Below are 113,739 nucleotides of genomic sequence, written 5' to 3'. Positions count from 1 at the left end.
CCCTGGCCGAAGGCCGGCACCGAGATCATCGTCGATCATGACGAGTTGCGCGTGGGCGGAGCGGCCGGCAACAGCGCGCTCGCCTGGAATGGCCTCGGCGTCGAGTTCGAGATCGCGGCCAATGTCGGCAACGATCAGTTCGGCCGCTGGCTGAGCGAGGCCTTCGCAAAGCGCTCCGCGAAATGGCCAGTGCGCGCCGAGCAAACGACGCTTTCTGTCGGCATCACGCATCCCGATGGCGAGCGCACCTTCTTTACCACGCGTGGCCATCTACCTCGATTCAGCCTGGCCGATGTGCTCGCCGTTCTCGACGGCGCCAAGCTTTCGGGCGGCTATGCGTTGCTCTGCGGCTCGTTCCTGACGGACGATCTCACGCGCCAATACGATGCTTTCTTCGACTGGGCTGATCGGCACCAGATCGCGGTCGCGCTCGATACCGGCTGGCCGCTCGACGGCTGGACGAGGGACAATTGCGATGCCACGCGACGTTGGCTGTCGCGCTGCGCAATCGCGCTTCTCAACGAAGTGGAGTCCACCACCCTTGCTGGCCTCGACGATCCGGTGGAAGCGGCGGCCGAGATCCGATCGCATATGCCGGACGGCGCGATCGTCGTCGTCAAGCGCGGACCAGATGGGGCGCTGGCGATCGGCGCGGACGGACAAAGCATCTCGGTTATGGCCCCCTCGGTCAAGGTCGTCGATACGATCGGCGCAGGTGACGTCTTCAACGCGGGCTTTCTTGCAGCATTGGCGCAAGAAAAATCTCTCGCTGACTGCCTGGCGGCGGGAACCGAGGTCGCCTCGCGGGCCATTTCCACCCTTCCCCGCAACTACGGCGGTCAATCAATGTCCGAGGAAACCGCTCCATGAGTGCGCTTGAAATCGTCAATATCCGCAAGACATACGGCGACGTCGAAACCTTGAAGGGCATCGACATCGCGCTCGAAAGCGGCGAATTTCTCGTGCTGCTCGGCTCTTCGGGCTGTGGCAAGTCGACCCTGCTCAATATCATCGCAGGCTTGGCCGAAGCCACCAGCGGCGACGTGCGCATCGGCGCGCGCTCGGTCCTTGGCGTGCATCCGAAGGATCGCGATATCGCCATGGTCTTCCAGTCCTACGCGCTTTATCCGAACCTGACTGTCCACCGCAATATCGGCTTCGGCCTGGAAATGCGCAAGGTTCCAGCCGTCGCGCGTGACCAGGCTGTGCGCGATGCAGCCAAGCTGTTGCAGATCGAAAGCCTGCTCGAACGCAAGCCAAGCCAGCTGTCCGGCGGCCAACGCCAGCGCGTTGCGATCGGCCGGGCGCTGGTGCGCAAGCCGGAGGTCTTCCTGTTCGATGAACCACTGTCCAATCTCGATGCAAAATTGCGCATGGAGATGCGCACCGAACTCAAGCGCCTGCATCAGATGCTCAAGACCACGGTCGTCTATGTAACGCATGACCAGATCGAGGCCATGACGCTTGCCACCCGCATCGCGGTCATGCGCGACGGGCGGATCGAACAACTTGGCACGCCGTCAGAGATTTACGACCGGCCCGCAACGCTCTACGTCGCCACCTTTGTCGGTGCCCCGCCAATGAACCTTCTGAAGGTTACGGCTCGCGGCAGCGAACTTCAGATCGACGGCAGCGAGACCATGCTGCCCCTGCCGGAGGGATTTGAAACCCGGGCCAAGGATGGCCAGAAGCTGATTGCAGGCATACGGCCGGAGGCACTTCGACTTGGCTCGTCCGGCCTCACGATTCCGGTGACGTGCGAGGTTGCCGAATTGACTGGGCCCGAGCTTGTCATCACCGCTTTCGTCGGCACGCAGCGCATGACGGCCTGCCTGCCGTCGCGCACGGCATTGGAAAATGGCCAGCAGCTGATGCTTTCCTTTGATCGGGAGGCAATCCACCTCTTCGACGCAGAAACCGGATTACGCTGCAACTAGCGGATCGTCACGCCGATTTGCGGCCAGCGACAAATTCGTTCATGACCTCAAAGGAGAACGCACCAATCGGCAAGCTGGTTTGCCCCTCAAGCGCCAGGTCGGCGAGAATTTCGCCAACGACGCTCGTGAACTTGAAGCCATGCCCGGAACAGGGCGATGCGACGACCACGTTCGAATGGCCAGGAGCAAAATCGAGCAGGAAATCCTCGCTCGGCAGCATCGTATAGCGGCACGTAACGGCATTGACCCGCAGCCCTGCGGCGGCAGGCACGCGCTTGGAGATAAAGCCATCGAGCAGGGCCGTGTCCGCATCGTTGACCGCAGGGTTGGATTGGTTGGGATCGATCGGCTCGCGGAAATGCGCATGCCGGCCGACTTTGACGCCATCGGCACCGATCGCCGGAAAGCCGAAATACGAGCCCTCTGCGCCCTCATCCCGGAGGAAGCAGGGCATGCGTTGCGGTTCAGTGGCAAAGCGGTCGCGCGGCTGATACCAGGCAACGACCTGGCGGATCGGCACGGCATGCTGTCTCAATTGCGGAACGAGCTCAGCGATCCATGAACCGGTGGCAACCACGACCTTCCTGGCGCGGTAGTGGCCGTCAGCCGAGCGGATCGTCACACCACCGTCGCCCGGCTCGATCGCAATCACCCGTTCGCCGAAATGAAGGACGGCTCCGTCCTGGGCCGCAAGTTTGAGATAGCCCATGACAGCCGCTTCGGGCCTCAGATAGCCGCCCTGAGGATCGAGGACGGCGATGTCTTCGTCATCTAGTTGGAAGGCAGGGAACCGACGCGCCATGTCCGCCCTGTCGAGGACCTCGTGCGCCAACCCGTGCATCTTGCAAGACGCGCGCGTTCCCGCAACGATCTTGCTGCTCTCGGCGCCAATCTGGAGGACGCCGGTAATGGTCAAAATGTCTGTACGAAGCCGCGCCTCCAGATCGCGCCAGTTGCGATAGGCGCGCCGTAGGAGCGGCACATAGGATGGATCTTCGAAATAGCCGAGCCGGATCAGGCGGCTGTCCCCATGCGAGGAGCTGAGCGCGTGGGCGGGAAAATAGGCGTCAATGCCAATCGTTCTGGCGCCGCGCGCTGCGAGAAAGGAAAGTGCTGCACTTCCCATGGCCCCGAGGCCGATAACGGCAACGTCGAATTCAACTGTCATTTCTGTTTCCTCAGCTTGCGGCCGGCGGCGCTTCTTCCCGGATCAGGGTGCGGACCGCTTCCATGTCGCCGGCAAGCGGACGATCGTCGCCATAATGCGGAACGACCTGGCGTACGGCATGGTGGATCGCATCCGTCCCCCTGGCGCGCGCCGCCGTTGACGCAAGGAAGTCATGCGCCTGGGCAGCCGCCATTAACTCGATTGCGACGATATATTCGGCGTTGTCGATCACCGACAGAAGCTTGTTTGCCGCAGCCGTCGGGTGCGCAAGAAAATCCTCCTGGAGACCGGAGGTCAGGCCGCCGTCGGTGGAAGCGGGTGCAGCCAGCCTGCGGTTCTCGTTGCTGAGCGCGGCTGCGGTATATTGCGCGATCATGAAGCCGGAATTGCTGCCGGCGTCGCTCGCCAGGAACGGCGGTAGACCGCTGACCAGCGGATTGACGAGCCGGTCCATGCGACGCTCGCTCATGGCAGATATCTGCGCGATGGCGATCGCCAGGCTGTCCGATGCCTGCGCAAGCGCGGGCGCCACGGCATGGGCCTCTGATGAGACAATCGGATTTTCGGGCGTCCCTGAGACGGCCGGATTATCCGTGACGGAGGCAAGTTCGCGATCGACAACGTCAGACGCATTGTCAAAGACGTCGCGAGCCGCACCATGGGCATGCGGGATCGAGCGCAGGCTCAGTGCATCCTGCGTGCGTTTTCCGAGCGCTGCTGCGACCAGCCCGCTGCCATCAAGGCGTCGTCTCAACGACGCACCAACATGCGCGATGCCGCGCGACGGACGAAGCGCCAGGACGGCTTCGTCGAAGGCCGCCACCTGGCACCCTGAGGCCTCCAGCGTCAGGGCAGCGACCGCATCCGCCCAGTCGAGCAGATGGCTCGCGCGCGCCAATGCGACGCTGGCTAGACCGGTTGCACAGGCCGTACCGTTGACGAGGCTCAATCCCTCCTTCGCACCGAGCACGAGCGGTGCAAGACCGATGGCGCTCAGCGCCTCGCGGCCGTTCATGCGCTTGCCCGCCACCTGCGCGCTTCCCTCGCCGATGAGGACGAGCGCGGAATGGGCATTGTGCGTGAGATAGCCGGCTGAGCCTTTTGACGGGATATCCGGCACGCAGTCGTGCTCCAGAAATGTCGTCAAGTGGCGGACAATATCGGCCCGCACACCGGAATGGCCGTGGGCAAAATTGGCGATTTGCGCCGCGATGATCGCGCGGACCTCGCGCACCGGCAACAGCTCCCCAACGCCGCAGGCGTGGCTGAGGATGATGTTGCGTGACAGCCGGCTCTGCGAGTGGCGATCAACCACCGTATCCGACAGCGCCCCAACGCCGGTATTGATGCCATAGGCGCGCACGCCCATCTCGACGATGCGTTCGACGATATGGCTGGCATTGTCGACCCGAGCCCAGGCAGCAGGAGAAAGCGCAAGCGTCTCGCCCGCTGCGACGCGTGCCACGTCGCGCCAGCCGATCCGTGTGTCGATGGTGACCGTCATTGCCCGCTTCCGAAATGCCCGATGAACTGGCGGAAGGCGGGCGACGCGCCGCCACCGAACATCTCGTCCGGCGTACCGCTGCTTTCGACCAGGCCTTCCTTCATGAAGACAACGCGGTTGGAGACATTGCGGGCAAAGCTCATCTCATGCGTAACGACCAGCATGGTCATCCCCTCCTCGGCAAGGGCGCGCATGACACGCAGCACTTCACCGACGAGTTCCGGGTCGAGCGCCGAGGTCGGTTCGTCGAAGAGCATGACTTTTGGTCTCATCGCCAGCGCCCGGGCGATCGCGGCGCGCTGCTGCTGACCACCCGACAGATGCGCAGGATAGGCATGGCGCTTGTCGGCGATGCCGACCTTTTCGAGCAGCGCCTCGGCCTCGGCGATGCACTCAGCTCGGGGGCGTTTCAGGACGTGGACCGGTCCCTCGATGACGTTCTGGAGGATCGTCATGTGCGACCAGAGATTGAACGACTGGAAGACCATGCCCAATTCCGAGCGAATGTGGTCGACCTGTTTCTGGCTGGCAGGCCGGCTCGTGCCGCCCTTGTGGATCATGCGGATCTGCTCGCCATCCACCCAGATCTCGCCGTCGGTTGCCGTCTCCAGCAGGTTGATGCAGCGCAGGAAAGTGGACTTGCCGGAGCCGGAGGCTCCAAGCAGCGAAATGACGTCGCCATCCTGGGCATCGAGAGAGATGCCGCGCAGGACCTCGTGCGTGCCGAAGCTCTTGCGGATGTTGCGGACGGAAAGTCGGGTAACGCCTGGCATGAAAGCTCCAATCGTGTCCGTTCAGCTCTCAGGCTTTCAGCGCCGGCGGAATCGCGCGGCGGTGTCGCGAGAGCGAATATTCGAGCAGGGACATCGCCTGCAGAATGATGAAGTTGAGAACGAGGTAGATGATGGCCGCACAGAGGAATATCTCCATCGTGCGGTAGGTCTGCGAGATCAGCCGCTGTGCCACGCCGGTCACTTCCCATACGGTCACCAGGCTCGCGAGCGCCGTCGATTTCATCATCAGGACGATCTCGGTGGAATATGCCGGCAGCGCGTGGCGAAACGCGATCGGCGCCAGGATGCGACGCACGAGAAGAGCACCGGACATTCCGATCGAACGTGCGGCCTCGATCTCACGCGGAGAGACGGCGCGAATGCCGCCGCGGAAAATCTCGGCCGTATAGCCGGCCGTGCAGAGCGCCAGGGAAAGAACGGCGCAAACGAACGGTTCGCGCAGGAACGTCCAGAGGAACGAGTAGCGGATGAAGCCGAACTGACCGAGCCCGTAGAAAACAAGGAACATCTGGATCAGAAGCGGCGAGCCGCGAAAGATGAAGATATATCCCTTGGCAATGGCTGAAAGTACCGGATTGCCGCCGACGCGCATCCAGACAATCAGGAGTGCCAGAATACCGCCGGAGACGATCGAGAGGGAAAACAGCGCCAAGGTCATCGGGACGGCCTTGAGCAGCGTGGTCATCGTCTGGGTGAGAAAAGCGAAATCCATCGGACTACCTCACGCCTTTCCCATGGCCGCTGTCGGCATGCTACGATTGGCCCGCCGCTCGGCGCCGTTGAAGATGCGGTCGGAAAGGCTCGTCAGGATAAGATAGAGAGCGCCGCCAACGATAAAGAACAGGAAATACTGTCGCGTGGAACCGGCCGCGACCTGGCTGGTGCGCATCAGCTCCGCCAGGCCAGTCACGGAGATCAGCGCCGAATCCTTGAGGCTGAGCTGCCAGACGTTGCCAAGGCCGGGGATTGCGAAACGCAGCACCTGCGGGATGATAATTCGGCGAAACCGCAGGCCACGATGCATGCCGATGGCAGATGCCGCCTCCAGTTCGCCCTTGGAAATGGCAAGGTATGCCCCGCGGAAAACTTCCGCCTGGTAGGCGCCGGAGATGATGCCGACGGCCAGTGCACCGGCGAGGAAGGAGGGCAGCCCGAGGAAGCCCTCGTAGCCCATCGCCTTGCCGATCGAGGTGACCGCGGAGGACCCCCCGAAATAGATGAGATAGATGATGAGCAATTCCGGCACGCCGCGAAAGACGGTCGTGTAGACGTTGCCGAGTGCGACAAGGGACGTCTTGCCAGAGAGCTTTGCAGCAGAGATTATCGCACCAAGCACAGCGCCGATCGCAAGCGCACTTGCCGTCACGCAGAGCGTTATCAGTGCGGCCAGCAGAAGCAGTGCGCCCCATCCGGTCGAGCCGAATCCAATCAGTTCCAGTGTTGCCATATCACATCCCCCGCGCCCGCCGCTGTTTCGGCGGTGTCAGAATAGCATGCGGCCCCCGGCATTGAAGCCGGAGACCGGGACTTCCGGCCTTCGCCGGAAATCAGTTCTGCGGGCTGACGTCGACCTTGAACCACTTCATCGACAGGTTCTTTACGGTGCCGTCGGCGAGCGCGGACTTGATCGCTTCGTTGAACTTGTCGCGAAGATCCGTATCAGCCTGGCGCACGCCGAGGCCTTCACCCTCGCCCCAGATCGGGCCGACAATTTCAGGGCCGGTAAAGGCCAGACTGTCGTTTGCGGACTGGAAAGCATTGGCAAAATAGACGGCATCGTCAAAGCCGAGGTCGATGCGACCGTTCTGCAGATCGAGATCGCGGTCGGCGCCGGTCTTGTATTCACGAATCTCGGCAATGTCGCCGAAATTGTCGTAGACGAACTTCGCATAAACGGTCGCCGCCTGAATGCCGATCGTCTTGCCCTTGAAGGCCTCCTTCAGCGCATCGACTTCCTTAACGCCGGTCTGACCAGGCGTCATCTTGATCGTCGCGCCGGTGCCGGCTGCGTTGGCAAGCGGACTATCCTTGGCGGTTGCGAAAGCTGCAGGCGTGGCAGCGTAGGGAATGGTAAAGCCGATGACCTTCTTGCGGTCCTCGGTGATCGACAGGGCATCCATGATGACGTCGAACTTGCCGGCATTGAGCGCCGGGATCATGCCGTCCCAGTCGGAAGCGACGAGCTTGCATTCGATCTTGGCGCGTTCGCACAGAACCTTGGCAAGTTCCGGCTCGAAGCCGCCGAGCGTGCCGTCGGCATTGGTCATGTTCCAGGGCGCGTAAGCGCCCTCAAGCGTAATCGTGGCAGTCTTCCAGTCCTTGGCGGCAACAGGCGCGGCAAAGGCCGAAAGCGCAAAAGCGCTGGAAAGAAGAAGCGCGCTGAATTTCATCGGTTGGATCTCCTCTGAAGTGACAATTGACTTGCAGTTCGACACCGGTCTTCGCCGGCTTGCTCGATGCCGGCCTTTTGCTTGGCCGATCTTTCGAGAGGTTGTATAGGGTACCATATGAGATATTTTGTGTTATGCAAGAGGAAAGTCGATTTATCGAGCGGATTCCGCCGTTGCAAAAGGAATGAGCAATGAAGCGCCCAAGCGAGATGAAACGGGACAACGATACCGCACCGCTCTATGCCGGTGTCAAGCAGATGATTCTCGACCGCATCCATAGCGGCGAGTGGCCCCCGAAGCATCGCGTGCCTTCCGAAAACGAACTGGTGAGCGAACTTGGCGTCAGCAAGATGACCGCCAATCGAGCGCTGCGTGAACTTGCAACCGAGGGCGAACTGGTCCGCATCCAGGGTGTCGGCTCCTTTGTCGCGGAACGCAAGGGTTATTCGGCTCTGTTCGAGGTGCGCAACATCGCCGAAGAGATTGCCGAACGCGGCCACGCCCATGAGGCCCGCGTCGTGGTTCTCGCCCAGGAAACGGCGTCTCCCGAAACGGCTGACGCGCTCGAACTCGATATCGGCGCGCCTGTGTTTCACTCCTTGATCGTGCACAGCGAAAATGGCGTGCCGGTGCAGATCGAGGACCGTTTCGTCAACCCGGCGGCGGCCCCCGACTATCTCGCACAGGATTTCGCCTCGCTGACACCGAACGCCTATCTGACGGCCGCCGCCCCGCTCAGTGGCTCGGAACATATCGTCGAGGCGGCAATGCCGCAGTCCTGGGAGTGCAAACTGCTGACAATCCTTAAAAGCGAGCCCTGCCTGGCGATACGCCGCCGCACCTGGTCGGGCCGGCGCGTGGTCTCCACGGCCCGCCTCATCTACCCCGGCCACCGCTATCGGCTCGAGGCGCGCACCGGCAAGATGTTCGAGCAATAGCCATTAGGTTGTATATGGAACATCCGCCTGGCACTCTTGCGCATGTCAATGCAATCCGCGGATAGCCAATCGCAATGGCCTTGCGCAACTCCAGCAGAGGCTCATAGTCCGCGTCCGAGACGGTGGAAAGGCCTGAAAGCGAAAGTGTTTGGCTGACGCTCGCCAAGGAGGGCTCGGCGATCGCCGCCTGAAGCGCCTCGTAAGACCGTGTGTCCTTCTTCGGGAGTGAGGTGGCTCACCCTAGACTGATCTTCCGGCTTGATGTGTGCAATTGCATGGGAGACACGACAGACCACGTCATAACAGCCGTAGGCTCACGGGTTCACACATTGGCGGAGGCGGGACAACGACAGGGGAATGTCCGTTCACCGCTTGGTGGCCGGCAGGACCGATGCCCGCAGTAAGACAGGAGCAGCCTCGGATCAGTCAGCCTGGCACGTCGAGCCCGATATCCAATGTCGGGGCACTGTGCGTGCACCAGCCAACTGACACGAGATCGACGCCCGAGGCGGCGATTGCAGCGACCGTCGAGGGAGTTACACGGCCCGAGGCCTCGGTGATTGCGCAGCCATTGACGATCGCGACCGCTTCGCGCAGCTGCGCAGGCGTCATATTGTCGAGCAAGACTGCGTCGACATCCTCCTGCAGCGCAGCACGTAGCTGCTCGAGCGTATCCACTTCGACCTCAATCTTGACCATGTGTCCGACGCCGGCGCGGGCCCGACGGATCGCCTCGACCACGCCGCCGGCGATCGCGACGTGATTGTCCTTGATCAGGACGGCATCATGGAGCGCAAACCGATGGTTCATGCCGCCGCCGGCGCGAACCGCATATTTTTCCAGGGCGCGCAGTCCGGGAGTCGTCTTGCGCGTGCAGGCAATCGATGCCTTCGTACCCCTGACGGCCTCGACCAGACTTGCCGTCACGGTCGCGATGCCCGAGAGGTGGCCGAGAAAATTGAGCGCCGTGCGCTCGCCGGTCAGCAAGCCGCGCGATGGCCCGTTGATCGTGGCAATGGTGTCGCCGGGCCTGACTTGGGAACCATCCTCCAAATGGCGGGTCATCGTGATCGTCGGCTCGACGAGATGGAAAGCGAGCTCGGCGGCATCGAGACCGGCAATGACACCGGCCTGCCGCGCCACCATGACGAGCGACGAGCGATGATCTGCCGGGACAACCGCGGCCGAGGTGATGTCGCCGGCAAGGCCGAGATCTTCGACGAGGGCGCCGCGCACCAGCGGTTCAATGACAAGTCGCGGCAAAGGGGCAAGAAACATTTCAAGCACTCCGGGCAAAACAATGAGTGTCGGCACGCGCGACATTAAGCACATCGACGAGCGTCATGAAGCGGCGTTCGGCGACAGGCAGCTTCAATGGGAAATCGGTGCGTGCATGCGCGCCGCGGCTTTCCTTGCGCAGCATTGCAAAGACGGCAATCGTCAACGCAACAATCGCCGGATCGGTAGCGGGGCCACCGTCTTCGGCGACTGGCAACAGGGCGGCGATTGCCCCCTGGAGAGCGCCGGCATTGCGCAGCACGCCGAGGTGGCGCGATACGAGCACACGCACGGCCGAAGCATCCGGCGCTGGCACAGGCAGCACCCGTCGGACCGACCGAACGGGACCCGCCGAGGTCGCGCTGATGTCACGGGCAGCCCGCATGCCGAGGGCAGCTGCCTCAAGCAACGAATTGCTGGCCAGCCGATTGGCGCCATGCAGCCCGGTCGAGGCCGCCTCGCCGACCACCCACAGGCCGGGAACCGAGCTGCGTCCCGTCAAATCGGTCGCAACTCCACCCATGTGATAGTGAACGGCAGGGCGCACCGGTATGACATCGCTTGCCGGGTCGATGCCAGCCTCACGGCATAGCGCGTGGATTGTTGGAAAGCGGGAGGCGAAGCGACCGCTGAGCGCACAACGCGCGTCCAAGAAGACCCGCCGTCCTTGCGAAAGCTCTGCGCTGATGGCGCGCGCAACGACATCGCGCGGCGCGAGTTCTTCTCCATCGATGCCGGACATGAAGCGCTCGCCTCTGTCATTGACGAGGATGGCGCCCTCGCCGCGCACCGCCTCACTGACAAGCGCCAGCGGCCGGCGGGCAGAATCGAGGCCGGTCGGATGAAACTGCACGAACTCCATGTCGGCAAGGCTCGCGCCTGCCCTTGCCGCCAGCGCAAGTCCCTGGCCGAAATTGCACATGGGATTGGTGGTGGCGTCGTAGAGCCCGCCGATGCCGCCTGTCGCCAACACCACCCTGTTGGTCACAATGGCGGCTGTTTGTGCCCCTCGAGAGACGGTCAGACCGCTGATAGAGCCGTCATGGGTCAACAGCGAGCGCACCTCGGTTGTATCGAGCACCGTGATCGAGGGTGTCTTGGCGACCGCGGCGAGGAATGCGGAGATGATTGCGGCGCCCGATCCGTCCCCCGATGCATGCACGATGCGTCGCCGCGAATGGGCAGCCTCCAGACCAAGCACGAGGCGCCCTGCGCCGTCTCTGTCAAACGAGACGCCGGCACGCTCCAGGGCGGTGATGACGGCGGGGCCATCGGCGATGATCTCAGATGCGGCTTGCGCATCGCACAGGCCGTCGCCGGCAGCAAGCGTATCGGAAAGGTGCAGCTGAGCGCTGTCATCGTCGCCAAGACTTGCGGCGATCCCGCCTTGCGCCCAAGCACTCGAGGTCTGCGCACCAATGGCGCCGCGGGTGATCAGCGTAACCGGCTGCGGCGCCAGCGTCAGCGCCGTCATCAGACCGGCCAGACCGCTTCCAACGACGACAACCTGCCCGTTCAACGCGTCAAGACGCGCAGTCATATCGCAAGCATCCGCTCGACGGCAAGCCGGGCAGCAACGGCAACGTCGGGGTCGACCGTGACCTCGTGGCGATTTTCCTCCAGGGCCGCGCGGATGTTGGCGAGCGTGATCCGCTTCATATGCGGGCAAAGGTTGCAGGGTCGAATGAACTCGACATCGGGGTAATGCACCGCGACGTTGTCGCTCATCGAGCACTCGGTGAGGAGCACGACCCGGGCTGGCCGCTTCTGCCCGACGAAATCGGACATCACCGCAGTCGATCCGGCAAAGTCCGCCTCGGCCACGACATCCGGCGGACATTCGGGGTGTGCCAGCACCATCACGCCGGGATAGTTTTCGCGCAGTTGCTTGACGTCATCGGCCGTGAACAGTTCATGGACCTCGCAATGACCATGCCAGGCAAGCACCTCGACCTTCGTTTCGCGCGCGACGTTGCGGGCGAGATATTCGTCCGGAATCATCAGCACACGCGGCACGCCGAGCGACTCGACGACCTGTTTGGCGTTTCCTGATGTGCAGCAAATGTCCGATGCCGCCTTCACGGCCGCCGAGGTATTCACATAGGTGATGACAGGCACGCCGGGATGGGCTTGGCGCAGCAGCGCCACATCCTGCGGCGTGATCGAATCCGCCAGAGAGCAACCCGCCCCCATGTCCGGTATGAGCACCGTCTTTTCCGGATTGAGGAGCTTGGCTGTCTCGGCCATGAAATGCACGCCGGCAAGAACAATGACGTCGGCGTCCACATCGATCGCCTTGCGGGCGAGTGCAAGGCTGTCACCGACGATATCTGCCACCCCGTGGAAGATTTCCGGCGTCTGGTAGTTGTGTGCGAGGATGACGGCATTGCGCCGGCGCTTCAGCTCGAGGATCGCCTCGACGTCATCGGCGAACGACATCCACTCGGCTTCGGGCATGACGCGACGAACACGCTCATAGAGCGAGGACACGGAAACGCTGTGGTTCATGGTTGACTCCTCGTTATGCTCTATCTGAGCATATCATCGACCCATGAATATTCTCACGATGAGCATATGTCAATTGCGAGAGAGCGGTAATTTCGATCCGGCGAGGGCGCGTTCTTCGAGGACGACATGCCGGTAGCGAAACAGCTTTGCGGGCCGCCCGCCCGTTTCGCTCGTCGTTTCGCCAGTCTCCTCGACCAATTCCTGCTGTTCGATCAACCGGCGGAAATTCTGCTTGTGCAGCGTCAGTCCAGCCAGCGCTTCGACGCTGCGCTGTAATTGCAGCAAGGTGAAGCTCTCCGGCATCAGCTCGAAGACGACTGGACGGTATTTGATCTTCGCACGCAATCTTGCAATGCCCGTTGCAAGGATGCGCCGATGGTCGGCGAACATCGCCCAGCCCGGATTTGCTTCGGCCGGGCAGCCGGCCTCTGTCACGATGCCCGCTTCGTAGAGCAGTTCATAGCGTTGTAACACCAGATCCTCATTCCACGCGGCCTCGCCGAGCCCGAAAGCGAAATTTGCCCGGCGTAGCTGATCGTTGTGCCGGACGGGATCGCGCTTTGCCCATGCGACAAGACGCGTGACGATCCCATCGAGGATCGCCGGGCGCCCAGCGCGCCAGTCTTCCCAGGGGAAATAGCTGTACCAACCTTGCCAGCCAGATCGGCCGCCGCCCGGCGTCGCTTGCTCACGCACCAGACCGAGATAGCTGATCGAAATCGTCCTGCCGCCCAGGATCTCGTTGTTTCGGTCGCGGTCGGCAAAGGTGTAGAGTTGCTCCAGATACCCGACAGGATGGCCTGTCTGCTCCTGAACCCACTCGCGCAGACCGCTCTGCAAGGTGCGATGCCCCATTTCAAACGGACCGGACGGAAGCGCGTCGCCCGATCGGATCGTCATGACACGCGGTTCGCCGCCTGTCACCGCCACGAGTACGGCTATCAATTCGGCATGGGCAAACCCGATCGTCACGGCGGCTACGAATCCATTTCTATCGACCGCTCAATCTCTGGCACAGCAAACCGCCGCGTGAAAGCACCCCGGGGCCCGACCACGGCAAATTGCTGACACTAGCGCAGGAACTGCCGGAAGCGTTTCAGCGCAAAATAGAAGAAGATGGCGCCGAGCGCAAAGAGCACTGCAAGCTGCGGCCATACCACACTCAGGCCGGCCCCGCGAAACAGCACCGCCTGGGATAGAATCACGAAATGCGTGTTGGGCGCCGCCAGCATGATGGTCTGAATGATCTGAGGCATGCTCTCGCGCGGCGTCGTGCCGCCCGACAGCAGTTGCAACGGGATCAGCACGAGCATCAGGAGAAGCCCAAACTGCGGCATGGAACCGGCGACAGTTGCGAGAAAAATCCCCATGCAGGTCATTGCAAAGACCTGAAGGACCGTGCCGATGACAAAGAGCGTAAACGATCCCTCGATCGGTACATCAAGCAGTCCCTGGACGATAAAGACAAGCGAGAAGACAGAGGCAAGGACGACGACGAGTCCCATCGACCAGATCTTGCTCAGCATGATTTCAACAGGTGTGACCGGCATGACAAGCAGATGCTCGATAGTGCCATGCTCGCGCTCGCGGATCAGTGCCGCGCCGGTCAGGATGATTGACAGCATCGTGATCGAGGAGATCACGTTGTTAATCGAGGCGAACCAGCCCTTGTCGAGCTGCGGGTTGAAGCGCGCGCGCAACACCAGATCGACCAGGACCGGCTCGTTGCCGCGATAGCGGTTGACGAACTCGTTGACCTCGCCCGAGACGATCGATTGCACGTAACCGCCGCCGGTGAAGGCTTGGGAAATGCGGGTCGCATCGATGTTTAGCTGGATCGTCGGCGACCTGCCGGCAAGCACGTCGCGCTGGAAGTTATCCATTCGGGCGAGTACCTGCCCCACCTCAACGAAATCGCCCTCGTTGACGAGAATGTCCTGGATGCGGCCGGCGGTCTTTGTCGAGATATCGATCTCAGTGGCCTCGATGCGCCCATTGCCGCCGGCAATGCCATCAGGGAGACCGCTATCGGAGAATTTCAGCCAGGCGTAGTACCCCCGAGCGCGACAATGGAGAGTAATGCAAGCAAAACCCAGCTCTTCGTCGACATCAGGACCTCTCAACATGAAGCGAGCCCGACCACGATCTATGGTTGCTTTCAACCATAACAACGAATTGACGGTGCAAACAACCGCCATTCAGAGGGATAATCGAATCTTCAATACGTTGGGCCCAGGCGCTCTGCACGCGATAAAAAACGAATCAACACAATTGATCCGATCAATTATCTCCGTTAGGTTGATTGCTGGCATAATAGTCGCGCAACAACCGGCGTTGGAAGGAGAGAGCCATGAAAGATGGACCCCATGCAGTTGATATTCACGTCGGGAAGACGATCCGCATAAAGCGTCTGATGCGTAAAGTTTCGCAGACCGAGCTTGGCGACAGGGTCGGCGTCACGTTCCAGCAGATTCAAAAATACGAAAAAGGTGCCAACCGCGTCTCGGCGAGCATGCTGGTCGAAATCGCCGGTGCTCTCGATGTCGACGTCCGAACTTTCTTCGAGGACGTCAACACCGCGAATGACAATCCGACGCCGAGCGACGAATTCGTTGTTTCGCGCGATGGCGTTCTGCTCAACGCCGCCTTCCTGTCGATCAAGAACGAGGCGGTTCGCAAGAAGATCGTAAAGCTCGTGCAGGCAATTGCCGGCATGGAGCAACTGGACGACGCCGAGTAACAGCACGGTCCGAACGTCCCGGCCTGATCGTCAGTGGCAGTCGAGAAGCACCAGGTTCTCGCTGGCATCTTTCATCGCGACCTGCGTCTTGGTGCCGATCAGCTTTTCGAGATTGACATCGAGTTCTCGCTCGGGGTCGATGCCGTCCCAATCAATGACGACCTGAAGAAGAGCCATATTGGCCAAGTGCGTCAGATTATGCAGCTTGAGCCTTTGGGCTTCATCCTTTGCGGCCGAGAGCAACCGGAAGATTCTGGCATACTCGCTACCCGTTCCCTCGTCCCTCGTCAGAATGTTCATTTCCACCGCCTTCTCTGCTGATGAGCGCCTTCTCGGCTTCAACGAGATCCCATCATTCAGGTCCAGCGTTACTCGGGCGTTACAGGCGTGACAGCCGCTGTGACTTCCGCCCGCAAATGCTCCCAGTGAGAGGTCGCGGCGAAGCCCCAGTCACGCTCCTGAGCGGCAAACTCCACGTCCTGCAGATATTGCAAGACGAGTTCGGCATCCTGACGCTTGCGCTCGATCTTTCGCGATCGAATTATCCGCAGGATCTCCTTGGCGCGGCCGTCCTTGGGGAAAGCGCAGCCTTCGACGACCTTGGGATAGGTGCGCTCTGAAAAGTGGAGCAAGCGGCCAGCAAGCAACAGCATCTTGTGTTCGGCAAGCGAGACCGCACCCGTCCGGTACAGGTCATCGATCGTCGGCTGAAAATCCACCCAGGGGATCGAGAGCGGCAGCCAGCCGAGCTCTTCGGGTGCATGCACGAGCGCCACAGCCTCATCGTCGATCAGGCGACCTTCCGCATAGTCCTCGTAGATCGAGCCAAGACCGACCATGCCGAACGCCGCGCATTCGGCCGCGCGAAGCGCACCCATGCTGGCGCCACCGACGACAACGACATTGTGCTGCAATGCGTAGAGGATTTCCTTATGCCATACCGAAGGAACTTCCCCGAAGTAGCCATCGACAATCCCGATCGCGCGCGCACCGTCCTGCACGGCTTGCAATATGTCACCGCGCGCAGCCGGCCCACGAAAATGGATCGATGGGTTTTTCGCGCGAAGCGCGCCGATGTCAGCTCCGAAGCTCGGCCCTGCGAAGATGACCTTCATTGCATTGCTCCCTGCATGGCGTTGACGGCGCGCAATCCGAGTTGAATGTATTCGCCGCTGACATCCACTTCGAGACCGGGCACGATCATGCGGACGACCGAGACCGGCAGGCGCGGATGGGGAAGCGGTACGGCCACCACCTGATCGATACCTCTCGACGCCAAGCGATCGAGAATCTGCGAGATGTTTTCCTGAATGGTGCGCGGCGAAGGTTCGAAAGAGAATGTGGGAGCGGCTGGCGTTTCATCGCAGAGATTGATGAGCTCCTGCATCGGACCGCCGTCGTCGAGCCTCTGGTAAAGACGCGGCGAAAAGTCGTCACGGCTGCCGGCAATTGCAGTCAAGCGGCTCTGCGCTGCCTCGGTGATTGCGCGCAGCGCTGCCCGAACCGGATCAGGATGGCATCCACATCCGCCACAAACATGGGTCCAACGCGCATCCACGCGCTCCCCGAGATTGCCGGGAATGATAACGGCCAGAAAGCTGGGGACGCCAATATCGGTCGTCATGTCGAGCAGCAGCAGACGCATTCCCGCGCGCTCGATGCGATCGACAATGATATCGAGCACGGGGTCGCCGAATGCAGTCGGATCAATCCGCGCGCCGCGCAGTTGCTCATATGGGCGCAACTGCGTCAGCGCCCAGGCGTCGCGTTCGACCAGTTCGCAAAGCCCATGAAGCACGGCTTCTGCCGGCCGGTTTCCAGATGCGAGGCCATCGCTCGACTGCTCGAAACCGGATGGCCGGACGCCCCGATGGTCGAGGCCGACGAGCGGCCAGGGTACGAAGACCGGACGGTTGGAGATGATGTCCAGGCCTTCGCCCCAGGCAATTGGCTCGGAACCAATCTCAGAAGGAACGCAGCGCGCCACCGAATCGAGGTCGATCATCGGCGCATGCTCAGCCCTCATACCGGCCAGAGTGGCAATCACAAGATCGCTCGGCTGGTTTTCTGCAACGCTTGTCTCAACGGCCTCCATCGCCGCCGAGGTCATTGCCGCCTCTTCGTCGATGCCCTTCCCCTGGAAGACGGAAAGCGTGTAGCTGTTGGGTCGCGTGGCAAAGGCTACGGGGATCTCAAGAAGGTCTAGTGCGGTAAGCAGCCCCACCCGCGTAATACCAAGTTCCTTGAAATGCGGCTTGATGGCCGCGAATGTCTGTCCAGGCGCCAGCGCGCGGTCGTGGTAGCTGTTGATACCGGCCGATGAGAGGCTGAGATCTTGCGCCAGGCGCTCGAGTGCGGTCTGAACAGACATTCGCATAATTCCTCAACGGAACTTCAGGGCGTGAACGATGTTTGCCGTGGCGTTCGTGTCGAGCTGCACGGCCTCCTGCTTCAGGACGGCCTGAGCGGCGGCCGAAAGGCGTACTGCAACTGGCTTGATCTGAACCGTCGTCATTGTGTCATCTCCTTGCTGGAAGCAGCATTGTGCTGCGGACAGCGAGAAGATGCCCCGGCGGGCGTTATTTCGGCGTGACCGAGATTCGCGTTAGGAAGGAGGTGGAAACGCTGAAGTTGTAACGCTTCAGGACAATCCGGCCATGCGAAGGCCGTCAATTAGCTGACGGGTGTCGTCCGGATTGCGATCCGGCACGAATTCCCAGACATCATCGGTGCGGAAATCAGGGAAATTCTCAAGGACGATGGAGGCATAGCGCGACGCGGTTCTAAGATCGCCGTTCTTTGCATGAGCCGCGGCCAATAAACGCGAGGTTGCGGGACGGTCCTTGACACGATCCAGGACCTCGATCGCCTTCGCGTAATTTTCTTGGACGAAATGAATGCCGCCAAGATTCCAATAGTAGTAATCCGGCGGCAGCGGATTGAGCTTGAGTGCCGCCAAACTCAACTCCAGTGCGCGATCACTCTGTCCGTCATGCAGCAGCGCATCCGCATAATCGGCGAGGATGTCGGCGTCATTCGGGTTGAGCATCTGTGCTTCGGCAAAGAAATCGAGGCTGTCGCTGAAGCGGCGGCGGTAAAGGGCCACGAAGCCCAACTCGCGCATCGCCCGGCCGCTGTTGGGGTCGCTGTCGCGCGCAAGCCAGGCCGAGCGGTCGGCGTCCTCCAGTAATTGCGTGTCCTTCATTCCGCGCACCAGCCATTCCATGCCAAGCACGCGTGCCATTCCAGCGTGCGCGGACGAGAATTTGTCATGGCGTGCAAGCGCCGATTTGAACCATTTGCGGGCCTGGCGCAGGTGCTGAAGATCAGTCTTCGAAACGAGACGCTTTCCTTCAAGGTACAAGCGATAGGCCGACGGATTGACGTCGTGCGTCATGTCCAGCAGCTCACGGCGCTCGATCGTATCGGCGAGCGTCATCACGATACGCCGCGCAAGCTGCCCGAAGGACTGATTGACCTTCTGCATGGCAAGAGGCAGGTCGATCGCCCACAGCACCTCGGCTGTCGAAGTCTTCGTCAAACGGCAGGTCGAATAGATGTCTTCCTCGCGACCATGGATCGTAACGTATACAGTATAGTCAAACCGCAGTTCAGGTGGCGTTGGCGCAGCAATGGCGCCTGTCAGACTGCGGTTGACGATTTCCAGACTGGTATGGGCGGCAATAACCTTGAAGCCGCGCTGCTGGCTCAGCCCGATCGTCACCTCTTCCAGCAAGGCGCGCCCCACGCGCTGCAGCACCGGATCCGACAAGATCGTATCCGGCGGCAGAATGAGGACGCGGGGCTGCCCGACCGGGTCGGTGGACGCGTTGCCTGATACGGCAATGGGGGAATTGGCCAGCATGGCGGGTGCGATGATGCCGAGTTCGTAAGCGAGTGCCTGCGTCAGCGCATCAGGTTCCGCGCCGTAGTCGGTCTTCAGCTCACTGCGGCAGCGGAAATACGCCTGGCGCGCTGCCCCAAGATCTCCGGCCTCGACGTGCCTTTTCATCAGCGCCCTGCAAGCGACCTCGTTTGCAGGATCGGCCTCAATGAGCAACCCTGCGAGGAAGAGGATATCGCCAGACGTCAGCTTCTCCGGCGTTTCGAGCAGCGCAATGATATGTGCTTCGCGGCGCTCAGCGATGCGCTGCCGTTCCACGCCGACGCGCTCTTCGGCTTCAATTGTCGGCGCCTTAAACCCCTCGACAAGATCACCGCGAAGCAAATCCCATGCAGGACGTGGCAACGGCGCGGCGGTATTGCTCAAGACGAGGACGTCAGCTTCCCACCCCTTGTCGTTAAACGCGACATGGGTCTTGGTCGCCTTGATGAGGCGCGGCATACCATCCGGAACGCTGCGATCGATACGAGCAAGAAGCTGGCGCAAGCTCCCGGCCCGCTGTTTGGACTGGTCCGATTGCCACAGGATGGCGCGCAGGATTTCGCGGTCCATGGAATATTGCGGCGCGGTCACCAGGAAGGCGAGCAGCGCATAGGCTTTCTCCGGCAAGGCGATCTCATGCCCTTCTGCGAAAAGCACGGGCGTTCCGAGTAGGCGCAGGAGGTGGCTCTGTTTGCCTGTCACGGGCAACTCGCGATTGGAGGATCCGTCATGAGTATAGGGCCAAACAATCACAACGCAAAAGGATTATGCTTGTCCGGTTGAAGTTTTCAACCGCTGGCTGATTTTGGTGGATGGCTGCGGCGAATGCATGCCGGCCCGAAGGCTGTTTCGGTCGAAATGTCAGCGGCAATGAGACCGACAACAAGAAAAATGGCGCCGATCAGTCGATCGGCGCCATCACATGCAACGCGGAATTGGTAACTTAGGCAGCTGCCGAAGCAAAACCGGCCGTCGGCACTTCCGAGATTGTCTTTAGAACCTGCGAAGCGATCTGGTAGGGGCAACCTTGAGAATTCGGGCGACGATCTTCCAGATAACCGCGATAGTCGTTCTTGACGAAGGAGTGCGGAACGCGGATCGAGGCACCACGATCGGCAACACCGTAGGAGAACTTGTTCCACGGAGCCGTTTCGTGCTTGCCGGTCAGGCGCTTGTCGTTGTCCGGGCCGTAAACGTTGATGTGGTCCATCAGGTTCTTGTCGAACTGCGCCATCAGGGCTTCGAAATAAGCCTTGCCGCCGACTTCGCGCATGAACTTGGTCGAGAAGTTGCAGTGCATGCCCGAACCGTTCCAGTCGGTATCGCCGAGCGGCTTGCAGTGATACTCGATGTCGATGCCGTACTTTTCCGTGAGGCGCTGCAGCAGGTAGCGTGCCATCCAGATCTGGTCGGCGGCGCGCTTGGAGCCCTTGCCGAAAATCTGGAACTCCCACTGACCCTTGGCCACTTCGGCGTTGATGCCTTCATGGTTGATGCCGGCTGCGAGGCACAGGTCGAGGTGCTCTTCAACGATCTCGCGAGCGATCGAGCCGACGTTCGAGTAGCCGACGCCGGTGTAGTACGGGCCCTGCGGAGCCGGGTAGCCGCTTTCGGGGAAGCCGAGCGGACGACCGTTCTCGTAAAAGAAGTATTCCTGCTCGAAGCCGAACCAGGCGTCCTCGTCGTCGAGGATGGTGGCGCGGCTGTTGGACGAATGCGGGGTGACACCGTCCGGCATCATGACTTCGCACATGACGAGAACGCCGTTCGTGCGCGCCGGATCCGGATAAAGCGCGACGGGCTTCAGCACGCAGTCGGAGCTGCGGCCTTCTGCCTGCATCGTGGACGAACCATCGAAGCCCCAGAGCGGGAGCTGCTCGAGCGTCGGAAAAGCGTCGAATTCCTTGATCTGCGTCTTGCCGCGGAGATTTGGTACCGGGGTGTACCCATCGAGCCAGATGTACTCGAGCTTATACTTGGTCATTTTGCGATTCTCTCAAACATAGATCGTGAGCAAATCCTCAAGCGAACCCGACCGTTGCGACGACCGGACCGCGAAGGGATGCCAAATTATATGCACGTCGCGTGCCAGTTTGTGCGCGATGCCGTCGCGAGTAATTTGGAATCGCCCGATTGAGCCGGCGAGCAAGTTTGGCCGGCAGGATTGCGGAGCGCGGAACTAACTGCGGACTCAATCAGTTAGTCGCCGGAGGAATTTTGTTGTGCGTAAGTTTCCAATGCGCCAGCGAGAGCCGGCCAAGGCTCGCAACATTTTTCGGCAAACCAACTCAATTGATCAGGACTTATGCACCTGATTATCTTTTGTGCTTTTTGAGATTCTGATTCAAACAACAGCAGATTCGAGTGCCCACAATTGCAACAAATAATGCACTTTTTTCAATCAAATCGCGCAATTCCTGTGCAAAGCTGCTATGGTGGCGTTAACGTCCTGGGGCGTGGATGAACAAGGAGGCATTGTATGGCCATTGGTGTGCATCACGAGACGGCAAAGATTTACCCTTTTCCGAAGCGCTTCGCCGCGGCAGAGCGCCGCCCGGCGGTTGATATTGAACGCGATATCACCCCGTCCGTCTATGAAAGTTGCTGGTATCACGACGAGGCGATCAAAGAAGCCGCAGAGCCAGCACAGCCGAAGTTCTCACCCCGCATTGTGGATTGATCTTCCCTCTGATCGTGCCGTCGCCATGGTGACGGGAGATAAATTCCAGGCTCGACGGCTTGTCCTCTCCGCGAGTGGGCGCCGGGAACAATCTGCATATAGCACCTGAGAACTCGAGCGGCCGGCTTCGCCACGATACTCTTGCACATGGCGCTCGCGCAGGCCATGAGAGGCCTTCGATATCGATCCCGGGCTATTTTTGATGGTCAAAAAGGAAATCGCGATCCTCGGCGGCGGCCCGACGGGCCTGACGGCCGCCGAAAGCCTGTCGTCGCTCGGGCACGCGGTCACGGTCTATGAAGCGATGCCGACGGTTGCACGGAAATTCCTCCTTGCCGGCAAGTCCGGGCTGAACATTACCCATTCCGAGGATTACGACTGCTTCGCGTCACGCTTCGGCGCGTCGAACGCCCGCCTCCGCCAAGCACTGGATGGCTTCGAGCCGATGGAGGTTAGGGCCTGGGCGGCAGGACTCGGTGCCGAAACATTCGTGGGATCTTCGGGGCGGGTGTTTCCGACGGCAATGAAAGCTTCACCGCTTCTTCGCGCCTGGCTGCGAAGACTTGAGGCACAGGGCGTACGGATCCTGACCCGGCATCGCTGGCTGGGATTTTCGGACGGGGGCTACGTGATCGCAACGCCGGAGGGTGCAAATGTGATCCAGCCGGACGCAGCCCTGCTGGCGCTTGGCGGGAAGAGCTGGCCTCGGCTCGGGTCCGATGCCGGCTGGCTGCCTTGGCTCAGCGAGAAAGGCATCGCAGTCGATGATTTTCAGCCCGCCAATTGCGGCTTCGATGTCGATTGGAGCGACCATCTGCGGCAGCGTTTTTCCGGTGAGCCGGTCAAATCGGTCACCGCGACCTCGACGGCGGGCACCATCCCAGGAGAATTCGTCGTCACCCGGCATGGCATCGAAGGCAGTCTCGTCTACGCTCACGCTGCCGCGTTGAGAAAGAGCTTAGCGGCCGGGCAAACCACGACCCTTGATGTCGACTTGACGCCGGGACGCGCACAGGATCGCATCGCCCGTGAGCTTGGAAAGCAAGATCTGAAAGCTAGTTTGTCAAACCGGCTTCGAAAGGCTGCCGGGATCGACGGTGTGAAGGCGGCTCTTCTACGCGAACTCGCAGGTGCCGCGAACCTCGGCGATCCTCATCAACTGGCCGGTCTGATCAAGGCACTGCCGATCCCCGTTCAAAGACCCCGCCCGATCGCCGAGGCGATTTCCTCGGCAGGCGGCGTCAAATGGGATGAAATTGATCGGAACTACATGCTGAAGGCGCTGCCCGGCCTCTTCGTCGCCGGTGAGATGATCGATTGGGAAGCACCGACCGGGGGCTATCTCTTGACGGCATGCTTCGCCAGCGGGCGGGCCGCCGCCCTTGGGATCGAGGCCTGGCTCAGCAGGACCTAAGGGTCGGCTATCAATGTCCGACATCACAGAAGTGGTGGCTGAAGCGCCGCGCCTCGCCAGTGACATCGACGTGGTCTTGATCAACGGCCATTCCCGCCCACAAGGGCGGACCAAGCTCGGCGCTGCAGTCCGACCCGAGGCGCGAGCCCTACCGCCTCGGTTGAAACGTATGCTCCTTGGCAGGAAATTGGCCGGTTCGGACCTCCTCGGCGTAGGCCTCAGCGGCTTGAGAGACGAGTGGGCCCAGATTAGCAAAGCGTTTGACAAACCGCGGCATGAAGTCGTTGAAAAGACCGAGCATGTCGTCCGACACCAGGACCTGCCCGTCGCAGGCAGGCGACGCGCCTATGCCGATGGTTGGCACGCCAAGCGAAGCAGTGATGTCGCGGGCAACCGGTTCGACAGTTCCCTCGACAACAACCGCGAATGCTCCGGCCTCGGCGACCGCCAGAGCGTCGCGGCGAATCTTTGCCGCCTCCTCATCTGAATGTCCGAGCGAGCGAAAGCCACCGGCCGTGTTGACAAGCTGCGGCATAAGCCCAACGTGGCCGAAAACTGGGACCCCTCTTGCAGTCAGGAAGGCGATCGTCGCCGCCATTTCCTCCCCGCCCTCCAGCTTGACGCCATCGCATCCGGTTTCCTGCATCAGCCGCACGGCGCTGCGAAACGCCTGTTCCTTTGATTCCTGGTAACTGCCGAAGGGAAGATCAACGATGACGCAGGCATGCGACGCGCCGCGCATGACGGCGCGGCCATGGGCAACCATCATGTCGAGGGTCACGCCAACCGTCGTTTCCAGGCCGTAAAGCACCATGCCAAGAGAATCGCCGACAAGGAGAAGGTCGCAGTGGGGATCGAGCAGGCGGGCGATCGGCGTCGTGTAGGCCGTCAGGCAGACGACGCGGTCCTTGCCCTTCATCGCGCGAATCGAGGCCGTTGTCAGCCGCTTCTGCTTGCTATGGGTGCTCACTATGCCGCCCTCGAATTCTTGATCGATTTGACCCCGATGACCCTGTTGTCGAGGAGCCGAGTGGTGCCGATGCGCACAAAAAGTGCGACAAGCGCAGACACCGATTGCAGCGAGGACAAGCGCTCAAGGGTTTCAGGATGGCGCACGGCGACCACTTCGGGTGTGGCAAGCGGCTCTGCCGTGATGAACTGCTTCAACGCGGCCTCCAATTCCTCGGGGCTATCGCAGCCCTTCGCATAGAGCCGCTCGGCTTCTGCCAGGGCATTTGGCACGACAACGGCCGCGGCCCGTTCCCGCGCACTGAGGTAGACATTGCGCGACGAGCAAGCAAGCCCGTCGGCTTCCCGCACAGTTCCCACGGCAACGATGCCAACCGGCTGAGCGAGATCCTCGGTCATCCGCTTGATCAGCGCCACTTGCTGGTAGTCCTTCTCGCCAAAATAGGCGCGATCGGGCTGCACGAGGTTGAAAAGTTTCGTGACGACAGTCGCCACGCCCGCGAAATGTCCTGGCCGGACCTCCCCTTCCAGCTGGTTTGCGAGCGTTGGAACATCGACGAGCGTCAGCATCGGTCGCGGATACATTTCGCTGACGTCAGGTGCAAACAGGACATCGACGCCGGCAGCCTCGAGCATTGCGCTGTCGCGCGCCAGGTCACGCGGGTACTGGGTCAGATCCTCGTTGGCGCCGAACTGCAGCGGGTTGACGAAGATCGATACAACGCTCACGTCGTTTTCGGCGCGCGCGCGAGCGACCAACTCCATGTGACCGACATGCAGGAATCCCATCGTCGGCACAAAGCCGATCGTCTTGCCGTTGCGCCGATAGGCGCCAAGCTGATCACGCAATTCTGCGATCGTGCGGATCGTTCGCATAAAACCTCCTCCGAATTCCCCGAAGCCTGAGCGCAGGTCGGACAAATGGTGGCGGATAGAACGCGATTTGACGAAAAGCGTCAACGCGACTGCGTTATTATAACGATTAAGCAGCAGGCCGGGCATGCGTTATTTTTCGTATTTCGGCTATGGCACCTCAGCCTGGCCGTCGAGCAGGCGCACTCCGTCACCCTTTCATGCGAATCGGCGTCAGTGTTGATGATCTGCAACGGCACATCGGATACCGGATCCGTTGTGGCGGCGTCACCTTCGGGACGAGAGACTTGCGCGTATTGTCGCACTCATCTGATGCAATTGCCCGTATGTTCAAGGTTTTCTCGCAACTTCCTATCAAAATGCCTGGCTCAGTGCGCCGTTCGCTCGTGCGACTTTGTTTATTCTTTTTGTCCAAACTCCGCCCCAGTGATGGTAGAAGAAGGCCTCGATGGACGGAATGCCCTTCATGGGTGTCACGGCGATGTCCGAAAGCGACGGAGGGATGGTGACCAATCCTTATGAGATTCTTGGCGTCCGGCGAGATGCAACCGACGACCAGGTGAAGGCCGCCTATCGGCGTCGCGCGAAGACGACACATCCAGACTCCGGCGGTGACGCGGATGCGTTCAGCCGTGTCCAGAAGGCCTACGAGCTTCTGTTGGATCCGGTCCGCAGAAAGGTGTTTGATGACACGGGCTATGATGTCGAGCTCGCCGATCCCATTGACTTGCAGGCCCTTATGGTGATCGAAAAGCTCGTCAATCAGCTCACCTTGGATGAACGCGAGCCAGGCACATTTGATCCACTCGCCCGCATGCGCTCCGATCTTTCGGAGGAAATGCGCAAGGCGCGTTTCAGTAAGCGCGAACTCGAGCGTCACGCCTCACGCATCGAGCATCACCTGGAACGGCTGGAAAAGCGGCCGGCGACCGATATCCTCGGCTCCATGTTGCGTGCCCGTATCAAGGCAATTTCGACGGCGATCAGCGAAACCGAGGCCAAGATCAAGGCCAACGAGCGCGCATGCGAAATGCTCTACGATTATACCTATGAAGTCGACGTTCACGACGGCGAGGAAGGCCTTGCCGTCGAGGATCAGTCAGCGCCGGCCCTGCGCAACAAGCGGGACGATCGCCCGCTTTGGGTCGTCCCGGCTGCTCAAGAGGGTTGAAGGGCGTTCGCCGCGTGGGTTACGCGGCGCGCTGGTCCGTGCCTTGGATTGCGGCAAGCTTCCACTCGTCTGCGCCCCTGCGCACGAATGTCCAGACTTCCGTCGTTTCCGTCGGCCGATTGCTATCACCGCTGACGAGTTTGCCGTTCGCCCGCTCGACGAGAGCGTCGATTGAAGAATAGCGCATGGCGAGTGTTGCGTAGTCCGCCCCATCTTCCCGCCAGGCTTCGGCAATATCGCCCTGCAGCAGCTTGACGTTCGACACGTCGTTGCGTACGCCGTTCGTCGCATTCTCCCCGAGTTCCTCGGCAAGATAGGACATGGCTTCGGGCGTCGTCAGGCGACGCAATGTGCCATAGTCTTCGGCCCCGTAGGCAGTTTGCACCTCTGTCAGCAGTTCCTCGAAGCGGTCAAGATCGCGCTTGCTCAAGCCGATCTCGTCATTCGGCTTCGTGTTTGCCTGCCGCTGCCCAAAACCTGCCGCCGACCCGATCGAGGGAATCTGAAACGATGCGTTGCCGCTCGGGGCCATGTTGCTGGTTCCCCCGTGGCTTGGGCCGCCATAAGCCGGTTGACGTCGATTGGCAAAGAAGCGCATGGCAAAGGAAATCGCAATCGCAATCAGGGCGATCTGCAACAGCATCCCGAGGAATCCGAAGCCGCCGCCAAAACCGTGGCCGAGCAGCATCCCAAGAAGTCCGCCAGCGATGAGGCCGCCGATCATCGACCTTCCAAAACCATTGAAGAGGCCGGGCCTTTGCGTACCGAGAGGCTGTTGACCAGCGTACGGCGCGTTGGTTTGCGAGCGAGGCGTCATCGAGCGCTCGATTGGGGCAGCCGGCGAAGGCGCGGTGCTCGTGACGGGCGGCGCCTGGAACGTCCGGGTGCCACGGCTGCCGAACCCGGAGCTGCCCGCACGGCGCGCATCGGCCTCGCCGATCGAGGCAAATACGGTAGCGCCTGTCAGAACGGCAATTGCCGCAATCTTGGCAAAACGCGAAACGGCACGAGGCATCCAAATCTCTCCTGTCATGACAACCAATGCATGTCAGGAGCTTATATAGGGACTGCTTTGCCGGTTTGAAGCTTGGGCGCGCCGATCTTTATTGGCACACGTCGACCCAGGTCGCCCCTGTCAGTTCTGCCAAGCGCTCGGTCGATATGCGCACGGCCGAGTTGGTGGAGCCGGCAGCCGGCACAACTTCATCAAATCGCCGCAGCGAAACATCACAGTAGATCGGCAAAATCTTTGGCAACCCGAAGGGGCAGACACCACCAACAGGATGGCTGGTAACCTCCACGACCTCCTCGGGTCCAAGCATCCGGCCCTTGCCTCCGAAGGTATCCTTGAACTTCCTGTTGTCGAGCCGCGCCAGACCGCCGGCAACGACCAACATGGTTTCCTCACCGACACGCAGGCAGATCGTCTTGGCGATCTGAGCGGGATCGACCCCATGCGCCTCCGCAGCCAACGCCACCGTCGAGGAACTTTCGGCGGTTTCGACAATCTCGATATCGGGAGCATGGGCGCTGAAAAACGCGCGAACGGTTTCTAGACTCATGGCCAAAGGCTAGCGCAGGACTCCGATCAAATGAACCCCAAATTATCAGTGCCTATGCGGGCGCCGACCCAGTTTCGATCAACTTCACGCTGTTTTCCTGACAGAGACGACGGATCGAAGGCGTAATGCATCGATCGGTGATGAACGTATGCACTTGAGGAAGCTGCGCGATGCGTACCGGGGCAGTCCGCTCGAATTTTGTCGAATCGGCCACAAGGATGACATGCCGCGCGTTGGCGATGATTGCTTGCGCCACCTTCACTTCGCGAAAGTCGTAGTCAAGCAGCGCGCCGTCCTCATCGATAGCCGACGCGCCGATCACGGCATAGTCCACCTTGAACTGCCTGATGAAATCAACGGCCGCCTCGCCCACAATGCCGCCATCCGAACCACGCACCACACCGCCGGCTATGACAACCTCGATGGTCGGAAGCAGCCGCAGTCTATTGGCAACATTGATATTGTTGGTAATGACCATCAGCTCGTGATGGCTCGTGAGCGCTTCACCGACAGCCTCCGTCGTCGTGCCGATATTGATGAAAAGCGAGGCATTGTTCGGAATAAGGCCCGCCGCCGCGACGCCGATCGCCTGCTTTTCGGTCGCGGCGATCTGGCGTCTGGCCTCATACTTTACATTCTCGGTGCCGCTTGGAAATGTCGCGCCGCCATGAACGCGCGTGAGAATCTGTGCATCGCAGAGGTCGTTCAGATCCTTGCGGATCGTTTGCGGTGTGACAGAGAAATGGGTCGCGAGTTCCTCGACGAATACGCGGCCGTTCGACTTGGCCATCCCGACTATTTCCGTTTGGCGATCGCTCAGGAACATGGGTTCGGCCTCTTTCATTTACGTTTCGTTTCGCAACATGAGAATGCTTAACAGAGGCTCCAGCGCGCGCAAGAGCGATTGGCAGCACCAACGAGACGGCGACAGACTTTCGGTCTCGTCTGCTCTGGCGCTTCCGACGGGATGCGCGCACCGCACCCGGCCCGTCCAAGCAAAAACCGGGGAGCGAAACCCCGAAATTGGTGGGAATTTGCCCATGCGATCCACATCGGGGTTGCAAAGACGCGCGAGTACGACGATAGGAGACATTGCGCTGCATTTGCGCTTGAGCTTACCACAGCAGGGTTCCTAACCGTGGCGCGCTTGTTGTGGTTCAAGCAATTGTCGCTGTCACAATTGTGGACATACACGCAGAGGCTGTTGTAGATAAGGATGGGCAGAAATATTATCTATTCAAGCCGTCGAAAGCGGCCCTCGACTTGCTGTTCCTATGATCTCCTGGGCGCGCAAGGGCCAAAAGAGTGCCACAGATGACGCGGATCAGATGCTCAAATTGAACACAGCAACAGGAACGAACCGTTTGCAACGTCTGATCGGTGCGTACGTGATCAATCTGGACAGCTCGTCAAAGCGATGGGCGGAAGTATCGTCGCAGGCGACCTTTGCTGGCATGCAGATCGACCGAATCCCCGGTGTCGATGGGAGCGCGATCCCCGCAGCGCAAAGATCTGGATTCAACGAAAAAGAGTTCTTGCGTCGGAATGGCCGGCAGATGCTGCCTGGCGAATATGGCTGCTACCGTGCTCACATGAGGGCGCTGGAGGCTTTTCTCTCAAGCAACTTTGAAAACGCCATTATTATGGAAGACGACGTGGAATTGCGTCAGGATTTCACGCTGAGGGCCGCTGCGATCTTAAAAGCGGTGCCTTCCGCCGAGGTGGTAAAGTTGCTCAATCACAGGTCGAAGTGGTGCCGAACGGTGGCCATCTCGGAGTATGGAGATTCCATTGGGCGCTGTCTGCACGGTCCGCAAGGGTCCGCAGCTTGCTATCTCGTCACGCGCGAAGGCGCCCGTAAGCTGCTTGAAAGCGCCAATAATATCGAATTTCCCTACGACATGACCCTTGAGCGCGGATGGAAGACGGGCGTTAACATCTATACCGTCCGGCAAAATATCGTCGAACTATCCGAACGCTCAGCTGTGAGCCAGATTGCCAACAGGGCTCAATACCGCGCCGTGAAGTTGCGAGGCGTTCGTAAAATCGGAACGCACTTTCTTCGCTTGATCGAGTATGCCCGCCGAATACGGTATGCACTATCATGACAATACCCACATCTAACAGTCAGGTGAAGTCGGCAACCCTCGACGTCGTCATCGCCATCTTATGGCTGGGGATGATGTCAGTGACGTTGATCGAGAGCGATTTCTATCGATACGCTGCCATCCTGCTCATGGGCCTGTCCCTTATGCTTCGTAAGGCCCCTTTGCGGGCGTCGTTGGCCGACTGGTTAGCGATCGTCTGCGTCGCCTGGGGTGCCTTCGCTTTGTCGAGATTTCTCTTCGGATTGATCGTCGACGGTGAAAGAGGCGCATCCGAGTGGCTCTACGCTTTTGCGATCTTGTTTCCTGCCATGGGCCTGGCGCTGCATACGAGCTGGCATCTGATCAAGCCTATTTTGCTGGCGTTCTTCTGCAGTGCGCTTGTCCTGTTCATCGTCTCGACGCCATTTTCCGCGATCGTGGCAGGCGAGCGGATGTCCCCTGCTTTCCATCATAATTCTATTCACGGAGCCGTCGGGTGCGGCTTTATCTTCATCGGGGCCTTTTACTGGGCGTTGCATCAGTGGGAGATTGGCAGCTCGACGCGCACCAAGGCCGTCGTCTCAGCGATCGCCGTGACGGTGATCGGTCTCGCGATTTTCAATATTTATGGCGCCAAGTCGAAGGGCGTATGGTTGGCGCTACTGCCAGCGCTTGGCCTGATGATTGCAGCGACGCTTTTCTACCTCAGGCGAAAGACTGTGCTCGTCGCCGCCATCAGCGGCCTTTTGCTTTTGTCGTGGGGCATCTACGAGGTTCGTGACAACGTGGCGCACTTCGGCGCTGCCACGCTCAATTCAGTTGTGATGATTGTCGAGCGGCTCGATAGCGGCGTTTCGCTGGAACGCGTTATGCAAGACGCGATCGCCTCGTCGGACACGCCTATCTCGCTGGACGAGCGGCTGCAACTGTGGGCCAACGCGATCGACGTCATATCCGTTGCGCCGACCTTCGGCAACGGCAACGGGTGGCTTACGATTTGGCAAACAACGCCTTACCGCGGTGTGACTTACACCCTGATGCACAATGGCTACCTTGAGATCCTGGTCCGATATGGCTTTACCGGTCTCGCCATATTGGCGCTGATCGTCATTTCGGCCATCTATCGTGTTTATCGAGCTTCATCGGCAGGCGTGATCAGCAAGAGCGCTTTTGCTTGCTACCTGACGTTCGCGGTCTACTTTGCCTTCACGATCCTCAGCAATTCGAATAACCGGCTTGCCATCGGCGAATCCTACGCCCTGCTATTTGCCGCCACGTGTTTTGCCTGTTCGATAAGGCTGCGGTCCGCTTCGATTGCCCAGCGCGGTGACGTCGCTCTGCCTACCGGCGATTCGTCCAATGCAATCCCAGCGCATCTGCGGGGATAGGGCCGATGCGGGCGGTTTCCGACAGATATGTTCAAAGCATTCTTGATCTGCCGAGGCCGACCAAACGGGCGTTGGCGGTGCTGGTCGATTCGTGCCTTTGTATTCTGACGATCTGGCTGGCCTTCTGCTTTCGCTTGAATGACTGGGTGACGCTGACGGGTATGCAGCTCGTCACAATTCCAGTGTCCCTTGTGATTGCGCTCCCGATCTTCATCACAATGGGTCTTTACCGGGCAATCTTCCGCTTCCTCGGCTGGTCGGCGTTCATCACGGTGATCAAAGCCATAACGATTTACGGCCTTGCGTTCATGGCGGTTTTTACTGCCATCAGCTTCCCGGGAATACCACGCACGATCGGCATTATGCAGCCATTGTTGTTGCTGCTGGCGATCGGCCTAAACCGCTTTATGGCAAGATATTTCCTGAGTGAGGCTTACAAGCGCATACTGCGGCAGAACACGCAGACGAACATGCTCATCTATGGTGCTGGATCCGGCGGTAGGCAGGTCGCCGGCGCGCTGAGCGGCAGTGCCGATTTCAAGGTCGTCGGCTATCTCGACGATGACAAAAACCTGCATGGGAGCCTCATTGGCGGCGTTGCGGTTTACGATCCGGAGAAAATCGTCGCATTGAGCGCGCGGCTGAACGTCCGCACGATCCTCTTGGCGCTTCCTAAAATTGATCGGTCGCGGCGCAACGAAATCCTGGAGCAGCTCAGGGGCGCGCGCGTTGCCGTTCGCACCGTCCCCGACCTGAACGCCCTTGCCGGCGGCCAGGCGGAGTTCACCGATCTGCAGGAACTGGATATTGAGGATCTGTTGGGTCGCACGCCGGTTCAGCCGGATCAAGCGCTCTTGGAACGCAACATCCGCGGACGGGTCGTGCTCGTGACAGGCGCGGCCGGATCAATCGGCAGCGAACTCTGCCGCGGACTGGCTCGGCTGAAGCCGGCTGCATTGCTGATCCTCGACCAAAATGAATATGGGCTCTATGCCTTGGAGAACGAGCTTACCGGCAACAACCCGGACGCCGGGCTCCAGATCGTGCCGCTGCTTGCAAACGTTTGCGACGAGCTTCGGATCCAGAAGATTATGGAGACCTGGCGACCAGACACCGTCTATCATGCGGCAGCCTACAAGCATGTACCGCTGGTCGAAAAGAACCCGGTCGAAGGGGTCAAAACGAACATCTTTGGCACTGTTGCGGTCGCGAGAGCAGCGATCGATACCGGCGCAGAAAGGTTCATATTGATCAGTACGGACAAGGCCGTCAGACCAACCAACGTCATGGGCGCCACCAAACGGCTCGCGGAAATGGCGCTTCAAGGATTGGCCGCCGAAGGCGCCTCGACGGTTCTCACGATGGTGCGGTTTGGCAACGTATTGGGATCTTCCGGTTCGGTCGTTCCCTTGTTTCGCCAGCAAATTCGCCAGGGCGGCCCTATCACGTTAACGCATCCCGAGATCACGCGCTTCTTCATGACGGTGCCGGAAGCGACCGAGCTCGTCATTCAGGCCGGGTCCATGGCCAAAGGAGGCGATGTCTTCGTCCTCGACATGGGCGAGCCGGTCAAAATTATCGATCTTGCCCGGCGCATGGTGGAGCTGTCCGGCTTGACCATCGAAGACGAACGAAATCCGTCGGGAGATATCCGTATTGTTACGACGGGCCTCCGGCCGGGAGAAAAGCTATACGAAGAACTGCTGATAGGCGACAATCCCGAGCCAACTGAACATCCCAAAATCATGCGTGCGCGGGAGCGGTTTATCGAGTGGGAGATACTGACGCCGAAACTTCGGCAATTGAGTTCCACTGCCGACGAGGGAGATGTCGAGGGGCTGCGCCGCATTCTGAGCGCACTTGTCCAGGACTATCATCCGTTCGACGGCGTGGTTGACCTCGTCTCCGTTCGGCAGGGAGCCACCCAGTGACGGCCTATGGCGAGGCGTTCGTGCTGCCGTCTGTTGGGAGCTGAGTATGATACTCATCACCGGCGCGACAGGCTTTGTCGGTCAGGATCTTCAGGACGCACTTCGCATCCGCGACTTTGCATTCAGGGCGGCCGGCCGCGCCGCTCACGCGGGGTGTTTTGCCGTCGGCAACATTGATGGTGCGACGGATTGGAAAGCCGCGTTGGTTGGCATCGATGCCGTCATTCATCTTGCGGCGGCAAATCAGAATGTCATCGATGGATCAAACCCAGGACCTGCAGTTTTCCGGACGGTGAACACCGAAGGGACAATCAACCTTGCTCGACAGGCGGCCGCCTATGGGGTCAAACGGTTCATATTTATCAGCACGATAAAGGTGAATGGCGAACGATCGGTCAAGGGGCGTCCATTCACACCGCACGACCTCCCTCATGCGACGACTGAGTATGCCGTGTCAAAGCTTGAAGCAGAACAAGCTCTGATGGCATTGTCGAAGACAACTGGCATGGAGATCGTCATCATTCGCCCACCGCTGGTCTATGGGCGCGGCGTTGGAGGCAGCTTCCGCGCGCTCATGCAGCTCGTTCGGAGTGGAATTCCGCTTCCCATGGCTTCGATCGACAATCGAAGGTCCATGGTCTACGTCGAAAATCTCACCGATCTCATCGTGACGGCAGTATTTCATCCCGCTGCGCCTGGCCAGATACTGCTGGCAGGCGATGATGAGGCAGTCTCGACGCCCGAGCTGCTGCGGCGGCTGGCCGCTGCCATGGGACGCCCGGCGAGATTGGTTCCCTGTCCTTGCGCCGTTCTGCATATTCTTGGCCGGGCAACGGGCAAAGGAGAGCTCGTAAGCCGCCTTACCGATTGGCTGGAAGTGGACATATCTGATACGCGCGGGCTATTGGACTGGAATCCGCCTTTTGATATGCGAAACGCCTTGAAGCGCTCACTTTGAGAGCTTTTGGCGTCAACGTTTGATACAGGAACTTGAATCTTTCGATGCTCAACGGCTTTAACAGATCTTTGAAGCGACTGTTTGATATCTGCGCTGCGTGTCTCGGACTTATCGTTCTTGCTCCGGTCCTGGTTATCCTTGTGGTCCTCGTGCGTCGATCGTCCCCTGGCGGCGCACTGTTTCTTCAGGAGCGGGTCGGCCGTGCCGAAGTACCGTTTGTTTGCATCAAATTTCGCACGATGGCGGCAGGTTCTCCCAATGTCGGCTCTCATGATGCAGCTTTGTCCTGGATCACGCCGCTCGGCCGAAAACTGCGGGCATACAAGCTCGACGAACTACCTCAGCTCATCAACGTTTTGCGCGGAGAGATGAGCTTCGTCGGCCCTCGCCCGTGTCTTCCCACGCAGCATGACGTCATCGCTGCACGGCGCAAGCGCAAGGTATTTTCCGTGAGGCCTGGCATAACGGGACTGGCTCAGCTTCAAGGAATTGACATGTCGACGCCCGATGCGCTCGCTGAAGCCGACGCCCGCTACATTCAAAAAGCTGGTTTTTGGCAAGACATTGTCCTCGTGATCAGCACTTTGGCCGGGCGGGGAACAGGAGATGCGGCCGCGAAGTAGGAGCTGGCTGGACAACCTGAAAACGTCAAACGGATTAAGCAGCGACCGCCGGGGCGTGCTTTGCTATACACGCCTCGGTTCATCTGCGTTAGAATGACGGGCAATCGTCGGGGGAGGATTGCATGACCACAGACGAAGCACATCGCGCCGTGCCCAAAATAACCCGCGGCTCCTGTCATTGCGGAGCCGTTCACTGGGAATTTCGCGGCACCATTCCAGATGCCACGATCTGTAACTGCACGGTTTGCCGACGCTATGGCGTGCTGTGGGCCTATGACTACGATGGCCAAGGAATTCACGTCGAAGACGAAACCGACGCTCTTACCGCTTATATTTGCGGCTCGCAGAGCCTTTCCTTCAACTTCTGTCGTCGCTGCGGCAACCTCATCAGCTGGCGCGCCTTGAGGCCAAGTCGCAACGGAGAGACAAGAATCGCCGTCAACCTCCGTCTCGCCGAACCAGCTGAGGTGGCCGACGTTCGGCTGCAGCGGTTTGATGGTCTCCACAGTTTCGAGGATCTGCCGCCGGACGCGCGCACGGTCGCAGATGTTTGGTTCTAGGCAAGAGGCTACAACTCATCGCAGCGGCAGTCTCAGTCCTCGGGCAGCGTAAAGACCTCGCAGGGCGCAGCAATCCCGCGCAACACGTGGTAACCCACAGGAACCAGCGTGGCGGTCGTCCTTTCCGCGACCGCGCCGGAAAGCAACACGGTCAGCCCCAGAGGCTTGCATAGCCCTTCAAGCCGGCTGACCAGATTGACGGCCGGCCCGATCGCAGTGAAATCCAGCCGGTCGGCGGCGCCGATATTGCCCCAGAGGATCTCCCCGAAATGGAGTGCCACACCGAAGGGGAGTGGCGGCAACCCCTGGTTTTGGCGCACGGTATCGAGATGGGCCATGCCGGCACGGGCAGAAGCAACCGCGCGCAATGCCGCCTCGCATGCCTCGCCGGGCGTGGTCGTGACGGGGAAGATTGCCAGTACCCCATCTCCCATGAACTTCAACACCTCACCGCCGAAAGCGTGGACCGCACCGGCTATGCGATCAAACCAGGCGTCGAGCGAGGCGATCATCACCGCAGGTTCCGTCGCCTCGGAGAGCGCCGTGAAGTCGCGCAGATCCGCGCACAGCAAAGCCGCCCGTATCGTCTCGCCGGTGCCGCGAGACAGAGCACCGGCCTGCACGCGGGCGGCGCTTCGTCGACCGAGATAGGCCTCTAGCAGCGCGGCCAACCCTGTCCTTGCCGCCAGCGCCACCAGGGATGGTGCCGCAAAGCGTGCCGCCTCGTGCAGTTTGCCTGCCTCGGCCGCGGTAAACGCCCGCGTTCCAGCCCACCCCAGAACTGGGCTATCCGGCGGCAGTCCCACCGTATCCTCCTGGACTGGTCCAAGGCCAGTCAGCCATTCATGCCCGGCCGGATTGTGTGAAACATCGGTGAAGCTTAAAGCCTCGATCACGGCTCCGGTTTCGGCCCGCCACAACCACGTGCGGCGCGCGATGATGGGGTGCGGTGCCGCCAGTGTCAGGGCGCCGCCTGCCAGCGGCAACCCGTCTGTCAGCAGCCTGCGGCCCAATTCGGCCAGGTACCACTCGGGATCCGGCGATGCGCCGGCTTCGTCGACCAGCCATGCAAGGGAGGTGGGCAGATCCATGCCTAGATCATGCCATGTCAACTGAAAGCTGTCACCCGCGGGTCAATCTGCTCGCCGCAGAGCCGACGGAACTGGAGAAAAACCATCAAACCCGACCGGACCAGGGATCCGGGCCCGGATCGCGCCCGGCCGCGTATTCCGCCAGTCTGGCGATATAATGCTCCCAGCCTTCCGCATGTCCGGCACACTGCTCGGCATTCGGCAATCCGGTATGGGTCAACCGCAACAGGGTTCCATCCGGCTTCTCGATCAGGTCTATCTCCACCAAACTCGATCCGGGCGGTACAATCTCGCTCCCGTCCCAGCCAAAGCTGTAGGCGAGCCGGTGGACAGGTACAACCTCTCGGAAGGAGCCCCGCGCGAAGCGAGCGCCGGTAACGTTGACAAGATAAAGGCCACCTGGCTGAGGCTCGACTTGTGCCTCAGTCCCCATCCAGCGCAGGATCTTTTCGGGATCGGTGAGCAAGGCAAAAACCGCGGAAGGCGGGGCCGAAATGTGGGTCTCGCGGTGGACGACAAGGGGCTCTTGCATCAACTTCTCCTCTGGCTGCTGCAATCTGATCCGCCGACGGGCTAATCGGCGCCTTTCGTGAATTCTCACCTGAAGGGAGATAGGCAGGAGGGCTGCCGCAACAAGTACACCACTGCGCCCCGATTGCACGGCCGCGCACCAGTTCAACCCGGAACCGAACACCCTCATCTGCGTGACAGTTGTGCGACGAAAAAGAAACGGCGGTGGAAAACGGTGTTACGGGCCTGACACAGGCCAGCATTAAAGAGGCTGCAAAGAAGCGTGTCTCGTCGTTGGGCACGCTCCCGAACCAGAGAGCAGCCCCCGTGAAAATCATCCAGATCACCGACACTCACTTCAGCCCCGAGAAGGCGCATTTCAACGACAACTGGGCGCCTCTTGTGAATTGGATCGAGGCAACGGATGCTGACCTCGTCGTCCATACCGGCGATCTCACCGTCGACGGCGCCGACAAGGAAGGCGACATCACCTTCTGCATGGATCTGATGCGCCAGACGTCGGTCCCGATGCTCATCGTGCCGGGAAATCACGATGTCGGCCACCTGCCAGGCTCGGATCAGCCGGTGACTGCAGAGCGTCTGCAGCGCTGGCGCGCGCTTGCCGGTGACGACCGCTGGATCGACGACGCGAATGGCTGGCGCCTCATCGGCCTCAACTCCCTGCTTCTTGGCCACGAGGACGATGAGGAGGAAGCGCAGTTTGAGTGGTTGCAGACAGCATTCAACGAACGCAACGGTCGTCGGCTGGCGCTGTTTGCCCATAAGCCGCTTTTCGTTGACGAGCCGCATGAAGGCGATACCGGCTACTGGTCCGTCCGCCCGAGCCAGCGCAGGCGGCTCTACGATCTGATTGCTAGCCACGACGTGCCGCTCTTTGCCAGTGGTCATCTTCACTGGGCCTGGCAGGGCCGCTTCGAAAACACCTCGCTTGTCTGGGGTCCGTCGGCTGCCTTCATCATCGACAAGATCGAGCGTGCAATGCCGGGCGAACGTCTCGTCGGCGCTGTCATCCACACACTCGGCGACGAGGTCACAAGCGAGATCGTCGCCGTGCCGGGCATGACGGCGCATGTGCTCGATGAAGTGGTGCACGAGGTCTATCCGAAAGCCGTCAATAAGGAGATGGCTGAATGAGCGCCCTATCCCTTCGTGGCATCCGTAAATCCTTTGGCGGCAACCCGATCCTGAAAGGCGTCAGCCTTGATGCGGAGCCGGGCGAATTCATCGCACTTGTCGGTCCATCCGGCTGCGGCAAGAGCACGTTGCTGCGCATCCTAGCTGGTCTCGAGACCGCCGATGGCGGCGAGATCAAAGTTGCGAACAGGGACATCAGTACCCTCAAGGCAGCCGAGCGCAACATTGCGATGGTTTTCCAATCCTATGCGCTCTATCCGCATCTGACCGCCGCCCAGAATATCGCCGTGCCGCTCGTCATGCGCCGGCTGACGCGCGCCCAGCGCCTGCCCGTCATCGGGTCGCTGATACCCGGCCAGCGCAAGGCGATCGCCGACATCAAGCGGGATGTGCGCAGCATGGCGGCTTCTTTGAAGATCGATCACCTTCTCGACCGCAAGCCTGGCCAGATGTCCGGCGGACAGCGCCAGCGCGTTGCACTTGGCCGTGCCATGGTGCGCCAGCCGGCGGCGTTTTTGATGGACGAGCCGCTTTCCAACCTCGACGCCAACCTGCGTGTGCATGCCCGTGGCGAGATCGTCGAACTGCATCGCCGCGCCGGGGTACCGACCCTTTACGTCACCCATGACCAAGCCGAAGCACTTTCCATGGCAGACCGGGTCGCCGTGATGATTGGCGGTGCGCTCCTCCAGCTTTCGCCACCGCAAGTTATCTACGACGATCCGCAGCATATTGACGTCGCAAAGTTCATCGGCCAGCCGCGCATCAATCTTCTGCCCTCGCAGGTCGAGGCGGATTCGACGGTGGCTCTGGGCAACGTTCGCTGCGCGCTTTCCAACTGCTCCCTTTCGCCCGGCGCGGCGGTGACGCTCGGCATTCGCCCGGAATTCGTCCGCATCGCGCGCGGCGGTGATGGCGGCCTGCAGGCCCGCGTCGAGCGCGTCGAATTCCTCGGGTCTGAGATCATCGTCTATAGCCGTCTGGATGCGATCGGCGAAACCATGATCGCCAAGGTCTCGCCCTCCGAAGGCACTGGCCTTGCCGCCGGCATGCCGATCCACCTGCATGTTGCCGGCGAGCATATTCTTGTGTTCGGCGCCGACGGAGCACGCCAGCCCGCAACGCCGTGGACGACCGCTGTTGCACCGGAGACTGCGCATGGCTGACAATGTCGCAGCCTCCGGCGTCATCGGACACGCCCCGTCCAGGACCGCCGAGCGCCATGAAGCCAGGACGGCCTGGTTGCTGTCTCTGCCGGCGATGGCGCTCGTCTTGCTGTTCATCCTTCTGCCGGTTGCAGCCGTGATCGCGCTCGGCTTTTCCGATTTCGAGCTCGGCTATGCGGGCTTCAAGTTCGTCGGCTTCGAAAACTACGCAGAGCTCTTTTCCGATCGCACCTTCAGGCGCTCGCTCTGGAATACGACGGTCTATACGGCGATCGTCACACCCGTCTCGATCGTCCTGGCGCTTGGCCTTGCCATGCTGATCGAAGCCGAGGGCATCGGCCGCTCCTTCTTCAGGACCGCCTTTTTCATGCCCGTCGCCTCGTTGCTCGTCGCCATGGCGACGGTCTGGCAATATCTCTTCCATCCGACCATCGGGCCGATCAACGCGATGCTTGCTCAAATCGGCATCCACGGGCCGAACTGGCTCGGTGCATCGAGCACCGTGCTTTTCGGTCTATCGATCATCGGCATCTGGCAATCGGTGGGCTTTATCTTGGTGCTCTTCCTGGCAGGTCTGAGCGCCATCCCCCGCGAACTCTATGCCGCCGCCGACGTCGACGGGGCCCGCTCGGGCTTGGATCGCTTCTGTCTCGTCACCTGGCCGATGCTTGGGCCGACAACACTTTTCGTGACGACGATCAGCATCATCAACTCCGTCAAAGTCTTCGAAACGGTCAAGACGCTCACCGAGGGCGGCCCGAACAAGGCCTCCGAGGTACTTCTTTTTACGATCTACCAGGAGGGCTTCGTCTATCTGCGCGTCGGCTATGCCTCGGCCATGACCGTCGTCTTCCTCGCCATTCTGGTCGTCCTGATGTTCCTGCAGTACCGGATCCAGGACCGGCAGGTGCACTACACATGAACGCTGAAACCTTTCCCCTCGCCCGGATCATTCGGCTGTCAATTTTGAGCCTTGGCGCGCTCGTTTTCCTCGCACCCTATATTTTCATGGTCTCGACAGCCGGCAAGGCTCAGAGCGACATCTTCACGTCCTCGTTGTCGCTCGTCCCGCAACACTGGTTTTACGTCCAGAACTTCACAAAGGCCTTGTCGCGCGTCTCGATGGGCAACCTGCTTTTCAACGGCGTGATTGTCTGCCTGCTGATCCTTGTCATCCAGGTGACAATCGCGGTCCCCTGTGCCTATGCCATGGCGAAGCTCAAATTCCGAGCGGCCCGCGTCATGATGGTGTTCGTCATGCTCGGCCTGCTGGTTCCCATCCATGCGACCGCGCTGCCGCTTTATGTCGCCTTCGACAAGGTGGGGGGCCTGAACAGCTACGTCGCATTGGTTGCGCCCTTCACCATCTCGGTTTTCGGGATCTTCCTGTTCCTGCAGTTCTTCCGCTCCATGCCGGATGACCTGATCCATGCAGCGCGCCTTGACGGCATGACGGAGGTCGGCGTCATCGCGCGCGTCATCGTACCGAATGCGTGGCCGGCGATCACCGCCTTTGCGATCTTCTCGGTCGTGGCCCATTGGAACGATCTCTACTGGCCGCTGATCGTCATCTCGAACCAGGCCTATGCCACACCGCCGCTCGGGCTTCTCTATTTCCGCGCCGCGGAGGCCGGCGACGACTACGGCGCGCTGATGGCAGCCACTCTCATCATCACCTTCCCCCTCGTCGCCGCCTTCCTGCTGGCACAGAAACGCTTCGTCGAGGGTATCACCATGACCGGTCTCAAGGGCTGACCGGTCCTAAACCAGGAGCCACGCGATGAAGCATTTCACCCAGATCCTCGCCGCCGCGGCGGTCGCCATGACGGTGTCGCTTCCGGCCCATGCCGAGACGACACTGACCGTGCATTATCCGATGCCCGGTTTCTTCAAGGACGTGATGGACACGATCTCGAAGAAGTTCATGGAAGAAAACCCGGATATCAAGATCCAGTTCGCCAACCCGTCGGCGACCTACGAGGAAGGCATCCAGACGATCATGCGCCAGGCCGGCACGGCCGAGATGCCGGACCTGACCTTCATCGGTCTCAACCGTCTGCGTATGGCCAATGAGCGCGACATCCCGGTCGACATGGGCCCGCTGATCGCCAAGGACAAAAGCATGGCGGACCAGGGCTTCTCTGACAACATCCTGAAGCTCGCCCAGGTGAACGGCAAGCAGGTCGGCCTCGCCTTCGCGACCTCAAACCCGATCATGTATTACAATGCCGATCTCCTGAAGGCCGCCGGCGGCAACCCGGACAATCCGCCGAAGACCTGGGACGAGGTCATCGAACTTGGCGCCAAGATCAAGGCGCTCGGCAACGGCGTCGATTCGATCGACTTCCGCTGGCAGGGTGACGACTGGATGTTCTCCGCGCTGCTGTTTGGCGCCGGCGGAAAGATGCTGGGCGAAGACGAAAGCAGCGTCGCCTTCAACGGTCCGCAAGGCCAGAAGGCAATGACCATCATCGACCGCATGGTCAAGGAAGCCGGCATGCCGGTTTTCACCAAGGCCGCCGGTGAGCAGGCCTTCGTTGCCGGCAAGGTTGGCTTTGCCTTCCAGACGACCGGCGCGTTGCGCAACACGGTCAAGAACGTCGGCGGCAAGTTCGACCTGCGCACGGCCGAAATCCCGCTAATCGATCCGGTGAATGGCAAGCTGCCGACCGGCGGCAACGCGGTCGTCATCTTGACCCATGACGCCGCCAAGCAGGATGCCGCCTGGAAATTCGCCAAGTTTGCCGCCGGCCCTTATGGCGCCTCGGTCGTCGTGCCCGGCACCGGCTATGTGCCGAACAACGAGCTGGCCGCGAAATCTCCGGAATATCTCGGTGACTTCTACAAGCAGAACCCGCTCTTCCAGGCCGGCCTGAAGCAGATGCCGCGCATGATCCCGTGGTACGCCTTCCCGGGCGCAAATGGGGTTCGCGTCACGCAGACGATCGTCGACAACACCTCGCGTGTCGTCGACCAGTCCGCGACCCCGCAAGAAGCACTGGACGACGCTGCCGATGACGTAAAGCGTCTGCTGCCACGCAGCTGATCGCCAAGATGAATGAGGACGACGACCACCGCTTCCCTGGAGGCGGTGGTTTTGTTTTCAGATCGCGCGAACGGTACCACCACGCCGCAGGCAATAGGCGATATCGAAATGCCGCGCAGGTGCAGCGTTCTCGGCCATATCCAGGAGCAACGAGGCCGCAGTTGCCCCCATGCTCGCGTCCGGCATTTCCATCGTCGTCAGCGGCGGATCCATCATCTGGCCGATGGCGATTCCGTCGAAGCCGACCACCGACACATCGCGGGGCACGCAAAGTCCCTCGCGCCGCAAGGCTCCGATGACGGCGAAAGCCAGGAGATCGTTGGAGGCAATGATCGCGGTTGGCGAAAACCTTGCCAATACTGCGCTCAAATCGAGCTGGTCATAGCCACCAACGAAGGCAATCTGTACCGGATCCAACGCTGCGATGCCGTCCTCCAGCATCGCCTGCCGATACCCGTCATGCCGTAACCGCGCCCGATCGGAAGCGGTAAAGGTGCCGGAAACAAACAGGATCGCTTTATGGCCAAGTGCGGTCAGCATTTTCGTAGCTTCATATCCCGCACCGAAGTTGTCGACGGTGACGGCGGCCGGAAACAGCTCCGTCGGAAGGTTGCCGAGGAGGACGGTCGGGGGCATGGATGACGGCAGATTTCTGGTGTTCAATGGATCGCACAAAGTCAGGATCAGTCCCGTCGGCCGGTCGTTCAACAACGTTTGTATGGCAGCCGCTTCCCGCGCGGGCTCATAGTGTGATTGCGCAATCAGCACCCCGTGACCTCCAACCAGCATCCTGTTCTCGATGCCGGATAGGGACGAGGAGAAGACGGGATTCGTGATGCTCGGGATCAGAACCCCGATTACGGGACGTCTGCCAACCTTGCCGCCTGCGGCCGTCGATCGGTAGCCGAGCTCGGCGGCAGCGCGCCGAACACGCCGGCTCATCGCATCGCTGACGGAGCCATTGAGACTAAGGGCCCGGCTTGCCGTCGCAAGCGAACAACCAGCTCTTTGCGCGACTTGTTGCAACGTGGTCATGCGCGCTTCCCCAATCATCGAACCTGCCACCAATAGTTGGGCCTATTTCGTCGTTTGAGATGAAGGATTTATGTCAGCTGCCAACGGTTGCGCGCCATCAACGGCAATCAAGGCGATCGGTGGCCGCCTCAACCCAGTGCGGTCGGCCTGAGTGATGGGAGTGGACGGATGGGCCGGGTTGTGGCGTATTCTTCAAAACGACTATGAGGACCTTCAGAATGAACCCGGAAGGGGCCGCGCCGCAACGCCCCAGGTTGGCGCTCATACACCGGGAATGGCTGCTTGCGGTCAGCATTGCCACGAGCGTCGTGTTCCTCCTTTTCGGTGAGGTTCTCTTCGGGTTGCTTGCCAACCCGATATGGCTGGCAGTCATCTTCATTTGGCTGTTTTCAGTCGTGCTTGGTTCTGCATTATCAGTCGTGCGCCACGCCGATCATCTTGCGGAGCAACTGGGCGAGCCGTATGGAACGCTTATCCTCACGCTTGCCATTACGTCGATCGAGGTGATGGCCATTACGGCGGTCATGCGGCACGGCGAAAGCAACCCGACGCTGGTGCGTGACACGCTTTTTGCCGTCGTGATGATCATCCTCAATGGCATGGTTGGCCTGTCCTTGCTGATCGGAGGCTGGCGGCGGCATGAGCAGCACCACAATCTGCAGGGCGCCAACGCCTATCTGGGCGTTATCGTACCTCTGGCAACCCTCAGCATGATCATGCCGAATTTTACGCATCCGACAAATGGACCGCCCTATTCCACCGTCCAACAAACGGTTCTTGCCTTCATTTCCGTTGGGCTCTACGGCGTGTTTCTGACCCTGCAGACCGGTCGCCATAGAGGCTTCTTCATCGATGATGCCGGTGAGGCGGCGGGAGGGTATAGCAGAACCACAGAAGGACCTCTATGGCCGCCCGTGATTCTCCTGGTTGCCTACATGGCTCTCGTCGTTTTCCTGGTCGAACAGCTGGCCGCGCCAATCGATTACTTCATCGAGACACTTCGTGCTCCTGCAGCGCTGGGCGGCGTCGTCATGGCTGTCCTCGTCGCGACACCGGAGGCAATCAGCGCCGTGCGAGCCTCGGTCGCTAATCATCTACAGCGGTCGGTCAACATCTTCCTGGGATCGGTTCTGTCGACCATCGGACTGACCGTACCTGCGATGCTGGTCATCAGTCATCTCACTGGCCATCCCGTCGTGCTCGGCCTGGAGCGCACTGATGCCGTGATGCTCATTCTGACACTGGCTCTCAGCATCATTACATTTGCGAGCGGTCGCACGCACCTGATGCAAGGCGCCGTGCACCTCGTTCTCTTCGTCGCCTACTTCCTTCTGATATTCGAAGTTTGAGGGGCCATTGCCTGCTCAAGATCTATCGGCGCCGCAGTCAATCAATGCTGACCGCGAATCGAGGCTGCACCATCATTTGAGCGGTGGGCACGTTCAGTTCACAGAGCCCACCGCTGCGGCGACCGGATCAGGCCGGGTCTAAGCGTGGGCGGCGGGATGATGAACGTCCCAGACTGCCCATAGCGACACGGCGGCAACGAGCACACCAAGGACGACAACCGTCCACATCGCGCTTGCATTGGCCGCAAAGCCGAGGAACCAGGGCGACGCAACCAGCCAGAGGCCGAGCACGATATTTGCCCATTCCTCCCATTCGGAAAACACCGACAGCGCCGCTGTGGCCAGCGCAGCGAGCATGACGGCAACGATCCAGGCATTCCAACTCGGCATCGCTTCGGCCGCGAAACCGACAACCCACGGCGAGACGAACAAGCAAACCGCCAGAACCAGATTAGCCCAGTCCTGCCTTTTCCTTCCTTCCATCAAGGTGATTGCCATGATGACCTCCCAATTTGAAGCTTATCAGGCGTCGCGTGAACTTCACGCTTAAGTATATAAATTGGTGAACCATAAGACTTAATTCAAGATATGACCAAACAATGCCTAAATCCTTACGCCTACGTTGACGGTGCCGCAGAGCGTTCCGTCAGGCCAACCCGAGCAAATTCCCGCATAGCTTGCAGTTTGTCGACCTTCGACAATCAGCCTGGGCCATCTTTCGGGCGGCAGAAATACAGCCCAAGCTCCGCGATTCCAATCGCCATGAAAGCCCGAGCTCACCTTAGCGGAGCTAAGCGCACGTCGAGCAGTGTGACGTTTGTAACGACAACCGGAATTCCTACCGATCCGCGTCAGCCGTGAGCCGCACGTTGCTCATGACAACGGTTGCCCAGTGCAAGAGCTTGCAGCTTTGTCAACTCGATCATCTTTTCGCGGGCCGGCAGCGGCGTGAGATTATGGTCGGCGTCGGGAAACAGATGCAGTTGCACGTTTGGATAGGCAGACAATTTTTCACCCGCATTCCCAAAGTTGACCCGGAACATCTCCTGCCCCTCGTCACCTTCGGTATAGATGATCGAAAGCGGGGTGCCACGGTTGGCGAGCGCCCGAAAATCGCGATGCACGTGGCCCGTGAGCTGCGTGAGCGGCTTGGCCGGCGCAAAGACGGGAGACAGCCCGCCGGCCATTCGATCGACGAGGCGCATGGAGATATTCTTGGTTGCCGCGGTCAGATCCACCTCGCCTGCCCAAAGGCGGCGAACCGTCTCAATATCCAGGGCATTCCTCATATAGGCCTTGAGCGTCTTCGGAAGCCCCTTGAAACGCCAACGGAACGCGACCGGATTGACGATCATGCACGCGTCCCAGCGCGGATCGGCAAGGACGCTTCTGAAGGCGACGTAGGCACCGCTGCAGCGTCCTATCAGCAGGGTGCGTTCGCTTATGCCAAGACTGTCAATATAGTCGCGGGCCATGCCGGCATCGGCCATCTGGGTCTCGTCATAGAGAACCTGTTTGCGACGGGTTGCGACCGGCGGGCTATCCCCGACGCCGGCGCTGTCAAAGCGCAAGGACGATACGCCGACGCTGGCCAGCTCGCGCGCAAGCGCGACCGAGGAGCGGGCCCAACCTGCCGCATGATCATAGGCCGTCGTCAGAATAACGGCGGTCACGCCGATCGAATGACCGGTTGGCTCGCACAAAACCCCGTAGAGCCGGTCGTTTGGACCGAAGCGGACGCCCGTCTCGCGAATTGCGCCGGCACGGACCGATGCAATCGGCGAAGGCTTCTTGGCCGGTGGCGTGCTCTTGCCCTGATATTGCGGCAGCGATTGCAGCCACTCGATCAGTTCATCGATGAGCGCGTCAGGGATTTCCTGGTTCAGCGGGTTGGATACAAGCGCATCATATCCGGCAAAGGGTGTCGCGCGCAGCTGGCAGCCTGCGGCCTGAAGACGGTCGCGAAAGGTCGTGTCGGCTTCCAAGCCCGGGCGCTCGGCCATGAAGATATGTGGCTTGCTGGTCATTTCGAGGCCGTTGAGATCGACAGCCTTGAGGTCTTCTGCAACAGCGCGCGGCATGCGCAATCCAGCAATCGACCCGGGCGCGCTATCGCGCAGCTCCTGCTTTATGCCAAGACCATCATCAATGAGCCGTGAAAACAGCGAAAGCTCGCGCAGATAGGCCCGCCCTTTCAGCACCGGCGCCAAAAGGGCAATCGCCGCAACTGATGGCTCAAAATGAGCCTGCATGAGTGCGAGACTGGCGCCGATGCCCTGGCCGATGAACACGAGGTTTCGGGCGCCAGAAAGCATCTTGAGTTCTTCGGCCGCCCTGCCGATCGTCTCCGACCACACCGACAAGCCGCGTTCGCCCGACCTCTCGTCGAGCGAATTCACCGTTCCGGGATAGTCGAAGCGCAGGCTCGCGACGCCGACTTCTGCGAACCGTTCCGCCAGGATGCGATAGAACCGGCGCGTGCACATCTCCTCGATCCCCCAGGGGTTGAGGAGAAGCACTGCGAGATTGCTCTTCGGGGCGTCATCATCGGCTGGCGTAAACAAACCAGCATGCGACCCGAAGACCGTCGGCTGCGAGGCGGAACGCCCCTTTCCTTCTTCGGAGTTCATGCCAGTCTGGTTCACCATGGCCTCCCTTGCCAAGCCTTCCGATTGCGTGTCCGCCGAACGTATCTCCCACTGATATACTTGAGGCGTTAAGAATTAGCGGAAGCTCAGTGGCGTTATCTTAGCTTTTGGTCCGTGCTCGATGACAAAACCCCAGTGTCCCCGATCAGGCTGGCCGCAGCCGCCTCGTCAGCGCCATGCGCACACCGGCGAGGTTCAGCGCAAACGCGGCTGCCGCATAAGCCACGACACCTGTGACGATCGGCACAGTCAGGTCGAAGACAGTATTGCCCGTCGGATGCCTGACCGCGATGAAGGTCGGTGCCGCCATCGTGGCGGTTGCAAGACTGACCTTGACGATCGGGCGCAGTTCGAGCGGCAAGCGATGGGCGCGCCAGGACAGGAAGTACCCGGCGATCACGCCACCGATCTCTGCGATCAGCAGCGCCCAGGCCGCGCCGACAAGCTGGAAACGTGGGACGAGGATGAACATGCCGATGATGTTGATTGCCAGAATGATCATGCCTTGCGCGCCCATCAGGCTCGGCTTCTTCGCCAGCTGGAAGCTGACATGGACGAACTGATAGGAGATCGAGCGAAACAGCCAGGCAAATACGAGGATCGGGATGAGGATGGCAGCGGCATCGCGAAACTCGGGCCCAAGGATCAGGCTTGCAAAACCAGGCGCCACCAGCGCCAGTCCAACAACCATCGGCATCAGCACGGTCAGCAGCACCTCGGCGGTTTCCATCAGATGCCGGTTCGTGGCCTTGTGGCCATCCTGCGCCAATAGACGGATTGCCAGCGGAATCGTTGCCGAGCCAATCGCGACACCGGGAAACAGGATGATCTGCCGGACGAGATCGGCAGAGGCACCATAGACGCCTGCGGCCGTCTCGCCGATATAGGTTACGATGATCATTCGGTCGAGAACCGTGTGCAGCACGAAGACGAAGGACGAAGCGGTCATCGGCAGGCCAAAGCGCAACATATCTTTGAGCAGCCCGGTATCGAACGGATGGCGCGGCCGGCGCCAGACATCCGGTGCGTAGATCAACAGGGTCACGAGATAGGAGCAGGCCACGCTGACGAGCAGGCCCTGCCCGCCCATGTCGAACACCATCACGAGGCCTGCGGAGAAGATGAGCGTCAGCACAGCGCGCAGGATGACCGACCACATGTAGGCGCCGGTCTGCTGGCGTGAGCGAAATACCTCCTGCACGAATTCGAACAGCCCGACCGTGAAGGCCACGAACACAGCAGGCACGACATAGGTCGACGAGTCCTCGGCGATCAGCCAGGTTGCGAGAATGACGAGCGGGCTGAGCAGCATCAGTCCCGCATAGGCGCAAAGCGCGGTGGTGCGGACATCCTTCGATCCGCCTTCGGAATCGAAGCGCAGCACCGAGAATTTTATCCACCCGAACAGCAGGGTCGATATGACGCCGGCGACACCGGTGCCGACGACATAGATGCCGTATTCGTGCGGGCTCAGTATGCGGGTGAAGAGCACGACCGAGACGAACCCGAACAAGGCCGATACGGCGTTGGCAATCATGTATGTCGAGATCTGGCGAAACATCATTCGGCAGCACGCGTGAATTCGTCGATCACCTTCATCAGCGCCTTTGGGCGGCACCCGGCATCGAGCGGCAGCGGACGGTTGGGCTTACCGTCGTCGCGCTTGAACCACATCGGCACCCATGTATAGCGATCGGTGATGCCCCAGGTCAGAATTGCACTTGGCCGCGCCACGTCAGAGATCGCTTCGAGGAAATCACCCGCCCGTGCCGCGACGATCTGGTCCCGGTCATATTCCCGGGCGGGCAGCTTGTTGTCGATCACGTCGAGTTCAGTCACCAGAACCTCGAGCTGCATTTCCTTCACCGCCTCGACGAATTTCGACAGGCCCTCCTTGTCAATTTCCATGTCGCCCGGAAGATGTCCCTGAATGCCAACGGCATGGAGCGGCACGTCGCGATCCTTCAGATCGCGCAGAAGGTCGAGCAGCGCCTGGCGCCGATCGCGGCATTGCTGTGTCGGATTCTCAATATTGTAGTCATTGATGACGAGCTGAGCGGAGGGGTCGACGCCAGCGGCAGTGCGCAGGGCAAGCTCGATGTAGCGCTTGCCGAGCCGCTCCTGCCAGATCGAGCTACGGATCGTCGCCCCACGCTCGGGATGCTCGGCGATCGCCTCGTTGACGACGTCCCAGCTTGGAATCCGCCCCTGGTAGCGTCCGACGACGGTGGTGATGTGATGGACGAGCTCGCGTTCGGCTTGCGCCGTGCTCGCAATGGTCTGGGTCCAATCTGGCATGGCTCCGTACCAGGCGAGCGTGTGGCCGCGCATCTGCATGCCGTTTTGATCGGCAAAATCGATCAGCCGGTCGGGCTGATCGAACACGAACTGGTCTTCACTCGGACGCAGGTCGAACCATTTCAATCCACCCTCGCCGACCACGAGTTGGCAGTGGTCGACGATGGCTGCCTTGTAGTCGAATTCGGTATCGAGAAGATCCGTACGCACCGCCGCGCCATAAGGGATCGCGCCTCTTACAGGCGCTGCCTTGGCAATCGGGTCACTCCAGACAAAAGGATCGAGCGCGCCGGAGGATGCCAGTCCGGCACCCAATGCGCCGAGAACGAAGTCCCGCCTGCGCATAAATTGATATCCTTAGATTGCGTAATAATGAACCAGAATTCGACCGCGCACGCGGGCAAGGCCTTCAACTTCTGCCTTTTAGTGGAGACTTGCTTCGCGCGCACGCGACAATTGAAATCGCTCTTAATGGATACTTAAGGAAAATCAGGTCTCTTAACCATAAGTTCGCGCTTTCGCGCCGTGTCAATAAGATCTCGCCGCCCATGTATGAAGCCGCTCCCCGACATCAGACTCCGGTCATCAGTACGCGTGGCTGGACGAACCGGGAGAAGCACGACGTTGCCGTTCCAGGGCTGCCGGTACTCAAGGTTGCCGAGCCAGCTGCCGCAGCAAGCCGCCCTTCCGTCTTTCAGGAGCTGTTTCAGTTCGACCTTGTACGCATCCTCAACTGGTTGCGCTCGGGTCTTGTCTGGATCATCGCGTTTGCCATCCTGGGTGCTGTCGCCGGCTATGCGGTCGTATTTGTCGTAAAGCCGCGCTTTGCGGCAGGAATCGATCTTCTCGTCGACCCGTCGAACCTGCGGGTCGTCGCTGACGACATCTTCTCCGAAAGCATGCAGCGAGACACGCAACTTTTGGATGTCGAGAGCAAGTTGAGGGTCCTGACGTCAGGTAACGTGTTAAGCCGCGTGATCGATGACCTGAAGCTCACCGTGGATCCCGAGTTCGTTTCGCCGACATCGAAGGATCCGGCCAGCGACGCGCTCCGCGCACTTGCAAAACGCGTCACCGCCCGCCGGGACGAGCGCTCTTTCATCGTCAACGTCGCCGTATGGACGCAGAGCCCGGCCAAGTCCGTTACGATCACCAATGCCATTGCGACCGCCTTCCAGGAGGAACTCGCCAAGGCGGAATCGGAAGGCGCCGGCCGGGCGGCAAGCTCGCTGTTTGCACGCCTGGGGGACCTTAAGGTCGAGGTCGCCAAGGCAGAAGCTGCCGTCGAGGCGTTCAAGCGCGAACAGGGGTTGCAATCAAGTTCCGGGGAACTCGTGAGCACCCTGATGTCAAACCAGACGAACACGCAGCTGATCGACGCCAAGGCGCGCCTCATTCAGGCGCAGTCGCGTTATAATGAACTCGTATCCACCAATCCGAAGAACCGTCTCAACGCCTCTGCGCTGCAGTCGGAAACGATGACGATGCTGCGCACGCAGTATTCGACCCTCAGGCAACGCGTGACGTCTCAATCGGCCGTGCTGGGGCCGCGTCATCCGATGATCCTGGCACTTGAGCCCCAGCTCAGAGCACTGGAAGGCCAGATCGATGCCGAGACGGCACGCATCGTGCAAGCCGCAAAGGCCGAACTCGACCAAGCCAGATCGGCGCTTGACGCGCTGAACTCGGAAGCCAACCAGATGAAATCCTCGGTCTTCCAGGATACCGCCGCGCAGATCCACCTGCGCGAACTGGAGCGCGAGGCGCGTGCCAAGGCGACGGTCTACGAAGCCTTCATGGCCAGGGCAGGAGAAGCTGCAGAACGCCAGCAGATCGACACGACCAATGTGCGAATTGTTTCACCGGCAGTCGTCCCGACAGCCCGCAGCTTCCCGCCGCGCGGCTATGTCCTGGCCGGTGCTGGCAGCGTCGTCGGCCTTTGCCTCGGCCTTGCCGTCGCGGTCTTGTTGGGGCTTTGGCGAGACTATCGCCGGCTGAGCGCAGCTTTGGGCAAAGCCTATGGCTGACATTGGCAAGACTGCCCCGGTCAGAAACGGCGGCGCCTTCGCAGCCTTTCTCTTCCTGGCCATCTTCAGCTACTTTTGGGTCGGATTGAACCCGTTTCCCGATCCGAACGCCGCCAGCCTTTCCACACCCTATGGCGGCAGCTCGAACGTGCTCAATCAGTTGATCGTGATCGCCATGTCGGGCGTGGTGCTGGCCACAGTATTGCAGAACCCGGCGCGTCACCTGCTGCTGCGCCCCTATGGCCTCCTGATTTGTCTGCTCGTGTGGCTGCTCTTCACCGGTCTTTTTGCGGGCGATCCGAGCGCGGCCTTCCGGCGTATCGTTTTTGCGATCCTGGTCTGCCTTTGCGCAAATGCGATGCTGCTCATTCCAAGAAATGGCCCGCAGTTCGCCAGGCTGATGTGTATTGGCCTGACGTTTACGATCGGCCTTTCCTATTTTGGCGTCATCGCTCTACCGCACCTTGCCGTCCATCAGGCGACAGATGCGCTGGAGCAGTCGCTTGCGGGTGACTGGCGCGGTCATTTCGGCCATAAGAACGTTGCCGCCGCGGCAATGGTCTATGCCGTTTTCTTCGGCCTCTACATCGCCAAGGCGGGGCACCCCCGGCTCGGTCTGCTGATTGCGCTGTCAGCGGGCTTCTTCGTGCTTCATGCTGGCGGCAAGACCTCGGCGGCGATGCTCCCGGCAATCCTTCTGCTTGCCTGGATTTTTGAACGCTGGACCAGGCTCGGCATGGTGATGCTGGCAGGCGGCCTTGTCAGTTTGAATCTGATCTTGCTTTCGGCGGCGGTCTCGCCTTCCTTCAGCAGCTTGCTTGCCTCGGCCGGCATCGATCCGACCTTCACCGACCGCGGCTCCATCTGGCGCCTTGCACTTTCGGCAATCGCCGAGCGACCCATCATCGGCTACGGGTTCCAGTCGTTCTGGCAGACCGACGCCTTGTTCAACAGCGGCCAGGCCATGACCACCTGGGCAGTGACCGCCGCCAATTCGCACAACGGCTATGTCGAGCAGCTGATCAATGGCGGCATCCCGGCGCTGGCGATGACGGTCACCTGGCTGGTGATCCTGCCCATTGGCTACGCCCGCCGTGCACTTGCCGGCAGCAACGACATCACATTGACACGCCTGTTCTTGCGGATCTGGTTGTTCTCGCTGTTTCTGGCCTGCCTCGAAAGCCCCTTCTTCGGCAACAGCGGACCGATCTGGTTCACGATGCTGCTCGCTGTCTTCGGTTTGAGATTGCAAGCCAATGCGGGCCTCGTCGCCAGCGCACCTGCAGCGCCGGTGCTGAAGATGGATCTTTGCTCCGCGCCGCCGGTCAAAACGCCGGTTTTGGGAAAAGCCCGTTAACCTCATCCTTAGCCACCGATTGTAGAATGCCGGCCAGCCAACTACAGCTTCGCCGCCGACAATCCACAAAGTCGCCAATGCGGCAAGGCCAACAATCTTTGGCGCCGATCGAGGTTTGGGTGATGCAGGAAAATAAGCGGTCCGTTGAGGCAGTCGTTTGCATCCCGACGTTCCGTCGGCCGGCATGGCTTGCGCGCACCCTTTCATCCCTCGTCGATCAAGTGACCGATTTCCCTTTCGCCATCGTCGTTGTTGATAACGACGCGGCCAATCCCGCCGGCGCGCGCTATGCCCGCGATTGTCTCGCCAGGGCCAACCTGCCATTCTTGATCCTCACCGAAGAGCGGCAGGGCAATTGCTACGCCATCAACCGTGCATTCGGCGAGGCGATGACGGCCTTTCCCGAGGCCGAGTTTCTGCTGATGATCGATGACGATGAAATGGCACTACCCGGCTGGCTTGCCGCAATCGTCGGCACAGCCCGACGCGAGAACGCCGACATCGTCGGCGGACCAGTCGTGCGCGAGTTCGAAGTGCCAGTATCCGACGCTGTCACCCAGCATCTGCTCTTCGGTTCGATAGAGGGTTCGACACGCGCAATCGATCAGATCCACGGCTCCGGCAATTGCCTGATACGGCGGCGCGTGTTTGCCGGCCTTGCCTCGCCACTATTCGATATCCGCTTCAACTTCCTGGGCGGCGGCGATATGGAATTCTTCACCAGATGCCGCAAAGCCGGTTTCAAGAGCTGGTGGTGCGCCGAAGCCCAGATCCGCGAATTCGTACCGCAGGAGCGCGTTTCGGCCCGCTTCCTGATGAAGCGCTCGCTGCGCACCGGAAGCATCAACTATGTCATCGACCGGATGCACAGCACCTCGGCGATGCGTGTCGTTGCGAAAAACGCCCTCAGCCTTGGGGCCGGCTGCCTGCGATCGACAGCACTATTCCTGCGAACCCGGCGGTTGCTGCCGGCAAGCCACCCGCTGCTGGTATCGCTCGGTCGTACCTTGGCAAGCCTCGGGTTCCTGCCGACCCCCTACCGGGCCAACAACTAGGCCGCATCAGCCAAGGGCGACCTCGCGGATGACCTCGATTGGCGTGCGTGTATGCGACTGAATGGCGATTGTCGTCTGATCTGGCCTCAATCCATCGACGAATGCTGCCAGTCCTGCCCTGTCGAGAGCGGGCCCCTGCCAGTAGGTCAGGCACGGGCTTTGCAAAACACGTTCGTGCCGCTCGGCGAGTTCGGCGTCATTGGCAACAGCGATACCATAGATCAGGTACTCGGAAAAATGCCTGGTGCGGGCAAGCGCCTGCCACCACGGAAGGCCGCTTGCTGCTTCGATCCGCTTCACCATAGCCACCACCGTCCGCCGCTCCCAAAGGACCATCTGGCTGATGAAATCGTCACCCGGCAGTGCTGGGGCGCTCAGGCCAAGCAGCCGGTGCGCATTTTGCCACCAGCGGACATGGCTCGGCCGTGAGCGATTGACATCCCCCGGCGCAACGTAGTGGGCAAGCCTCGGCGTCGATGCAGTCGCGCTCAGGTCGAGCGGACGGCAGAAGCAATTGTCGGAATCGATGCACATCACCCGCTCGCTCGGCTGCGCCACGGTCATCGCGATCTTGCGCATCTGCTGCAGGTGCCAGCCATAGATCGGCAGGAGAAGATGCGGCGCCCACCAGTAGCGTCGCCGACGCCATTTCGGCAGTGACCAGAGCGGTGGAAGCAGGCTGGACGAGACGATGACGCGGCGTCTTTCTCCTTCGAAACCGGCGAAAGCGTCGGCGTCCTCGTCGCCGATCACGATGTAGTGCACGTCGTAGCCGGTGACGTATCGATCGATCGAGTCGCAGAGAAGGCGGCAACTGTCGAGGTCACCACGATAGCTCGGTGTGATGAGCGAGATTGAGGAGCTCATATGATCGTCGTTCCCGATCAAAGACCTGCAGAGAGAGCCCGCAGCGAATGCCGGAGCATCGCATAGATCGCAACCGGATTGGTTGTCAGATAGCGCTTGGCCAGCCGACGCGGCTCGAGGATCATGCGATACAGCCACTCAAGGCCCATCCTCTGCATCCATTGGGGTGCGCGGCTCTTGCGTCCGGCCAGGAAGTCGAACAGGCCGCCTGAGGTCTTGATCAAACCGACATTGTGCAGCCTGTCGATGTTGCGAACGACGAATTGCTGCTCCAGCGGCACGCCGAACCCGATCCAGAGGATATCCGGAGCGGCCGCATTGATTGCCTCGACGACCGCATCTTCCTCGGCACGGTCGAAGTAGCCGTTGCGCCACCCGGCAAAACGAAGCCCAGGGTAGGCGTTGGACATATTCTCGACCGCTCGGGCATTCACCTCTTCGCTGGCGCCGAGGAAATAGAAGCTGACGCCGGCCTTCACCGCGCGCTCGGCGACGGCATGCACGAGATCGGTTGTGGCAACACGCTCCGGCAAAGGTTCGGTGGAAGAAAGCCTGGAAAACAGCACCACCGACATGCCGTCGGCATGGATCTGGTCGGCCTGACGTGTCATCGAGCGAAAATTGGCATCGTGCTCGCACAGCGCGATGACATGACCGTTTGCGGAGGTGGAGTAGAAAGGACGCCCGCCGGCACCCCTTCGCTCGAGCGCCAAGCGAATGAAGGCGTCCGCAGACTCCTCCATGCCGGCTCTCACGATCGGCAGGCTTCCAAGCCGGTTCGTCGGCCATTCATTCATCGAATAACTCAGACGCGCTGACGCACTACTATGCCTTGCCATTCACGCACCTCGAAACAGGCATCGGTTCAAGCCCGATCATTAGCTGTTTCGACGGACGATCGCTGTAAAACCTCGCGCTATAGTTAATCCACGCTCCACACGTGATGGTCGCAGGCGCCCGTCATGAAGACACGCCAAGCATCGAACCTAAAATTGTAAGCCGACCTTTACGAAAAGACGGTATCAACGCGATGTGGCCGCCTGCCCATTCAGAAGGTTCGATATGCCGAAACGTCGCTATCTCGCACTCGTCTCCGACGCCTACCAGACCTGCGGTGTCGAGGAATTTGCGCGGCAGACGGCGTTACGCCTCGCTGAGCGGACTGATCAGCATGTGCTTGACGGCGATATTCGCCGGCTCACGTCTGCACTTGCTGATGTGGACGCCGTCATCCTCAACTTTCCCGTTGTGGCCTGGAAGAAGAAGCTCACGCAGCCGATCGCGGCGGCACTCACCACCCGGCTGCGTCGAAAACAGCTTGTCGTGGTACTGCACGAGTGGGACGCTCTCGACTGGAAGCGCCGCCTGGTGTTGGCTCCGGTGGTGATGCTCGCAACACAGATCTTGTTTTCAGCGCCTGAGGTGGCTGCCGAATTTGCTGGAAGTCCACTGTCTGCCCTGTCAACTGGCCGGCGCGGGGTCATACCCATCCCGCCGAATCTTGCTTTGCCAACTGTGTTGCATGACGGCTCGGTTGCCCGGACACTCGAGGAGCAGCGCAAGGCGGGGCGGCTCGTCCTTGGGCAATTCGGCTCGATCTATCCCAAGAAGCAATCGACGGCGGTTCTGGAGGTTGCTGCGCGCCTGCTGGCACTCGGTCACGACGTCGGCGTCGTGTTCGTCGGATCATTCATCCGCGGCACCGATAACGTGGAGCGCGATTTTTATGCGCTTGCAGACAAGCTTGGCGTTTCGGGTCGGGTCACAGTCACCGGCTATGTTGCCAATGCAGAGGAACTCTTCGGCATCTTCAAGCAGGTTGACGTGTTTTGCTATCTCTTCTCCGAGGGGCTCACAGCGCGTCGGGCAAGCGTGCTTGCGGCAAGCTTTTCGGGAAAGCCCGTCGTCGTCAACGCGCCGCGACAGCCCGACGCCGTCGCCCACCATGGCCTGTTTCGCAAGCTGATAAACGGCGGCGCGATACGTCTGGTCGACACACGGGCCGACGCAAACGCTATGGCCGACGCCGCGTTGGAAGCGAGCCAAAGTCCTGTCGCATTGATTGACGCGAAAGCGGAAGTCGACGCCTTGTGGAGTGCCGTCATCGACGCACTTGATGGCGAGAAGGTCGTGCATATGTGAGGTTCCGGCGCCGCCAATGACGCAGTGACTGGGAACAATGGCTCGCGATGATCGTTCTTTTCATCAGCGGCAGATGGGTTGCCGCCAGATGAAAGGACGTGATTAGAGATGGAAATGACGGAGGGCCGCCGGCTTGCGGAGGAATATCTGCGGCTCGGCGGGAAGAGACGCGTCAAGATCGACGACAACCAGCAGACTGTTCGCGCATGGGAGGCGGATCCGCCTGCCGCGGAGCAGTTCTGGCATGATCGCGTAGAGGGTTTGGAAGCACGCCGGCGGAAGGAAGTTGAGTTCTTCCTGCCGTCGATCAACTCCCCGTAACCGGAGAGCAGATGTGAAAGACGCCCTCATTTGCTGGCCCGGACAATCGAGCCCGGCCCGAGGTTGAACGCGTCGCGCGATTTCAGCGATGGGCACAATCCAAGTCGATCCGCTTCACTCTGCGCGCTTAGCGCGCGAGCCATCCGCCATCCACCGGCATCACCGTCCCGTGGACATAGTCCGAGGCTTTTGACGCCAGAAACACGGCGGCACCTCCAAGATCTGCCGGGTCTCCCCAGCGCCCCGCGGGAATGCGGGCAAGGATGCCGGCGCTGCGCTCCAGATCCTCGCGAAGAGCGGCGGTATTGTTCGTGACGACATAGCCAGGGGCGATGGCATTGACATTGATGCCTTTGCCCGCCCACTCACAAGCCAGCAGGCGCGTCAATCCGGCAAGCCCGCTTTTTGCTGCCGTATAGGATGGAATGCGAATTCCGCCTTGGAACGACAGCAACGAGGCAATGTTGATGATCTTGCCGCTACCTCTTTCCAGCATGTGCCGGGCAGCAGCCTGCGACAGGAAGAAGACGGTCTTCAGATTGACGTCCATGACTGCATCCCAGTCAGCTTCCGTGAAATCGATAGCGTCGGCACGCCGGATGATGCCGGCATTGTTGACGAGAATATCGAGCCTGCCGAATGTCGCCACTGTTTCGTCAACAATAGCCTTGACCGGTTCGATCGAACCAAGGTCTGCCTTGATCACGTGAAACCGTGCACCTGCGGTTTGGACAGCCGCCTGCGTCTCGTCCATGGATGAGCGACCGACAGCGACAATCGAGGCGCCGGCACCTGCCAGTGCCACGGCAATTGCCTGACCGATGCCGGTGTTTGCGCCGGTGACGACGGCGACCTGCCCGGAAAGATCGAACATGGTCATAGGCATCTCACTTGAGGAATTCGGCGCGATGCGGCGTGAACGTATCGATCAGCCGACCCTTGGCAAGAGCCCTGACCCCGTGGACCAGGTCGGGAGGAACGATGAAGCTTCCTCCCTGGTGAAGCGTTTCGGTCCTGCCATCGATCGTCACCTCGAAGCTGCCTTCCGCAACATAGCTTGCCTGGATGTGCGGATGAGAATGCAGCGCGCCGACGGCGTCCTTTTCGAAGACGACCTCGACCATCATCATTTCAGGCAGGTAGGCCATGATGCGACGGGTGACGCCCGGCTCCGGGTTCTTCCACTCTGCACTGTTGCCCGATACGAAAAGATCACTCGCTGTCATACAGCCTCCTCACTTCAGATCTTCGATGGCGACGAGATCGACGTCGGTATAGTCGACATTGTCGCCGGCCATTGCCCAGATGAATGTATAGCTCGATGTACCGACACCGGAATGGATGGACCAACCCGGTGACAGAATGGCCTCCTCATTGTCCACGATGAGGTGGCGCGTCTCGCCGGGCTCTCCCATCAGATGCACGACGCGTGCTCTTTCCGGCAGATCGAAATAGAGATAGGCCTCCATTCGCCGATCGTGAACATGGCAGGGCATGGTGTTCCAGACGGAGCCCGCCGCAAGCGTCGTCATACCGACGACGAGCTGACAGGTCCTTGCGCCTTCCGGGTGGATGAATTGAAAGATCGTACGCTCGTTGCTCGTCGCCTGCGCACCGAGATCGAGACGCTTGGCATCGGCGATGCCAATATGCCTGGTCGGGTGGCGCATATGCGCTGGCGCACTCAGCAGATAGTATTTCGCCGGCTCTTCCGCGGAGGCAGATTCGAACGTTACCGAGGAGCCGAGCCCGGCATAGATCATGTCGCGCGTCCCGACCAAAAAGCGCTCGCCATCGACAACGACAGCGCCGGCACCACCAATGTTGACCGCGATCAGCTCGCGGCGCGCCAGAAGCGCGTCCGTTCCTGCCGGCTTGATCGTTTCCAGTGCGAGCGCTCCCGAAGTCGGCATGGCACCGCCGACAATCATGCGGTCATAATTGGTGTAGTGAAGCTGGATGCGCCCAGCAACAAACAGCGGCGGCAGCAAGAAGTTCTCGCGAAGCTCGGCGGTTCCAAAGCCGGCTGCGGTCTTCGGATCAATCGCGAAGCGATTGGTATAGTCGGTGTGACTCATGATGCCCCCCAGGGCCTTCAGCTGAAGTCATCATACATATTGATCACACTTCAGCAACACGCCGCGATCCATTCACCCGCAACAAATCCATCCATGCTCACCGATGGCAAAAATTACCAAACGTTGCCAACTAGTTACAGCTGGATCCCTCTGCTATAATATTTGTATGATGACTTCGAGACATGTTGTCTTTGTGTGCCGCTGGCGATATGCTTCAGCACCCTTCACGGAGACGACGATACTCTTGAACACCACCCCTCCTCAGGTCGATCTCACTGCATCCAGACGTCAGAAGCTCTCCGAACGGATTGCCGGCTCCCTTCGCCAGGATTTCCTTTCGGGCCAGGTCTCCCTGGGCCAGAAGTTGCCGACCGAGACCCAGCTCGCCGGGACCTTCGATGTCAGCAGGACTGTCATTCGCGAGGCAATCGCAGCCCTGGTGGCCGATGGATTGCTGGAAACCAGGCAGGGGGCAGGTATTTTCGTGATCGGCCATCAGACGTCCGGTCCGACCAAAAGACAGGATAGATCAAGCAACATATCGCACGCGCTGAACGTGCTCGAAGTGCGCATCGCGCTTGAAACGGAAAGTGCGGCGCTGGCCGCAACCCGCAGGAACGCGTCACAGGAAGCCCAAATCCAGGAGAGCTTTTTTGAATTCGACCGCCTCCTGCAGCTTGGCAAACCGACAGGCCAGGCTGACTTTGCTTTCCACCGATCCGTTGCCGAGGCGACCAACAACCCTTTCTATGTCGAGGTTCTCGATGCGCTAGGCGCGCGCACCATCCCGTGTGACGTAACGTCACCCTATGCGGCGGAAGACGTGCTCTCCTTCAGCTATCAGGCCGGGTTACAAAGAGAACATCTTGCAATCCTCAATGCAATTTCTGCAGGCGACGCTGCTGCCGCACGCGATGCCATGCGCGCTCATCTGTCGGCCAGCCAGGAACGATATCGCGAACGCCTGCGGGATCGGCGAACGCGATACCAAAGCGATATCGAAGCGACCTAACGGATAAGGACGCTCAAATGGCCCGGATTGACGGATGTCATCGCGACGCTGGCAACGTCCTCCTGACCCGGCTGCGTTCCATCAAATGTGCCAATCGCTGCCCGCGCTGGCTTCGGTGGCGGCGAGCGCCGGAGTGTCCGCAAGGGCATACGCCCTGATATAGTCGATATGCATTTCCGAACCGTTCGCCAGCCCGTTCGACGGCGTTCCCGCGGGGCCGCCGATAGCAAGGTTGACCAGCATGTACATCGGGTCGTGCATGTCCGCAGGCGTATCGGTCTGCGCCACTGCGACGTCATCGAAGTACCATGTGACATGATCCTCGTCCCAAAGGACGCCGTAGTTGTGGAACCCGTCGGTGCTCGGCACTTTGACGGGAAAGGAGGTCATCGTATGCGCTCCGTTATGGTCGCTGTGTACCGTCACATTGACCGTGTTCGGGTCCTGCCCGCGCATCTCAACGACATCGAGCTCGGGCGGCCAGGACCCGTCCTCCGGAAGCAGCCAGAAGGCCGGCCAGACGCCCTGCTCTGTCGGCATATCGGCGCGGATTTCGAAATAGCCATAGGTCTGGGCAAAGGAGGAATGGGTGTTCAGAAGTCCTGATGTGTAGTCGTAGCCGTCGATCTGCGCCTGGATTGCCTGGGAGGCAGGTTCCGCCGAGATCGTCAGCACGCCATTGTTCACCGAGAACGGATTTGCCGCTGCCGTCGGCGCGTAGGACGGATTGATGTACCACTGCAGCTCGCCGTTTCCGGTCAACGGGCTGCCGCGTTCCGGAGCCCACCAGAACTTCGCATCCCATGTGCCCTGATCTCCGTTGCGCAGAGACAGGCTGTTGAACTCGTCGTCGAAGCTCAACGCCAGATGTGAGCGGTCGAGCGTCAACTGAAATTGGCTGGCCTGCAGTTTGGAGGCATCGGTATTGGCAAAAACGAGGCTCTCGCCGCCGCCGAGATCGAGCCGCAGATTGGCGCCCTCCTGAGTGGTATGAGCCAGAACCTGCTGGAAGGACGAAAGCCCATAGCTGTTCAGCCGCACGGTATCGTCGCTGCTGAAATCAACGATCAGATCGCTGCCGTTGCCCCGGGAGAAGATGAATGTATCGGCCCCACCTCCGCCAATCAGCACGTCGTTGCCAGCGGCGCCATCAAGCGTCTGGCTACCCGAGGCTCCGGAGATGATGTTGTCTTGCGCATTGCCGAAGGCATAGCGCCCGTTGCCGGTGACGGTCAGGTTCTCGAAATTCGCAGGCAGTGTGTAGCTCATCCAGGTGTTGATCGTGTCGATCCCTGCTCCAGGCGCCTCCACCGCGCGATTTATGCTGGAATAGAGATAGTAGATGTCGTCGCCGGTTCCGCCGTGCATGGTCACATTGACGGAACTGTCACCCCATATTGAATCGTTGCCGGCGGTTCCGTTCAGCACCGGGCCGGAACCGGTCGCGGAAAACCATGCGGTCGAGGCGCCGCTGTAGTACAGCGCTTGGCCGACGGCGTTTTGTATCGACTTTGCCATTATCAACTCCTTCGGGTTTTGATAGGTCTCAAGGGTCTTGCTCCTCCCATGGCTGCCACTATTCCTCCCGAAATGCGCGGGCCAGCTGGTCCGTGAACGGCTTTGCGAGATAACCGAGTGCTGTGCGCTCGCCGGTCTCGATAAACGCTTCGACGGGCATTCCGGCAACCGGTGCCAGCGCGCCAAGCCTCTGCCATTCGTTTTCAGGCACTGCGACCCGAAGCGTGTAATAGGATTGACCGGAATGTGTGTCCGTCGTCAGGTCAGCGGATATGGACACAACGCGTCCCTTCAGTTCCGGCGTCGTCCTGTAACTGAACGCGGAGAACCGCAGGCTGACCTCCTTGCCAACAGCGACCTGGTCGACATCCTGTGGCGACAGCTTCAGTTCGGGCGTGAGCACATCGTGATCGGGCACGATCTGCATGATGGCCTCGCCGGGCGAAATCACGGCCCCCGGCGCATGGACGGCGAGCTGGTGGACGATGCCGTCTTGCGGCGCCCTGAGGTCGACGTGTCGCAGCTCATCCTCTATTGCAATGCGGCGCTCGGCATATTCGCCGCTGTCGCCCTCGGCCTGTCTGAGCTGCTCGGATACCTCACTTCGATGATCGTCCCCCACCTGGATAATCTGCAGCTCTGTTTCGGCGATCTTGCCCTTGATTTCGGCTGTCGAGGCAACGAGGCTGCCGAGCTCTCCCGTCAAATCAGCCGCATCACGTTGCAAGGCGTAGACGCGTGTTGCCGGAATGGCTCCCTGTCGAAGCAGCGGCTCAAGGCTTGCGAGTTCCTTGTCGATGATGCCGATCGCACGGCGTTTGCCATCCTGCTGAGCCGTCAGACCTTCGGCCTGCTGCTCGAGCTGGCGTACGCGCTCGCGCAGTTGCGCCGTCCGTCCGCGAAGCGATGCGCGGCGGTCATCGAACAATCGCTGCTCGGCGCTCACGAGGGCGGCAGCCTGAGCGGCATCGGTGCCGCTGACGACCGCCGGAAAAGCGACGGCATCATGGCCGTCGCGCTCTGCTGCAAGCCTGGCGGATCGCGCCGCAAGCTCTCTTAGCCGTCGCGATATGATCGCAAGGTTCGCCTTCGTCTGCGTGTCATCGAGATGGACGAGGATCTGGCCAGCCCGGACGCGATCACCGTTGCGGACGAAGACCTGCCCCACGGTGCCGCCCTTCTGGTGCTGCACCGGCTTGACGTAGCTGTCGACGACAAGTGTTCCCTGAGCGATCACCGCGCCATTTATGCGGATCGCCGAGGCAAGCCCGCCAAGCACGCCGACAAGAAGGATGGCGGTTGCCAGAGCGAGCAAAGTGAGGCGGCGGATTGCCCGTTCTGTCGATGTCACGGCTGCTCTGATCATGACGACACCTCCCCTCCGGCACGCAGCAGTCGGACGAAGGAGCCGGTGGCAGCGGTTGGCTTTGGCCCGGTCCTGAGAATATCGCTCTTGGGGCCAAACGCTTTGGCGCGGCCACCTTCGAGAACCAGCACCTTGTCGACGCCAGACAGCACACTTGACCGGTGGGCAATGACGAGCACCACCCCTTGGCGCGATCGAATACCATCGATCGCCTGTGCCAGCGCCAATTCGCCCTCGACGTCGAGATTGGAATTCGGCTCATCCAGCACGACGAGGAACGGATCGGCGTAGAGTGCCCTTGCCAACCCGATGCGCTGCCGCTGGCCCGCGGACAGGGCCCTGCCTTGCTCGCCGACCCGTGTATCGAACCCTTCAGCGAAGCCGACGATCATGTCGTAGACACCCGCGGCTCTAGCGGCAGCGATGATCAACGCCGAAGAGGCTTCCGGGTCGAACCGGGCGATGTTTTCGGCAATCGTCCCTTCGAACAACGAGACGTCCTGTGGCAGGTAACCGATATGGCGGCCGCGCGCCTCCGGCGCCCATTGTGAAAGCGACGCACCATCCAGCCTGATATCTCCGCCAAAGGCTGGCCATAGCCCTACGATAGCGCGCGCCAGCGAAGATTTGCCCGAGGCGCTCGGGCCAACGATACCAACTGCCTCGCCCGCTCTGATCTCGAAAGACAGTCCGCGAATGATCGGCATTTTCGAGCCGGGAGCCCCGAGATGAAGATTTTCCACCGTCAGTGATTGGCGCGGCGCCGGCAGCGCGACGTCGTGGCGCGTCTCTTCCGTGAGCCGTACGTCCCGGCCGAGCCGCGACCAGGCCTGTCGCGCTGCTGCAAATCCTCGCCAATGTGCGATGGCAAGCTCGATCGGCGCGAGAGCGCGGCTAACGAGAATGGAGCTGGCAATCATGATGCCGCCGGTGGCTTCCTGACGAATGACCAATATCGCACCGACAGCCAGCACGGCGGACTGCAGCAGCATGCGCGCGGACCGTGACAGCGTCGACAGCGAGTTGACGAGAGTGGCCGTGCGCAAATGACTGTCGAGGTGGCGCTGGTTGATCTCAGCCCATCGCGCCGAAAGCATTGCCGCAAAGCCCATTCCGACGACGGCTTCCGAATTGCGCCTCGCTGTTTCGGCAAATGCCATCCGTTCTTGAAGGATCGCGACCGTCTCTCTTGTCGGTTCGCGCGACTTGAGCTCGGCAAGCAACGCCAGCCCCGTCAATATCAGGGCGCCAGCTGTGGCCGTTAAGCCAATCCAACTGTGAAAAAGGAAACACAGGGCGAGATAGAACGGCATCCAAGGCAGATCGAACAATGCCGACGGACCAGGGCCGGACAGGAAGCCACGCACCGTGTCGATATCACGGATCGTCTGCAGTCCATCTCCGGGCGAAGGTTTGCGCGATGCCGAAAAGGCGACTGAGAGAAAGGCACGCCCTGAGAAACGCTCGTCGACAGTTCGTCCGACCTGACCGAGCAGCAGCGACCGCGTTAGATCAAGCAGCCACTGGAAGGCGAAGAGAGCGACAACGATGACGGCCAAACCGACGAGCGTCGGCAGGCTGCGGCTCGGAATGACACGGTCATAGACCTGAAGCATGAAGAACGAACCAGTGAGCGCCAGGACGTTGACGAGGCAACTGGTCACGCCAAGACCCAGAGCGGCGACGCGCAATGACGAAAAGAGGCCAAGCAGAGGTCGCGGCTGTGGAGGGGATTTGACTTCAGACAACTGGGCTCCTTGTGGTCTTAGCGCAGACGCACCGTTGCCGAAGCGCCGGTGGCCCGAGACATCGAGATAGGTTGCCTAGACTGAGCCAAAAGGGATTGGATGACGACCGCAAACAGCGGCATCTGTTCCATTGAGCACTAACACACCAAACCAAGCGTTAAGCGCGAAGTCGTGGTCCAGTTACTTCGTCAAACGACTGTCTTCATTCAAGCGCGGCAGCGCGATTGCCGGCCAATCTTCTAATACTGGCGAGTGTATTTCTTGTATTATACACAGTTCTGGTTGCATTTGCGTTTGGATTTGCGTTTCAGGCCGCAACTTCAAAGGCAGCGCAAGTCTCGCCGAGCGCGATCCCGGCCACTTGATCTGCGGCTGCAGCTGATTGGCGAGCAAGAAATGCCAGCACCGAATGATTAGACAGGTTCCGCAGCATTGGACCAAGTATCGCGCTGTATTGCGACGTCTTTGACCAGCAAACGCGCGCAGGCATCTGGCTGAGAACTTTGCTCAACTCCTGGAGCCGACAATTGGCATCGCATTGTGAGGTTCGCGAACATCACGCCCCTCAAAATGACCGAAAACGCGCGGAAGCAAGCACTTGTGTATGGCTCCATTGTCAGAACAACGTGTGCCACAATGCCGCCATAGATTTCGAGGCAATCTTTCTTGCAAAACAAGCGGATAGCGGAAATGAAATTCCTGGCTCTATTTGCAACAGCGCTTTTGCTAATCGTCTTTCAGGCTCAGGCCCAGATTTACGGACCGTATGACGACTACGGCGACTACGACTACTATGACCCGTATGGATCATATGGACCGCCGCCGGTTTACGACGAGCCAATGCCAGAACGCCAACCACGGACGAGGAGTGGAAAGGGGACAATTGTCATCGCCACGCGGGAGCACACGCTTGTTTATACGACGCCCTGGGGCGAGCAGCTCGCCTATCCGATTGCTGTCGGGCGCGACGGGAAACGATGGTACGGCACAACACACGTCACGTCGAAGCGCAAGCATCCTGAGTGGCGACCAACGGCTGGCATGCGCCAGAAGAACCCCAGGCTGCCGGTCGTCGTGAAGCCGGGCCCTTCCAATCCACTTGGTACGCGCGCCATTTATCTTGCCGACGGCCTATTGCGCATTCATGGCACCAATGATCCCTCTTCTATTGGCACCAATGCATCGAGCGGTTGCTTTCGCATGTACCGAGAGGATGTCGAGGAGCTCTACGAAATGGTCCGACCGGGAACGCGTGTGATCATCCGGCGATGACTCTAGGGCAAGGATAACCCTGATCCCTCAATGTCCAGGATGGCGGCTTTGGGAGCTCGATTGGCAAAGCAAACCCAGCAAAGCGATCCCGCCGTTGCACGCAAGGTGCCAACACTCAGTCCGGCGTTTCGTCATCAAAGCTTCATCCGGCTCTGCCATGACCTAGTAACGATGTCGAATCCAGATCCCACCGAACTCTCTCCAGTGTCACCCCGCATCTCACCGACCGCCTCGCCGCGCCTTGCCGCATTGGCAAAAGCCGTCCTCGAGGGAGGCACCAAAGCGCGCAGCTCTTTGCGCCGCCGCCTCGTTGGCGAATTGCTGGCGAAAGCGCCGAGGGATTATCAGACCGAGATTGACGTTGCCGTCGAGCGGATCATCGTCGACGCGCTGAGCACGTCCTTCCCCTCCTACGCGATCAAGGGCGAGGAAGCGGTTGGCAACCGGAACGCAAAGGATGGCGCTCCCATCATCTATATCGATCCAATCGACGGGACGACGAATTTCGCCTGGGGCATCCCACATTTCGGCATGACGATCTCGATCGTCGAAGATGCTGAGATCGTCGCCGGCGTCGTCTATGACGCAATGCTGGACGAGCTCTTCAGCGCCGAACTGGGCGGCGGATCGTATCTGAATGGCGAGCGCATCCGGTGCGTGAGCTCCAAGGGGATCGAAGACGTGCTCGTCGGAGCTGGCTTGCCGATCCCGGGCCAACTCAAGGCCGTGCCCGAGGAGATTTATTTCAGCGCGCTCAAACGATTGATGGCCACCACCGCAGGGGTACGGCGGCTTGGGTCAGCGGCATTATCGATCGCCTATGTCGCCTGCGGGCGGCTGGACGGCTTTTTCGAGGATGGATTGTCATTGCACGATTACGCCGCCTCCGCCCTGCTGGTGCGTGAGGCAGGCGGTGAGGTTACCGCTTTCAATGGTGGACCCGTCACCGCCAACGGAGACGTCCTTGCCGGCAATCGGGTTCTCCACCCCTGGCTCGTCGAAGGTTTTCAGGCCTGATCGTCCATCAGAAGCCGTTCCAAACCGACCGGGTCATCCGTCGTGATCTGGTCAGCTTTCAGCTCCAATAGGCGCTTGACGCCCGGTAAGGCAGACGGCACGGCCGAGTTGATGGTATAGGCGTCGACGACCCGTCCGGCCTCGTGAAATGCGCCAATCAGGTCATAGCCCGCCTGATCGGCATAGAGCACCAAACGGCGATCGAGATAGATCATCTGCGCGCGTGGCACTGCGCGCAGAGCGACCGCAACAAAGCCCGCGAAATCGCGGGTTTCCATCAGCCGCTCCATGGCCCCATCGTGGCACGGGTCGTAGCCGATTGCCATCTCGGGCACAGCCTGCGAGAGCCGCTCGACGGCAGCCGAATCACCACCTGAAAGAATAACCGAACCCACAACAGGCGAAATGGCAGCCGCGAATGCGGCGATATCTTCGTCGGAAATAGCGTCTGAATTCTCTTTCAGGTCAAGCTGCAGACCAGCTCTTGGATGTCGGCTGATTTGACCGAGCAGTTGCGCAAGATCCTCGAGCATCATCACCTTGTGTCCGCTCGGCGCCCCGAAAGGGTCGCGAAGATAAAGACCACGCAAATAGGCCTCGGATGCCTCGCGAACCGGACCGGAACCGGTTGTCGCGGCATCAAGCGTCTCATCATGCAGCACAGCAAAGCCATCACCGGCAAAGCGCACGAGATCGATCTCCACGCTGGCGCCGAGTTCCATGCCATCAACGATGCGTTCGCCCGTGAAGGAAATGTCGCCGGCAAAGCGGTGTCCTCGGTGCCACTTCAGCCAGGTGCGATGCCCGGCTCTTTCAATCGCAATTCCGCGGCGCTCAAGCATGCCCAAACACCCGATCGTTCTGTCGTGCCGCTATCGCACCGGACTCGTGAACGAGCCGGTTGTCCCGGAACGCCCTGAAGGCCGAGGCTACCGGCTCCACTGACGCGCCCTTCGCCCAGGCGCTGTTGCTCGATGTCATTGCTTTCACCCTCGCTCCGTCGGCAAGATCAACCTCGACGATCTTATGGGTGCCAAAATCGATGCTGCGATGAACGATGCCGCCACCCATCCCGTTCGCCGCGACAAGCGACAGCGCTTCCGGCCGAACGGCAAGCACCACTTCCCCGTCTGCAACGGGAACGGAAAGCGCAAAGGCTGCATGCTGGCTGACACCACCCCTCACAGTCGTGCGAACGAAGTTCATCGAACCGATGAAGCCGGCGACGAATTCGGTCTCCGGCTGGCGGTAGATGCGATCGGGCGGCGCGATCTGTTCGGTGCAGCCATCGCGCATCACGACGATCCGGTCGGCGAGCGCGAGCGCTTCATCCTGTCCGTGCGTGACGAAGAGCGTCGTGATGCCAAGCCGCTGCTGAATGTCGCGCACCTCCTCGCGCAACCGCTCGCGCAGGTGCTGATCGAGGCTGGCGAAGGGTTCGTCGAGCAGAAGGATCTTTGGCTCGAGCACAAGTGAGCGGGCAAGCGCCACACGCTGCTGCTGGCCACCGGAAAGCTGTGTCGTCATGCGCTTGGCGTAGTCGGCAAGACCGACAAGCACCAGCGCCTGTTCAACGCGCTCCCGGATGTCGGCTTTCGGAAGGCGGCGAAGCTTGAGACCGAATGCGACGTTGTTGAAGACGTCCATGTGCGTCCACAGCGCGTGGCTCTGGAACACCATGCCTGTCGGACGCTTCTCCGGCGGCATTGATGTAACATCCTTTGAATCGATCAGGATGTTTCCCGCGGTCGGCTCTTCGAAGCCGCCAATCATGCGCAGCAATGTCGACTTTCCTGATCCGGAAGGACCAAGCAGGCAGACCAGTTCTCCGTCTTCGACATCGAGGAAGACATCGCGGACCGCCGAGGTGGCGCCGAAGCTCTTGGAGATGCCTTTTATCGTCAAGCGTGCCATCTGGAGCCCTTCCTGGCGTGATCCGCAGCAATAAATGTCATGCCCCCAACCCCTTTGCAAAGGTTCCGGTACCGACCACCTTGCGGGCAAGCATCAGCGCAATGAAAGAGGGAACCCACAGCATCACCGATAGCACCGCGCCATATTGAACGACGATCTGGTTGTTGATGAAGGTGACCATCAGCACCGGCATCGTGCGGATCTCCGGCGCACCGATCAGCCACGCCCCTTCGGTTTCGTAGAAGGTCCCGACAAAGGTCAGCAAGACGGCGGCCACGATCGTCGGCGCCGCCTGCGGCAAGGTGATCGACCAGAAGGCACGCAAAGGGGTCGCTCCGGCATCACGCGCTGCCTCTTCCATCCGGCGATCGACGTTCTGGAACGCTGCGACGGGAATCCAGATCATCAGCATCAGGGTTCCGACCAATTGAATGAGGACCACGCCCCAGAACGTGCTGATCAGCCCGATCTGCAGAAAGATGCCGGCAATCGCCACCAGGAGCCCGAATTTTGGGAATGCATGCGACGCGAGGAACGACAGAAAGAGGACGTTCCTGCCCGGAAATTTCATGCGCGCGAAAGCATAGGCGGCCGGAAGACAGATCACGGCGGACAGAACAGTTACCGTCGTGGCAAGGCGAAGGCTGAGAAAAAGAGCTTCCCAGACATCGGTTCGCGACAGCGTCAGCGACCAGTAGCGTAGCCCGAATTGCTGCGGGATCACAGCGGGGTAGCGCCAGACCTCGCTAAAGGCCCAGGTGCCAACAACAACGAGCGGCAAAGCGATGAACAACGTCAGCAACAATGCCAGCAAGACGCCGATCCAATCCGCCTGCGCGACTGAGAGCCTTCCAGGCCTCATCACCCGCCTCCCCTGTTCCGGGCGATCGAACGCACATAGAAAATCCCGAAGACGAGGCAGAAGCCGAAGGCGATGACAGCCTGCGTCAGCGCGTTGACGGGGTCGTTCATGTCAGAAAACGTCCGCTGCATGAAGGGGCCCATCATCTCTGGCGAGGCCGGTCCCAGAAGATAAGGCAGCGTGAAGGACGAGAATATCCCGAGGATCGCGAAGGAGGCGGTAACAAGCAGTGAATTGCCCATGCGCGGCATGATGATCGATAGGAAGACGCGCAGCGGCGAGGCACCAACGTCGCGCGCGGCTTCGATCGAGCTTTTCGGGATATTTCCCAGTCCGGCCGTCAACATCAGGACTGTCAGCGGCAGGTTATCCCAGGCGAGGCCGATGACCGGCCCCCACGGGGTCAAGTAGGGCGACGGCAGCTTGGGCAATCCAACGGCGTTCAGCAGGACATCAACGGCGCCATTCGGGCCGATGGTGCGGATGAGGGCATAGGACAGGATGATCGACGGCACGAACATCGGGAAGATGGCGAGCCCTTGCACATAGGCTGAGAGCCGTCCGCGCGAAAAGCGAAGGTAGAGCGCGATCGGCAGGCCGATTGCCAGAAGCAGCACGCCGCAAACCAGCGTCGTCCAAAGCGTGATCCACAGATTGGCGCGACTGTACTGGTCGCTGAAGAAGAAGCGGTAGGAGGCGAAGGACAGCGCTGATGCGTCGTCCGGCTGAGCGACGAAGACCGTGCTCGCCACCGCCGACAGGATCGGGTAGATGATCAACCAAGTCAGAAGAAGGACAGGCAGGGCAACCAAGGCAAGCCCCACCCAGCCCTGCCCGCTCGCCGGCGCAGAAAGCCGCGCCAGCAGCGGAAGTGTCATTGACCTGCGCATCAGGTGCGGCTGATGCCCGGGGCGACATTGCGATACCAACCATCGTTGACGGTGGTTTCCCAATCGCCGCTCGGGAAGGTGGGGATTGTCGCCGGAATGACGTCGGCATACTTCTGGCGCAGCTCATCCGAGATGTGGTCCCAGGATACGCCCGGGAAGCCGCCGATTTCGGTGATGATGGCTTCCTGCATTTCCTTGGTCAGCAGGAAAGCGGCAAGCGTCATCGCGACATCCTTGTTGGCGCCGATCGAGAACACGGTCATGCGGGAGAAACCGCCGCAAAGCGCCAGATCACCCAGTTGCACGAGGCCGGTGGTCTCCGGCAGAACGCCCTGCGAAATCGCCTGCAGCACCTGGTCGGACCAGGCAGGCGTCATCGTCACGACGCCCTGTGCGAGAAGTTGGATCGACTGCGTGTTGCCGGCCGTATAGGCGCCCTTTTCGTAGAGCGATGGCGCCAGATCGTTGAGAAGCGCCCAGGCCGGCGTCAGTGTCTGGCTGGCATAGGTAGCGGTGAAGTTGTCGATGGTGAACTTCTTCGGGTCGCGGCCGTTCGCCTCATGAATGGCACGGCGCACGAAGTTTCCGCCGGAACCACCCTTATCAGGGCGGTTGTAGATGAACTGGCCCGGATTGGCCTTGATCCATGCCGTCAGCTGCTCCCAGCTCTTGGGAGCATCCTTCGGATCGAGCTTGGTCTTGTCGTAGGCGAGCAACACCTGCGATCCGCGGTAAGGCAGCGAGTACTTGCTGTCGACGGCCAACGGGTTGAGGTGATCGAAGCCTTCAATGTTCTGCGCCGAGAATTCCACCCAGAGCCCAGCTTCGGCGCCAGCCGGCGGAAGGCGCGGATCGAAATGCTCGAAGATATCGGCTTGCGGATCCGTCTTTGTCTTAAGCGCCGCCAGAGCGCGGTCTGCAATCGCGCGCAACCCGGTGTTGTCACCAGCGTCGGTGATCTTCACAGCCAAATCCGGATGAGCCTTTTCGAAGGCCGGGCGGACGATGTTGTTCCAGAAGTCGATGATGTTCGCGTCCGATCCACTGTAGAGATCGATCGTCTTTGTCGCGGCCGCTGCCAGACGTGGCAGCATCAGCATGCCTGCGGCGGCGGTTGTGGTGACAAGGAAATCGCGTCTGTTCATTGCCCTCTCCTTCGGCTCGGATTTAGAAGGCTGTGCTATTCCCGACGCGTAACAGTGTCATGACAAGCAGCCGCATTGGCGAAAAATTGCACAGCTGTGCAATCCTCCTTCTCCCGACCGGCCAGAGGGGTCCCCCACAAGCTCCTCATCCGCCCCGAACTGTTCTGCTCTTCGAAATAGTCTCCCACGAGACGGGCCACGCGATTTTGCAGGGAGCATGGCATCCAGCGAGACGGGAGGCGAAAGGGGAGATTGCGGCACTGATCGAGAAGCCCCTTGTTTCGGTCGACATGCACACGACCGCAGTCTCTCGTCGTTTCCGGCTCCTGAGATTTCCGTTTCGCCTGGTGGTCTATTGCGCGTGTTTGGTAATATGACAACGAGTGGGTTTCGCGAATAGTCTAGAGGTGGCGGTCCCCAACACGGCGCGTTTCGGCAGCATAGCCGGGTTCGGCCAGAGTTAGTCGATGTCTGCCATCCGCACGAGCAGCTTGCCGAAATTCTTCCCAGTCAGCATCCCGATGAAGGCGTCAGGCGCGCGCTCGAGACCGTCCACGACGTCTTCCTTGTACCTGATCTGCCCCGACGCTACGAGCGGGCCGATCTCTTTCTCGAAGGCGCCGTAGTGGTCCTTGACGAATTCCGACTGAATGAAGCCTCGGATCCGCAGGCTACGTCGCAGGACTGCCGACATGGTAGCGGGCAGCCTGTCATGCTCAGCCGCACCCGGACCGTTGTATTGGGCGACCAGACCGCAGACAGGCACGCGGGCGAACTGATTCAAGAGCGGAAGCACAGCGTCCCAGACGTGGCCGCCGACATTTTCGAAGTAGACATCGACGCCCTTCGGGCAAGCCGCCTCGAGATCGGATGCGAAGTCCTTGGACCGGTGATCCACCACCGCGTCGAAACCCAGTTCCTCTCGAACAAAATCGCATTTGTTCTTGCCGCCCGCGATGCCAACCGCCCTTGCCCCGGCGAGTTTCGCAATTTGTCCGACCATGGATCCAACAGGACCGGAGGCGGCCGCGACGACGACAGTTTCACCGTCCTTGGGTTGGCCAATAACCTTCATGCCGCTGTAAGCGGTGAAACCGGGCATGCCCAATACGCCGACAGCAGTCGTGATGGGCGCGCCACGCGTATCAAAATGATGGACAATATCCGCCTTCACGACAGCGTCGGTGCACCAACCCGTTCGAGCGCGAACCTTGTCGCCGGGTGCGAAATCCGGATGACGCGAGCGAATGACTTCGCAAACGGTCTCGCCCTCCATGACACCACCCACTGGCGTTGGTGCCGCGTAGGACTTGGCGTCGCTCATCCGACCGCGCATGTACGGGTCCAGCGAAAGGTACAAAACCCGAAGGGTCACCTCGCCTTGCTGGGGTTCGGACAACTCCAGCTCTTCGAAACGGAAGTTTTCGAGAGTTGGAGCACCCTGGGGTCTACTTGCGAGAACGACACGTCTGGCGATTGGCATATGGATCTCTCTTTGCTGGCAACGCTCGACATCAATCAGATAGGCACGATGCGTCGACTTCAAGGATTGGACATCCCTGATACGGTTTGAATCAAAGCAGGCCTTTCTACTGTCCTCTCGAACGACGAAATGGGCCGAGCGAAGACATTCAGTGACCGGCTAAGCGCCGGTCCAATAGTCTTCAAAGTGGCTTCGCTCATTCTTTGAACCCCGATCGACAACGGCGCTTGGCGGCTCGGCCTCCAATTTCGATGAATACTGCCTACAGTGGGAAGTCGGCGAAGGTTGCAGGCTCCCTGCTGGTGGTCGCTGAAAACACTTCAAGTTCGCATCGTCCAGAATGCCAGGATACGATCCGCTAACGCCACCTGAAGGATCCGATGCCATGTCTGCGGATTTTACAGTGAAGAATTAGTTGAGGAATCATTCATAACAAAATGATTATAAAGGATTTTCTAAAGCTCTAAGTGTATTATTTTGCTAACCATCCGGAAGCGTCAAAATGGTTTGCCAACGATTTCGAAGATGACGCCTCCCATTTGCCGGTCTTCAATTGATCTCCGGATTGATCCAAAGCTGCTCGTCCTGGAGGAGTACGCGCGAACGACCTTCAGCTCGAATTCCGCCCTTCCTTTCACCCCATCGCGTACTGAATGTGATATCGGCCGTGCACGCTCGACCGCTCGATATGGGCGCGGACACCAAAGACTCGGCCGATCAATTCTTTGGTCAGGACTTCTTCGGTTGTCCCTCCGGCCACAACCTCCCCCTTTTGCAGCACTGCCAAGCTGTCGCAGAACATGGCTGCTAGATTGAGGTCATGCATTGCGATGATGCAGGTAATTCCTAGTTTCGAGACCAAGGATAGAATTCCGAGCTGGTGCTGGATATCGAGATGGTTGGTCGGTTCGTCGAGGAGAAGCTCGCTCGGTCTCTGCGCTAACGCTCTGGCGATATGGACCCGCTGGCGCTCGCCTCCTGAAAGCGTCTGCCAAAGCTGGTTTTCCCGACCCTGCATGTCGACACGTTCGAGCGCGTCGTTGACCGCGGCGTCGTCTTCTGCAGCCCACGAAAACAACCGCCCACGATGCGGCGTCCGTCCGAGCTGGACGACATCACGGACAGTCAATTGCGTGTCGGTTGAAGACTGCTGTTCCACGAGAGCCACGCGTTGGGCGAGACTTGCTCTCGATAGTTCAGAGATATCGTCCTCATCAAGTCGGATGACACCGCTGTGCACCTGGCGCAGACGGCAGATCAGGCGAAGCAGGCTCGACTTCCCGGAGCCGTTTGGTCCGAGCAGACCAAGTACCTTGCCGGTTTCCACCGTGATCGTGACGCCGTTAACGATGACCGTGTTGGCGGCGGCGTAGGTCACTTTATCGATCGAAATGCTCACGCGCTCCTCCGGACACGATAGAGGATGACCGCGAAGGCCGGCGCGCCGAAGAGAGCGGTGACCACGCCGATCGGAAGGATCTGCTGCGGGATGATGATCCGTGAGATGATATCGGCGAGGACCATGAAGATAGATCCGCCGAATGCCGTCGCCGGCAGCAAACGCGCGTGGGAAGGCCCGACGATGAAGCGGGCTGCATGCGGTATCACGAGCCCGACGAAGCCGATCGACCCGACGATGCTGACGACCGCGGCAGTCATGACTGCCGTCACACCAAAAAGAACGATCTGAACGCGCCGCACGGCAATTCCGAGTGAGGCCGCGGCATCGGTGCCGAAGGCGAAAGCGTCCAAGGCACGGGCATGAACAAGGAAGACGACAAAGCCGGCGACTGCGATTGGCACCGAGAGGTATACGTCAGGCCAGCGGACGCCGCTTAGCGAGCCCAGGAGCCAGAACAATACGCCGCGCGCTTGCTCGGCATTGGCCGACGTCGTGACGATGTAAGACGTCAAGGCATTGAAGAGCTGCGACCCGGCGACGCCGCACAGGATAATGCGCTCGCTCGATCCGCCCGCTCTAGTGGCGAGTATGCCCACAAGCACGAACGCAATCACTGCTCCGATAAAGGCACCACCCGACAACGTCAGGACGCCGTAGCCGAAGCCCAGGATCATCACGCAGACGGCTCCTGTCGAAGCTCCGGCAGAGATGCCGAGTACATAAGGTTCCGCCAAGGGGTTGCGAAGTAGCGCTTGAAGGATCCCCCCGCAAAGGGCCAGCGATGCTCCCGCGCTTGCTGCCACCAACGCCCTGCTGAGACGATAGTCCCATATGATGCCTTGGTGGATGCGGCTGAGTTCGAACGCCGTTCCGAACAGCCGGTTCGACACAGCCCTCACCGTCGTCACCACAGGAATCGCGATTTCTCCGATGGAAACGGCGAGACTGATCATCAATCCGATGAGAAGGAATGCGGTGAAGGTGAGCGCAAGTAGCGCCCACCATGCCCGCGGTCGGAATGTCGCCCTGCTCACTGCGCCAAGCCGAAGGACTTGATGCCGCTCGCCAAAGTCTCGATGCCGTCGATCGTGCGGATCGTCGGATTCATCGACTGGGCGTCCATCATGATGAAGTGCCTATTCTTGACGGCGTCGAGTTCTTTCGTGACCGCATCGTTCTCAAGGAAGTCGACCTTCACCTTCGGATCGTCGGCGGCGTATCGGCGACGATCCATGGTCGCGATGACAATGACGCGCGGGTTTGCCTGGGCGATCGTCTCCCAGCCCACCAGCGGCCATTCCTCTTCCGTGGTCACCACATTCTTTGCGGCAATGGTCTTCAGAATATATGCGGGCGCACTGTTCTTGCCGGCAACGAAAGCATCGCCATTGACTTCCTTGCTGGAGAACCAGAACACCACGGGCAGGTTCTTGCTCGATGCCGCGGCGATGGACGCGACGGCGTCGGCCTCGCGCTTCTTCAAGTTGGCGACCAAGGCGTCACCGCGATCCTTAACGTCGAAGATTTGCGCTAGTTCGGTGATCTCCTGGTAAATCAGGTCCATCGTGAACAGCTCTTTCCGGACACCGTCTCCACCAACGGTGTTGATTTTTGCGACGCAATCCGTCGGTGCGATGTAGGTGTCGATGCCAAGATCAGCGAACTGCTCGCGCTTGCCGACCGATCCCTGAGCGCCAACATGCCATTCGAATTCGGCAGCCACCAGATCGGGCTCCTCGCCGACCACCGCCTCGAAGCTCGGGTCATTGTCGGCGAGGCGTTTGATCTTGCTGTTGGCGTCGGCATATTGCGGCAGGACCGGCCCTACCCACACTGCAGTTCCCGCGGTTTTGTCGGCGAGGCCGAGCGAATAAAGGACCTCGGTCATTCCCTGACCGATCGAGACGATCTTTTCGGGTGCTTTCTTGAACGTAACTTCTTGTCCGCAGTTGGTGACAGTCAACGGATATTGGGTGGCTGCAAGGCTTGTGCCCGCAAGGCCGGTCAGCCCGAGGGCGAACGTCATGGCGGCGAGAATCTGGCGCATGGAAACCTCGATTTAAGAAGGACAAGCACTGCGGCGTCGCGCGATGGCGCACACGGACGCATGCTTACGTGGTAGGACCGCAGGAAGCCCAATCGAGGCGGGAGATTGTCATAGATCGGCAAAGGTTCAGGTCAAACATGTCTGGTCCTTGTCCAGGCATCCCCGCCCGGCTGATTGGATCGTGTTTGACGGCAGGTCTCCTGGCTCGCGAATATGCGCCGATCATCTGCCTTCCCGCGATGTCGCTGTCGCAGTGGCATGGCCATTGGCCCTGGGATGATCGGCAATCCGCTTACAGTTGCGGGGGCAGCCACGGTTTCGGTCCCTGTTGGGTCGTCCTCACCGTGTTCCCTATTAATCCCCTCGGAGTCATCCTTGGGGAACCGTCACGGACAGTTACGGTGAGCAACTATATCGCGTCAATACAAAAGTTTGGACTTAGCACCCATCCAACGAGCCCCGAAGGACGAAGTCCCCTGACCTGCTACGTCGCCATGGCGATGGTGCACCCACACGGCCTGATCGGATCGGACCGTGCTGGTCGCACCGACCACAGTATCGTGATCAGCATCGCAGATGCGCAGCAGGCCGTTTAGGACATCCGGGACGGCATCTCGATCAGAATATCAAGCAGACGTTCGGCATAAAGGAAAGGGCGGTAACATTCTTATTCATGGTAGTTTAAAGCGCCACTAACTCGGTTAATGGTGACGTTATCTACCATCGTGCGGCCATTTCGATACTCTTGACGCTACAAACTTCTCGCGTGTCTGGTAAATCCTGACCATCTCAGGTGACAACTCCGTAAGCCGAAATTGAACGCCCATAGGAAGATCGTATTTGCCGGAGAACTTCCTTGATGGGTGCTCTGTCCTCTGGACGTTGTAGCAAACATCACTTTGGCACACTGCCGTCGGGAGGTGGCATCCGCTCCATTGGTTCTCGATGCAAATCAACAGTCAGCAGCCCTAGACGTGCGATTCCGAGATTTCCTCTGGCTCGGCCTCGGCCAACATGCCGCGATAGATTCCGGGAATGGATCCCTCGATCGGTACGGCGCCGACGCTCCGCCGGTAGAAATCCATGGGTCCAGCACCGCCGATGACGCCATAGGCGTAGCCCTGCGCATGCATGTCGAGGAGCGTCGTCAGGAGTAACGCATGGCCAGCACCCTGGCCGCGGGCTGCGCTATCGACGCCAGTTGGCCCGAAGAAGCCCTTTGCCGTCGCCTCGTGGCAGGCAAAACCGATCAACGTGCCATTCTGGATGGCGACGAAGCATGTCGGTGGCTGCCGCATGACGGCAGCCGTTGCCTCGGACGACCAGCCAACACCGAAGCGCGGAGTGATCCAGTCGGTCAAAGCCTTCAGCTCCGGCGGCAAAACGCGGCGGATGGTGATGCGTTGGCGTTCCATTCTAGCATCAAGGGCGGCATCGGGCTTGAGATCGTAGAGCTTGACGAGCATATCCATGATTCGTTCCTTTCGATCTTCAACCCTTGACGGCACCGGCGGTCAGCCCGGCGACGATGCGCCGCTGGAAAACGAGCACCACTGCGATCAGCGGCAGGGTCACGGTGACGGACGCCGCCATGATCTGTCCAAAGGGATATTCATAACGGTTGGTGCCCGCGATTAAGCCGATCGCCACCGGCACCGTGCGGTTTTCGTCCGTCAAGGTAAACGTCAGGGCAAAGAGGAATTCATTCCAGGCGAGGATAAAGGCGAGGATGCCGGTACTTGCGAGCGACGGTCCCATCAGTGGCAGCAATATCTTCAGAAGAATGCGCAGATGCGAGCAGCCGTCAACAATGGCTGCCTCCTCCAGTTCGCGTGGAAACTCGCGGATAAAGGTGGTGAGGATCCACGTCGTAAACGGCACGGTCGACAGCAAATATGTCAGCACGAGCGCGCTTGGCCGGTTAAAGAGCCCGAGCCAGTTGATGAGCTCGAACATCCCCGAAAGCACGACCACCTGGGGAAAGATCGAGATCATCAAGATAACCATCAGCACCGCCCGGCGCTGCGGGAAATCGATCCGCCCGAGCGCGTAGGCGGCGCTGATGCCAATCACCAGAGACAGGAAGGTCGTCGTAACCGCCACATAGGCGGAATTCAGCAGCGAGCCCATGAAAACCGGATTGTCGATCAGCTGCCGGTAATAGGTGAAATCGAGTGCCGGCAGGAGAACGGACCGGTAAAGCGCTGCTCCCTGCTTCGTCGATGAAACGAAGGCCCAGTAATAGGGAAACAGCGTGTAGATGAGGACAAGGAACAGCGCGAATATCTGCAAACCGCGCAGTGCGCGGCGCCGCAGCCTGTAATAGGAGCTGGATCTGCGGACCGGGAGGGGAAGCGTCAGATCGGTCATTGTCAATGCCCCGCCGCCTTATCGAGCCGCAATGCACCGATGATGATGATCGCCACCAGAGCCACCAGCAGGAAGACCCAAGTCGAGGCGGAAGAGCCCACTCCGAGTTCCTGGAAGCTGATCAGCCGGTCGCGGGCATAGATGGATACTGTCATGACCTTTTCGTTGCTGCCGGCAAGCACATAGGAAAGGTCGAACATGCGTAGCGCATCGAGTACGCGAAACAGGACTGCAACACCGATCGCGGGCCTCAGCATTGGAAGCGTGATTGACCAGAACCTCTTCCAGGCTGGAATGCCGTCAACTTCGGCGGCCTCGAAGATCTCCTGGGAGATCATCTGCAGACCTGCGAGGATCAGCAGCACCATGAACGGGGTCGTCATCCAAACGTCGATGAAGATCACCACGCCCATGATCAGCGAACTGCTTGCCGTCCAGGCAACGCCATGATCTATGAAGCCAAGTGCCACCAGGATCTTGTTGATGACGCCGAACTGGTCATTCAGCATCCATTCCCAGATTCTGGTAGCAACGACCACAGGGATGGCCCAGGGTACCAGGATGGCGGCGCGCGCAAGTCCGCGGCCGGGGATGGCCTCGTTGATCAGGAGCGCGATCGCAAGGCCCAGCGCCGTCTCGATCGTAACCGAGACAACGGTGAAGACCAGTGTATTCCTGACGGCGAGCCACCAGCTGTGGTCGTTGAAGACCTCGATGAAATTGTCGAGGCCGACCATTGAATAGACGCTGGGATCGTCGAGATAAGCGTCGGTAAAGGCAAAGAAGAATGTCCGTCCGAGCGGCCAAACGGCGACCACCAGCATGGCGACGATGACTGGGAGAAGGAAGAGCCAGGCGGCACGGTGATCGCGGCGAGCAAGGCGTGCGCTCATCGGATGGCCCTCCTAACGTCTGACGGTTCCGCCATCAAGCCGAGTCGCGTGCCGTCGGCGGCAAAGAGAAATACCGCCTGATCGTCGAAGGAAAGCGTGACCGTCTGGCCGATTGTCTCCGCCGCCGGAGCTGCCGCGAGGCGGATGACCCAGAGCGCGTCGCCGGCGATCCGGCAATAGGCGAAGTGTTCGTGACCCAGGTCCTCGACGCGTTCGAGCACGCAGTCGAGACGGCCCGCACCGGTCGGCACGATGCGCACGGCCTCCGGCCGGACGCCGATCTCGGCAATCGTTTCTCCATCGCCAGCCTTCGGCGTCAGCGACAGGCCGCCGGGACCGATGACGCGTGTGCTATTGTCGCCTGTCTGCGTCGCAACCGGGAGAAAGTTCATGCGGGGGCTGCCGATAAAGCCGGCGACGAAACGATTGTCGGGCCGATGATAGAGCTCCGAGGGCGTACCGATCTGCTCGATCCGGCCATGATTGAGGACGACGATCCGGTCGGCAAGCGTCATCGCCTCGGCTTGGTCGTGCGTGACATAGATCATCGTCGTCTTGAGATCGCCATGCAGCTTGGCGATCTCCATCCGCATTTCCATTCTGAGGTCGGCATCCAGATTGGACAGCGGCTCGTCGAAGAGAAAGATATCGGGCTGCCGGACCAGCGCCCGGCCGATGGCGACGCGTTGGCGCTGGCCTCCTGACAACTCCCGTGGCCGCCGATTAAGAAGATGGTCGACCTTCAGCATGCGGGCGACCGATTGCACCTTCTTCGCAATTGCGTCGCGGCGGATGCCCATCGTTTCCAGCGCGAAGCCGATATTCCGGGCGACGCTCATATGCGGGTAGAGCGCATAGGATTGAAAGACAAAGGCAACGCCACGCTTCGAGGCCGGGACGTCGGTTACGTCGTCGCCGTCAATCCTGACCGTCCCAGAGGATGCGGAGATCAGCCCCGCCACGATGCGAAGGAGCGTTGACTTCCCGCATCCGGATGGACCGACGAAGACGATGAACTCGCCATCGTCGATCTTCAGATCCACATTATGAATGACACTTTGTGTTCCGAAACTCTTCGAAACAGACTCCATCGAAACCGATGCCATTTTTCACCTTGGCTTGCGCATAGGGGCACGGCCGGCGCAGCGCCGGCAGCGAAAAACGAGGGAGCCTTAAGGTCGCAGCTCCCTCGCCTTTCAATCAGCGGCTCTCTTTGAGCTTTTCCAGGCGCTTGGCCAGCGAAGCGAAGCCTTCCTTCGGATCGGCGCTGCCCGATAGCATGTCGTGGGTGGAGCGATAGAAGGCTTGTGAGACGCGGTTGTAACTGGTTCCCGTGTAGCCTGACGGACGTACGGCGCTATCGGCAAAAGCCTGCTGGTTGTCCTTCAGGAAGGGGATCTTTTCCAATACGTCCGGGTCACTGTAGAGCGACTGGATGGAGGGGTTAAGGGTTGCCTCGACGGCGCGCATCTTCTGCATGTCCGTGCCGGTGATGAAGTTCACGAAGTCGGCTGCGACTTGCGGCTTGGCACTGTATTTCGAGACGCCGTAATACATCGGCCCGAGGCAGCCGCTGGACTTCTGGCCGTCCTTGCCGACCGGAAGCGGCATGACGCCGACTTTGTCGATCACCGAGCTGCCTTCCTTGTGGGAGGTGCCCCAGACATAGGGCCAGTTGCGGTGGAATACGGCATCGCCGGATTCGAAGACGGCGCGTGATGCCTCTTCATCATAGTTCAACACGCCTTCCGGGCTGATCGAGCCGATCCACCCCTTCGCCTTTTCGATGGCTTCGGCGGCCTGCGGGTTGTCGATCGTCACCTTGCCGTCATCGGCGATGATGGTCCCGCCGCCATTCGATGCGATCAGCTCGATCGCGTCGCAGGTCAGGCCTTCATAGCTCTTCGCCTGCCAGGCATAGCCCCACATCTTGTCATTGCCGGCAGCCCGCTCCTTTTCCTGAATTTCCTTTGCCGTGGCGGCAAGCTCGTCCCAGGTCTTCGGCGGCTGCTTGCCGTATTTCTCCAGAAGGTCCTTGCGATAGAACATCAGGCCGACGTCCATATAGGCCGGCATGGCGACGAGATTGCCGTCGAGCTTTGCGGCGTTCAGCGTCGAGGCGAAGTGCTTGTCCTGGTCGGCCTGCGGGATCATCGATTTCAGATCGAGGAGGTTCGCCTTGAACATCCCGAGCCAGATTACGTCGAGGAACAGAACGTCGATGTCCTTCGACTTTGCCGCCAGCAGCTGCTGATAGATCGGGATCGCATCGTCCAGCAGAGCCGGCATCTTGTTGATCTTCGCTTCATTGCCGGTCTTCGCCTTCCAGGCGTCGGCAACCTTGGTGCAAAGTTCGAATTCAGTGGGTGCGCAGAAGACGGAGATGGTTTCCGCATGTGCCGCACCCGCCCACAGGCCGGCATAGACTGCAGCCGCAGCGAGGCATTTCTTCAACATGAGCTGTTCCTTGTCTTTATCACACTTGCATTGTGGGGAACTCTGTGGCTCCTGACCCAATAGGACTGGTTATGACCAGTCATGTCAACTGGACTCTGCTTCCATTGCAAGCAAAGATGCAAAGGCGGATAAATCAGTGTCGAGGCGGAGAGCGTAGCGTGACGACACGTGAGCGGGAAAGAGCGACGGAAAGGCATGCGGCAATCGATCGGGCCGACCCTCGCCCGCTCCACCAGCAGGTCTATGAAGATCTGCTGGCATCGATCCGCGATGGGAAAGTACCTTTACGCGGCAAGCTGCCGTCGGAGCGCGAACTCGTTTCGCTTTACGATGTCAGTCGCATCACCGTGCGGCATGCCGTTCGCGAGCTGATACGCCAGGGCGTTGTTCGCAGCCAGCCGGGCAAGGGTTTGTATGTGGCGGAAAATGGCAAAGGATTTGAACTCGAGGTTCTCCGAAGCTTTACGAGCACGGCGCTAGCAAGTGGCCGTGTGCCAGGACATCGCCTTCTCAGCCTGGAAGTGGTGAAAGCGTCCCTCGAGATCAGTCGGCCGCTGTTTCTTGCGCCAGCATCAGATGTGATCGTGCTGTCTCGTCTGCGCTTGTTGGACGGCGTGCCGGTCGTCCTCCAGACCGACTGGGTACCGGCCTCCCGCGCGCCAGGCTTGACAGACCTGGACTGGTCTGTCGCAAACCGTTCGCTTTATGCCGAATTGCGAGAAATCTACGGGATCCAGCCTCGGCGTGGACAAACGAGGTTGAGCGCGCGTTTGGCGAGTGAAAGCGAAGCTGAGATGCTGGAGCTTCCTCGGCCGGCCGCCGTACTGACTGTCGACCAGATTGCCTTCGACGAACGCGACCGGCCAATCAACATGACGGCACTTGTCCATCATCCCGACCGTTACCCACTGACGTTGCTTCAGTCGGCGACGGGCGACTTCCGCGAATATTAGTCGGGGCTATCGATGCGCATCACGGCGCTGACCATGACAGCCAGCCGCAGCAAGGAACGATGTAGAAAGCCTTGGCCAGTGGCTCTAAAGTCAAGCGAGCGTCTCGGTTTCAAAAGCAGGCCGTCGGGAGATGGCAGTTTATGTCGGGGAGGACCGCCCGGCGAGACTGGAGAAGTCGGCACACTCTTGAAGGAGCGGGGCCGGACGGTTGTTGCTGAAACTTGGAGCCGTCCTCTTTGTTCCGTCGATCTAAAAAGAGTTTGAAAGCGGCCTGTTCGATGTCGAGAACGCCGATCAAATGCGGTCGACGAGTACCCATTGTCCCATAATACCTCGTGCGGCGACCGTTGCCGGGTCGGCGCACTCGCTCCTGTTTAAGAAAACGTGAGAGTTCATTGTTTTTGCTCACGAACGCTTTCAGTTGCGCGGCGACACATCATTGCATTTGCGATGGTTTCAAGCTCGGTGACCCTCACCCAGAGCGTGGCTCAGACGCGGCGGGCGAGAACGAAGGAAAGGTGACGAAGAGAGACAGAACGTTGCCACAGGATTGTAGGATTCCTACAAAAATCGATTGGAACTTCAAGCGTTTCCTCTCGTTTCTTGTTCGCGGAGGTGAGCCATGCCAGTCGATTCACGCGAATGGATCAACGAACACGATCATCGAGGGGCGTCGGATCTCCTCAGGGCCGTCAAGATCGCCTTCAAGGCTCACTCTGGACAAACCGATAAGGCAGGTGAGCCGTATTTTTCCCATTGCAAGCGCGTTGCCGACGCTGTCGAAGGGGATGACGAACGCATTGTCGGCTTCCTGCATGATGTCGTGGAAAAAGGAGACGGTTGGACCCTCGAGCGACTGGCAGAATCTGGCTTCAGCACAGAAATTGTGGAAGCCGTCGATGCGCTTACACGACGCCCCGAAGAGACTGATCAAGACTTCGTCACGCGCGCTGCCGAAAACAGGCTTGCCCGTCCCATCAAGGTTGCCGACCTCAGAGACAATCTTGCGCAGGCCCAAGAGGTGGGTGCCGACACTTCCAAGTATGAGGAAGGTCTTCGGATCATCGAGATCATGGAGGCGGATCCGAAGTCGCCGGAACAGGACGTTCCTTCATCATGACATGGAGGACTTCCCAATGATCGAACAAACCAACACCTCACCCCCGGTGCAATCCAGAGCAGGAGCAAGCCGATCAGCGCGACCGCCCGCCAGATCCTTTTCTCGCCCTTTCCGGTCTCGACTATGATTAGCACGGTTTCAATGTGACGCACGGATCCGCAGGAGGCTGAAGGGGTAAAGGCTGATCGCTCTCGCAGGCGCTGGCGGTCGCTCGCGTTTCCACTCGTCTATGCCGTCCGCAGTCGGTTCTGCGGATCGGCGATCGTTTATCCGGCCCATCGAGGCTTTCGAGGCGTTAATCCAAGAAAGCTTGACGTCGCGAGCCTCGCATCCATCATACTCGGGCTTTGAGGTCGTGAGACGTCGCCTGCCGGCCCAAAGTTCGCCCTATGACCAGGACAAGAAGCGCGGCTGCGGCCAGGCAGACAGCGAGGAAAAACATCGGCGCGATTGTGCTACCCGTTGCGTCTTTGATCCAGGGCACGACATTCTGCGCGACGAACCCTCCGAGATTTCCCACCGAGTTAATAGCAGCCAGTCCCGCCGCTGCTCCCGCCCCGCGGAGGAACCGCGACGGCAGGCTCCAAAACACTGGCTGCCCCGCAAAGATTCCGGCTGCTGCCACACATAGAAGCAGAAATTGCACCACGTGGTTCGGGATAACTGCCGATAGCAAAAGGCAGACGGCGCCCACAAGTGCCGGGATGACAATATATGGCGTCTTCGATGCCGCACGGTCAGCTGCGGATGGCACGACATAAAGAGCAATAGCGACCAGAACCCACGGAATGATATTCAGGAGGCCATTTGTCGTGTTGCTGACGCCAAAGCCCTTTACAATGGTTGGGAGCCAGTAGCTCAGACCATAGGCTGCGAGGGGAAACCCGACGTAGCAGAGCGACATCAACAACACACGCGGATTGATCAGAGCCTTGAAGCCGTCGCCAGCGGACGCCTCCATGCCGGAATTCTCTCTTGCGAGACGATCTTTCAGCCAAGCCTGTTCATCGGGCGTGAGGAACTTCGCATCCGCGGGTCTGTCAGCCAAATAAAATAGAGTGACAACGCCTGCGATGACCGCCGGTATTCCCGTTGCGATGAAGACCCATTGCCATCCCGCAATCCCGTACAGTCCGTCCAGATCCAGCAACACCCCTCCCAAAGGAGCGCCCACTGCATTGGCGATCGCACTGAAGATCATGAACAAGCCGACCATTGTGCCGCGATAGGCAGAGGGGTACCAAAGCGTCAGAAGATAAAGCACACCGGGAAAGAAGCCGGCCTCGCAAGCCCCCAGCAAGAAGCGAAGAATGTAGAACATCGTAGCATTCTGCGTATAGGCGAGCGCGATCGTGACGGCGCCCCACGAAATGAGAATGCGGGCAAACCACTTGCTGGCGCCAAATTTGTCGAGCAGCAGATTGCTCGGGACCTCAAATATGAAATATCCGACGAAGAATAGAGATGCCCCCAGCCCATAGGCGTATTCGGTCATTCCAAGCGCCCCGACCATATCAAGCTTGGCGAAGCTCACGTTCTGGCGGTCGATGTAGGCGATCAAATATAGAACGCCGAGAAACGGCATGAGCCGCCAGGTGATTTTCGAAATAAGTTGTTTCTCCACAATCACGCAGTTTCCTCCCTTTCCAAAGTGCGACATAGCCAAGATAGAGCGCTGGCGCGTATATCAACCAAAAAGCGTGGAGGGTTGGCGCGACAATCCGATGCGCAGGCGCCGCCAAAGGATGGCTCTCCATGAACGCAGGGCTTCGGAGGCGAAGCCGGCATGCCAGAGCTGATTGGGATGTCGGGTTTGTCTTGGATGACAGGCCGCGACCCGATCAGATCACGGTTTGAGCCAGCTGTTTTGCGAAGTGTCTGGTTGTCCGGCGCCATGTTTGACGCGGCGCCGTTCTCGCCTGTTTGCTGCAGGCGCTCCCTTGCGCTCACCACGAAGCCGCCCCGCGATGCTACTTCTGGAGGATGTGCTGTCGTGTGAGCTCCGCAAACAGCTTCCCGTCCCTGTGTTCGATCGCATCGATCATCATGTGATGCTCCCGCCCGGATTGCTCAATGCGTGCGCGCGTTCGCCATTGCGCGACCGGGGCGGAAGAGGTCCGCTGGCGGATCTCCGTTACAAGGTCGACCAGCTCAATATTGCCACCAAGCATCAGCAGCTGACGATGGAAGGCAAGATTTGCCTCATAGAGTTCCAACATCGTTCCGTTCAGCGTCGCCTCGTCGAAATGCTCCGCAAGCTTGCGAAGGGCGCGGACATCATCTGCCGATGCATTTTCCACGATCGTCCCGGCAACCGCGGTTTCAAGAATAACGCGGATCTCGCTAACTTCTCTCGCCCGGCGCCCGTCTGGCTCATAGACATGATAACCACGGTTTGGCACATGCTCGACCAGCCGCTTTTGAGCGAGGCGATCGAGTGCGCGACGCACGTCCGGGCGGGTACAGTTGTAACGTCGCTCCAGATCAACCTGCTTCAACCACGTTCCCGGCATCAACGCCCCCGCCAGAATGTCCTGGAGAATAAGGTCTGTCACGTCACGCGCGCCTGAAGCCTCTGCCCTTGAATCCAAGATGGCATCTGCCATTCAAAATCCCCTGTTCTTTCCTGAACCGATAGCACGGCGCATCGAATTTCTGTAGGCGCCGAGATAACTAAGATCGGGCGACATTTATTCGTGCATACGGATTGCACTAACGTTTTTTGTATCATAAATTGGCGCCAATTTTGGATACTATTCGAAGCAAAGCAGTTTTGAAAGCCATGAAAAACGCCGACACCGTATGGGACGTTGTAGAAGCCAAGAGAGACGGCTTCTTTGCCTTGAGCGACCGCATCTGGGACATGCCAGAGACGAATTACGAGGAATACCGCTCTGCCGAAGAGCACGCCCGTCAGTTGGACGTTGAGGGATTTCGTGTCGAACGAGGGATAGCGGGATTGCCAACAGCAGTCATGGGCGAAGCCGGTGAAGGCGGGCCGGTCATCGCAATCCTAGGCGAATTTGATGCTCTGCCCGGCATGAGCCAGGAAGCCGGGATCGCAGAACAGCGTGAGGTCAAGGCGAATGGCAACGGCCACGGATGCGGGCATAACATGCTGGGTGCAGGCTCAATGCTTGCTGCGGCGGCCGTCAAGGAATTTCTCGCAGCCAATGGCCTGAAGGGCCGCGTGCGGTACTACGGCTGCCCGGCGGAGGAAGGCGGTTCATCTAAGGGTTTCATGGTCCGCGCGGGCGTCTTCGATGACGTCGACATTGCCATTTCCTGGCATCCGGCCGCGTTCGCTGGAGTAAACAACCCCGTTTCGCTGGCATGCAATGAGATCAACTTCCATTTCACCGGACGATCTTCGCACGCGTCGGCAACGCCACATCTTGGCCGCAGCGCGCTCGACGCCGTCGAACTTATGAATGTCGGCGTGAACTACATGCGCGAGCACATGCCTTCGACCGCTCGCATCCACTACGCCGTAACCGATACGGGCGGTTCGGCACCAAACGTCGTCCAAGCACGTGCAACGGTTCGTTATCTGATCCGCGCACGAAATCTTCCGGAACTGCTCTCCTTGGTCGAACGGGTGAAAAAAGTAGCGCAAGGCGCTGCTTTAATGACCGAAACGTCGGTGCGCAGCGAAGTGATCAGCGGCGACGCCAATCTCGTTGGCAATGTCCCTCTTGAGGAACTGATGTTCGCCAACCTGCAGCGGCTTGGGCCGCCGGTCTTCGATGATGCCGACCGCGCAATGGCGCGCAGATTTCAGCAGACGATGAGCTCGGAGGATATCTCATCTTCCTATGCCCGCTTCGGATTGAAGCCGAAGAAGGACCAGCCACTGTGCGATGAAATCTTTCCGCTCTATGCCGGCGACAGTACTATCGTGGGCTCTACAGATGTCGGAAGCGTCAGCTGGGTTGTCCCGACCGTGCAGATGCGCGGTGCGACCTACGCGATTGGAACGCCTGGCCACTCCTGGCAGTTAGTTGCTCAAGGCAAGCTTCCGGCAGCCCACAAGGGCATGGAACACGCAGCCAAGGTCATGGCCAGCACGGCGATCGAGCTTATCGGCAATCGCGCGCTCATCGACGCTGCCAAGGCGGATCTGAGAGGCCGTCTCGATGGCACGCCCTTCGTCAACCCAATCCCGAACGATGTTCAGCCGCCGCTGCCAGAAAGGCAACCTCAATGATCCAACCCAGCATTCTAGAGCTGGTCAGCTTCGGTTCCGACGGTTGGGGCAAGGCTTTGCTTGCCGGCGCGTGGATGACAATTCTGATCGCGCTGGCAGGCTACTCCATTGGAGCCGTAATTGGCTCATTCGGAGCTTGGGCAAAGATCTCGGGGGGACGCAGCGTTCGGTTTGCTGCCGACACATATACCACGGTGCTTCGCGGCATTCCTGACTTGTTGGTGATTTTCCTTTTCTATTTCGGCGGGAGTGCCGTCGTTACCGCCTTTGGTCGCCTGTTCGGTGCGGAAGGTTTTGTCGGCTTTCCCGGTTTCCTGGCCGGGTCGCTCGCGGTTGGTGTTACCTCCGGCGCGCAATTCACAGAAGTCTTTCGTGGCGCGTTCAAGGCTGTCCATGCGGGTGAGATCGAGGCGGCGATTGCCTGTGGCATGGGGCGGTCTCTTCGATTTCGCCGCATCATCGTGCCACTGACGCTTCGGCACGCTTTGCCGGGACTGGGCAATATCTGGCAGGTGGTCCTGAAGGAATCGGCCCTTGTTTCCATTACCGGAGTTGCCGAGCTGTTGCGCCAGACGCAGATCGCCGCCGGCTCGACCGGGCTGCCTTTTGACTTCTACCTGATAGGTGGCGGCATTTATCTCGTGATTTCAACTGGTTCTGGGATCCTTCTCCGGCGCGCTGAAAAGCACTTCTCGCGGGGCGTTAGGAGAGTGTGATGGACTTCGCATTTCTGTCCGAAACTTTCGTCAGCCTCATCTCGGCAATCCCGCTGACGCTGGAGCTCGCTGCCACCTCGATTGCGCTTGGCGCAATTTTGGCGCTCGCTATTGCCCTTTGCCGTCTATCCGGCATCTTCGTGCTTGAGTGGTTGGCACGCAGCTATGTCTTCGTCTTTCGCGGAACGCCACTGCTGGTCCAGATTTTCCTGATCTATTACGGCCTCGGGCAATTTCCGGCGGTGCGACACAGCATCCTTTGGCCATTTCTGCGCGACCCTTATTGGTGTGCCGTTTTAGCGCTGACCATCAACACCGCCGCATACGCCAGCGAAATCATACGCGGCGGCTTGCTTTCCGTGCCTTTTGGTCAGGTCGAAGCAGCTCGCGCTTGCGGAATGCCTCGGCTCATGCAGTTCCGTCGCATCGTCTTGCCACTTGCAATCCGTCAGGCGTTGCCAGGCTACAGCAACGAGATGATCGCGATGGTCAAGGCAACATCCCTGGCCTCGATCATCACCCTCATGGAAGTGACAGGTGTCGCAGGAAGGATCATTTCGGAGACGTACCGTGCGATCGAAGTTTTCATCGTCGCAGGCGCGATCTATCTGGCGATCAACTTTATGCTGACGCGCTTTGTTCATCTTGTCGAACACTGGTTGAGCCCGCACTTGCGCCAGCCGATTGCTCAAAGTCCTGCGGCTAAAGTCGCTCCCGCACTTGAAGGAGACGCCCAATGACCGTGGCGACCGCTTCCCTTTCGCCGATCGCGCTAAGGGTCAGGAACTTACACAAGAGCTTCGGCCCCCTGGAAGTCCTTAAAGGCATCTCGCTTGATGCGCATGAGGGCGACGTTGTCTCCATCCTCGGCTCGTCTGGATCGGGAAAATCCACCTTCTTGCGTTGCATCAACCTCTTAGAGGCACCCGATTCCGGCGAGGTCACGGTCGCCGGCGAAACCATTCGCATGCAGGCGAATGGTCACAAGGGCAGCCATCCCACCGATCGCAGACAGGTCGATCGCATTCGTTCTCAGCTTGGCATGGTGTTTCAAAGCTTCAATCTTTGGTCTCACAAGACCGTGCTTGAGAACGTCATCGAGGCACCGGTTCACGTACTGGGCCGAGCCAGGAGTGAATGTGTCGAAGAGGCCGAAGCACTGCTTGCCAAGGTTGGCATCGCCGAAAAACGCAACTTCTATCCCGCTCACCTATCTGGCGGCCAGCAGCAGCGCGCGGCAATTGCTCGTGCCTTGGCAATGCGCCCAAAGGTGATGCTCTTCGATGAGCCGACATCAGCGCTCGATCCAGAGCTCGTCGGCGAAGTTTTGCGCGTCATGCGGTCACTGGCCGAAGAAGGGCGCACCATGCTCGTCGTCACGCACGAACTGGGATTTGCCCGCAATGTCTCTAATCGCGTCGTTTTCCTACACAAGGGGTGCGTCGAGGAAGATGGCAAGCCGCACGACGTTTTCAGCAATTCTCAGTCGGAACGCTTCCGGCAGTTCATCAGCAAATAACTCAACCTCACGAGGAAAAAGGGGAGCATTAAATGACATTTCAATCTCGGGTCCTGACGGCCGTTTCCACCGCGGTTTTGCTTGCCGCAGGGAGTGCGCACGCTGAGGACAAGAAGTGGACGACAGTGACCATCGCCACAGAGGGGGCATTCAAGCCCTACAACTTCACCAAGCCGGACGGTTCCCTCGATGGTTACGAGATCGAGCTGTCCAAATACCTCTGCAATCAGATGAAGGTCGAATGCAAGGTCGTCGTCCAGAACTTCGACGGCATGATTCCGGCTCTCAACGCGGGTAAGTTCGATGCCATCATCTCCGGCATGTCGGCAACTGCAAAGCGCGAACAGGTCATCGCCTTCAGCGACTCATATGGTTCCACCGGCCAGGCCTTCGCGACATCGAGATCGAGCGATCTCGCCAGCCTTCCGGAAAAGGGAGAGGTCTTCTCGCTCGCCGGTGACGAGGCAGGCGCCATTGCCGAGATCGACAAGATCAAACCGATCCTGCAGGGCAAACTCATCGGCGTGCAGACGGCATCGACGGCTGCTGCTTTCGTCGACAAGTACCTCAAAGGAGTTGTCGAGGTTCGCGAATACAAGACCACCGAGGAACACGATCTCGACCTGAAGGCCGGTCGCGTCGATCTCGTTATGGCCTCGATGGCATATCTGACGACCGCATCACAGAAACCGGGCAACGAAGATATGACGACGGCAGGTCCGCGCTTCCAGGGCGGCTTTCTGGGTCGCGGCAGTTCTGTCGGCTTGCGAAAGGATGACACACAGCTGAAGGCGATGTTCAACGACGCGATCGCTGCCGCAAAGGCCGACGGTACCGTTAAGACACTGTCCGAGAAGTGGTTCGGGTTCGATGTCACCCCGAAGTGAAAGCTGCGCAACGACCAGAACGTATGTGGCGGTACGGGCGCACGAGGGTGCCCGTACTCGTTTGAATGTCGGGCCGATGCATTAAGAAATGCCTCCTCGACTTCCCGCCGGGCGGTGCCGCCGCCGCCCTGGCGGCCGGCTGACCGCTGTCAAACCAAAGATTGACATGGCGGATGACTGGCATGGAAGAAAGCATCGCGAGCGCGCTGGCCGCGTCGCGGCCGGTCGCGCAGTCTGAACGGGATCGATGGTCGAAGAGCAGCCAACTGGCGCTGGATCTGCACTGATGCACCTGTCGGCCCTTGCCCTCTTCCATTTCCTCGCGACTGCGACAGGTTCCGGCCGGAAAAGCGTCCGATGCTGGTTGACGGCGCAGGCTTCGCGGAATGTGCGAGCCCGGCTGGCGCCAAGGCTCGCACAGGCCTGCGTTGGACAGCCCTATTCCGCAGCTGCGGCAGTGCGGTTACTGTTCGACGCGATGAGGCGCTTTGCACGCTCGAGCGACGCACTCTGTTCGTTGCGATAGCGGGCGCCGATCTCCATCATCAGAACCGTGTCCGGCAGGAACTCGAGTTCGCTAAAGATGTCTTCCCAGTCGATATCGCCCCAGCCAAGCGGCATGTGCAAATCACCGATGCCAAGCGCCGTCGATTCCTGCAGATGGTAAGGCTTGTAGAAGGCCTGCGGGCGACCGAAGGAGTCGTGGACATGCAGATGGCCAGCAACCGGTGCCATGGCGCGGATCTGTTCCCTGAAGTTCAGGCCGCGGTAGGTCGCCTCGATATAGGCATGGCTGAAATCGATCAGCGCCACCAAGTTTTGATGACCGACGGCCTTGACGGTCTCGGCCACCTCGACCGGCGTCTGGCGATACTGCCCCGGTTCGGTGGTGAAGATGTTTTCGAAGGCAATCCGCACGTCGTAACGCTTGGCAAATTCCGCCAGCTCGAACAAGGCCTCGCGCTCGCGCTTGTCGGCCCCGGCACGCTCGAAGAGTTGGTCGGCGCGCAGATGGCCACCATGCTGTACGATGACCCTCGCGCCGATCAGGTCGCAGACTTGCACGAGTGCCTTTGCGGCATCGATCTGGTAGCGGGCGGTCGCCGGATCCATGAAGTTGGATGAGACGAGCCCGTGGACCGTGTAGCGGAACGGAAATTGCGCGGTCAGCGCCGCCAGGCGCTCTGCCCGCTCCTTGACGACACGGCCGCCAGCGATCAGGTCGATGCTGGTCAAGCCAAGCTCGACGGTCTCGACACCAAGGCCGGCCAGTCGGCAAAGATCAGCTTGAAGGCTATCGAGTTCTCCGTCGATGGAGCCGGAATTGAAACCGGTCGAGATAATGTTGCTCATGGCATTTCCTTCTTGAATTGAGGAGGGTCAGGCAGCGGTGGTTCCGCGATCTTGAAAGTCGAGACTTGCGGGCCCTTGGGTCCGGAATGAGCGTCCGTCTCAGTTGGCCGTCGGGTCGAGCTTGTCGCGCAGCCAGTCACCGACCAGCGAAATCGACAGCGTGGTCAGCATGATCACGCTGGCCGGTGCCAGCATGATCCAGGGCGCGCGCGTCAGGTATTCGCGTCCGAAGCCGACCATGTTGCCAAGGCTGGTCTCCGGCGGCTGGACCCCGAGGCCGAGAAACGACAGACCGCTTTCCATCAGGATGATTTCCGGGAAGGTCAGCGTCATCGAGACGATGAGGGTCGAAGCGACATTGGGCAGGATGTGACGGAGATAGACGCGTGTCGGTGTCGCGCCGAGCTGCACGACGGCTGCCGCATAGCCCTGGGCACCGGCGGCGATGGCAAGGCCGCGGGCAATTCGTGCGTAGCGTTCCCAGCCATAAAAGCCCATCAGGCAGACGAGCAGCAGCATCGAAGAGCCAAAGAAAGCCAGCACCGCCAGCGACATGATCAGGAAAGGCAATGCCGCCTGGAAATCCGCCAGCACCAGCACGAGATGCTCCACAAAACCGCGAAAGCTGGCGGCAGCAAAGCCGAGAAACGTGCCGAAGACCGCCGAAAGCAGCGTCGCGCCGAAGGCAATGACCAGGGAAATCCGGATCGATTGGATCAAGCGTGAGAGAACGTCGCGCCCAAGCTCATCGGTTCCGAGCCAATGCTTTGCCGAGCCCGGCACGGAAAGCCGGCTGGTGAGGTCCATGGCGGTGATATTGTAGGGCCGGATGTGATCGGCGAAGGCCGCAATCACCACCATGGCCATCAGCCACAGGATGCCAATGGCGACGAGCGGCGGCACGGTTTGCCGCAGGCGCGAGATAAAGCCGCCTCCCTTTCGGGCATGCGGTGTTTCACTGAGATCGACAGAAATCATGGTTGCTTTCCTCAATGTCCTGCGTGCGCGCGCAGCCGCGGATCGAGCCAGCCGTAGAGTAGGTCGACGACGAGGTTGGAGACGACCATCGTGGCGGCAATGATCAGGAGAATGCATTGAACGACCGCCAGATCACGGTTGCTGACGGATACGACCAGCAGGCGGCCGATACCCGGCCACGAAAAAATCGACTCCACCACAACGGCACCCGCGATCAACGACCCGACCATGAAGCCGACGATCGTGACGATCGGAACGGCGGCATTGGGCAGCGCGTGGCTCCAGACGACGTCGCGCCACTTCAGGCCCTTTGCGGACGCCGTACGAATAAAGGGTTGCCCCATGACCTCGATCATGGCGCTGCGCGAGAACCGGGAAAGAATGCCGATGCCGCCGATGCTCATCGTGATCGTCGGCAGGATACCATGCATCCAGCTATCCTGACCGCCGGACGGCAGAAGCCCAAGCACGACGGAGAAGATCAGCACGAGGACCAGTCCCATGACGAAGGAGGGTATGGTGAAGCCGAAGATCGCAAGCAGGATGACCCCGCGGTCGGCAAAACTCTGCCGGTGCAGCGCCGCGTAGACGCCGGCGGGAATGCCGATCACGAGTTTCAGGATCAGCGCCGGCACTGTCAGCTGCAACGTCGCTGGAACCCGCTCCATCACCAGGCGCAGTGCCGATGCCTTGTCGCGCATCGACACTCCGAAATCGCCGGTGAAGATCGATTTGAGATAGGCGATGTATTGGACCCATAGCGGCTGATCGAGGCCCCAGGCCTTTCGAAACGCAACGACGGAATCCTGCGGCACATCGGGGCCCAGCATCACCTGTGCCGGATCCCCGGACATGCGCAACACGACGAAGGCGAATGTCACGACGGCGAGGATCGTGATCAGCGCTCGAAACAACCGCACGAGAATGAAGCGAACCATCAAGGTCTTCCTATGCTGCAATTTGGGCGTCGTCGCCCGCTGTCACGTGGCAGGCCACGGTTCGCCCGTCTCCAATCTCCTTCAGCTGAGGCGCTGCGGTGCGACAAAGATCGCGCGCCAGCGGGCATCGCGGATGAAAGGCGCAGCCTGACGGACGGTTTGCCGGATTGGGCGGCTCGCCTTGAAGGATCATGCGTCCTTGAAGCGGAGTGCCGGGACGTGGCACGCTCGATACCAGCGCGCGGGTGTAGGGATGTATCGGCGAGCGGAAGATGACATCGGACGAGGCCTCTTCGACGACGCGACCGAGATACATGACCGCAACCCGATCGGCGATGTTGCGCACGACTTTGAGATCGTGGCTGATGAAGACCATGGCGATACTGTGCTGTTGCTGAAGGTCGCGCAGCATGTTGATGATCTGCGCCTGGATCGAAACATCGAGTGCCGAAACCGGCTCGTCGCAAACCAGAAGCTTCGGTCGAGAGGCGATTGCGCGCGCGATCACGGCCCGCTGACGCTGCCCGCCGGACAATTCGTGCGGGAAGCGCATGGCCTGGTCCGGTCTCAGACCGACTGCGCTCATCAATTCGGCGACCCGCGCCGCACGATGTTCCTTCGGAATGAGCCGATGAATCTCCAGGGACTCAGCCAGTTGCGTGGCAATCGTCAGGCGTCGGTCGAGTGCGGCAAGCGGATCCTGATAGACGAGTTGCATCTTCGCCCGCAGCTTTCGCCATTCGGGCGTTGCGCCTGCGGGCATTGCCTTTCCATCGAACACGACCTCGCCTTCTTGGGCGGCATCGATCCCCAGCAGCATGCGCCCGAGCGTTGATTTTCCCGAACCGGACTCTCCGACGACGCCGAGCGTCTCACCTGCCATGACGGCAAGCGAGATACCGTCGACTGCTCTTACCGGGGTCGGATGGCCAAACAATCCGCGGCGGACATGGTAGATACGAACGAGGTCGCGGGCTTCGATCAAGGGCGTCATCGCGCCATCCCCTCTTTGATCCGGCCTCTCGTCTCGGCGGCAATTGATGCCGACGGGACTGGTCGGCTACATGCGAGCTGGCGACCGCGGCCGATCGAAACGAGCGGCGGCAATTCTTGGCCGCAGGCCTCGATGGCGCGAGAACAGCGCGGCGAGAAGGAGCACCCTTTTGGCAGTCGCCGGGGATCGGGGACGGTTCCGGCAATCGGAATCAAACGCTGGCGAGGACCGTCAATGCTCGGGATCGCATCAAAGAGGCCGCGCGTATAAGGATGGCGCGGATCGGCAAAAAGCTCCGCCACCTTACCTTCCTCGACGATGCGTCCGGCATACATGACGCAGACGCGCTCGCACACCTGCGACACGACGCCGAGGTCGTGGCTGATGAAGACCGTCGCCATGCCGGTCTCGGCCCTGAGCGAGATCAACAAATCCAGGATCTGCGCCTGAATCGTCGCATCGAGCGCTGTTGTCGGCTCATCTGCAATCAGCAGGTCCGGCTCGCCGGCGAGCGCCATGGCAATCATCAGCCGCTGACACTGCCCGCCTGAGAATTCGTGCGGATAGAGATCGAAACGACGTCGCACATCCGGGATGCCGACCATATCCATTAGCCGCCACGCCTCTACCTTCGCCGCCTCGCCGCGAAGACCGCGATGAATGGAAAGCGCCTCGGTGATCTGCCGGCCGATCGTCAGAACCGGATTGAGCGAACTCGACGGGTCCTGGAAGATCATCGCGACGCATCCGCCTCGGATCTGCTCCAGCGCGGAGCGAGGTGCACCTAGCAATTCCCGCCCGTGGATTTTCACCGATCCAGCCACACTCGCCTTGCCGGGCAGCAGACCGAGCGCCGCGAGCCAGGTCACAGACTTGCCGCAACCCGATTCACCAACGAGGCCGACTGCCTCGCCTTTGGCGATGTCGAGATCGATCCCATGCAATACCTGCACGCCGTCGAAGGCGACTTTCAGCCCGCGTATTTCAACGAGCTTGGTGACAGTGGCACTCATCCGCTCACCCTTTTCTCTGGTCGTTTGCATCCATAGCGAACGAAAAGGATCCGGCGGTTCGTCACCGCCGGATCACATTCATGGCCGAAATCAACTCGGCCAGTTGTTGGAACGGAAGTCCATTGCGAAGGCCGGCGCGGCTTTCCACTTCAGCGATGACTTCATGCCAGTGAAGGCGGCGTTCTGATGCAGGACCTGATAGACGGGGTCTTCGCGCTCGCAAATCTCGAGCATGCGGGCGAAGGCCCTCTTGCGCTGCGCGCGGTCGGTGCTGGTTTCCATAATCTGCGACATCAGGTTGACCTCGGCATTCGACCAGTCCTTCTTCTGCTGGACTTCGCCATTGGGGCCGAACTGGGCGACGATCGAGGACACCGGATCGTTGAAGCCTGCCCCAGCCGACCAGTCGCGCACGCCCTTGAGACCTGCCGGATCGTGAATCTGACCCCAGTTCTCCTTCATTTCGATCTCGACGTTGAGGCCGACCTGCTTCCACATCTCCACCATAATCTGACCGTTCGCGGTCTGGTTGGTGTAGTAGTTGTTGAGCAGGCGGAAGGGGATCGGATCGCCCTTGTAGTTGGCTTGCTTCAGGAGATCTTGCGCCAGCGTCGGATTGTATTCGGGAACGGACCAGCCCTCGATGAGCATGTCGCCATAGAACGGGAACTGCAGGCCCGCGGGAATCTTCGTCTGGCCGGCCCACAGCGCATCGACGATCGCCTGGCGGTCGATCGAATGCGTCATGGCGCGGCGTACCAGCGGGCTCTGCAGTACGGGGTTCAGGACGTTGAAAACCGAGATGCGGTGATTGTTGATGGTCGAACCCTGCACCTCGAAGCCGGGCGTGTTCTGGACAGTGGCGATCTGGTCTGGCGGAAGGTCGCAGGCGAAATCGTATTCGCCGGAGAGCAGGCCGTTGACGCGCGAGGCGACTTCGGGGACTTCAACGAAGCGGATCTGTTCGAGCGGTGGGCGGCCGCCCCAGTATTCATCGAAGGCCACCAGTGTCAGCGACACGTCAGGCTTGAACTCGGCAACCCTATAGGGACCTGTCGTGACTGGCTTGCGGGCCCAATCGACATAGGTTGCAGCCTCATCCCAGGCGCGGCGGTTGGCAATCTGGCTGCCGAAGGCATAGAGGCGACCCTCGAGCGTCACGTCGGGCGTCGCATTGTGGAAGCGAACCGTATATTTGTCGATGGCCTCGACACCGGCGAGTGCCGGCCATAGACGGCGACCGACGCCTGGCACAGTTGCCGGCAATTCCTTGAGAGAGGTCGGCTTGTTGTCGTCTTCGAAGATCGTCTTTCCGCCAGCCGGCTGCGTGCTGCCGAACACCCGCTGGGAGGAGAAGCTGAATACGACATCGTCGGCGGTCATCTCGTCACCGTTGTGGAACTTCACGCCCTGGCGCAGCTTCAGCTCAAGGGTCTTGTCATCGATGCGCTTCCAATCGCTTGCTAGACCAGGCACCGGCCCCTGATTGCCCATCCAATCACGCAGGATCAGGCCTTCCCAGAGATTGGGGAAGAACACGCGCTCACCGACATTCGACTGCTCGTTCCAGATATCAAGCGTGTTGTTGTTGGTGATCTTCTGCACCGCGATCGTCACGGATGGCCGCTTGCCCTGGCTCAATGCGAAGCGTGGCAAAATCGCACTGCCGGCTGTTGCACCAAGCAGCCCCAGGACGCTGCGCCGATTGATTGAAAGCATGGAAGTCTCTCCTTTGCCGAGGTTTTTGTCGGACATGGGCCGGTCGTAATGTCGCGGTGTTTTATGGCCGGCTAGGTGTCGTTTTGTTGATGATCCGATGAAGTTTATGTGACAATTAACTAATTGGTTTTATTCCCTTATATTGAATTCTGGCGACAACGGATTTCGACCCCAATCCGTATGGATTTTGGTTCACAAGGCTCGTGTCGAGCCAGGCCGGCGATGTACAGATCAAGTCGTCGTTTCGGACGGCTCGGTCCTCATCGTCCAAGCAGGCTCTGCGCAGTGATCTCGTCAGTCATCAAACCATTGATCAGGCGTCCCCTGAGCGCGCCTTGAATAGCTGGCAGCTTCCGTTCGCCCTTCGCCACGCCGATCACCACGGTCCTGCTGCAGGAGGGAATTGGCGCGCTGGCGACGCGGTCGTTGGTGATGCCGTCGATCAATTTGCCGTCTTTATCGAACGTCCAGCCGACAATCTCTCCGACCGCACCTGCCTCGTGCAGGAGTTTCAGTTCGTCCTTCAGGATGAAGCCATCAAGGAAGAGAGGGGCTTGAACGCCCACGTCCCCGATGCCGACAAAGGCAACGTCTGCACGCGCGGCAAGCGACAGCGTCTGGCGGATCACGGGCTGGCTGTGAAGGATCGTCCGTTCCTGTCGCGACGAGGCGATGACCGGAACCGGCATCGGAAAGCATTTCGCGGTGATCAGGTCGGCGAGCTTGAAGACGACATTGTAGAACCAGACCGATCCTTCCCGGGTGATATTGCCGGTCAAGGAAACGATTCTGTGCTGGCGCGCTTCCATCGGCACCATCTCCTCGATCGCAGCCTTGAGTGTATGGCCGGTTCCAATCGCGATAACGGCAGGCGTGTCGCAGGCCAGCCGCCGTTCGATTTCGGCAGCTGCGGCTTGGGCGAGGCCGCCGCTCAAGCCCTGGGCCTGATCACCGGAGGGAATTACCTCCACGAACTGCAGCGAAAACCTGCTCTTCAGCCGTGCAGCAAGGCTCATGCAGTGCCCAACCGGATGGTCAAGCCGGATCTTGATCAGGCCCTGCGAGACCGCACGTGATACGAGCCGTTGGGCCGTCTGCCGGGAAACGCCAAGCTTCTGCGCGATCTCGTCCTGGCTGTGCCCGCCTATGTAATAGAGCCAGCCCGCCTTGGCAGTGAAATCCAGCCGACTGCTATAGTCATCTCGCCTTGCGATCATCTCGCCGTCCTCCCTAGCATCTGTGTTCGCCGTGGGATTGACCGGCCCGCCGGTCCATCATCCTCCGCGCCACGGCGTCGATCGATATCACGCCTCCACCTCCGCTGACCGCTGGGCGTGGTGCTGGCCACCAAGGCGCTGCAGGATCTGCAGCAGTGCTCCGGCGCCGAGAGCGACTTCTTGCGCCCTCGCCGCCAACAGGGCTTCGCGCCTACCTGAACGTGGATCACTTGGCGCCACGAAACCGATCGCCTTCACTCCGGCAGCATGTGCCGCCTGAATGCCGGCCGGGCTGTCGTCTATAACAACGCTTCGCGCGCCACTCGCCCCCATTTTCGACAGACAGAGCTCGATGAGATCCGGGGCCGGCTTGGGTGCCGCCACCATCTCGGCGCTGAAGACGTTTGGCGCGAAGTCTGACCACAGATCGAGAAGACCGAGGCTCATCCCAAGGCGTTCCAACGTGCTATTCGACGCGACACATTTTGCGACGTCGAGCCGACGCAGGACTTCGCCAATGCCCTGCATCGGCCGGAGCTCGCGGCGGAAGGCAGCAAATATTTCCGTGTGCCACGCGGCAAAGACGGAATCGACATCGGCAAGGCCACGGTCAGCAAGAATCGCCCGCAGTTCGGGTTCCGACTTGCCTGTGAACTCGATGAGCACCTGGCGCGGCGTCATCGCAACGCCAGCGCGGGTTAGGGCATGAGCAAGCGTGCGCGCGGCAATCGGTTCGCTGTCGATCAGCACGCCGTCGCAATCAAAAATCAGAAGGCCTATGTCTCTCATAAATTCACAATTCAGCTGAGGACCTCATTGCCATCTTTGGTTGCAGCGGGGGCCCGAGCGATCAAGCGGCGGTATCGCGCGATCCGGTACGGACCACCAAAGCAAGGGCTGGATCATCGCTGGTGATCCAGCCGACGCCTTGGCTGAGCCAGTGTTCGAGCTCCTCTCGCTCGTTCAAAACCCAGCAGCAGAGACGTTCGCGCGAAACGATCGCGACGGCATCCGGAAAGGCCGCCGCCAACAACGTCTTCTCGACGGCAACGATGTCAGCAAGTTCCGCGGCTTTGGTGATGGTCGCCGTCACGCCGAGCGCCTCGGCGGACTTGGCATTGATCGAGCACAGGCGGCCGATTTCGGGGGCGACGCGTCTGCACTGCGCGAGAACGTCGAGACTGAAGCTTGTCAGCAGGCTTCGCTCGGCAAGTCCATGGCGCCGGATGGCCGCGGCCGCCAAGGCTTCGAGCCCTTCGTAAGCCACTCCATCGGCGTCGGCCTTTAGCTCGACATGAAGTTCGCGCGGCCTTGAGGAGGCAAAGAGAGCAAGCGCCTCATCGAGGGTCGGGATCGGTTCCTGTGATCCTTTGAGGCGCGTCGCCCGCCGGTCGGCAGGCGAGAGCGCCCTGACCTTGCCCGTTCCTTCAACCGTGCGGTCGAGCATGGCATCATGAATGACGACGAGTTCGCCCGCGTCTGTCAGGTGCACGTCGAATTCGATGGCATCGACCGGCAGTTCCAGTGTCTTTCTGAAGCCCTCCAATGAATTTTCGGGCCATAGATTACGTGCGCCGCGATGGCCAACGATCCTTGTCATGGGACATACTCTCTCATTATTGAAATCATGCGCAGCCCGCAGAGACGATGCTCGCCCGTCAACACTGTGACAGGCGTGAAGCTGGCATTGCGTTGGGTCCTTCGATCTGAACTTGGCCACCAGCGATGGATGGCGTTGGCGGCGAGTTATAGTGAGCGGAGATAACCGTTGCATGACATCTGCCTCCACGGGTGAGCAAATGCTCAACTCCACGATGAAAGCGGTTTGCGCTGGTGCGGCCTTGGGATTTTCCGTGCGGTTCGTGGCCCTGAAGCGGGGTTCTTGAGCCTGAAGTGCCGATTGCTTGCTATGCTGGGACGATATCGGCGAGTACTTCCGCCCTCTCCGGGCGTTGCGGTCCGTTCTTGCACGGCTCTGCTGGTGTCACGGCTGCGGCTGCGGATGTTCGCTGTAAAGAATCTGTTCCCGCGCGCTGCAATCATGGCGCGCGGAAACTCTCTATTGCCTACGAACCTTACCCTGCATGGTCCATCACTTGGGCAGCAAGGCAGCCGATGAACCACTCACGTCAAAGCAATTTGTCGAGCGTTAGCGGTAGGTCACGAACCCGCTTGCCGGTTGCGTGGAAGACGGCGTTGGCGATTGCCGGCGCGACACCGACGATGCCGACCTCGCCCACACCCTTACCCCCAAGCACCGAGGCATTGAGGTCAGGAATGCCAACAGAGATCACCTGGATCGGCGGGATGTCGGCATTGGTCGCAACGAGATAGTCGCCGAGATTGTTGTTGATGACGCGCCCGTTGCGCTGGTCAATCAAGCCTTCTTCGAGCAGCGCCTGACCGATCCCCATGATGATCCCGCCGCGCCATTGGCTCTCTGCGAGCTTCGGGTTGTAAATCCTGCCGCAATCGAATGCAGAGACCATGCGGGAGACGCGGACTGTACCAAAATCCTCGTCCACCTTCACCTCCACGAAATGCGCGCACCAGCTGTGCATGGAAAATTCACCAGCCGTTGGCCCCCGGATGCTTCCCATCGTCGTCCAGGCCTTCCTGTGGCCCTCCGGGCTCTGCTCTCCTTCCGGAAGGGTGTTTCGTCTTGTTTCGATGACGTCGCGGCCCAAAGCTGTCATGAGGTCCGAAATGGAGATAGACAAACCTCCCTCACGGGGTACTGAGATCCGGCCGTCTGCCACCGTCAGTGTATTGGCACCGGTATCGCGAAACGGAGAAGCGCCGTCGTTAAGGGCGAGTTCGATCAGTTCGTCGCGGGCAGCCGATGCGGCCTTGTGGACGGCTCCAGTGATGGCGCCGGCGAGCATGGAGCCGCCAGCGACCGTGGCACCAGGTAGCGATGAATCGCCAAGCTGCACGTTGATGCTTTCGGCCGGAACGCCAAGTACGTCGGCCGCCGTCTGGGCGAGGATCGTGTAGGTGCCCTGCCCCATATCGATCGCGCCGCTGACGACGTCCACCGAGCCATCGGCAAGGATGCGGATCAAGGCCTCGCTCGATGCACGCAGAACCGGGAAGGTGCCGCATGCGACACCCCAGCCGATGAGTTGTCTGCCATCGCGCATCGAGCGCGGCGCGAAGTTGCGGCGTGACCATCCAAACGCCTCGCCGCCTTCGGAGAGTGCCTCGCGCAGCCGGCGGGTCGCCCATGGCTTTCCGGATTGCGGATCACGCTCGGCATAGTTGCGAAGTCTGAGCTCCACGGGATCGATGCCGACCGCATAGGCAAGTTCATCCATGGCGCATTCGAGACCGAACGCACTCGGGTTCTTGCCCGGGGCGCGCAATGCTCCGGGCATCACGGTATTTACCGGCACAAGACGGTGTTTCGCGCTGAAATTCTCCACAGCATACATCAACGGTGTTGCAGCGTTTGTCTGCTCGGGAAAATCCGCATAAGTGGCGGTCTCGCTGGCGCCCAGATGGACGATCGACTGCAGCACACCGTCGGCATTGGCGCCGAGCGCGATTGTCTGCCTGGTCTCGGCTCGGCCGCCATAGGCGGTGAAGGTCTGCGGGCGCGTCACAGCGAGCTTGACCGGTCGCCCGAGCTTGCGGGCGGCTGCCGTTGCAATGGCGCCATAGGCATAGGCTGTCGCCTTGGAGCCAAAGCCTCCACCGATAAAGGGCGAGATAATACGCACGTCGTCATACGGCAGTCCGTGCCATTCGGCATAGGTGCGGGCCATCCCGTGCGTCCACTGGCTTGGCTCCCAGATGGTCAGTTGGTCGCCGTGCCATTGGGCGATCAGTCCATGCGGTTCGATCGTCACATGATATTCACGCGGCGTTCGGTATTCTGCCTCAAGGCGCACCGGTGAAGCGGCGAGCGCCGCCTGCGCGTCACCCCAGGTCACCGCAAGCGCATCGAGCGCCTTTCCGTCTCCGGCCTTCGGATCGTCGAAGTCAATGATTGCCGACGCTTCCTCATAGACGATGTCGACCAGCCGGGCAGCTTCGGTCGCCTGCTCCAGCGTTTCACCAATCACGGCAGCGACTGCCTGACCATTGAAGCTGACAGTGTTCGAGAGGGGATAGTAGGGTTGGTTGTCCGGCCGATTTCCGTACCAGTCGGACGCCATCTTCAGGCCGAGATCGTCGTCAGGTGTCAGCACCAGCAGCGTGCCTGGTGCCGCTTGCGCCCTTGTAGAGTCGACCTTGATAACACGACCGGCAGCGATCCGGCTCTGCACCAGAACAGCATAGGCCAACCCTGCAACCGGTTGTTCCAAAGCATATGTCGCGCCACCAGTGATCTTCAGTTTTCCATCGAAGCGCGAGAGACGGCCGCCGATCGCACTATCGGAGGCGTCGCCGCGTTTGCTGCGGGGTTCCATGACGTTCATGCCAGACCTCCCATCGTCAGAATGGCGCGCGCAACGACTCGCGGCGCGAGTTCGATCTTGTATTGATTGCCGCCATGAGCGATGGCGCCTTCCATTGCCAGTCGGCTTGCCTTCTCAACCGTGCCTGCATCGATGGCCTTCCCAATCAGAGCTTTTTCGACTGACCGTGCGCGCCAGGGCTTGGTGGCAACGCCACCCAACGCAACACGGATGTCGCGAATCGTCTTGCCATCCGCCTCCAGCTCCAGCCCGACGGCAGCGCTTGCGGCTGCAAATTCATAGGATTGGCGGTCGCGGATCTTGAGGTAGGTCGAATTTCTGGCAAGTGGCGACGCCGGAACGAGGACGGCCACCACCATCTCGCCACGCTCAACGGTCGTTTCACGTTCGGGCGTGTCGCCGGGGAGCACGAAGAGGTCTTCGGCAGTGACTTTGCGGCCACCAAGATCGATCGTCGCCTCCAGGGCAACCAGCGCAACGGCGAGATCACCCGGATAGGAGGCAATGCAGGCAGGGCTGGTTCCAAGCACCGCGTGATTGCGGGTCACACCAGCGATCGCAGAGCAACCGGAGCCGGGATCGCGCTTGTTGCAAGCGGTAAACGTGGCGGGATCGCGGAAGTAAGGACAGCGCGTCCGCTGCAGAAGGTTGCCGCCGATCGTCGCCATATTGCGCAGCTGAGGAGATGCCGCCAGCAAAAGCGACTGTGAAATGACGGGATAGTCCGCACGAATTCCCGGGCTGCCGGCCACATCCTCCATCGTCGCAAGCGCGCCGATGGTAACGCCATCAGCATTGGCCGAAATCTGCGCCAAGCCCGGGACATGGCTGATGTCGATGACTGAACTGGGTTCAGCAACACCGCATTTGGCAAGATCGAGAAGCGTCGTGCCGCCGGCAAGCAGCATCGCGCCTGATTGCATAGCGCGCTGGCGGGCATCGTCGAGCGAGCCAGCTCGGACATAGCTAAAGTCTCTCATGTCGCCATCTCCGCCGCTTCGCGCACTGCCGCGACGATATGATTGTATGCGCCGCATCGACAGAGATTGCCGGCCATGTATTCCCGGATCTCTTCGTCCGAGCCCGCCCGCCCTTCGCGAATGCAGGCAACGGCCGACATGATCTGGCCTGGCGTGCAATAGCCACACTGGAAGGCGTCATGCTCCAGGAAGGCCGCCTGCACGGGATGCAGATCGCCATTCTCGGCCGCAAGCCCTTCGATCGTGGTGATGTTGCGCCCTTCGACCTGGGCAGCAAGCGTCAGACAAGCAAGCACACGCTTGCCGTCGACATGGACGGTGCATGCACCGCATTGCCCTTGGTCGCACCCCTTCTTGGTGCCGGTAAGACCAAGTTGCTCACGCAATGCATCGAGCAACATCACCCGCGGCTCAACATCGAGCTCGTGCCGCCGTGTGTTGATGTCGAGGGAAAGATGAACGGTTCGTGTCATGATAAGCTCCTGCTATCGTCACGAGATTGGACGTCGGAAATCCAAAAAAGATGGTCGTCCGAGGTCGGTGCGCTAGGTAAAGTCATCGGAGGCAAGCCTGGGCAGGTTTTGGCATGACATCCTGCCCCCTTCTGGATTAAGAAGTCGAAGGCACCTGCCTGCATTTAAGCGGAGGAGCCTCCGTTTAATCTAGTGACTTGCCGTCCATCGTCAAGTCCGGAATCTGCTTGGAGCTTATTTTGGCCTCGGCCCCGCCGAAGACGGAACCGTCCACACCGCCGCCATTGCGCGCCGACGCCCGCCGCAATCGCGAGAAACTTGTCGAGGTTGCCGCAGCCGCCTTCGCGGAAGCCGGCGTCGAAACATCGCTGGAAGACATTGCCCGCAGAGCCGGCGTCGGCATCGGCACGCTCTACCGGCATTTTCCAACGCGCGAGCATCTCGTTGAGGTGGTCTATCGCCGGGAACTCGAAAGCCTTGCCGCAGCCGCGAAGGAACTGGCCGCAACCCATGCGCCTGATGTTGCGCTGGAAGAATGGATGCGCCGCTTTGTGGGTTACATCGCCGCCAAGCGGGGAATGGCAACCAGCCTGAAAATCCTGATGGACTCCAACGCCTCGCTGTTTGCCGAAGGCAGCGGCATCCTGCGAGGAGCCGCCGAAAAGCTTCTAAGAGCAGCAGCCGAGCAGGGTTTCATTCGAAGCGACATCGACACGACGGACCTTCTGCATGCCCTTTCGAGCATCTATTCGCTACCGGCGTCTGCGGAATGGCGGGACCGCTCGAACCGGCTTATCGGCCTGCTGATGGACGGGCTGCGGACGCAAAAATAGCCGCCCCACCGTCCATGGGGCGACGTAAACGGAACCACGTCTGAGATGGCTTCAGGACAGGAAAAGAAGCGGCGCCTTGGCGCCGCTTTGGATTCATGCCGCCCGAACACTCGCGCCAAGCGGGATTTCCACGTCGATCTCGAGGATCGACATATGCTCGGAGCGATCCATCGTCACGCGAACCCTCTCGCTATCGACCTGCACGTGCTTGGCGATGACGGCAAGGATTTCTTCGCGCAGCAGCGATACGAGATCGGATCCTGCCGAAACGCGCTCGTGCGCCAGTAGTACCTGCAGGCGCTCCCGGGCCGCCGGCGCGGTCCTCTGTTTGCCAAAGATGCTGAAAATGCTCATGCAGCGGCCCTCCGTCCGAAGATCTTGCCGAAGATGCCCCGCTTCTCTCCCGGAACGACGACAGGCAGTTCTTCGCCAGCCAGTCTGCGCGCAGCATCGAAATAGGCCATCGCCGGCGCGCTGCGGCTATCGGCCAGGGTCACGGGGCTACCGATATTGGACGCGCGCAGCACATCCGTGCTTTCGGGAATAATGCCGAGGAGCGGAATGGAGAGGATCTCCAGCACATCATCGACTTTGAGCATGTCGCCGCGTTCAGCGCGGCTGGCGTCATAACGCGTCAAGAGCAGATGCTTTTCCATCCGTTCGCCGCGCTCGGCCTTGGCGGTTTTCGCATCCAGCAGCCCGATGATGCGATCGGAGTCGCGGACGGACGAGACCTCGGGGTTCGTGACGACCACCGCCACATCGGCGTGTCGCATGGCGAGTGTGGCTCCGCGCTCGATCCCGGCGGGACTATCGCAGATGATCCAGTCGAAGTGACGCTTGAGGTCGTTGATGACGCGCTCAACACCCTCGGCGGTAAGGTTGTCCTTGTCCCGTGTTTGCGAGGCCGGCAGCAGAAAGAGCGTCTCCAACCGCTTGTCGCGGATCAGCGCCTGAGAAAGCTTGGCGTCGCCCTGGATGACGTTGACAAGGTCATAGACGACCCTTCGCTCCGCCCCCATGACGAGATCGAGATTGCGCAGACCGACATCGAAGTCGACCACGACCACTTTCTCGTTCCTCTGCGCTAAGGCCGCTCCGAGGGCTGCGGTGGATGTGGTCTTGCCCACTCCACCCTTGCCCGAAGTGACGACGATGACTTTCCCCATCTTTCTCTCCTGTGTGATAGCCAGTTTCGGGCCTAGGTAAGTTTTTCTGCCTTGATCGAATCGCCTTCCAGCCAGAGCTGAACGGCCTGCCCGCGAAGGTTCGGTGCGATGTCTTCCGCCATCTTGTAGATGCCGTCGATGGCGACCAGTTCCGCCTCAAGCTTGCGGCAGAAGATGCGCGCCGACGTATTCCCAACAGAGCCGGCCATCGCGCGCCCCCTCAGTGTTCCGTAGACATGAACCGAGCCGCCGGCGATAATTTCCGAACCGGATGCGACGGAGCCGATGACCGTGACGTCGCCTTCGGGAAAAATCAGCGACTGGCCCGAACGAATCGGCTCGCGAATGACGATCGACTGCAATGCCGGTCGGGTCTCGACAACCGCGGGCTTGGTACGAACATCGATGATCGGTTCCTGCTGGGGAACCTCGAAATCGGAGACCGGGCGCCCGCCCTTGAGCGCCGGCGGCATGCCTGGACCGAGAAGCGACGGACGGCAGCCCTCAATGCCCATGATGCTGACGTTGCGCTGTGCAAGCTCAGCAACCAAGCCCTTCAGCTGCGCCCGGTCAATCTCCAGGTCGCTGACATCGAGCACGACCGGTCGCCCCAGGAAGAAGCCGGCGGAGCGCGCGGCAAGATCATCTAGTCTTACGAGCCAGTCATCGAAGGGAAGATCTGGCGAAAGCATGACCGCCAGGAAGGAGCGGCCCTTAATGCGGATCGAGCGAGCGTCTGTTAGCACTTTGGTCATCTAGGTTAAGAAATCGTTGAACATTTCTATGTCTGATTTGGTTAATAAATGGTTAATTTCCGGGCCCGGATCATTAACAAGCCTCAGCGCGCGCACTCAAAAAAATTCGCGATGCGCCGTCGACACACCATGCCGGACAGCCACGTTCCAAGGTCTGTTTTTAGGACACTAATGGGTGCCGAGCTTCGCAGCGAAGAAGCAAGCCGACCCAGCCGAAAAGGTCACGCCCGCCGCTCTGGCCCGAGGGCTCGGGCTGACGAAGGCCGTCGCCGAAGGCGAGCCCGGGGTCGGCACGCAGGCGCTCCCGCCCTCGTCCATGCAGGCATCAAAAAAATAAGGCCCGCATGAGCGAGCCTTGATGTCTTGGTCTTGTCGAAAGTTTTAGCGACCGTAAACCAGGCGCTTAATATCGCCGCGCGTAACGCCGATGTCCTTCAGTGCTGCGTCGTCGAGTCGGGAAAGATCTCTGTATGCCTTACGGAGCTGAAGGAACTCTCCGAACCTGTTGCCGATTTTCATGTCATATCTCCTTGTGCGTTGCACAATTATATAGCTGATTGCTTCCTCAATGAGCACTTCGAAAACCGCATACGAGGCATCCGGAATTTGCAACCTCGATATGCACGTTGAGAAGAAAACCGATAGTCGCTGCGCGCGACTCGCTGCCAAAGAGCTCACCAGACGCCCCATATCCGATCGGCGATTCGGCAGTGCGGCTCTGCCAACGCAAACCCAGGGGAACTGTAGCCAGGGTTTCGAATTGATACTGCGTAACTGCGCGTATTGTCGAAATGAACGTTTCACATGCGGGCGTTTTGCCCTGAAAGTTGAAACGCAATTTCCCAAGGCCCGCACTAATCTCTTCACAGACCATAGGTTTGGGAGGATCGAAGATGGCACAGGCAACCGCGGTTTTATTGCGTGGCAGGAACGCACCCGATGAGGGAATAGACTGGCAACGCGTTACCTATCTCCTGCATCTGTCGCGCATCCTTGACGAGATGGAGGAAACCCGGCTCGTTCCCGAGAAGAAAGTCCTTTATCAGTTCTCCGCCCGCGGCCATGACATGGCGCAGATCATGCTTGGCCTGCAACTGACGAACCGCCACGACGCTACCTGCGGCTACTATCGGTCGCGCCCGCTGCTTTTGTCGCTCGGCGTCGACCCGGCCGATGCGCTTGGCTCGGCGATGGGCCGCGCCGGCGGCTATTCCGATGGCCGTGATATCGGCGTGGTCTTCAACTATCCGAACCACAACGGCGCTTCGGCTCTGCCGATGTGCGGCGGTGTCGGAGCCCAGTACACGCCGACGGCTGGCTGGGCCCAGGCGCTCCAGTATTACGCGACGGTGCTTGGGGAGCACGACTATCGCGACGCGATCGCCGTCGTGCTGGGTGGCGATGGTTCGGTCGCATCGAACGGTTTCTGGTCTGCGCTGACGATCGCCACGACGCAGACGCTGCCGATGTTGTTTTACATCGAGGACAACGGCTTCGGAATCTCGGTCCCTTCCGACGTGCAGACGCCCGGCGGAAACATCGCAGCCAATCTCGCGAGCTGGCAGGGCCTGACGATCTTTGAAGGCGATGGGTGCGATCCCGCGGAGGCCGCGCGATTGACGCAGCAGGCGGTCGGCTTCATTCGCGAGCGTCGAATGCCTGCCCTTTTGCGGCTCACTGTCCCCCGACTGGAGGGGCACAGCTTTCAAGACACCCAGTCATATAAGAGCGAAGCGCTTGTCAAGGCGGAATGGGCTCGCGATCCGCTCCCACGGCTTCGAGACTACCTGGTTCCGTCGGTGATGAGCGCGCAGGAGTGGGAAGCGTACCGGCTTGAGGCGGCCGGCATTGCAGAACGAGCACGCGCCGAGGCCGAAAGCCGTGGTGTTGCCGCTCCCGAAACGGTCACCCGTCACGTGTTCTTCGACGGCGACATGCAGGCGATGGGGGGGCAGCATAGCGACGGCTACCATGCCCCCGATTGCAGCGACGAGGCGGCACCGGACGGCCAGCGTATCAATATGGTCACGGCGATCAGGCGTACACTTGATCACGAACTGACCATCAACAAGCGTGTGGTGCTGTTTGGCGAGGACATCGGCCCGAAGGGCGGCGTCCACGCCGTCACGCTGGGACTTCAGGACAAGTTCGGCAAGGAGCGGGTGTTTGATACCTCGCTTTCGGAGGAGGGCATCGTCGGGCGCGCCGTCGGCATGGCGCTTGCCGGGCTTGTTCCGGTTCCGGAAATTCAGTTCCGCAAATATGCCGAGCCCGCGGCGGAACAAATCAACGATTGCGGCACGATCCGCTGGCGCACCAACAACCGGTTCGCAGCGCCCGTCGTGCTGCGCATGCCCGGCGGTTTCTTCAAGTGTGGCGACCCATGGCACAGCCAGACGAACGAGGTCGCCTTCGTCCACCAGCCGGGCTGGAAGGTCGCCGTTCCCTCGAACGCCGAAGACGCCGTCGGGCTATTGCGGACCGCCTTGCGCGGCAACGATCCTGTCATCTTCTTCGAGCATCGCGCCATGCTCGATCATGCGTGGGCACGCCGCCCTTACCCGGGTGACAACTACGCCCTGCCCTTCGGCAAGGCACGCTTTACGCGCAAGGGCAATGCGATCACGATCGTGACCTGGGGCGCCATGGTTCCGCGCTGCGAGGAGGCGGCGGAAAGCATCTCGGCCGATGTCATCGATCTTCGCACGCTGATGCCTTGGGACCGCGCGAGCGTCGTTTCGTCGGTCCGTCGCACGCGGCGGTGTCTTATCGTCCATGAGGATCTTGGAACAGGTGGCTTCGGCGCCGAGATTGCCGCCGTCGTTGCCGACGAGACCTTCATGGATCTCGACGCACCGGTGTCGCGATTGACGATGCCCGATATCCCAAGCCCGCACAATCCGGCCTTGCTCGATTTTGCGGTGCCGTCGGTTGACCGCATCAGGCAGAAAATCACGGCCCTCGTGGAGTACTAGAACATGGTCGATTTTTCCGAAGTTCTCGTGCCCGTCGAACAGGAGGGAACGAAGGCAGTCGTACGCAACTGGCTGAAGCAACCAGGCGAGATCGTCGCCGTGGACGATCCGCTCGTCGAGCTCGAAACGGACAAGGTGACGCAGGAGATTTCTGCACCCGCAGCAGGAATCCTCGACGAGATCTTCATGGCGTCAGGCACGGATGCAGCGCCCGGCGCGGTTCTCTGCCGCATTCGTCTGAGGCCAAGCACTTCCAGAGATGACCATGCGCCGGCACCTTTGCCACCTGGCGAGACTGGAAATGAGAGCGGCGACCGCTTCTCGCCGGCGGTTCGCAGTGCTGGCGAGCAATACGGCATCGACCCGGCTGAGGTCGTCGGCACCGGCAGGGATGGACGTGTTACGCGCATGGATATGGATGCGGCGTTGGCGCGGAACCAGAAGATGGAGCGCGATAAGACGCCATCGTCCGTCAGCATCCCGACCAGCCCCGATCCGGGCACGCTCACCCGCGATCAGATCACTCACCGCTCGCACATTGTTGCTCATACTCCCATGCGGCTTTCCATCGCGCGGCACATGCTGGAATCGGCGACGACCGCCCCACATGTCACGGCAATCTTCGAGGCCGATTTTACCGCGATCATCAAGCATCGCGAGAAGAGCAAGGCGGCATTTGCCGCCGACGGCATCAATCTTTCCTATACGGCCTATATCATCGCCGCCTGCGTCGCGGCGATGCGGGCTGTGCCGGAGATCAACAGCCGCTGGCATGACGATCATTTGGAGATCTTCGACGATATCAATATCGGCGTCGGCATGGCGCTTGGCGACAAAGGCCTGGTCGTTCCAGTCGTTCGGCACGTGCAGGACCTCTCGCTGGCTGCGATTGCCGCCAGACTTCAGGACCTGACCAATCGTGGGCGGGCCGGCGGCCTCACCAACGCCGATATGCGCGGCGGCACCTTTACGATCTCGAACCACGGGGTGTCAGGCTCCCTGGTCGCGGCACCCATCATCATCAATCAGCCGCAATCGGCAATCCTTGGCGTCGGAAAAATGGACAAGCGCGTTGTCGTGCGAGAAGTCGATGGCGTCGATACGATCCAGATTCGACCGATGGCCTATGTCTCGTTGACAATCGATCATCGCGCGCTGGACGCTCATCAGACAAACGCCTGGCTGACGCGGTTCATCGAAACCCTGGAAGGCTGGCCAGCATAGAGCCGGCGGCCCCGCAAAAGAATGGGGCGCTGTGAGGCGCCCCTTTGCTGTCATTTGGCGTTGCGGATCGTCAGCGCCGGGTTGTGCGCAAAGAAGTTATGCGGCTCGATATGGATAGTCTTCCATTCGGTCGACATCACAGGCCAATCCTCCATGCGCGGGATATGGTGGAAACCGGCCGTGAACCAGGTGACGATATCCTTGCCCATGAGCTGCTTGTTGGCCTTGACCCACTGTGGCAGCGTATCGGAGCCATCGCTCTGCATCGCATATTTGCCGCCCGCATATTGCTGATCGATGTTGTAGACGGTGTTCCAGACCGAATACTCGATGTAGGCATTGCGCTTCATCGGTGGATCCTTCGCAAAGTCGAACGGACCGTAGGCAACGTC

General features: G+C 60.1%; 107 protein-coding genes, 1 pseudogene and 1 riboswitch (2 of these 109 running past the window's edge). Of the genes and pseudogenes, 38 read left to right on the top strand and 70 right to left on the bottom strand.

Annotated features, from left to right (window positions below; translation table 11 throughout):
- A protein-coding gene (locus tag ACSQ9D_RS26970; protein WP_436284891.1) for a PfkB family carbohydrate kinase crosses the window boundary here: on the top strand, positions 1–870 show its 3' portion. Its footprint begins 60 nt before the window's first position; only the last 870 of its 930 coding nucleotides appear in the window; its start codon lies beyond the left edge, outside the window; its stop codon occupies positions 868–870.
- Positions 867–1,937, top strand: a complete 1,071-nt coding sequence (locus ACSQ9D_RS26965) for an ABC transporter ATP-binding protein (RefSeq protein WP_436284890.1) — start codon at positions 867–869, stop codon at positions 1,935–1,937. The genes ACSQ9D_RS26970 and ACSQ9D_RS26965 overlap by 4 nt, the downstream gene beginning before the upstream one ends.
- A 7-nt stretch (positions 1,938–1,944) precedes the next feature.
- On the opposite strand, the gene solA is transcribed toward ACSQ9D_RS26965, so the two are convergent.
- The 6 genes from solA to ACSQ9D_RS26935 form a co-directional block, all read right to left on the bottom strand.
- Positions 1,945–3,105 carry an N-methyl-L-tryptophan oxidase gene (solA, locus tag ACSQ9D_RS26960; RefSeq protein WP_436284889.1) on the bottom strand — a complete coding sequence of 387 codons (1,161 nt, stop codon included), beginning with the start codon at positions 3,103–3,105 and terminating at the stop codon, positions 1,945–1,947.
- A 10-nt stretch (positions 3,106–3,115) separates the two neighbouring features.
- Positions 3,116–4,609 (bottom strand): HAL/PAL/TAL family ammonia-lyase, encoded by a 1,494-nt coding sequence (locus ACSQ9D_RS26955; RefSeq protein ID WP_436284888.1) that lies wholly within the window; start codon positions 4,607–4,609, stop codon positions 3,116–3,118.
- A complete protein-coding gene (locus ACSQ9D_RS26950; RefSeq protein ID WP_047517743.1) occupies positions 4,606–5,382 on the bottom strand; it encodes an ATP-binding cassette domain-containing protein in 777 nt (258 codons plus the stop codon). Before ACSQ9D_RS26950 ends, ACSQ9D_RS26955 begins: the two co-directional genes overlap by 4 nt.
- A gap of 28 nt (positions 5,383–5,410) precedes the next feature.
- Positions 5,411–6,115, bottom strand: coding sequence for an ABC transporter permease (locus ACSQ9D_RS26945; RefSeq protein ID WP_436284887.1), 705 nt, complete (start codon positions 6,113–6,115; stop codon positions 5,411–5,413).
- Between the two features lie 9 nt (positions 6,116–6,124).
- Positions 6,125–6,850, bottom strand: coding sequence for an ABC transporter permease (locus tag ACSQ9D_RS26940; protein WP_436284886.1), 726 nt, complete (start codon positions 6,848–6,850; stop codon positions 6,125–6,127).
- A 100-nt stretch (positions 6,851–6,950) separates the two neighbouring features.
- The gene (locus ACSQ9D_RS26935; protein ID WP_024317200.1) at positions 6,951–7,793 is read right to left on the bottom strand and encodes a transporter substrate-binding domain-containing protein; all 843 of its coding nucleotides are present in this window, start codon (positions 7,791–7,793) and stop codon (positions 6,951–6,953) included.
- A gap of 191 nt (positions 7,794–7,984) precedes the next feature.
- Here ACSQ9D_RS26935 and hutC point away from each other — a divergent pair, with 191 nt between their 5' ends.
- A complete protein-coding gene (gene hutC / locus ACSQ9D_RS26930) occupies positions 7,985–8,731 on the top strand; it encodes a histidine utilization repressor (RefSeq protein WP_436284885.1) in 747 nt (248 codons plus the stop codon).
- Positions 8,732–9,157: 426 nt separating this feature from the next.
- Here hutC and nadC read toward each other — a convergent pair whose 3' ends face one another.
- The 5 genes and pseudogenes from nadC to ACSQ9D_RS26905 form a co-directional block, all read right to left on the bottom strand.
- Positions 9,158–10,009 carry a carboxylating nicotinate-nucleotide diphosphorylase gene (nadC, locus tag ACSQ9D_RS26925; RefSeq protein WP_436284884.1) on the bottom strand — a complete coding sequence of 284 codons (852 nt, stop codon included), beginning with the start codon at positions 10,007–10,009 and terminating at the stop codon, positions 9,158–9,160.
- 1 nt (position 10,010) lies between these two features.
- Positions 10,011–11,549 (bottom strand): L-aspartate oxidase, encoded by a 1,539-nt coding sequence (locus ACSQ9D_RS26920; protein WP_436284883.1) that lies wholly within the window; start codon positions 11,547–11,549, stop codon positions 10,011–10,013.
- On the bottom strand, positions 11,546–12,517 hold the full coding sequence (gene nadA / locus ACSQ9D_RS26915) for a quinolinate synthase NadA (protein ID WP_436284882.1): 972 nt from the start codon (positions 12,515–12,517) through the stop codon (positions 11,546–11,548). The genes ACSQ9D_RS26920 and nadA overlap by 4 nt, the downstream gene beginning before the upstream one ends.
- 69 nt (positions 12,518–12,586) lie before the next feature.
- The gene (locus ACSQ9D_RS26910; protein WP_436284881.1) at positions 12,587–13,489 is read right to left on the bottom strand and encodes an NUDIX hydrolase; all 903 of its coding nucleotides are present in this window, start codon (positions 13,487–13,489) and stop codon (positions 12,587–12,589) included.
- A 98-nt stretch (positions 13,490–13,587) separates the two neighbouring features.
- Positions 13,588–14,394: pseudogene (locus ACSQ9D_RS26905) on the bottom strand (ABC transporter permease); the annotation flags it as partial.
- Positions 14,395–14,867: 473 nt separating this feature from the next.
- Here ACSQ9D_RS26905 and ACSQ9D_RS26900 point away from each other — a divergent pair.
- Complete coding sequence (locus tag ACSQ9D_RS26900; RefSeq protein WP_037121119.1) at positions 14,868–15,257, top strand: helix-turn-helix domain-containing protein; 390 nt, start codon at positions 14,868–14,870, stop codon at positions 15,255–15,257.
- A 30-nt stretch (positions 15,258–15,287) separates the two neighbouring features.
- Here ACSQ9D_RS26900 and ACSQ9D_RS26895 read toward each other — a convergent pair whose 3' ends face one another.
- The 6 genes from ACSQ9D_RS26895 to ACSQ9D_RS26870 all read right to left on the bottom strand — a co-directional run bounded on the left by ACSQ9D_RS26895 (position 15,288) and on the right by ACSQ9D_RS26870 (position 21,127).
- Positions 15,288–15,557, bottom strand: coding sequence for a hypothetical protein (locus ACSQ9D_RS26895; protein WP_037121117.1), 270 nt, complete (start codon positions 15,555–15,557; stop codon positions 15,288–15,290).
- A gap of 68 nt (positions 15,558–15,625) precedes the next feature.
- Complete coding sequence (locus tag ACSQ9D_RS26890) at positions 15,626–16,372, bottom strand: TfuA-like protein (protein ID WP_436284880.1); 747 nt, start codon at positions 16,370–16,372, stop codon at positions 15,626–15,628.
- On the bottom strand, positions 16,369–17,628 hold the full coding sequence (locus tag ACSQ9D_RS26885; protein WP_436284879.1) for a YcaO-like family protein: 1,260 nt from the start codon (positions 17,626–17,628) through the stop codon (positions 16,369–16,371). Before ACSQ9D_RS26885 ends, ACSQ9D_RS26890 begins: the two co-directional genes overlap by 4 nt.
- A gap of 12 nt (positions 17,629–17,640) precedes the next feature.
- Positions 17,641–17,772 carry a hypothetical protein gene (locus ACSQ9D_RS26880; protein ID WP_280142187.1) on the bottom strand — a complete coding sequence of 44 codons (132 nt, stop codon included), beginning with the start codon at positions 17,770–17,772 and terminating at the stop codon, positions 17,641–17,643.
- A 126-nt stretch (positions 17,773–17,898) separates the two neighbouring features.
- The gene (locus ACSQ9D_RS26875; protein WP_436284878.1) at positions 17,899–19,845 is read right to left on the bottom strand and encodes a BTAD domain-containing putative transcriptional regulator; all 1,947 of its coding nucleotides are present in this window, start codon (positions 19,843–19,845) and stop codon (positions 17,899–17,901) included.
- 241 nt (positions 19,846–20,086) lie between these two features.
- Positions 20,087–21,127, bottom strand: coding sequence for a glutamine synthetase beta-grasp domain-containing protein (locus tag ACSQ9D_RS26870; RefSeq protein ID WP_436284877.1), 1,041 nt, complete (start codon positions 21,125–21,127; stop codon positions 20,087–20,089).
- A 495-nt stretch (positions 21,128–21,622) separates the two neighbouring features.
- Between ACSQ9D_RS26870 and ACSQ9D_RS26865 the strand changes: the two genes are divergently transcribed.
- Entirely contained in the window at positions 21,623–21,823 is a 201-nt protein-coding gene (locus tag ACSQ9D_RS26865; RefSeq protein WP_436284876.1) for a DUF2735 domain-containing protein, read from the top strand.
- A gap of 202 nt (positions 21,824–22,025) precedes the next feature.
- Positions 22,026–23,237 carry a TIGR03862 family flavoprotein gene (locus tag ACSQ9D_RS26860; protein WP_436284875.1) on the top strand — a complete coding sequence of 404 codons (1,212 nt, stop codon included), beginning with the start codon at positions 22,026–22,028 and terminating at the stop codon, positions 23,235–23,237.
- Between the two features lie 148 nt (positions 23,238–23,385).
- On the opposite strand, the gene panB is transcribed toward ACSQ9D_RS26860, so the two are convergent.
- Both panB and panC read right to left on the bottom strand, forming a co-directional pair.
- Positions 23,386–24,207, bottom strand: coding sequence for a 3-methyl-2-oxobutanoate hydroxymethyltransferase (gene panB, locus ACSQ9D_RS26855; protein WP_436284874.1), 822 nt, complete (start codon positions 24,205–24,207; stop codon positions 23,386–23,388).
- Entirely contained in the window at positions 24,207–25,082 is an 876-nt protein-coding gene (gene panC / locus ACSQ9D_RS26850; RefSeq protein WP_436284873.1) for a pantoate--beta-alanine ligase, read from the bottom strand. The genes panB and panC overlap by 1 nt, the downstream gene beginning before the upstream one ends.
- Positions 25,083–25,584: 502 nt before the next feature.
- Here panC and ACSQ9D_RS26845 point away from each other — a divergent pair.
- Positions 25,585–26,250, top strand: a complete 666-nt coding sequence (locus ACSQ9D_RS26845; protein WP_368514770.1) for a J domain-containing protein — start codon at positions 25,585–25,587, stop codon at positions 26,248–26,250.
- A 19-nt stretch (positions 26,251–26,269) separates the two neighbouring features.
- Here the strand turns inward: ACSQ9D_RS26845 and ACSQ9D_RS26840 are convergent, their stop codons facing one another.
- From ACSQ9D_RS26840 to ACSQ9D_RS26830, 3 genes are all read right to left on the bottom strand, one after another.
- Positions 26,270–27,265 (bottom strand): Tim44 domain-containing protein, encoded by a 996-nt coding sequence (locus ACSQ9D_RS26840; protein ID WP_436284872.1) that lies wholly within the window; start codon positions 27,263–27,265, stop codon positions 26,270–26,272.
- Between the two features lie 88 nt (positions 27,266–27,353).
- Positions 27,354–27,812, bottom strand: coding sequence for a YbaK/EbsC family protein (locus ACSQ9D_RS26835; RefSeq protein ID WP_072375729.1), 459 nt, complete (start codon positions 27,810–27,812; stop codon positions 27,354–27,356).
- 52 nt (positions 27,813–27,864) lie between these two features.
- A complete protein-coding gene (locus ACSQ9D_RS26830; RefSeq protein WP_436285185.1) occupies positions 27,865–28,638 on the bottom strand; it encodes a DeoR/GlpR family DNA-binding transcription regulator in 774 nt (257 codons plus the stop codon).
- Between the two features lie 502 nt (positions 28,639–29,140).
- Here ACSQ9D_RS26830 and ACSQ9D_RS26825 point away from each other — a divergent pair.
- From ACSQ9D_RS26825 to ACSQ9D_RS26800, 6 genes are all read left to right on the top strand, one after another.
- On the top strand, positions 29,141–29,920 hold the full coding sequence (locus ACSQ9D_RS26825) for a glycosyltransferase family 25 protein (RefSeq protein ID WP_051970725.1): 780 nt from the start codon (positions 29,141–29,143) through the stop codon (positions 29,918–29,920).
- Positions 29,917–31,287 carry an O-antigen ligase family protein gene (locus ACSQ9D_RS26820; protein ID WP_436284871.1) on the top strand — a complete coding sequence of 457 codons (1,371 nt, stop codon included), beginning with the start codon at positions 29,917–29,919 and terminating at the stop codon, positions 31,285–31,287. The genes ACSQ9D_RS26825 and ACSQ9D_RS26820 overlap by 4 nt, the downstream gene beginning before the upstream one ends.
- Positions 31,288–31,292: 5 nt before the next feature.
- Complete coding sequence (locus ACSQ9D_RS26815; RefSeq protein WP_436284870.1) at positions 31,293–33,218, top strand: polysaccharide biosynthesis protein; 1,926 nt, start codon at positions 31,293–31,295, stop codon at positions 33,216–33,218.
- A 46-nt stretch (positions 33,219–33,264) separates the two neighbouring features.
- Positions 33,265–34,176, top strand: coding sequence for an NAD-dependent epimerase/dehydratase family protein (locus ACSQ9D_RS26810; RefSeq protein WP_436284869.1), 912 nt, complete (start codon positions 33,265–33,267; stop codon positions 34,174–34,176).
- A 44-nt stretch (positions 34,177–34,220) separates the two neighbouring features.
- The gene (locus ACSQ9D_RS26805; protein ID WP_436284868.1) at positions 34,221–34,799 is read left to right on the top strand and encodes a sugar transferase; all 579 of its coding nucleotides are present in this window, start codon (positions 34,221–34,223) and stop codon (positions 34,797–34,799) included.
- Between the two features lie 122 nt (positions 34,800–34,921).
- Entirely contained in the window at positions 34,922–35,359 is a 438-nt protein-coding gene (locus ACSQ9D_RS26800; RefSeq protein ID WP_436284867.1) for a GFA family protein, read from the top strand.
- A gap of 32 nt (positions 35,360–35,391) precedes the next feature.
- Here the strand turns inward: ACSQ9D_RS26800 and ACSQ9D_RS26795 are convergent, their stop codons facing one another.
- Together ACSQ9D_RS26795 and ACSQ9D_RS26790 are read right to left on the bottom strand one after the other, a co-directional pair.
- Positions 35,392–36,450: an adenylate/guanylate cyclase domain-containing protein gene (locus ACSQ9D_RS26795; RefSeq protein WP_436285184.1), complete on the bottom strand. Its 1,059-nt coding sequence runs from the start codon at positions 36,448–36,450 to the stop codon at positions 35,392–35,394.
- 85 nt (positions 36,451–36,535) lie between these two features.
- The gene (locus ACSQ9D_RS26790; protein ID WP_436284866.1) at positions 36,536–36,982 is read right to left on the bottom strand and encodes an SRPBCC family protein; all 447 of its coding nucleotides are present in this window, start codon (positions 36,980–36,982) and stop codon (positions 36,536–36,538) included.
- Between the two features lie 305 nt (positions 36,983–37,287).
- Between ACSQ9D_RS26790 and ACSQ9D_RS26785 the strand changes: the two genes are divergently transcribed.
- Genes ACSQ9D_RS26785 through ACSQ9D_RS26765 form a run of 5 tightly spaced genes read left to right on the top strand, consistent with a single transcriptional unit; the run spans position 37,288 to position 42,327 of the window.
- Positions 37,288–38,115, top strand: coding sequence for a metallophosphoesterase family protein (locus ACSQ9D_RS26785; protein WP_436285183.1), 828 nt, complete (start codon positions 37,288–37,290; stop codon positions 38,113–38,115).
- Positions 38,112–39,281 (top strand): ABC transporter ATP-binding protein, encoded by a 1,170-nt coding sequence (locus ACSQ9D_RS26780; RefSeq protein ID WP_436284865.1) that lies wholly within the window; start codon positions 38,112–38,114, stop codon positions 39,279–39,281. The genes ACSQ9D_RS26785 and ACSQ9D_RS26780 overlap by 4 nt, the downstream gene beginning before the upstream one ends.
- Positions 39,274–40,203, top strand: a complete 930-nt coding sequence (locus ACSQ9D_RS26775; RefSeq protein WP_436284864.1) for a carbohydrate ABC transporter permease — start codon at positions 39,274–39,276, stop codon at positions 40,201–40,203. The genes ACSQ9D_RS26780 and ACSQ9D_RS26775 overlap by 8 nt, the downstream gene beginning before the upstream one ends.
- Positions 40,200–41,036: a carbohydrate ABC transporter permease gene (locus ACSQ9D_RS26770; RefSeq protein ID WP_436284863.1), complete on the top strand. Its 837-nt coding sequence runs from the start codon at positions 40,200–40,202 to the stop codon at positions 41,034–41,036. The genes ACSQ9D_RS26775 and ACSQ9D_RS26770 overlap by 4 nt, the downstream gene beginning before the upstream one ends.
- 25 nt (positions 41,037–41,061) lie before the next feature.
- Positions 41,062–42,327 (top strand): ABC transporter substrate-binding protein, encoded by a 1,266-nt coding sequence (locus tag ACSQ9D_RS26765; protein ID WP_436284862.1) that lies wholly within the window; start codon positions 41,062–41,064, stop codon positions 42,325–42,327.
- A 57-nt stretch (positions 42,328–42,384) separates the two neighbouring features.
- Here ACSQ9D_RS26765 and ACSQ9D_RS26760 read toward each other — a convergent pair whose 3' ends face one another.
- On the bottom strand, positions 42,385–43,362 hold the full coding sequence (locus ACSQ9D_RS26760) for a substrate-binding domain-containing protein (RefSeq protein WP_436284861.1): 978 nt from the start codon (positions 43,360–43,362) through the stop codon (positions 42,385–42,387).
- 218 nt (positions 43,363–43,580) lie between these two features.
- On the opposite strand from ACSQ9D_RS26760, the gene ACSQ9D_RS26755 reads away from it, so the two are divergent.
- Positions 43,581–44,711, top strand: coding sequence for a calcium:proton antiporter (locus ACSQ9D_RS26755; protein WP_436284860.1), 1,131 nt, complete (start codon positions 43,581–43,583; stop codon positions 44,709–44,711).
- Between the two features lie 138 nt (positions 44,712–44,849).
- Here ACSQ9D_RS26755 and ACSQ9D_RS26750 read toward each other — a convergent pair whose 3' ends face one another.
- The 4 genes from ACSQ9D_RS26750 to ACSQ9D_RS26735 all read right to left on the bottom strand — a co-directional run bounded on the left by ACSQ9D_RS26750 (position 44,850) and on the right by ACSQ9D_RS26735 (position 50,002).
- Positions 44,850–45,209, bottom strand: coding sequence for an SPW repeat protein (locus ACSQ9D_RS26750; protein ID WP_436284859.1), 360 nt, complete (start codon positions 45,207–45,209; stop codon positions 44,850–44,852).
- A gap of 353 nt (positions 45,210–45,562) precedes the next feature.
- Entirely contained in the window at positions 45,563–47,359 is a 1,797-nt protein-coding gene (locus ACSQ9D_RS26745; protein ID WP_436284858.1) for an alpha/beta hydrolase, read from the bottom strand.
- Between the two features lie 145 nt (positions 47,360–47,504).
- Entirely contained in the window at positions 47,505–48,923 is a 1,419-nt protein-coding gene (locus ACSQ9D_RS26740) for a lipopolysaccharide biosynthesis protein (RefSeq protein WP_436284857.1), read from the bottom strand.
- Positions 48,920–50,002: an endo-1,4-beta-xylanase gene (locus ACSQ9D_RS26735; RefSeq protein WP_436284856.1), complete on the bottom strand. Its 1,083-nt coding sequence runs from the start codon at positions 50,000–50,002 to the stop codon at positions 48,920–48,922. The genes ACSQ9D_RS26740 and ACSQ9D_RS26735 overlap by 4 nt, the downstream gene beginning before the upstream one ends.
- 203 nt (positions 50,003–50,205) lie before the next feature.
- On the opposite strand from ACSQ9D_RS26735, the gene ACSQ9D_RS26730 reads away from it, so the two are divergent.
- The 3 genes from ACSQ9D_RS26730 (at position 50,206) to ACSQ9D_RS26720 (ending at position 54,096) form a co-directional block, all read left to right on the top strand.
- Positions 50,206–51,684 (top strand): GumC family protein, encoded by a 1,479-nt coding sequence (locus tag ACSQ9D_RS26730; protein WP_436284855.1) that lies wholly within the window; start codon positions 50,206–50,208, stop codon positions 51,682–51,684.
- Positions 51,677–53,041 carry an O-antigen ligase family protein gene (locus ACSQ9D_RS26725; RefSeq protein WP_436284854.1) on the top strand — a complete coding sequence of 455 codons (1,365 nt, stop codon included), beginning with the start codon at positions 51,677–51,679 and terminating at the stop codon, positions 53,039–53,041. The genes ACSQ9D_RS26730 and ACSQ9D_RS26725 overlap by 8 nt, the downstream gene beginning before the upstream one ends.
- Positions 53,042–53,163: 122 nt before the next feature.
- Complete coding sequence (locus tag ACSQ9D_RS26720) at positions 53,164–54,096, top strand: glycosyltransferase family 2 protein (protein ID WP_436284853.1); 933 nt, start codon at positions 53,164–53,166, stop codon at positions 54,094–54,096.
- A gap of 6 nt (positions 54,097–54,102) precedes the next feature.
- Here the strand turns inward: ACSQ9D_RS26720 and ACSQ9D_RS26715 are convergent, their stop codons facing one another.
- A complete protein-coding gene (locus ACSQ9D_RS26715; protein WP_436284852.1) occupies positions 54,103–54,963 on the bottom strand; it encodes a DUF6492 family protein in 861 nt (286 codons plus the stop codon).
- Positions 54,964–54,980: 17 nt separating this feature from the next.
- Entirely contained in the window at positions 54,981–55,760 is a 780-nt protein-coding gene (locus ACSQ9D_RS26710; protein ID WP_436285182.1) for a WecB/TagA/CpsF family glycosyltransferase, read from the bottom strand.
- Between the two features lie 265 nt (positions 55,761–56,025).
- Here ACSQ9D_RS26710 and ACSQ9D_RS26705 point away from each other — a divergent pair, with 265 nt between their 5' ends.
- Together ACSQ9D_RS26705 and ACSQ9D_RS26700 are read left to right on the top strand one after the other, a co-directional pair.
- Positions 56,026–57,105 carry a glycosyltransferase gene (locus ACSQ9D_RS26705; protein WP_436284851.1) on the top strand — a complete coding sequence of 360 codons (1,080 nt, stop codon included), beginning with the start codon at positions 56,026–56,028 and terminating at the stop codon, positions 57,103–57,105.
- Between the two features lie 108 nt (positions 57,106–57,213).
- A complete protein-coding gene (locus tag ACSQ9D_RS26700) occupies positions 57,214–57,426 on the top strand; it encodes a hypothetical protein (RefSeq protein ID WP_024317410.1) in 213 nt (70 codons plus the stop codon).
- A gap of 127 nt (positions 57,427–57,553) precedes the next feature.
- Here ACSQ9D_RS26700 and kduD read toward each other — a convergent pair whose 3' ends face one another.
- The 3 genes from kduD to kduI are packed head-to-tail and all read right to left on the bottom strand — an operon-like array spanning position 57,554 to position 59,504.
- Positions 57,554–58,306, bottom strand: coding sequence for a 2-dehydro-3-deoxy-D-gluconate 5-dehydrogenase KduD (gene kduD, locus ACSQ9D_RS26695; protein ID WP_436284850.1), 753 nt, complete (start codon positions 58,304–58,306; stop codon positions 57,554–57,556).
- 7 nt (positions 58,307–58,313) lie between these two features.
- Entirely contained in the window at positions 58,314–58,652 is a 339-nt protein-coding gene (locus ACSQ9D_RS26690; protein ID WP_037121064.1) for a cupin domain-containing protein, read from the bottom strand.
- A 9-nt stretch (positions 58,653–58,661) separates the two neighbouring features.
- Entirely contained in the window at positions 58,662–59,504 is an 843-nt protein-coding gene (gene kduI / locus ACSQ9D_RS26685; RefSeq protein WP_436284849.1) for a 5-dehydro-4-deoxy-D-glucuronate isomerase, read from the bottom strand.
- A gap of 244 nt (positions 59,505–59,748) precedes the next feature.
- On the opposite strand from kduI, the gene ACSQ9D_RS26680 reads away from it, so the two are divergent.
- Positions 59,749–60,516, top strand: coding sequence for a FadR/GntR family transcriptional regulator (locus ACSQ9D_RS26680; protein WP_436284848.1), 768 nt, complete (start codon positions 59,749–59,751; stop codon positions 60,514–60,516).
- A gap of 81 nt (positions 60,517–60,597) precedes the next feature.
- On the opposite strand, the gene ACSQ9D_RS26675 is transcribed toward ACSQ9D_RS26680, so the two are convergent.
- From ACSQ9D_RS26675 to ACSQ9D_RS26665, 3 genes are read right to left on the bottom strand one after another with little or no spacing between them, the layout of a single operon-like run.
- The gene (locus tag ACSQ9D_RS26675) at positions 60,598–62,034 is read right to left on the bottom strand and encodes a family 16 glycosylhydrolase (RefSeq protein ID WP_436284847.1); all 1,437 of its coding nucleotides are present in this window, start codon (positions 62,032–62,034) and stop codon (positions 60,598–60,600) included.
- Positions 62,035–62,092: 58 nt separating this feature from the next.
- Positions 62,093–63,400, bottom strand: coding sequence for an HlyD family type I secretion periplasmic adaptor subunit (locus ACSQ9D_RS26670; protein WP_436284846.1), 1,308 nt, complete (start codon positions 63,398–63,400; stop codon positions 62,093–62,095).
- Positions 63,397–65,148 (bottom strand): type I secretion system permease/ATPase, encoded by a 1,752-nt coding sequence (locus tag ACSQ9D_RS26665; protein ID WP_436284845.1) that lies wholly within the window; start codon positions 65,146–65,148, stop codon positions 63,397–63,399. The genes ACSQ9D_RS26670 and ACSQ9D_RS26665 overlap by 4 nt, the downstream gene beginning before the upstream one ends.
- A 690-nt stretch (positions 65,149–65,838) precedes the next feature.
- Here ACSQ9D_RS26665 and ACSQ9D_RS26660 point away from each other — a divergent pair.
- Positions 65,839–66,420 carry a L,D-transpeptidase gene (locus ACSQ9D_RS26660; RefSeq protein WP_436284844.1) on the top strand — a complete coding sequence of 194 codons (582 nt, stop codon included), beginning with the start codon at positions 65,839–65,841 and terminating at the stop codon, positions 66,418–66,420.
- Between the two features lie 171 nt (positions 66,421–66,591).
- Positions 66,592–67,437, top strand: a complete 846-nt coding sequence (locus tag ACSQ9D_RS26655) for an inositol monophosphatase family protein (RefSeq protein WP_436285181.1) — start codon at positions 66,592–66,594, stop codon at positions 67,435–67,437.
- Here the strand turns inward: ACSQ9D_RS26655 and ACSQ9D_RS26650 are convergent.
- The 14 genes from ACSQ9D_RS26650 to ACSQ9D_RS26585 all read right to left on the bottom strand — a co-directional run bounded on the left by ACSQ9D_RS26650 (position 67,428) and on the right by ACSQ9D_RS26585 (position 82,900).
- Positions 67,428–68,279, bottom strand: a complete 852-nt coding sequence (locus tag ACSQ9D_RS26650; RefSeq protein ID WP_436284843.1) for a glycerophosphodiester phosphodiesterase — start codon at positions 68,277–68,279, stop codon at positions 67,428–67,430. The genes ACSQ9D_RS26655 and ACSQ9D_RS26650 overlap by 10 nt on opposite strands.
- Positions 68,272–69,351, bottom strand: a complete 1,080-nt coding sequence (locus ACSQ9D_RS26645; protein WP_436284842.1) for an ABC transporter ATP-binding protein — start codon at positions 69,349–69,351, stop codon at positions 68,272–68,274. Before ACSQ9D_RS26645 ends, ACSQ9D_RS26650 begins: the two co-directional genes overlap by 8 nt.
- A gap of 37 nt (positions 69,352–69,388) precedes the next feature.
- Complete coding sequence (locus ACSQ9D_RS26640; RefSeq protein WP_436284841.1) at positions 69,389–70,213, bottom strand: ABC transporter permease; 825 nt, start codon at positions 70,211–70,213, stop codon at positions 69,389–69,391.
- A complete protein-coding gene (locus ACSQ9D_RS26635) occupies positions 70,213–71,091 on the bottom strand; it encodes an ABC transporter permease (RefSeq protein ID WP_436284840.1) in 879 nt (292 codons plus the stop codon). Before ACSQ9D_RS26635 ends, ACSQ9D_RS26640 begins: the two co-directional genes overlap by 1 nt.
- Before the next feature lie 11 nt (positions 71,092–71,102).
- Positions 71,103–72,248 carry an extracellular solute-binding protein gene (locus tag ACSQ9D_RS26630; RefSeq protein ID WP_436284839.1) on the bottom strand — a complete coding sequence of 382 codons (1,146 nt, stop codon included), beginning with the start codon at positions 72,246–72,248 and terminating at the stop codon, positions 71,103–71,105.
- A 460-nt stretch (positions 72,249–72,708) separates the two neighbouring features.
- Positions 72,709–73,731 (bottom strand): NADP-dependent oxidoreductase, encoded by a 1,023-nt coding sequence (locus tag ACSQ9D_RS26625; protein WP_436284838.1) that lies wholly within the window; start codon positions 73,729–73,731, stop codon positions 72,709–72,711.
- A 634-nt stretch (positions 73,732–74,365) separates the two neighbouring features.
- Positions 74,366–75,130 carry an ABC transporter ATP-binding protein gene (locus tag ACSQ9D_RS26620; RefSeq protein ID WP_436284837.1) on the bottom strand — a complete coding sequence of 255 codons (765 nt, stop codon included), beginning with the start codon at positions 75,128–75,130 and terminating at the stop codon, positions 74,366–74,368.
- Positions 75,127–76,167 carry a FecCD family ABC transporter permease gene (locus tag ACSQ9D_RS26615; protein ID WP_436284836.1) on the bottom strand — a complete coding sequence of 347 codons (1,041 nt, stop codon included), beginning with the start codon at positions 76,165–76,167 and terminating at the stop codon, positions 75,127–75,129. The genes ACSQ9D_RS26620 and ACSQ9D_RS26615 overlap by 4 nt, the downstream gene beginning before the upstream one ends.
- On the bottom strand, positions 76,164–77,180 hold the full coding sequence (locus tag ACSQ9D_RS26610) for an ABC transporter substrate-binding protein (protein WP_436284835.1): 1,017 nt from the start codon (positions 77,178–77,180) through the stop codon (positions 76,164–76,166). Before ACSQ9D_RS26610 ends, ACSQ9D_RS26615 begins: the two co-directional genes overlap by 4 nt.
- Before the next feature lie 173 nt (positions 77,181–77,353).
- Positions 77,354–77,583, bottom strand: a riboswitch (cobalamin riboswitch).
- A gap of 565 nt (positions 77,584–78,148) precedes the next feature.
- A complete protein-coding gene (locus tag ACSQ9D_RS26605; RefSeq protein ID WP_436284834.1) occupies positions 78,149–78,652 on the bottom strand; it encodes a GNAT family N-acetyltransferase in 504 nt (167 codons plus the stop codon).
- Between the two features lie 19 nt (positions 78,653–78,671).
- Positions 78,672–79,550: a carbohydrate ABC transporter permease gene (locus tag ACSQ9D_RS26600; RefSeq protein ID WP_436284833.1), complete on the bottom strand. Its 879-nt coding sequence runs from the start codon at positions 79,548–79,550 to the stop codon at positions 78,672–78,674.
- A gap of 2 nt (positions 79,551–79,552) precedes the next feature.
- Complete coding sequence (locus ACSQ9D_RS26595) at positions 79,553–80,443, bottom strand: carbohydrate ABC transporter permease (RefSeq protein ID WP_436284832.1); 891 nt, start codon at positions 80,441–80,443, stop codon at positions 79,553–79,555.
- Entirely contained in the window at positions 80,440–81,549 is a 1,110-nt protein-coding gene (locus tag ACSQ9D_RS26590; protein ID WP_436284831.1) for an ABC transporter ATP-binding protein, read from the bottom strand. The genes ACSQ9D_RS26595 and ACSQ9D_RS26590 overlap by 4 nt, the downstream gene beginning before the upstream one ends.
- 94 nt (positions 81,550–81,643) lie before the next feature.
- Entirely contained in the window at positions 81,644–82,900 is a 1,257-nt protein-coding gene (locus tag ACSQ9D_RS26585; RefSeq protein ID WP_436284830.1) for an ABC transporter substrate-binding protein, read from the bottom strand.
- 158 nt (positions 82,901–83,058) lie between these two features.
- On the opposite strand from ACSQ9D_RS26585, the gene ACSQ9D_RS26580 reads away from it, so the two are divergent.
- Positions 83,059–83,853 carry a GntR family transcriptional regulator gene (locus tag ACSQ9D_RS26580; protein ID WP_436284829.1) on the top strand — a complete coding sequence of 265 codons (795 nt, stop codon included), beginning with the start codon at positions 83,059–83,061 and terminating at the stop codon, positions 83,851–83,853.
- Positions 83,854–84,475: 622 nt separating this feature from the next.
- Positions 84,476–84,973, top strand: coding sequence for an HD domain-containing protein (locus ACSQ9D_RS26575; RefSeq protein ID WP_436284828.1), 498 nt, complete (start codon positions 84,476–84,478; stop codon positions 84,971–84,973).
- A 334-nt stretch (positions 84,974–85,307) separates the two neighbouring features.
- Here the strand turns inward: ACSQ9D_RS26575 and ACSQ9D_RS26570 are convergent, their stop codons facing one another.
- Together ACSQ9D_RS26570 and ACSQ9D_RS26565 are read right to left on the bottom strand one after the other, a co-directional pair.
- Positions 85,308–86,603 carry an MFS transporter gene (locus ACSQ9D_RS26570; RefSeq protein WP_436284827.1) on the bottom strand — a complete coding sequence of 432 codons (1,296 nt, stop codon included), beginning with the start codon at positions 86,601–86,603 and terminating at the stop codon, positions 85,308–85,310.
- Between the two features lie 340 nt (positions 86,604–86,943).
- Positions 86,944–87,579 (bottom strand): GntR family transcriptional regulator, encoded by a 636-nt coding sequence (locus ACSQ9D_RS26565; RefSeq protein WP_436284826.1) that lies wholly within the window; start codon positions 87,577–87,579, stop codon positions 86,944–86,946.
- 176 nt (positions 87,580–87,755) lie between these two features.
- Between ACSQ9D_RS26565 and ACSQ9D_RS26560 the strand changes: the two genes are divergently transcribed.
- From ACSQ9D_RS26560 to ACSQ9D_RS26540, 5 genes are read left to right on the top strand one after another with little or no spacing between them, the layout of a single operon-like run.
- Positions 87,756–89,180: a M20 family metallopeptidase gene (locus ACSQ9D_RS26560; RefSeq protein WP_436284825.1), complete on the top strand. Its 1,425-nt coding sequence runs from the start codon at positions 87,756–87,758 to the stop codon at positions 89,178–89,180.
- Complete coding sequence (locus tag ACSQ9D_RS26555; protein WP_436284824.1) at positions 89,177–89,896, top strand: ABC transporter permease; 720 nt, start codon at positions 89,177–89,179, stop codon at positions 89,894–89,896. Before ACSQ9D_RS26560 ends, ACSQ9D_RS26555 begins: the two co-directional genes overlap by 4 nt.
- On the top strand, positions 89,896–90,636 hold the full coding sequence (locus tag ACSQ9D_RS26550; protein WP_436284823.1) for an ABC transporter permease: 741 nt from the start codon (positions 89,896–89,898) through the stop codon (positions 90,634–90,636). The genes ACSQ9D_RS26555 and ACSQ9D_RS26550 overlap by 1 nt, the downstream gene beginning before the upstream one ends.
- Entirely contained in the window at positions 90,633–91,415 is a 783-nt protein-coding gene (locus ACSQ9D_RS26545; RefSeq protein ID WP_436284822.1) for an ABC transporter ATP-binding protein, read from the top strand. The genes ACSQ9D_RS26550 and ACSQ9D_RS26545 overlap by 4 nt, the downstream gene beginning before the upstream one ends.
- Positions 91,416–91,447: 32 nt before the next feature.
- Positions 91,448–92,302 (top strand): transporter substrate-binding domain-containing protein, encoded by an 855-nt coding sequence (locus ACSQ9D_RS26540; RefSeq protein WP_436284821.1) that lies wholly within the window; start codon positions 91,448–91,450, stop codon positions 92,300–92,302.
- 438 nt (positions 92,303–92,740) lie between these two features.
- On the opposite strand, the gene ACSQ9D_RS26535 is transcribed toward ACSQ9D_RS26540, so the two are convergent.
- The 12 genes from ACSQ9D_RS26535 to ACSQ9D_RS26480 form a co-directional block, all read right to left on the bottom strand.
- The gene (locus tag ACSQ9D_RS26535; RefSeq protein WP_436284820.1) at positions 92,741–93,655 is read right to left on the bottom strand and encodes a TIM barrel protein; all 915 of its coding nucleotides are present in this window, start codon (positions 93,653–93,655) and stop codon (positions 92,741–92,743) included.
- 99 nt (positions 93,656–93,754) lie between these two features.
- Complete coding sequence (locus tag ACSQ9D_RS26530; RefSeq protein WP_436284819.1) at positions 93,755–94,633, bottom strand: ABC transporter permease; 879 nt, start codon at positions 94,631–94,633, stop codon at positions 93,755–93,757.
- 11 nt (positions 94,634–94,644) lie between these two features.
- Positions 94,645–95,571 (bottom strand): ABC transporter permease, encoded by a 927-nt coding sequence (locus tag ACSQ9D_RS26525; RefSeq protein WP_436284818.1) that lies wholly within the window; start codon positions 95,569–95,571, stop codon positions 94,645–94,647.
- A gap of 10 nt (positions 95,572–95,581) precedes the next feature.
- Positions 95,582–96,565 (bottom strand): ABC transporter ATP-binding protein, encoded by a 984-nt coding sequence (locus tag ACSQ9D_RS26520; protein ID WP_436284817.1) that lies wholly within the window; start codon positions 96,563–96,565, stop codon positions 95,582–95,584.
- Entirely contained in the window at positions 96,562–97,578 is a 1,017-nt protein-coding gene (locus ACSQ9D_RS26515) for an ABC transporter ATP-binding protein (RefSeq protein WP_436284816.1), read from the bottom strand. The genes ACSQ9D_RS26520 and ACSQ9D_RS26515 overlap by 4 nt, the downstream gene beginning before the upstream one ends.
- Positions 97,579–97,668: 90 nt before the next feature.
- Positions 97,669–99,297: an ABC transporter substrate-binding protein gene (locus ACSQ9D_RS26510; RefSeq protein ID WP_436284815.1), complete on the bottom strand. Its 1,629-nt coding sequence runs from the start codon at positions 99,295–99,297 to the stop codon at positions 97,669–97,671.
- Between the two features lie 260 nt (positions 99,298–99,557).
- On the bottom strand, positions 99,558–100,514 hold the full coding sequence (locus tag ACSQ9D_RS26505) for a sugar-binding transcriptional regulator (protein ID WP_436284814.1): 957 nt from the start codon (positions 100,512–100,514) through the stop codon (positions 99,558–99,560).
- A gap of 87 nt (positions 100,515–100,601) precedes the next feature.
- Positions 100,602–101,303, bottom strand: coding sequence for an HAD-IA family hydrolase (locus tag ACSQ9D_RS26500; protein WP_436284813.1), 702 nt, complete (start codon positions 101,301–101,303; stop codon positions 100,602–100,604).
- Between the two features lie 61 nt (positions 101,304–101,364).
- Positions 101,365–102,114: a glycerophosphodiester phosphodiesterase family protein gene (locus tag ACSQ9D_RS26495; protein ID WP_436284812.1), complete on the bottom strand. Its 750-nt coding sequence runs from the start codon at positions 102,112–102,114 to the stop codon at positions 101,365–101,367.
- Positions 102,115–102,643: 529 nt separating this feature from the next.
- The gene (locus tag ACSQ9D_RS26490; protein ID WP_436284811.1) at positions 102,644–104,938 is read right to left on the bottom strand and encodes a xanthine dehydrogenase family protein molybdopterin-binding subunit; all 2,295 of its coding nucleotides are present in this window, start codon (positions 104,936–104,938) and stop codon (positions 102,644–102,646) included.
- Positions 104,935–105,918, bottom strand: coding sequence for an FAD binding domain-containing protein (locus ACSQ9D_RS26485; RefSeq protein WP_436284810.1), 984 nt, complete (start codon positions 105,916–105,918; stop codon positions 104,935–104,937). Before ACSQ9D_RS26485 ends, ACSQ9D_RS26490 begins: the two co-directional genes overlap by 4 nt.
- The gene (locus tag ACSQ9D_RS26480; protein WP_436284809.1) at positions 105,915–106,391 is read right to left on the bottom strand and encodes a (2Fe-2S)-binding protein; all 477 of its coding nucleotides are present in this window, start codon (positions 106,389–106,391) and stop codon (positions 105,915–105,917) included. Before ACSQ9D_RS26480 ends, ACSQ9D_RS26485 begins: the two co-directional genes overlap by 4 nt.
- Positions 106,392–106,630: 239 nt before the next feature.
- Between ACSQ9D_RS26480 and ACSQ9D_RS26475 the strand changes: the two genes are divergently transcribed.
- Entirely contained in the window at positions 106,631–107,224 is a 594-nt protein-coding gene (locus ACSQ9D_RS26475; RefSeq protein WP_436284808.1) for a TetR/AcrR family transcriptional regulator, read from the top strand.
- A gap of 93 nt (positions 107,225–107,317) precedes the next feature.
- Here the strand turns inward: ACSQ9D_RS26475 and minE are convergent, their stop codons facing one another.
- From minE to minC, 3 genes are read right to left on the bottom strand one after another with little or no spacing between them, the layout of a single operon-like run.
- Complete coding sequence (gene minE, locus ACSQ9D_RS26470) at positions 107,318–107,578, bottom strand: cell division topological specificity factor MinE (protein ID WP_037118990.1); 261 nt, start codon at positions 107,576–107,578, stop codon at positions 107,318–107,320.
- The gene (gene minD / locus ACSQ9D_RS26465) at positions 107,575–108,393 is read right to left on the bottom strand and encodes a septum site-determining protein MinD (protein WP_072375839.1); all 819 of its coding nucleotides are present in this window, start codon (positions 108,391–108,393) and stop codon (positions 107,575–107,577) included. Before minD ends, minE begins: the two co-directional genes overlap by 4 nt.
- Before the next feature lie 32 nt (positions 108,394–108,425).
- Entirely contained in the window at positions 108,426–109,148 is a 723-nt protein-coding gene (gene minC / locus ACSQ9D_RS26460; protein WP_436284807.1) for a septum site-determining protein MinC, read from the bottom strand.
- Between the two features lie 175 nt (positions 109,149–109,323).
- Between minC and ACSQ9D_RS26455 the strand changes: the two genes are divergently transcribed.
- Complete coding sequence (locus tag ACSQ9D_RS26455) at positions 109,324–109,485, top strand: hypothetical protein (protein WP_436284806.1); 162 nt, start codon at positions 109,324–109,326, stop codon at positions 109,483–109,485.
- Between the two features lie 44 nt (positions 109,486–109,529).
- On the opposite strand, the gene ACSQ9D_RS26450 is transcribed toward ACSQ9D_RS26455, so the two are convergent.
- Positions 109,530–109,667 carry a DUF1127 domain-containing protein gene (locus ACSQ9D_RS26450; protein ID WP_072376045.1) on the bottom strand — a complete coding sequence of 46 codons (138 nt, stop codon included), beginning with the start codon at positions 109,665–109,667 and terminating at the stop codon, positions 109,530–109,532.
- 374 nt (positions 109,668–110,041) lie between these two features.
- Between ACSQ9D_RS26450 and ACSQ9D_RS26445 the strand changes: the two genes are divergently transcribed.
- Both ACSQ9D_RS26445 and ACSQ9D_RS26440 read left to right on the top strand, forming a co-directional pair.
- Positions 110,042–112,123, top strand: a complete 2,082-nt coding sequence (locus ACSQ9D_RS26445) for an alpha-ketoacid dehydrogenase subunit alpha/beta (RefSeq protein ID WP_436284805.1) — start codon at positions 110,042–110,044, stop codon at positions 112,121–112,123.
- 3 nt (positions 112,124–112,126) lie between these two features.
- Positions 112,127–113,347 carry a dihydrolipoamide acetyltransferase family protein gene (locus ACSQ9D_RS26440; RefSeq protein WP_436284804.1) on the top strand — a complete coding sequence of 407 codons (1,221 nt, stop codon included), beginning with the start codon at positions 112,127–112,129 and terminating at the stop codon, positions 113,345–113,347.
- Between the two features lie 50 nt (positions 113,348–113,397).
- On the opposite strand, the gene ACSQ9D_RS26435 is transcribed toward ACSQ9D_RS26440, so the two are convergent.
- Positions 113,398–113,739 carry the 3' portion of a tyramine oxidase gene (locus tag ACSQ9D_RS26435; RefSeq protein WP_436284803.1) on the bottom strand. The gene runs 1,638 nt beyond the window's last position, so 342 of the gene's 1,980 nt are visible here — the last part of the coding sequence; its start codon lies off the right edge, out of view; the stop codon is at positions 113,398–113,400.

Source organism: Rhizobium sp. LjRoot258, assembly GCF_964254185.1.
Classification (GTDB): domain Bacteria; phylum Pseudomonadota; class Alphaproteobacteria; order Rhizobiales; family Rhizobiaceae; genus Rhizobium.
This window is presented reverse-complemented; position numbering and strand designations above follow the sequence as displayed.

Coding starts and splice junctions, on each gene's coding strand:
- ACSQ9D_RS26965 (WP_436284890.1), top strand. CDS start 867: ATGAGTGCGCTTGAAATCGTCAATATCCGCAAGACATACGGCGACGTC.
- solA (WP_436284889.1), bottom strand. CDS start 3,105: ATGACAGTTGAATTCGACGTTGCCGTTATCGGCCTCGGGGCCATGGGA.
- ACSQ9D_RS26955 (WP_436284888.1), bottom strand. CDS start 4,609: ATGACGGTCACCATCGACACACGGATCGGCTGGCGCGACGTGGCACGC.
- ACSQ9D_RS26950 (WP_047517743.1), bottom strand. CDS start 5,382: ATGCCAGGCGTTACCCGACTTTCCGTCCGCAACATCCGCAAGAGCTTC.
- ACSQ9D_RS26945 (WP_436284887.1), bottom strand. CDS start 6,115: ATGGATTTCGCTTTTCTCACCCAGACGATGACCACGCTGCTCAAGGCC.
- ACSQ9D_RS26940 (WP_436284886.1), bottom strand. CDS start 6,850: ATGGCAACACTGGAACTGATTGGATTCGGCTCGACCGGATGGGGCGCA.
- ACSQ9D_RS26935 (WP_024317200.1), bottom strand. CDS start 7,793: ATGAAATTCAGCGCGCTTCTTCTTTCCAGCGCTTTTGCGCTTTCGGCC.
- hutC (WP_436284885.1), top strand. CDS start 7,985: ATGAAGCGCCCAAGCGAGATGAAACGGGACAACGATACCGCACCGCTC.
- nadC (WP_436284884.1), bottom strand. CDS start 10,009: ATGTTTCTTGCCCCTTTGCCGCGACTTGTCATTGAACCGCTGGTGCGC.
- ACSQ9D_RS26920 (WP_436284883.1), bottom strand. CDS start 11,549: ATGACTGCGCGTCTTGACGCGTTGAACGGGCAGGTTGTCGTCGTTGGA.
- nadA (WP_436284882.1), bottom strand. CDS start 12,517: ATGAACCACAGCGTTTCCGTGTCCTCGCTCTATGAGCGTGTTCGTCGC.
- ACSQ9D_RS26900 (WP_037121119.1), top strand. CDS start 14,868: ATGAAAGATGGACCCCATGCAGTTGATATTCACGTCGGGAAGACGATC.
- ACSQ9D_RS26895 (WP_037121117.1), bottom strand. CDS start 15,557: ATGAACATTCTGACGAGGGACGAGGGAACGGGTAGCGAGTATGCCAGA.
- ACSQ9D_RS26890 (WP_436284880.1), bottom strand. CDS start 16,372: ATGAAGGTCATCTTCGCAGGGCCGAGCTTCGGAGCTGACATCGGCGCG.
- ACSQ9D_RS26885 (WP_436284879.1), bottom strand. CDS start 17,628: ATGTCTGTTCAGACCGCACTCGAGCGCCTGGCGCAAGATCTCAGCCTC.
- ACSQ9D_RS26880 (WP_280142187.1), bottom strand. CDS start 17,772: ATGACGACGGTTCAGATCAAGCCAGTTGCAGTACGCCTTTCGGCCGCC.
- ACSQ9D_RS26870 (WP_436284877.1), bottom strand. CDS start 21,127: ATGACCAAGTATAAGCTCGAGTACATCTGGCTCGATGGGTACACCCCG.
- ACSQ9D_RS26865 (WP_436284876.1), top strand. CDS start 21,623: ATGGCCATTGGTGTGCATCACGAGACGGCAAAGATTTACCCTTTTCCG.
- ACSQ9D_RS26860 (WP_436284875.1), top strand. CDS start 22,026: ATGGTCAAAAAGGAAATCGCGATCCTCGGCGGCGGCCCGACGGGCCTG.
- panC (WP_436284873.1), bottom strand. CDS start 25,082: ATGCGAACGATCCGCACGATCGCAGAATTGCGTGATCAGCTTGGCGCC.
- ACSQ9D_RS26840 (WP_436284872.1), bottom strand. CDS start 27,265: ATGCCTCGTGCCGTTTCGCGTTTTGCCAAGATTGCGGCAATTGCCGTT.
- ACSQ9D_RS26835 (WP_072375729.1), bottom strand. CDS start 27,812: ATGAGTCTAGAAACCGTTCGCGCGTTTTTCAGCGCCCATGCTCCCGAT.
- ACSQ9D_RS26830 (WP_436285185.1), bottom strand. CDS start 28,638: ATGTTCCTGAGCGATCGCCAAACGGAAATAGTCGGGATGGCCAAGTCG.
- ACSQ9D_RS26825 (WP_051970725.1), top strand. CDS start 29,141: ATGCTCAAATTGAACACAGCAACAGGAACGAACCGTTTGCAACGTCTG.
- ACSQ9D_RS26820 (WP_436284871.1), top strand. CDS start 29,917: ATGACAATACCCACATCTAACAGTCAGGTGAAGTCGGCAACCCTCGAC.
- ACSQ9D_RS26815 (WP_436284870.1), top strand. CDS start 31,293: ATGCGGGCGGTTTCCGACAGATATGTTCAAAGCATTCTTGATCTGCCG.
- ACSQ9D_RS26810 (WP_436284869.1), top strand. CDS start 33,265: ATGATACTCATCACCGGCGCGACAGGCTTTGTCGGTCAGGATCTTCAG.
- ACSQ9D_RS26805 (WP_436284868.1), top strand. CDS start 34,221: ATGCTCAACGGCTTTAACAGATCTTTGAAGCGACTGTTTGATATCTGC.
- ACSQ9D_RS26800 (WP_436284867.1), top strand. CDS start 34,922: ATGACCACAGACGAAGCACATCGCGCCGTGCCCAAAATAACCCGCGGC.
- ACSQ9D_RS26795 (WP_436285184.1), bottom strand. CDS start 36,450: ATGGATCTGCCCACCTCCCTTGCATGGCTGGTCGACGAAGCCGGCGCA.
- ACSQ9D_RS26790 (WP_436284866.1), bottom strand. CDS start 36,982: ATGCAAGAGCCCCTTGTCGTCCACCGCGAGACCCACATTTCGGCCCCG.
- ACSQ9D_RS26780 (WP_436284865.1), top strand. CDS start 38,112: ATGAGCGCCCTATCCCTTCGTGGCATCCGTAAATCCTTTGGCGGCAAC.
- ACSQ9D_RS26775 (WP_436284864.1), top strand. CDS start 39,274: ATGGCTGACAATGTCGCAGCCTCCGGCGTCATCGGACACGCCCCGTCC.
- ACSQ9D_RS26770 (WP_436284863.1), top strand. CDS start 40,200: ATGAACGCTGAAACCTTTCCCCTCGCCCGGATCATTCGGCTGTCAATT.
- ACSQ9D_RS26765 (WP_436284862.1), top strand. CDS start 41,062: ATGAAGCATTTCACCCAGATCCTCGCCGCCGCGGCGGTCGCCATGACG.
- ACSQ9D_RS26760 (WP_436284861.1), bottom strand. CDS start 43,362: ATGACCACGTTGCAACAAGTCGCGCAAAGAGCTGGTTGTTCGCTTGCG.
- ACSQ9D_RS26755 (WP_436284860.1), top strand. CDS start 43,581: ATGAACCCGGAAGGGGCCGCGCCGCAACGCCCCAGGTTGGCGCTCATA.
- ACSQ9D_RS26750 (WP_436284859.1), bottom strand. CDS start 45,209: ATGGCAATCACCTTGATGGAAGGAAGGAAAAGGCAGGACTGGGCTAAT.
- ACSQ9D_RS26745 (WP_436284858.1), bottom strand. CDS start 47,359: ATGGTGAACCAGACTGGCATGAACTCCGAAGAAGGAAAGGGGCGTTCC.
- ACSQ9D_RS26740 (WP_436284857.1), bottom strand. CDS start 48,923: ATGATGTTTCGCCAGATCTCGACATACATGATTGCCAACGCCGTATCG.
- ACSQ9D_RS26735 (WP_436284856.1), bottom strand. CDS start 50,002: ATGCGCAGGCGGGACTTCGTTCTCGGCGCATTGGGTGCCGGACTGGCA.
- ACSQ9D_RS26730 (WP_436284855.1), top strand. CDS start 50,206: ATGTATGAAGCCGCTCCCCGACATCAGACTCCGGTCATCAGTACGCGT.
- ACSQ9D_RS26725 (WP_436284854.1), top strand. CDS start 51,677: ATGGCTGACATTGGCAAGACTGCCCCGGTCAGAAACGGCGGCGCCTTC.
- ACSQ9D_RS26720 (WP_436284853.1), top strand. CDS start 53,164: ATGCAGGAAAATAAGCGGTCCGTTGAGGCAGTCGTTTGCATCCCGACG.
- ACSQ9D_RS26715 (WP_436284852.1), bottom strand. CDS start 54,963: ATGAGCTCCTCAATCTCGCTCATCACACCGAGCTATCGTGGTGACCTC.
- ACSQ9D_RS26710 (WP_436285182.1), bottom strand. CDS start 55,760: ATGAATGAATGGCCGACGAACCGGCTTGGAAGCCTGCCGATCGTGAGA.
- ACSQ9D_RS26705 (WP_436284851.1), top strand. CDS start 56,026: ATGCCGAAACGTCGCTATCTCGCACTCGTCTCCGACGCCTACCAGACC.
- ACSQ9D_RS26700 (WP_024317410.1), top strand. CDS start 57,214: ATGGAAATGACGGAGGGCCGCCGGCTTGCGGAGGAATATCTGCGGCTC.
- kduD (WP_436284850.1), bottom strand. CDS start 58,306: ATGACCATGTTCGATCTTTCCGGGCAGGTCGCCGTCGTCACCGGCGCA.
- ACSQ9D_RS26690 (WP_037121064.1), bottom strand. CDS start 58,652: ATGACAGCGAGTGATCTTTTCGTATCGGGCAACAGTGCAGAGTGGAAG.
- kduI (WP_436284849.1), bottom strand. CDS start 59,504: ATGAGTCACACCGACTATACCAATCGCTTCGCGATTGATCCGAAGACC.
- ACSQ9D_RS26675 (WP_436284847.1), bottom strand. CDS start 62,034: ATGGCAAAGTCGATACAAAACGCCGTCGGCCAAGCGCTGTACTACAGC.
- ACSQ9D_RS26670 (WP_436284846.1), bottom strand. CDS start 63,400: ATGATCAGAGCAGCCGTGACATCGACAGAACGGGCAATCCGCCGCCTC.
- ACSQ9D_RS26660 (WP_436284844.1), top strand. CDS start 65,839: ATGAAATTCCTGGCTCTATTTGCAACAGCGCTTTTGCTAATCGTCTTT.
- ACSQ9D_RS26655 (WP_436285181.1), top strand. CDS start 66,592: ATGTCGAATCCAGATCCCACCGAACTCTCTCCAGTGTCACCCCGCATC.
- ACSQ9D_RS26650 (WP_436284843.1), bottom strand. CDS start 68,279: ATGCTTGAGCGCCGCGGAATTGCGATTGAAAGAGCCGGGCATCGCACC.
- ACSQ9D_RS26645 (WP_436284842.1), bottom strand. CDS start 69,351: ATGGCACGCTTGACGATAAAAGGCATCTCCAAGAGCTTCGGCGCCACC.
- ACSQ9D_RS26640 (WP_436284841.1), bottom strand. CDS start 70,213: ATGAGGCCTGGAAGGCTCTCAGTCGCGCAGGCGGATTGGATCGGCGTC.
- ACSQ9D_RS26635 (WP_436284840.1), bottom strand. CDS start 71,091: ATGACACTTCCGCTGCTGGCGCGGCTTTCTGCGCCGGCGAGCGGGCAG.
- ACSQ9D_RS26630 (WP_436284839.1), bottom strand. CDS start 72,248: ATGAACAGACGCGATTTCCTTGTCACCACAACCGCCGCCGCAGGCATG.
- ACSQ9D_RS26625 (WP_436284838.1), bottom strand. CDS start 73,731: ATGCCAATCGCCAGACGTGTCGTTCTCGCAAGTAGACCCCAGGGTGCT.
- ACSQ9D_RS26610 (WP_436284835.1), bottom strand. CDS start 77,180: ATGCGCCAGATTCTCGCCGCCATGACGTTCGCCCTCGGGCTGACCGGC.
- ACSQ9D_RS26605 (WP_436284834.1), bottom strand. CDS start 78,652: ATGGATATGCTCGTCAAGCTCTACGATCTCAAGCCCGATGCCGCCCTT.
- ACSQ9D_RS26600 (WP_436284833.1), bottom strand. CDS start 79,550: ATGACCGATCTGACGCTTCCCCTCCCGGTCCGCAGATCCAGCTCCTAT.
- ACSQ9D_RS26595 (WP_436284832.1), bottom strand. CDS start 80,443: ATGAGCGCACGCCTTGCTCGCCGCGATCACCGTGCCGCCTGGCTCTTC.
- ACSQ9D_RS26590 (WP_436284831.1), bottom strand. CDS start 81,549: ATGGCATCGGTTTCGATGGAGTCTGTTTCGAAGAGTTTCGGAACACAA.
- ACSQ9D_RS26585 (WP_436284830.1), bottom strand. CDS start 82,900: ATGTTGAAGAAATGCCTCGCTGCGGCTGCAGTCTATGCCGGCCTGTGG.
- ACSQ9D_RS26575 (WP_436284828.1), top strand. CDS start 84,476: ATGCCAGTCGATTCACGCGAATGGATCAACGAACACGATCATCGAGGG.
- ACSQ9D_RS26565 (WP_436284826.1), bottom strand. CDS start 87,579: ATGGCAGATGCCATCTTGGATTCAAGGGCAGAGGCTTCAGGCGCGCGT.
- ACSQ9D_RS26560 (WP_436284825.1), top strand. CDS start 87,756: ATGAAAAACGCCGACACCGTATGGGACGTTGTAGAAGCCAAGAGAGAC.
- ACSQ9D_RS26555 (WP_436284824.1), top strand. CDS start 89,177: ATGATCCAACCCAGCATTCTAGAGCTGGTCAGCTTCGGTTCCGACGGT.
- ACSQ9D_RS26550 (WP_436284823.1), top strand. CDS start 89,896: ATGGACTTCGCATTTCTGTCCGAAACTTTCGTCAGCCTCATCTCGGCA.
- ACSQ9D_RS26545 (WP_436284822.1), top strand. CDS start 90,633: ATGACCGTGGCGACCGCTTCCCTTTCGCCGATCGCGCTAAGGGTCAGG.
- ACSQ9D_RS26540 (WP_436284821.1), top strand. CDS start 91,448: ATGACATTTCAATCTCGGGTCCTGACGGCCGTTTCCACCGCGGTTTTG.
- ACSQ9D_RS26535 (WP_436284820.1), bottom strand. CDS start 93,655: ATGAGCAACATTATCTCGACCGGTTTCAATTCCGGCTCCATCGACGGA.
- ACSQ9D_RS26530 (WP_436284819.1), bottom strand. CDS start 94,633: ATGATTTCTGTCGATCTCAGTGAAACACCGCATGCCCGAAAGGGAGGC.
- ACSQ9D_RS26525 (WP_436284818.1), bottom strand. CDS start 95,571: ATGGTTCGCTTCATTCTCGTGCGGTTGTTTCGAGCGCTGATCACGATC.
- ACSQ9D_RS26520 (WP_436284817.1), bottom strand. CDS start 96,565: ATGACGCCCTTGATCGAAGCCCGCGACCTCGTTCGTATCTACCATGTC.
- ACSQ9D_RS26515 (WP_436284816.1), bottom strand. CDS start 97,578: ATGAGTGCCACTGTCACCAAGCTCGTTGAAATACGCGGGCTGAAAGTC.
- ACSQ9D_RS26510 (WP_436284815.1), bottom strand. CDS start 99,297: ATGCTTTCAATCAATCGGCGCAGCGTCCTGGGGCTGCTTGGTGCAACA.
- ACSQ9D_RS26505 (WP_436284814.1), bottom strand. CDS start 100,514: ATGATCGCAAGGCGAGATGACTATAGCAGTCGGCTGGATTTCACTGCC.
- ACSQ9D_RS26500 (WP_436284813.1), bottom strand. CDS start 101,303: ATGAGAGACATAGGCCTTCTGATTTTTGATTGCGACGGCGTGCTGATC.
- ACSQ9D_RS26495 (WP_436284812.1), bottom strand. CDS start 102,114: ATGACAAGGATCGTTGGCCATCGCGGCGCACGTAATCTATGGCCCGAA.
- ACSQ9D_RS26490 (WP_436284811.1), bottom strand. CDS start 104,938: ATGAACGTCATGGAACCCCGCAGCAAACGCGGCGACGCCTCCGATAGT.
- ACSQ9D_RS26485 (WP_436284810.1), bottom strand. CDS start 105,918: ATGAGAGACTTTAGCTATGTCCGAGCTGGCTCGCTCGACGATGCCCGC.
- ACSQ9D_RS26480 (WP_436284809.1), bottom strand. CDS start 106,391: ATGACACGAACCGTTCATCTTTCCCTCGACATCAACACACGGCGGCAC.
- minE (WP_037118990.1), bottom strand. CDS start 107,578: ATGAGCATTTTCAGCATCTTTGGCAAACAGAGGACCGCGCCGGCGGCC.
- minD (WP_072375839.1), bottom strand. CDS start 108,393: ATGGGGAAAGTCATCGTCGTCACTTCGGGCAAGGGTGGAGTGGGCAAG.
- minC (WP_436284807.1), bottom strand. CDS start 109,148: ATGACCAAAGTGCTAACAGACGCTCGCTCGATCCGCATTAAGGGCCGC.
- ACSQ9D_RS26450 (WP_072376045.1), bottom strand. CDS start 109,667: ATGAAAATCGGCAACAGGTTCGGAGAGTTCCTTCAGCTCCGTAAGGCA.
- ACSQ9D_RS26445 (WP_436284805.1), top strand. CDS start 110,042: ATGGCACAGGCAACCGCGGTTTTATTGCGTGGCAGGAACGCACCCGAT.
- ACSQ9D_RS26440 (WP_436284804.1), top strand. CDS start 112,127: ATGGTCGATTTTTCCGAAGTTCTCGTGCCCGTCGAACAGGAGGGAACG.